This window comes from Thermosynechococcus sp. PKX82, assembly GCF_031583255.1.
Lineage (GTDB): Bacteria > Cyanobacteriota > Cyanobacteriia > Thermosynechococcales > Thermosynechococcaceae > Thermosynechococcus.
The window spans coordinates 1,762,501-1,873,989 of the sequence record NZ_CP134169.1; the positions used below are offsets into that span (position 1 = coordinate 1,762,501).

A 111,489-nucleotide genomic window follows, 5' to 3' on the forward strand; every position below is an offset into this window, starting at 1 on the left:
CCAGCCGTTATCCCCCTCCTGAGGGTAGATTCTCACGTGTTACTCACCCGTCCGCCACTAGCACCGAAGTGCTCGTTCGACTTGCATGTGTTAAGCAGACCGCCAGCGTTCATCCTGAGCCAGGATCAAACTCTCCATTTTGAAGAAAGAGAATTTGACTTTTTGCTCTAGTAGGTGTAACCTACATCGAAAATGTACTTACTTGAGTACCTTGACGAGGGTTAACGCTTTGGCTTTCAAACGTTGATTTGTCTAGGTTCAGGACTCGTTTCGGCTGCGCGCCTCATCGAGTGCTTTATCAATCTAACAAGCCTACATAGGCGTGTCAACCCCTTTTTCGAGATTTTTTTCGGATTTTTTTCTGGATTTGGCTGAAACGCTCTCTACAAGCGGCTTTTGGGGCTAAAAAATTTTTCAGATTTTCGTTTCAGGAGGGTGAGCATGTCAGCGTTGGCGCTGCTGGAGGCCTATAGTCGTGCCCATCCGCAGGAGGTGTTGCTGGTGGAGGCACGGGTGGGGGAGCAAGAGGAGGTGGTGCTGATCTTTAAGGGGGTGTCGTCGTCGTTGACGGGAGCAACGGTGGTGGATGCGGATGTTCCCCTTTTGCCGCAGGAGGCGGTGATTGTGGCGGTGGATCGGCTGCGTAGTCCCTACACGCCTAGTGCGCCGGTGTATTTGGAGCGCGGAATTCCTTGGGAGGATTTTCAGCGACGGTGCTTGGGCGTAAGCTGATCGACGATACCTGTGCTTAAGGGATAGTGCTATGGATGTGCTGCTGCGGCGGTTGGATGTGGAGGGGTGGCGAAGCCACAGTGGGGTGGGGCGGCTTTTGGGTTTGCTCCAAGGATGGCAGGAGAAGAGTTGGCTGGGGCGATGGCTGCCACATTGTGCGGCGCTGCTGGTGGGCTTGGTGCTGGTACTGGCGCCGTTGATGCCGTCGGGAATGATTGGGATGCTGCTGGCAGCAGGGGGTGGGTTTTGGTTGCTGTGGACGCTGGCGGGGGAACGGGAAGGCCGCTGGTCGGGGGTACATTTGCTGGTGCTGCTGTATTGGGGGATTGCGCTGTTGGCAACGGTGTTGTCGCCGGTTCCTCGGGCGGCGATGGTGGGGTTGTCGAAGCTGACGTTGTACTTGCTGTTTTTTGCGCTGGCGGAGCGGGTGATGCGCAATGAGCGGTGGCGATCGCGCTTGCTGACGGTCTATCTGCTGACGGCGTTGCTGGTGAGTGTGGAGGGGATACGGCAGTGGATTTTTGGGGCGGAGCCGTTGGCGACGTGGACAGATCCAGAGTCGGCCTTGGCAAATGTGACACGGGTGTATAGCTTTTTGGGAAATCCCAATCTGTTGGCGGGTTATTTGTTGCCTAGTGTGCCGTTGAGTGCGGCGGCGATCGCGGTGTGGCGAGGCTGGCTGCCAAAGCTGTTGGCGGTGGTGATGCTGGGGATGAATACAGCAAGCCTGATATTGACGTTTAGCCGTGGTGGTTGGTTGGGGTTGGTTGCGGCGACGATCGCTGGGGTGGGGTTGCTGGGGATTTGGTTTTGGCCAAGGTTACCGCTGCAATGGCGGCATTGGGGGGTGCCAACTGTGGGGGGGCTGGCGATCGCCCTCTGTATTGGTGCGATTGTGAGTGTGGCGCCGCTGCGGGAGCGAGCAGCGAGTATTTTTGTTGCCCGAGGGGACAGTAGCAATAATTTCCGCATTAATGTTTGGACGGCAGTGCAACAGATGATTTGGGCACGGCCTTGGCTCGGCATTGGACCGGGGAATGTGGCCTTTAACCAGATTTATCCACTCTATCAGGTGAATGTGCGCTTCACAGCATTGAGTGCCTATTCCATCTTTCTGGAAATCCTTGTGGAAGTAGGGGTGATGGGCTTTAGTGTCTTTCTCTGGTTGTTGGCGGTGCTCGCCGATCGCGCGTGGCGTTGTTTGCGGGCGTTACGGACAACAGCAAACCCTCAAGGGTTCTGGTTGATGGGAGCTGTGGCAACCATGGTGGGAATGCTCACCCATGGGTTGGTAGATACGATTTGGTTTCGCCCGGAGGTGGCTACCCTTTGGTGGCTGATGGTGGCGATCGTTGCCAGCTTTGCGCCGTTGGCAGACCGAACAGAGAATACAGCCGCTAACGGTCTGGATGCTGAGCCGTCAACCTAGGCATAAGCTCGGGATCGCCCGCTTGATCTTGCCAGCCACAGTGGGAGCAATGGCACTGACCTATCTTGAGTTGGGAGTGATGGATGGGTTGCCGACACGCAGGGCAGCGACCGGTGAAGTAAGGGTGGTACATCAGCATCCGAATCTGCTCAACAGGAGGAAGATGACCAATCACTTGCTCAAGACTGGCTGTGGGGGATTCTAGGGAAAACATCAGGGAGTCCACAGGAACGTTCGTATCGGTTGGCACAATCTCTTTTTTTCAGTGTGCGAGCGATCGCCGGCAAGGGGAATCGTAGAAATACGGAAATCTTCCCCCTCTAGCCTGTGGAAAACTCCAAAAAGCCTGTGGAAAATTCTGGGGAAAACCTGTGGAAAACCCCGGAAAAACTCTGAAAAACTGTGGAAAACTTTTTATTCTTTTTCCACTAAGATAATGGCTTGTGGAAAAACCCCCCACTTTTTCCACAAGTTTTCCACAGGGGGGAAGTGGCTCAAAGTCGCTCTGCAAGCGGGTTTCCGAAAATTTTTCCACATTTCCACAGCCCCTACTACTACTATAAATATTATTTAAATAATTTAGTAGCAGTAGTAGATCCCTAGATCTAAGGGGAATAAGATTCTGCCAGAGAAAAATAAAAGATGTGATTTGGGGAACGTGGGGTTAGTTTGAAGCTGGCTTAGAGCTTGAGGAAATCTTGGTTGAGAGGGTTGTGATACTGGGAAACATTAGGAAGACAAGAACAAAACGAAAGGTTGAGATGGCTAGAGGATCAGAACTTCCAAGTGCTTGGGGAAAACTTTGGGGAATTTGGGGAAAACTGTGAAAAAGGATTTGAATTTAGGTTCAGGATGCTCTAATAAGGATCTGTTTGCGCCGCGAAAAATTTTTTTGGCCTGAGAAGGGTCTAGAAGCTCCTAGAAGGAGGGCGATCGCCCTAGTGAGTAGGTTTTATCGTTGAGGGGATTTTGCTGCCCATAGAGGCGATTTTATGAGGGGTTGTCTAGACAACCTTGGGATAACCGTTTGTCGATAGGATAGTCCAAGCAACTACCGTCCTCAAACTTGCCATGACACGCATTGTTACTCTCCTAGGAGCAACCCCAGAACAACAAACGGCACTGGGTCTGGCCATTGCCCAGTGGTTTGCCGGGCGACAGCAGCGAACCTTGTTAGCGGTGCCGAGTCCAGCCACTTCCCTGCAATTTCTCATTGGCAGTCCAGATCGGGCGATTGGTTGGCAACCCAAGTTGCTGTCGGAGGGATTAGCGATCGCCGAGCTGATGGCCACTGAAAGTCTCAACGCGGCATGGCAAGAACTTAGCCGTTTAGTGGAACCCTATTTGCCCCAAGAATTGGTGGGTAAGGTTTATGCGGGCGAATTGGTGATCTTGCCGGGGATGGATACTTTGCTGACCCTAAATGCGCTGCGCGTGCACTACAGCAGCGGTGAGTACGATGTGATTGTCTATGTGGGGGGGAATAGTCAAGATACACTGCGGCTGATTGGGTTGCCCCAAGGGTTGGCATGGTACTATCGCCGCTTTCAACGTTTGCTGGATCAACTAGATCTCAACGCGATCGCCAATGCGATTGGGGGGCCGATCGCCAGCGCAATTATGGCGGCCAATATTGACACCCAAAAAGTGCGTGAGCGTTTCGGTGAGGCGAAGGAGTGGATCGATCGCGGTGTGCAGATTGCCGCGGACTCGCAACGGTTATCGGTGTTTCTGCTAACCGATGGCACAGCCATCTCAACGGCTCAAACCCAATGGTTATGGGGCAGTGCTCAACAGGTGAATATCCCTATTTCTGAGGTCTTTTGTATGGGGGAACCCACGCCAGAGGTCAGCCGCACGTTTGCACCGCTACGCATTTCCGCTCTTCCTAAAGACTGGAACAACTGGCAAAGTCTTGTTTCCTATCTTCCAGACTTGAACCAGCTAGGAGCGGCACTGGCTCCCTATGAGTTTGATGAGACGCAACAACAGGTGCGCATTTTTCTACCGGGATTTCGCAAAGATCAGGTGAAACTCAGCGAGTTTAGTGGGGAACTGACGGTGGAAGCTGGCGATCAGCGGCGCCACATTGAGCTACCCCCTAGCCTCAAAGGCAAACCCGTTCGCGGGGGTAAATTTGAAGCTCCCTACTTGATCGTCAGTTTCTAAGACTTTCTAAGGTTCAAGGCGCAGACGCACAGAGTCGCGGTGGGAAATCAGGCCTTCTGTTTCAGCGAGGGTCATGACCGCTCCCCCCTGTTTGCGCAAGGCAGCAGGGGTGTATTGAATAATGCTGGAGTGTTTGAGGAACGTTTCTACGCCCAAGGCAGAAGCATAACGGGCGGCACCAGAGGTGGGCAGGGTGTGATTGGGACCCGCGAGATAGTCGCCAACCGCTTCAGGGGTGGAATAGCCGAGGAAAATCGCACCGGCATGGCGCACCTGCTCGACAAGGCTCCAAGGGTCTTCGACTTCCAATTCCAGATGTTCAGGGGCAAAGTGATTGGAGAGTTCTACCGCTTGTTCTAGGCTCTCGACAATGCCAATCAGGCCATAGTGGGCGATCGCCTTCTCGGTGAGAACCCGGCGCGGATGGTCAGCCAATTGTTCGTTCACCGCTGTAACCACCGCCTTTGCAAGGGGCAAACTCGGAGTCAGTAAAATGGCCGCTGCCAAGGGGTCGTGTTCTGCTTGAGCTAGCAAATCAGCGGCAATGTGAACAGGATTGGCCGCCTCATCGGCAATGATTAAGACCTCTGAAGGCCCTGCTAGGGAGTCAATACCAACCCGCCCATAGACTTGCTTTTTGGCAAGCATGACATAGAGGTTTCCCGGCCCTGTAATCACATCCACGCGGGGAATCGTTTCTGTGCCATAGGCAAGGGCAGCAATGGCTTGGGCGCCACCAACGCGATAAATCTCTTGAATTCCCGCTTCTTGGGCGGCAACGAGAACCGCAGGATTAATACCTTTGCCCTGACCGGGAGGGGTGACCATGACAATCCGCTGCACACCGGCCACCTGAGCGGGAATCGCATTCATTAACACCGTACTCGGATAGGCAGCCCGTCCCCCCGGCACATACAGTCCGGCAGCATCAACAGCAGTGTAGCGTTTGCCGAGGACAATGCCATCTTCACCAAATTGCACCCAACTTTTGGGCACGCGCTGGCGGTGGAAGGCTTCAATTTGCTGCTTGGCAAGGCGAATGGCATCGAGGAGTTCTTTGGACACCTGTTGGTAAGCGGCATCCAGTTCATCTCCTTTCACTCGTAAGGTTTCGGGGGTGAGGTCAATGTGATCAAACTGGGCAGTGTACTCAATCAGGGCGCGATCGCCTTCCTTGGCCACACGGCGCAAAATTGCCTCAACAGTAGCCTCTTGGTCGCTCATCTCCCCGCTATCGGTGCGATCGCAAATGCGGCGTAGTTCAGCGCGTAGGTCGGTTAACTGGGTGATGATCCGCAACATGGTCGTTCACGTAGGCGAGGCAGAGAGTCGGGGAAAGGTTAAAAAACCTTAATCAACCCTATCAATAGCTTACAGCGATTTTCCAATTACAGGGGCGGGCTAAGGCTGGCCAACAACGAGTGCTTAGGGCAAGATCGCGATTCACGAGACTGAGCCTTCGGAGTTCGCATCAGATTGCCAAGGCAGCCACTCCTCATCTAGAGCTTCCTCCATTGTGAAGTCGGGGACTTCCGGAATCACGTCAGGGGATAACCCAATCGCTTTCAACATATTTTTCCTTGACTTTTGATAGGAGTCTAGGAAAGCTGCCTTTGCAAATGGCTGAAGACTGAGGCTATCCTGCAAAATTAGCGCAATTTCTAAACGGAAATGACTAATCTCCAACAGCCAACCCCTATAGCAGTATTGTCGCTCAGTTTCCCAGTATTTGAGCTTGAGAAGATGCTCACAAAGACGCAGTAGATAGCTGAATAGGGCGCATTTTTCGCTTCGACCCAAGCTCTCAATCTCCTCAATTAAATTTTCCACATCTAAGTTGTCAAAGTTCCCTGCCTTGAGGTGGGCAACGGTCTCCTTAAGCCAAAGGTAATAGTCGGTCTCATAGAGGAGTTGGGTCTTAAGACAAGGGGTCATGGGGACTAGATAACAACGGCAACTGGTTTTCTGGTGGAGTATAGCCTAGGTGTTGCCAAGCGCGGGGAGTGGCAACGCGGCCTCGGGGGGTTCGTTGCAGATAGCCCATCTGGAGCAGGTAGGGTTCATAGACCTCTTCAATGGTTTGCACATCCTCACCAGTGGCTGCAGCAAGGGTTTCAATGCCCACAGGCCCGCCTTGATAGGACTCAATTATCAGACTGAGGAGCCGGCGATCGCTCCAATCCAAGCCTGCTGGATCCACATTGAACAGTTCAAGGGCAGCGGTAGCCACCTCTAGGCTAATCGTGCCATCGTGCTTCACATCGGCATAGTCCCGTACCCGCTTTAGGAGCCGCAGGGCAATGCGGGGTGTACCCCGACTGCGGCGGCCAATTTCTAGAGCGGCTTCAGGAGTAATGGGAGTTTGTAAGAGGGCTGCCCCCCGCTGAACGATCTGCTGGAGTTCTTCGGGATGATAAAAGCGCAAGCGCTCCACTAAACCAAAGCGATCGCGCAAGGGCGAGGTCAAGGCGCCGGCACGGGTGGTTGCTCCCACAAGGGTAAAGCGATTGAGTTTCAGTCGTCGCGTGCGTGCCGTTTGCTGTTTGCCCACGGTGAGATCAAGGTAAAAATCCTCCATGGCGGGATAGAGGAGTTCCTCGGTCATGCGGGAGAGGCGGTGAATCTCATCAATAAAGAGAATATCCCCCGCTTGCAGGTTCACCAAGAGACCCACAATGTCACGGGGGCGTTCCAAAGCTGGGGCACTGGTCACTTTGCAGTTGACCCCCATTTCTGCCGCTAAGATCAAGGCAATGGTGGTTTTCCCTAAGCCCGGCGGGCCATAGAGCAGCAGGTGATCAAGGGGTTCTTGGCGTGCCTTGGCTGCCTCGATCGCAATGTGCAGCACATCCTTGAGTTCCTGCTGGCCAATGTAGTCGTGCAAAAAGCGGGGACGTAGGGACTCTTCAGCCGGCGAGTGCTGTTCCTCTGGGGTGGGTTGGTTGGAAAGCAGTAAAGGGGGGCGCGATCGCTCCGGCGGTGAATTTTGCGACGAAATAATCGCCATTGCTGCCCCCTAGGGCAAAGCTTAAGCCCGTTTTAACCAACTAAACATGGAACGCAGTTCTTGACCCACCTGTTCAATGGGGTGTTCTGCCTCCCGTCGCCGCATGGCTGTAAAGCCCGGTTTACCCGCCATATTTTCCAGCACAAACTCACGGGCAAATTGACCCGTTTGAATTTCGTGGAGAATTTTGCGCATTTCCGCGCGGGTCTCCTCGGTAATAATCCGTGGACCACGGGTGAGGTCGCCATATTCTGCGGTGTTGGAGATGCTATCCCGCATTTTGGCAAGCCCCCCTTCCACAATCAAATCCACAATCAGCTTCACTTCATGGAGACACTCAAAGTAGGCCAGCTCTGGCTGATAACCGGCCTGCACCAACGTTTCAAAGCCAGCCTTAATCAGGGCGCTGAGGCCACCACAGAGCACCACTTGCTCACCAAACAGATCGGTTTCTGTTTCTTCGCGGAAGGTGGTTTCCAGAATGCCGGCACGGGTGCCTCCAATCCCCTTGGCGTAAGCCATGGCTAAATCGCGGGCTTGACCACTGGCATTCTGATAGACTGCAAACAGGCAGGGTACCCCTTCCCCTTGGGCATAGGTGCGGCGCACGAGGTGACCGGGGCCTTTGGGCGCCACCATCACCACATCCACATTGTCGGGGGGCACAATCTGGCCAAAGTGAATGTTAAAGCCGTGGGCAAAGGAAAGGACATTCCCCGCTTGCAGGTGGGGGGCAATCTCCTGCTCATAAACAACCCGCTGAACTTCATCGGGCAGAAGAATCATAATCCAGTCGGCCAGTTTCGCAGCTTCCGCCACGGAGTGCACCGCTAGACCATCGGCACGGGCGCGCTCTGCAGAACGACTGCCGGCATAGAGACCCACCACAACATTGAGACCGCTATCCCGCAGGTTGAGGGCATGGGCGTGGCCTTGGGAGCCATAGCCAATGATGGCGATCGTTTTGTCCTTGAGGAGTTCTAATTGGGCATCTGCGTCGTAATACATGCGCGCCATAGTGATGATGTTCCTTTCCAATTGCATTCAGCAGGTCGTTATTATTTCTCTACCACATTGTCAGAGCCGATATAGCACCTCCTAGAGGGCTAGTTGCGGGAGTTAGCGATTACGGGAATAACGATTGTTCCCACCGCCCATGGCTTCACGGGGGCGTGCCTTGTTGACCTTGAGTTGCCGTCCCATCCACTCGGCACCGTCGAGATCAGCGATCGCCGCATCTTCTTCAGCATCCGTGGACATTTCCACAAAACCAAAACCCCGCTTACGGCCTGTTTCCCGATCCACCGGTAAATAGACTTGTTTGACGGAACCGTACTCGGCAAAAACGGCCTCTAGGTCTTCTTGGGTGGCCGTGTAGGAAAGGTTGCCGACATAAATAGACATAATCTGATCTGCTCCAAAGCAAAAATTGAACCCTGTGTTGACGCTGACTTCGGAGAGACGACTGTCACGTAACCAACCTTCCCTAAAACCGAACTCAAGAATCGCTCTACTTAAAAAACTCAAGCGGCGATTACTCGCCAACCTTGTCTCCCGATTATAGCCGATTGCGATCGCCTGCGCTGCGAAAGTAGGGATGCTACCCTAAAAGAGGTAGATTTTTTGTGAATCTTAACAATGTCCGATTTACCGGCGGTTGTTGTGGGCCTTTCCGGCGGTGTTGATAGTTCCGTGGCCATTGCTAGCCTCAAAGCTCAAGGGTACCCCGTTGTTGGTCTGACGCTGTGGCTGATGAAGGGTAAGGGGCAGTGCTGCTCTGAGGGGCTAGTGGATGCGGCGCGTCTTTGTGAGGAGCTGGGAGTCCCTCACCATATTGTGGATAGCCGCGAAATTTTCGAGAAATATATTGTGAACTATCTGGTCAGTGGCTACGCCAGTGGGGTGACACCGCTGCCCTGTTCCCAATGCAACCGTTTGGTGAAGTTTGGGCCGATGCTCGCCTATAGCCGTGAGCAACTGGGGATTGACTACATTGCTACCGGGCATTATGCCCAAGTGAAATACAATCCCACGAGCGATCGCTATGAACTGTGGCGGGCGGTGGATCGTCATAAGGATCAAAGCTACTTTCTCTATGACTTGCCCCAAGAGATTCTGGCTCATGTGCTGTTTCCTCTTGGTCAGCAAACCAAGGCGCAGACCCGTGCCCTCGCGGCGCAGTATGGCCTGCATACCGCCAGTAAACCGGAAAGCCAAGATCTCTGCCTGATTGAAGCCCATGGCTCCATGCGCCGATTCTTGGATCAGTATCTGCCCAGTCAGCAAGGGGAAATTGTCGATGTCCATGGCCGGGTGCTGGGGTACCATCAGGGGATTCACCACTATACGATTGGCCAGCGCAAAGGCTTGGGAATTGCGGCACCTGAACCGCTTTATGTGGTGGCCTTGGATCGGGAACACAATCGCGTCATTGTCGGCGATCGCGCCACCGCCGGCCGTCGTGAGTGTACAGTGGCCCGGGTGAACTGGGTCTCGATTCCCCCCCCCACAGAACCGATCACAGCCACGGTACAAATTCGCTATCGTACTCCTCCAGTGCCGGTGACTATCATTCCCGCTGCCAACGCTGAGCAGGTACAATTGGAGTTTACTGAACCGCAATTTGGGGTAACGCCGGGGCAAGCGGCGGTTTGGTATGCGGGCGATCGCCTGCTGGGGGGCGGCATTATCCAGCCCTTTGTGACACCGACACCACAACCCCTACAAGCAATGGCCACCCACGTTTAAGGAAAAGACTGACCATGCAAAAGCGCCTTCATTACTCATCCTTGGAAATTAACCGCCGAGCAGAAGAATTAATCAAGCACTCCGCCAATCGCTATCGGATTACGGTGCAAATTGCCAACCGGGCGAAACAGCGGCGGGGGCTAGAGGCCAGTGAAGATCTCGATGATCTGCCCCTGAAGCCGGTGACCCGTGCCATTATCGAAATGTCCGATGAAATTGCTCAACCGGAGTTACTGGCAGATTAGGCGCCATGGGAAGACGACGGGGCTGGACGTTTTTGGGCTGGGTGACGTGGGGGTGCTTGCTGGCACTTCTGTGGCTGCCCCTGAGCAGTACTTGGAGTGTGGGGCGATCGCAACCTGACCCCAACCTACCCGATGCCCCTGCCCAAATTCTCATTAACCCGCGGCTGGTGGCAGAAACCCTCTATCCGAAGTTGCCCGGTTTGCCGAAGGAAAACCACTATATCCGTCAAGACAACCGTCAGCCGGCACCAGAAAGTACCCTCCTTGAGCGATTCATTGTCTATCACACCACTGTCAAAGGGCGATCGCCCCTCTACCGTTTTGACTGGAAAATTTCCCTTGCTGACTATTTGGGGCTGAATGACTTCCTGCGCAGAGAAACCTATCCGGGACGTTCTTACCTGACAGTCAACCCCATGGAAGGGGATATGGCTGCCATTCGCCAACTCAATCGCCAACAACGGGATGCCTTGGTGAGCACACTGGCCACCTTCTACGCCCAGCAAGCGGGGTTACCCACGACTACACCCCAGCGTCCCCAACCCCAAACAACACTGCCAGAACCGACATGGAGACCCCCCACCGTTCTGCCCCCCGTTCCCCAACCCGGCAGTGCTGGACTTTTGGCGCCCCCCGAATCCCCCCGCCCGCTGCCCACTGGGGAATCCCGTTTTTTACTGCCCTAGATGTTTGCAATTGGGTTCATGAGTCATGGCTGTGCCGATTACTGAGTTGCTCACCCCAGAGATTCTCAAACCTGCTCGCTATTTGGGCAATGAGCGAGGGGCAGTTCATAAGCCGTGGCAGGCCGCAACGGTGCGCTGGGTGCTCAGCTATCCGGAAATCTATGAGGTGGGCGCCTCGAACTTAGGACACATTATTCTCTACAACATTCTCAATGCCGTCCCCGATCAACTGTGCGATCGCGCCTACTTACCCGCAGCGGACTTAGCCGCCAAATTGCGAGTGACCCAAACTCCCCTTTTTGCTGTGGAATCGCGCCGCGCCCTGCGGGAGTTTGACCTCATTGGCTTTAGCCTCAGTTATGAGTTGGGTGCCACGAACATTCTGGAAATGCTCGACTTGGCCGGCCTACCCCTGACTTGGCGAGAACGCCAACAGGCACCCCTAGAAGAGATTCCCCTTATCTTTGCCGGTGGACAGACAGCGACATCAAACCCTGAACCCTACGCTGACTTCTTTGACTTTTTTGCCCTTGGGGATGGCGAAGAACTCTTGCCCGAAATTGGCCTCGTGGTGGCAGAAGGCAAACGAGCCGGCTTGAGTCGGCAGGACTTGCTATTGGATTTGGCACAGGTGCCGGGGGTCTATGTGCCGCAATTTTACGATCGCCAAGGGGATGGCGCCGTCAAACCCAATCGTCCCGATGTGCCCGAGCGCATTTTGCGGCGAGTAGCTACCCCGATGCCCCACTATGCCATTGGCTTGGTGCCCTATGTAGAAACCGTTCACGATCGCCTGACAGTGGAAATTCGCCGGGGCTGTACGCGCGGCTGTCGCTTTTGTCAACCGGGGATGCTCACCCGCCCTGCCCGCGATGTTGCCCCCGATGAGGTGATTGCCGCCATTGAAACGGGGATGCGCGCCACGGGCTACAACGAGTTTTCGCTACTGTCGTTGAGTTGCTCCGACTATCTAGCTCTGCCCGCCGTGGGTGTGGAAATTAAAAATCGCCTGCAAAACGAGAACATCTCCCTCTCACTCCCCAGCCAGCGGGTGGATCGCTTTGATGAAAACATTGCCCACATTGTCGGTGGCACGCGCCAAGGGGGACTGACCTTTGCGCCGGAAGCGGGAACGCAGCGGCTACGGGACATTATCAACAAGGGGCTGACCAATGCGGAATTGCTGCGGGGGGTCAAAACTGCCTACGAACAGGGCTGGGATAAGGTCAAGCTCTACTTTATGATTGGCCTGCCGGGGGAAACCGATGCTGATGTGTTGGGCATTGCTGAAACGATCCGCTGGCTGAAGCGAGAATGCTGGATCAAAGGACGCAAGCCCCTGAGCTTTAACCTGACCATCTCTAACTTTACCCCCAAGCCCCATACACCCTTTCAGTGGCACGCCGTCTCCACCAGTGAGTTTCTGCGCAAACAGGAGCTACTGAAGGCGGAATTCCGCACGATCAAGGGGCTAAAGGCCAACTTTACCGATGTGCGCATCTCAGCAATGGAAGACTTTGTCGGTCGGGGCGATCGCCAACTGGGGCCAGTGATCCGCCGCGCGTGGGAATTGGGGGCACGGGAAGATTCTTGGTGGGAAAGCCTCGATCGCGCCTATGCCGCTTGGACGCAAGCCATTCAAGAAGCGGGTCTGGACTGGAAATACCGTCAACTGGAAGCGGGTGAGTGGAATGTCTTTAGTGGTGGCAGCCACAACCTTGATGCGCCCCTGCCTTGGGATCACATTGATACGGGCATTAGTAAAACATGGCTGAAGGAAGACTTGCAGCGTGCCCTAGAAGCGGTGGTCGTTCCCGATTGTTCCTTTGAGGGCTGCTCCCATTGTGGCGTCTGTGGCATTGACTTTGGCCATAACGTGGTCGTGCCGCCCCCCCCGATTCCGCCTATTCAAGGTCAGCCCCAAGCCCCCCAAGAACGGGTGCAACGTCTGCGCCTCACCTTTGGGAAAACTGGGGAAATGACGCTTCTCAGCCATTTAGATCTACTGCGCCTCTTTGAGCGAGCAGTACGCCGTGCCCATCTACCCATTGCCTTTACGGGGGGATTTCATCCTTCACCCCGCATCTCCACCGCCAGCGCCTTGCCCCTTGGGGTGACCAGTTATGGCGAAATTGTTGATCTGGAATTTTATCGCGAGGTGGAGCCGTCAACGGTGCTGGAGCAATTGCGGCAACAACTGCCGGCGGAGGTGCCCCTTTACACCTGTGCAGTGGTGCCCTTAAGTGAACCGGCAGCAAGTCAAGCCCTGCGGGCAGCTACTTATGAACTGCTCATCCGTACCCCTGAACCTGTGGAGCGGGACACTTGGCAACAGTGGTTAGAGGATTTGCGAGCCACCCCTGAAATTCTCTATGAGCTAACCACCAAGTCAGGGAAAACCCAAGTGGTGAATTTGCGCGATCGCCTGCTGCAGATCCGCCTCAAGGAGCACCAAGACCACTGGCCTGCCGTCAGCCTCATCTACACGGGAGTCTGTCGCAATGATGGCACGTTCCTGCGGCCAGAGCATTGTCTGTACCTCCTAGAAAAAGTGAGTGGTCTGTCCTTGGAACTGGGGGCGATCGCCCGTCAGAAATTACACCTCGAAACGCCATGAACCTAGCAACGCAAATTCGCGGCGGTCTGATTGTCTCCTGTCAAGCCCCGGCAGATTCCCCTTTGGCGGCGCCAGAAATCATTGCCGCTATGGCAGGGGCAGCGGTTTTGCGGGGGGCAGTGGCCGTGCGCATCAATACCCCGGCCCATATTCAGGCAGTGCGCCAAGCAGTAAAGGTGCCCATTATTGGTCTCTGGAAGCAAGTTTTGCCCGAGTACCCTGTGTATATTACGCCTCGCTTTGCCGATGCGGTGGCCGTTGCGACAGCAGGTGCTGATGTGATTGCCCTCGATGCCACAGCGCGATCGCGCCCTGAACCCCTACAGGACTTGATTCAGCGAATTCACGATGAACTGGGCAAGCCCGTCATGGCCGACATTGACTCCCTTGCAAGTGCTGAAGCGGCGATTGCTGCCGGTGCTGATTGGGTGGGCACGACCCTCTTTGGCTATACTGAAACCACGGCGCATACCCCACCCCCCAGTTGGGCGCTCCTGAGTCAGCTGGTTGAGCACCTCAACGTGCCTATTCTCTGTGAAGGGGGGATTGCCAGTCCCACAATGGCTGTAAAAGCTTTGACTTTGGGGGCTTGGGCAGTGGTCGTGGGCACGGATATTACAGGCATTGACCTCAAGGTGCAGCAGTATGTCCAGACCCTAAAGGCAACGACGATTGAAAATTCTCAACCCTAAATCCTATCCAATTCTATTGGTTTGTATATTTTCCTCTATATTCCGACCGATAAACGAGAGTTTGTGGCAAGATAGAATCCGTAGCTAAAGATACATCGTTAGCCTAGGAGCCACCATCTATGAGCCTAAAACTTGGGGATGTCGTACCCAACTTTACCCAAGCCTCTTCTATGGGGGAAATCAACTTCTATGAGTGGGCAGGGGATAGCTGGGTTGTATTGTTTTCCCACCCAGCGGATTACACCCCCGTTTGTACGACAGAACTGGGCGAAGTGGCGCGGTTACGCTCAGAATTTGAGAAGCGCAATGTCAAAACCTTGGCCTTGAGTGTGGATAGTGTGGAGTCCCACCTCGGCTGGATCAAAGACATTGAAGAAGTCAACAACGTCAAGGTGGATTACCCGATTTTGGCAGATGAAGATAAAAAAGTCTCCAACCTCTACGACATGATCCACCCCAACTCCCTCAACAACCTGACGGTGCGCACAGTCTTTATCATTGACCCCCAAAAACGCCTGCGCTTGACCTTGACCTATCCCGCCAGCACGGGGCGTAACTTTGCTGAGATTCTGCGGGTGATTGATTCGCTGCAACTGACGGACAACTACAGTGTGGCCACCCCCGTCAACTGGCAAGAGGGTCAAGAGTGCGTGATTGTGCCTTCCCTCAGCGATGAAGAGGCGAAGCAGAAGTTTCCCAAGGGCTTCAATGCTGTTAAGCCCTATCTGCGGTTGACACCTCAACCCAACAAATAGCCTAGATTAGCCTAGACAAGTCATGGCGACACCCTGAGCTGTTCGGGGTGTTTTTTTGTGCCTTGGCAGCATCCCAAGATAGGATAATCTTGCACAGCAAAACCAAGGAAAGGAATAGAGGCGGAATGCAGCGCTGGATACTTTGGCTCTTGATACCCCTTGTGGTCTGTTTGAGTGGATGCGTCCAAGCAGATATGGTCATCCAGCATCAGGGACAAACTGGGGGGAACCTCACCTACACGCTGACGCTGCCCCAACCCGATCTCCCTTTTACCGAACAGGTGATTCAGCAGGCGCGCCGCTTGGGGGGAACGATCAAGGAACGGGATAAAACGCATCTTCAGGTGACGATTCCCTTTGACACCAGCCAGCAATTGGCCACTGTCCTCAACCGCATTGGTGGTGTGCCCTATCTTCCCCAAGTCACTGCTGAAGCGGATATTTTTGATCAGAACTGGTTGCTCTTTGTGCGGGAGCGCTTTCGCTATGACATTGATCTGCGCCCCTTGGGTATTGAGTCCCGTGATCAAGCTGTTCTTGTGGCACCGCAGTCGCTCCTGAAGTTTCAACTTGCCCTAGAAACCCCTTGGGGGGCGCGCCCGATTGAGCGTCCAGCCACTACTGCTGATACCGTGGTCAATCCTCATGTTCAGCGGGGGGGCGATCGCCTGACTTGGACATTGATGCCCGGTTATCTGAATCACCTAGAGGCAGCCTATTGGTATCCAAGTCCCTTGGGTTGGGGCACACTGGCGATCGTGGGCTTGCTGGTGCTGGGCAATTGGTTACGCACTCGCCTGCCTAGGAGTCATTCAACCTAGAGTCCCATGAGATGGTCTGGCCCGCCGCAGAGTTGGCAACGGTATCTTGCCTATTTAATAGCGGGACCTCTGATTGTCCTCAATCTCTGGGTGGCGGAGCAAGTTTACCTCTATTTTGAATATCCGATTAATCTCCTTGTCATTGCCGCCATTTTGGCTTTTTTGCTCAATCAAGTGGTGATTCGCCTCTGTGCTCGTGGTTTGCGGCGGCGGAATGCGATCGCCTTGGTGTTACTGATTACCCTTTTGGTGGTCAGTGTCTTGATGCTGTTGCTGCTCCCCCTTGCTATTCAACAGGCGGAAGAACTCCTAAATCAACTGCCAGAGTTGGCGGATACGGGCAATCAAAATTTGCGCCATCTAGATCAAGTGCTGCGCCGCTACCAGTTCCCTGTGGGGGTGAATGACTTGATGGAAGAGCTGACGATCCAGCTCAAAGGGATTGCCGCCATGTTACCGGGTGTGGCGATTACAACCCTAACTAAATTTGTTGATGTGCTCCTCGTGCTGATCCTAACGGTGTATATGCTCTTTTATGGCAGTGAGATTTGGCGCGGACTCATGAAACTGGTACCCAAGCCTTGGCGGCAGATGGTGGATTACTCGCTGCGGCTGAATATTCGCAGTTTTTTCTCGGCACAGCTTTTTTTGGGGCTGTTTATGTTTCTTGCCCTGATTCCCTTTATGATCGCCTTCAAGGTCAATTTTGGCTTTCTCTTTGCCCTGATCATTGGTATTGCCCAGCTCATCCCTGTGGTGGGGGCGACCTTGGGCATTGGTTTAGTAACACTGCTTATCCTTTTTCAGGATGCGTGGCTGGCTTTGAATATTTTCGTGATTGCTGTGGTCTTGCAACAAATTAAGGATAACGTGCTTACCCCGAAGTTACTGGGGGACTTGATGGGTCTGAATCCCCTCTGGCAGTTTATTGCGCTACTCATTGGCGGACGGGTGGCGGGTTTCTTGGGAATTTTGCTGGCCATTCCCCTAGCCGCAACACTGAAAACCGTCCTCGAGTCTGAGCCTGTCGAAGACACCTAACTAGGCGATCGAATAACTAGGCGATCGAAACGTTTTGATCACCGTACACACCCCATGACCGCAAATGTTCATCATGACGGCATTTGTAGCCCCGCCAATCACGCCACTCACAAGGGGAACGGCTCGCGCAGGTAGGGTGAGACTTTTACTCGAGACCTTGCCAAAAATCTGCTGCAAAAGGGGACGCGGAAGCTGCCTGAAAACCGCCATCAGCACTTGGGATAAATTTTTTTGCGCCGCCCGCCGGCCAAAGGTCTTGAAGATTTGCCGACAAAATTGGGTGCCGAAGTGGTTTGCAAGTTCAGCGGCAGTAACCCCCAAGGCAGTGGGAATCAGCATCATCAGCACATTTTCGTTTTCAGAATCTAGGCCATAGATGGTGAACAGCGCCGCTGCCAGCTTGATTTGGGTATAGTAAAAGTAGGTAATGTCGAGGGGCATGCCAGCCAAGCCCATAACGCCAGTGGCCACTCCAGAACCCACTGACCAGAGGGTGGCTTCATAAATTGCATGGTTGGCCATGCGATCGCGATCGCCCCCCCAGCGAGGATCATGGAGAAATTGGTATCCCCACTGCCGCCCCTCTTCGATGGCAAGGAGCATGAGCTTGAGCAGCCAATCGGGTATAGACGCTGACGCTGTGGCCATAGGCTTAAGAAATAATTGTCAACTTAAGGGATGGCATTGGCATAAATCTACCACAGTCAAAATTGAGCAACAATCTAAAAATGTAAAATTTTAATAAATAAAGTTTTAATAAAAATTATTGGCTAAAGTGTTGGACTGCATGGATGAATGTGAAACTTCAGGGGAGCGATCGCCCCTTGGCAATTTCTCACCGCTACGCGTTTGTTATAGACGGTATCATTCATCGAGGCACTATTGAACACGCCCAGATTGACCAATAATTCGAAATCTTTTTTCTTTTTCAACCCGATCTTAAGGTGTTATTCTCTATCTGCTTCCGCAGCTTGCCTTAATGCTAAGAAAGCTTCTTTGAGAGGCTGACTCACTGCGCTATCGGGTTCATTCAATACTAGCTTTTGATACGCGTCCAAAAACTTGGCTCGTGACCTGTGGAAAAAATGCAAAAATTGGTGCAAAAAACCTAGTATGGCTTTCGGGGATCAACATCTGGTCGGTCTATTTTGGCTAACAGGCAAGCCATAAGAAGTCTTGTGCACGCCCGATTACTAATCTGTCGGCACACATACTCAACCCGTGAACGAATATCATGGTCTGAAATAGCTGAATTGTTTATATCTTTAGAAGCACGTTTTAGGATGTTTGTAAGAGCCTTATCAGGTGTACTCATTGTTTTTTCCTAAAATAATGTCTTTTGATTGATCGCTTTGGGGGCATAATTTGTCCACAGAATCTCAGTTCGCTCATCTTTGGTCGAATGTATTGTTTTGCTCGGGGCGATATTTTTGTACCAATTCGGAGAAGGATACAACTCGTCCATTAAATCGCAATCGTAACCTGAAATGGCAACAAGACCTTGAACTGAATTCAGCACGGACGCCAGCTCACGATGTTCTTTGTTGCTCATTTCATAAGCGTAAGCGTTACTATCGCCCCGCGTGTCATGGACATAAGGTGGATCACAGTAAAAAAGCGTATCTGGTGAGTCGTACAAACGTATGACTTCAATAGCGGGTCTATTTTCTATTTGAACACGCAACAAATGCAGGGCTATATCTGGTAAGTCTTCAATTGCACCAAGCCAGCGAGACACAGCTCCTGACATACCTGCTCTACTCGTGTTTTTGCAATTTGCCCAGCGTCCCAGTGTTGCAGATTGAGCTAGACCAGTTCGCACTTGACGGGCGCGTACATAAAACCTTCTTGCACGTTCAACAGGATCTAAAGATGGGTCTATTTCACAGGCGATTGAAAATTCTTCACGTGAAAAAGGGGTGAGACCAATTGCTCTTATCAAACGCTCTGACTCATCTCGTAAGACGCGGAAGAAATTTGCAACCTCACCATCAACGTCATTGTATGTTTCTACAGCTGAAGGTTCTCGGTTCAATAAAACAGCAGCCGAGCCCCCAAATGGCTCACAGTAATGGTGGCAAGAGGGCAATAGAGGCAAAAGCCAATCAAGGTGTGAATATTTTCCACCATACCAACCAAATGCTATTATCCTTTTTCTGCTTCGCTTGACGACTGGGGAAGGTGTGCCGTTTCTCTTCATTACACGATGAGTGCCTTTTGCGATACTTCTCGGTATTGTCCTCTACGATGTCGATACCATAAATTGATGCCACTGCCAGCACCGTGTAGCGCTCATATTCAAGTTGAACCTTGGCATAACGGGCTTCCGCGCGAGGATTTCTACCAAGAAGTTGCCAGTACCGCAGGTGGGTTCCAAGAAACGCGAGTTAATGCGTTCGGTTTCTGGCTGGACTAAATCTAGCATGGCCTGCACGATGTGCTGGGGGGTGAGACTTCACCATGGTCAGGAACGCGGCGTTTGGATTTGACAGTTTTTTCCACGGGGACTTGCTGTAAAGGACTCAATGAGGAGGACTTCCTGCTTTCTATTATTTCGGCACAGCTGCTGTCAGTACTTCGTGCCCCTCGGTGGTGACCAAGACATCGTCTTCGATGCGCACACCAATGCCGCGCCAGCGATCGCTAATCTCGGGCTGACCCTCAGCGGGCATTGCCTCAGGATGAATATAAATCCCCGGCTCCACTGTCAGCACTTGACCCGGTTGCAGCGTGACCCATGTTTCTTTGTTGTGCTTGTAAAGACCGACATCATGGACATCGAGACCCAGCCAGTGACCGGTGCCATGCATAAAGAAGGTGCGATATTTCTGGGTATTGTTCTCTTTGCCTTCGTTGATCAGATCGTCAATCGCTCCCCGCAGCAGGCCAAGCTCTACTAGACCCTCAACGATCACCCGCACCGCCGCATCGTGGATTTGGTTGTAGGTATTCCCCGGTTGCACCTGCTCAATGGCGGCTTTTTGGGCAGCGAGGACAATATCATAGATCGCCTGTTGCTCGCCGCTGAACTGGCCACTCACAGGAAAGGTGCGGGTAATATCAGCGTTGTAGTAGCGATAGGCACAGCCAGCATCAATTAAAAGTAAGTCTCCTGCTGCCATTTGCCGTTGGTTCTCAGTGTAGTGAAGCACACAGGCATTCGACCCCGAGGCAACAATCGAGGGATAGGCCGGGCCATCGCCCCCCCGTAGGCGAAAGAGATGCTCTATCTCTGCCTGAATTTCATATTCCCAGCGTCCGGGGGCAGCCACTTCGCGGGCACGCTGATGGGCTTCGACAGTGATGGCGATCGCTTGGCGCATCAAGGCCAATTCTGCTGCTGATTTAATTTGCCGCATCGGTGCCAAGAGAATACTGGGATCGGCGATCGCCCGTGGGCCTGTGCCCCGTTTTGGTAGTGTCGCCAAGAGGCGCTGATAGTGCTTGAGAATCACTTGATTAAAGCGCTCATTGTGACCAAAGTGGTAATACAGCGGATCCCCCGTCTCCAAATAGCGAGGGAGGTGCTGCTCTAGCTCACTAATGGGATATACGGCATCGGCACCTAATTGCTCCTTGGCTGCTTCTACCCCAAGGCGTGCCCCTGTCCAGATCTCTTGGCTGAGATCCTTGGGCTGCACAAAGAGAACATAGCGATGCTCACTGTGGTTTGGCGCAAAAACAGCAACGGCCTCTGGCTCATTAAAGCCCGTGAGGTAATAAAAGTTACTTTCTTGGCGAAAGTTGTAGTCCACATCATTGTGCATGATGGCGCGCGGGGCACTACAGAAAACAGCGACACCCGTGCCCAATTTCTCTAAAAACTGCTGCTGTCGTTGCTGGTACTCTGTTTTCATCGCGCCTTAAAAAGTGGGTCAACCCTTGGGAATGATGACCCTGAAGTGGTTTGGTGGGGGCGGAGGGACTTGAACCCTCACGACTTGTTTAAGGTCAACGGATTTTCATCCTCCTGCCGCTTTCGCGACCACCCCTTGGGTGTTGAGGATTGGACTCTCCCTTTACCCGCGTAGAGGATCTACGGTAGGGTAGCTCCCGTCGAGTCTCTGCACCTTCCGTTTCCAGTCTGGGTTTGAGAAACGGCTTGGCTCAGGATTGCCCTATTTGCCCTATGGACAAACGTAGGTTTCCCTGAATTTGAGAGCATTCACTTAATAGATTTCTCTACTAAGGCTCAATTTCTTAAGTCCGCAGCGTCTACCATTCCGCCACGCCCCCTTAAGTACCGCTACTATACCACCTTGGCTTTGGGGGATGCAATTCCTACTGGCGTTGGTAATAAGCCCGCAACCCCTCGAGGAGCCGCTGATTTTCGCTGTCACGGCGCACCGCCACTCGGAAGTAGGAAGCGCCCAATTCGGGAAAGCTGCAACAATCACGAATCAAAATGCGATGCTGCTGGAGGAGGTAGGTTTGCAGGGGCAAAATGGCGTCCGTTGCTTTGATGAGTAGAAAGTTTGCCTTACTCTCGGTCACCACCTTCAGTTCGGGCATAGTATTTAAGGCCGCCGCAAAGGCATGACGCGCTGGCGGTAACCATGCCCACGTCTGTTCCTGAAAGGGGCGATCGCCCAAAGCTGTGACACCGGCAATGATTGCTAGACTATTCACACTCCAAGGATCGCGCCACGATCGCCAGCGTTGCCAACGTTCTGGAGAGGACACACCATACCCTAAACGCAGACCCGCCAGACTATAGAACTTCGTTAGCGATCGCAGAACAATCAAGTTCGAGTACTGAGGCACAACCCCCACTAGGGATTCACTAGCCGCCGGCGGCAAAAAGTCCATAAAGGCCTCATCCACGACCACCAAGGCACCCGTCTCTAGCAACGGCTGGAGCTGATTCCGCGACCAGAGCTGTCCACTGGGGTTATGGGGATTGTTAATGAGGATGGCATCTTCAGGGGTTAGGGAGGGCGCGATCGCCCCAAAGTCGCTTTGCACCCGGGCTAGGGGAATCGGCACAATGGGGCAAGCAAAAGACGCCAGTGCCCGCTGGTAGTCAGCAAAGGCAGGAGTAATAAGATAAATCTGCTGGCGATCGCCACACTCGCGACCTACCCAAGTCAATAACTCCGCCGCGCCGTTGCCCACCAAAAAATAATCCCTCGGTAGTTGATGCAGGGTGGCAATAGCATCCACTAAGGGACGGCAATCGGGATCGGGATAGTCGCGAATCGTTGGCAAAGCAGTCTGTAGGGCGGCAATCACTGAATCAGGGGGCCCCCAAGGGTTGAGACTGGCCGAAAAATCCAAAATCTCATCGGGAGCACAGCCAGCGATCGCTGCCGCCCAAGCTAAATTGCCACCGTGGCGGGGGGGCATTCAGACTATTTTTTCTTGCCCTTGGCCGCCGGTTCGGGAGCTGCAGGCGGTGCAACTTTTTCTTTGAAGAGTTTCCCTGCTGAAAAGGCGGGAACGGTAGTTGCTGGGATTTGCATTTTTTCTTTCGTTTTCGGGTTGCGTCCCTCACGGGCCTTGCGCTCCCGCGGTTCAAAGGCACCAAAGCCCACTAGTGTCACTTTTTCTCCCTTGGCCACGGCCTCCATGATTTCCTCGACGGTGGCTGAGATAATCGCCTCAACTTGCTTTTTGGTGACGTTGTTGGTGCTATGGGCACGACTAAACACAGCATCCACGAGTTCAGCTTTATTCATGGGGATAACTCCACAGAAACATTAAAGGTTGTTAATTGAGGAACAAATGGGTGAAAGGCACGAAACCCTTGCCTCTGCTTGCTTTCAAGCCTCATTCTAGAATAGCCAGACCCCAACTGGAACCCTGAAACCTTTAAGATATGTGGTTTTCAGCCACTTTTATCCATTAGAAATTTCTCAAACCCTTGATTCATAAGTCTTTTAGTCTATTCCATCCTCTTTGCAGGGATAGTTTGGGGCAGTGACAGTTGTTAGAAAAATTAACAAATCACGGTGTCCCAAGGTCTGAATATCGCCCCAGAGAACAAAAAAGCCCCATGGCTGAGACGATGGGGCATTCACAAATTTCATGAATTTAATGCTTGGATTCGGAGGATTTGATCACAGCGTATTGGCGATGATCTATCCCCTAGGCATCATCCAAGGCGGCAATACCAGGAAGTTCTTTGCCTTCGAGGAGTTCAAGGCTCGCCCCCCCGCCCGTGGAGATGTGACTCATGCGATCGGCAACGCCCACTTTTTCAACCGCCGCCACAGAATCGCCACCACCAATAATCGTCGAGACGCCCTCACTGGTGAGGTCAGCCAAACAGCGGGCGATCGCCTCCGTGCCCTTGGCAAATTGATCAAACTCAAACACCCCCATTGGGCCATTCCAGATCACTGTTTTGCAATCCTTGAGCGCCTCTTGGAAGAGTTTGACCGAAGCAGGCCCAATATCCAGACCCATCCAGCCATCGGGAATCGCCTCGATACTGACCACTTGACTATTGGCATCGGCGGCAAAGTTATCCGCCACCACCACATCTGTGGGCAAGAGCAACTCCACCCCTTTTTCTTGGGCTTTGGCTTCGAGGTGTTTGGCTAGCTCCAACTTGTCTTCTTCCACCAAGGATTTGCCCACATTGAGACCCCGCGCTTTGTAGAAGGTGAAGATCATGCCGCCGCCGATCAGCAATTTATCCACTTTTTCTAAAAGGGCTTCAATCACACCAATCTTAGAAGAGACCTTAGATCCCCCCACAATCGCAGCCAAGGGACGGCGGGGATGCTCAATGGCGTTTTGGAGATATTCCAGTTCTTTCTCAATCAAAAAGCCCGCCACGCAGGGACTGAGGTATTGCGTCACCCCAGCAGTTGAGGCATGGGCGCGGTGCGCAGTGCCAAAAGCATCATTGACATAGACTTCTGCACAGGCCGCCAGTTGCTTGGCAAATTCAGGATCATTTTTTTCTTCCCCCGGATGGAAGCGCACATTCTCGAGGAGACAGACATCCCCATTGGCCATTGCTTGGGTATGGGCCACCACGGCATCACCAATGCAGTCATCGAGCTTGGCCACGGGTTTGTGGAGCAGTTCCGAGAGCCGCTGAGCCACAGGAGTGAGGCGCAGTTTATCATCCACACCCTTGGGACGGCCAAAGTGGCTGACAAGAATCACCTTGGCACCTTTGCTGATCAGGTCTTGAATCGTCGGCAGTGCGGCGCGGATGCGGGTATCATCGGTGATGACACCATTCTCATCGACAGGAACGTTAAAATCCACCCGCACGAGGACACGCTTTCCTTCTAAGTCGGCAGCCGATAACTGTGCCACGGATTTTTTAGACACGCTAGAGCCTCCTAAATGCGTTAAAACATGGATGATGGTACTAGGGGCATAACAATCCCAGCCAGCGATGGAGTGACCCGTTACAGAACCCTCACCTGACCCTCATTCTACCCAAGGGCGTGCCCTTCCACTTGACTCCAATGAGGTGAACTCTATGTTCAAAACCATTCTTTTTCCCATTGACCGTAGCCGTGATACCCAAGAAGCCATGCCCACTGTGGTTGAGATGGTGAAACTGTTTCAGAGTCAGTTGTTTCTGCTCTCGGTGGAGGAAACCCCAGAACCCGATGCGGAGCTAGAGGCGGCGATCGCGGAATTTTTGAATCGAGTGAAGGAAGCCTTTGCCCAACACGCGATTGTGGCGGAAACACTGCTGCGGCGCGGCAAACCTGCCTTTGTGATCTGTGATGTGGCCGATGAGATCAATGCCAGTTTGATTATTATGGGTTGCCGGGGAACGGGTCTGACCCCAGAGGGGTTTCAAGAAAGTGTCAGCAACCGCGTGATTAATTTGGCGCCCTGTCCGGTCTTGGTGGTACCCTAGCGTAACTGAATCTTGCGGAGCTTAAAGTTTCGTCACAGGCGGCCTAGCCCTTGGGGCGATCGCCGATGATCAAGGAAAGTGAATGTGTTGTCTTGTGGTTGATCTGCATGCTGAATCCAACAGATGTAACGCCGACCGTGTTTTCCCCTGCTGCTGATCAACTGCAAGCCCTTGGGGTGTACGTAACCATCCATGGCCATTTCTATCAGCCCCCCCGCGAAAATCCCTACCTCAATGCCATTGAACACCAACCCAGTGCCCAGCCGTTCCACGATTGGAATGAGCGTATTTACTACGAGTGCTATCGCCCCAATGCCTTTGCGCGGATTCTCAACGATCGCGGTGAGGTCATTGGTATTGTCAATAACTTTGAATACCTCAGCTTTAATATCGGCCCGACGCTCTTTAGTTGGCTCGAACGCTACGATCTTGAGGTCTATCAGCGCATTATTGAGGCTGATCGCCACAGTTGTCAGCGCTTCAATGGCCACGGCAACGCGATCGCCCAAGTCTATAACCACATGATTTTGCCCTTGGCCAACTATCGCGATAAACTCACGCAAATTCGTTGGGGCAAGGCGGACTTTCGGCGGCGGTTTGGCCGCGAACCGGAGGGGATGTGGCTGGCAGAAACGGCCATTGACTATGAAACCGTAGCCGCCCTGATTGAGGAGGGGATTCGCTTTACGATTTTGGCGCCTTCCCAAGCCCAACGCTGTCGTCCCATTCTTGCCGACGGTGAAAGCGAGTGGATTGAAGTCAGTGGCAGCCAAATTGATCCGACCCGTCCCTATCGCTGCTATTTGCCGGGGGGCGATCGCCAGCGGGATTACTTGGATATCTTCTTCTACGACGGCCCCATTTCGCGGGACATGGGCTTTAGCGATCTGCTCACTAGCTCGCAATTTCTAGCGAGACGGTTGGGACAGGCCGTGCGCGGTGATCATCGCCCCAGTCAAATCATTGCCGTTGCCACTGATGGGGAAACCTTTGGCCATCACAAGTATGGCGGTGAAAAAGCCCTCGCCTATGCCTTTAAAGTGGAATTTCCACAGCGGGGCTGGCAGATCACTAACTTTGCCTACTACCTCAGCCTGTTCCCGCCCACATGGGAGGTGGAACTCAAACCCGTCACGGCGTGGAGCTGTGCCCATGGTGTGGATCGCTGGCAGGACAATTGTGGTTGCGGTGGGGGCGGTGAGTGGCATCAACGGTGGCGACGCCCCTTGCGGGAGGCACTGAACTGGTTGCGGGATGAGCTAATTGAAATTTATGAAACCTTGGGCAGTGAGCTATTTCAGGATGTTTGGGCAGCCCGCGATGCCTATATTGAGGTGATTGGCGATCGCTCGCCGGAGACTCTGCATCGTTTTTTGGCACAACACCAACGCCGCCCCCTGAGTCAAAGCGAGCAAATTGATGCCCTGCGCTTGCTGGAGATGCAGCACCATGCCCTGCTCATGTTTACCAGTTGTGGCTGGTTTTTTGATGAACTCTCGCGGCCTGAGGGGGTGCAAATCCTCCGCTATGCGGCACGGGCGATCGAACTCGCGGCAGATGTGGCAGGGGTGCAGTTGGAACCCGAGTTTATTGAGCGTCTGGCCGCTGCCCCCAGTAATGTGCCGCAGTTTGGCGATGGGGCAACGGTCTATCACCAGTTGGTGAAAACGGCTCAAATTAGCTTGCAGCAGGTGGCCGCCCACTATGCCATGAGTTCCCTCTTTAATAGCTACCCCCGCCAACATCAACTGTACTGCTATGAGATTGAGCAGGGGGATTATCATCTCCAACGCATGGGCAGCCTGACCTTGGCGATCGGCCAGATTCAACTCACCTCGACGATGACAACCGAGTCCCAACTGCTGATCTTTGCTGTCTTGCACTTGGGGGGCTGGGATTTCCACTGTGCGATTCAACCCTTCCAAGGGCGGCGGGAATATAGCCAGATCAAGACCCATCTCCTGCAAGCCTTCCAACAGGGGAGTGCAGCACGGGTGGTGATGGCAATTACGGAACGCTTTGGGGGGGTAGCCTACAGCTTGGATGATCTCTTTGCTGAGGAACGACACCGTCTCATGGGGGTGCTGGCGCGGGAAACCCTTACGCGCTTGGATCAGCTTTATACCCAAGTTTATCGCGATAACTACGGCATCCTGATGGGGTTTCAGCGGGATGGCCTGAGTGTGCCCCAAGAATTGCAAGTCGCGGCAGCGGTGGCGTTGACCCATCGTGCCATTAGCCATTTGCGGAGTTTAGAGCAAGACCTCAGCGATCTCAGTGATTTGCCCTTGGCGGATCTGCAAAACCATTTGGCAGAATTGATGGCGATCGCCCGTGAAGCACGGTTGTTGGGTTGTCACCTTAGCCTTCAAGAGCAACAGCGACTCCTTGAGCAGCAAATTAGCACTGGATTGCGTTATCTTGCCCACCACCTCGACAGTGACACCCTTAGCCAGTTGAGTCCCCTGCTGCAGGACTTGATCACCATTGGCGATGCCTTAGGTTTGAACCTGAATCTGGATCGGGCACAGGAACAGCTTTATACCCTGATGGGTGAACTGCGGCAGAAGGGCACGCACCTCAGCGAGGGCGATCGGCGGCACCTACAAACCTTAGCTATCCGCCTCAAGGTTGATCCCCAACTATTGGTTGCCCTCTCTTCCTAGGGAAGAATCTCCGTTAAATCCAGCACGAATCCGGGGAGCAGGTCTTCCCCAAAGAGGTGCCAAGGGGCGATCGCGACTTCAGGGGGCATTTGAGAACGGTAGATTTCTACCCGTTGATTTTGCGGGTCAATCAGCCAACCTAGGTGCAGACCATTGTCCAGATATTCGCGCATTTTGGCTTCGAGTGGCCGCAGATCATCACTGGCAGCGCGCAGCTCAATTACAAAATCGGGACAAAGCGGTACAAATCCTTGCCGTTGTTCGGGGGTCAAGGCGTGCCAGCGATCGCCTCGAATCCAAGCAACATCGGGACTGCGAATGGCGCCGTTGGGCAGCTTAAATCCCGTCGAGGAGTCAAAGGCAACGCCCAATCGGGATTGCTGATTCCAGAGGTACAGTTGAACAGCTATTTGAAGATGACGCCTGCCAGTTTCTCCACCTGTGGGGGGCATAATGATTAGTTCTCCACGGGGCGATCGCTCCAGCCGCAGATCAGGGTTTTGGCGGCAAATTGCGGCAAACTGCTCATCGGTTAGTTCCAGCACCGGTTGTAGGGCGATCGTCAGCATGGCTGAGCAGCCTCTCATCGCATTTCCACTACCCCAGTTCTAGCAAATTAGGAAAGTTGCCTCTGACCAGACCAAACCTACGTCCAGTTTCGTTAAAATCAGCGAACTAGCCCCATAGGTTGGCCTAGGTATCACCCAAAAAGTGTGTGAGGAGTACGTATGTCGTTAACGTCCCCAGAAATGGCTGAGGCGTTTGGTGCCGCTTCTGAACGCGGACTAATTCCCCGGATCTTGCAACCGGCGTTGCACTGGTGGTTATCTGCGCAGTTGGAGCAGGCAACAGGCTTGGAAATTCAAATTCAAGGGGGCGATCGCCAGATTTTGCGGGGATACTTACCCCACGTGCGCGTTGCCGCAGCTAGCGCCAGTTATCGCGGTATTCAATTGCGCCAAGCAGCCGTCCAAGCGGAACAGATTCAGATTAATCTAGGGCAAGTGTTGCGAGGCAAACCCCTAAAACTCTTGGCACCAGTGCCGGTGCGCGGGGAACTAATTCTCAGCCAAGCCGATCTCGACGCCTCTTTGGGGGCGCCGCTCCTGCAATCCAGCCTACGGGAACTGCTGAAATTGCTCGATCAGCGCGGCTTGGGCAAAGCAGGGGTCAATCTGCAAGAGTGGCAATTGCGGCGTACGCAGGCAGAATTGGGTGCTGGGTGCCTCAAACTGGTGTTCTCGATGGTGAATGCTCAAGGGGAGCAGGCGGATTGGCATTTGATGACCCAGGTGCGCTTGCAGGATGAGCGAACCCTCTGCTTAGAAAAGGTGCATTGGCAAGGGGAAGGTGACCCTCACCCCACGGTGGCCATTGATTTGGGTGAGGGGGTGGCCATCCAAGAGTTGCGCCTAGAAACGGGTGCCCTCAGGGTGCAGGGAATGATTTGCATTTATCCCTAGGTTGCTCAGCAATGCTGCTACGCGCCCTAAATCCTTGATCCCCGGTTGGCTTTCCACACCACTGGCTAGGTCAATCCCTTGGGGTTGGGTTTGGGCGATCGCTTGACGGCAATTTTCCGGCGTGATGCCCCCCGCCAGCCACCAAGGGCAAGGAATGGCTAAGTCTTTCAGCAATGTCCAGTCAAAGGGCTGCCCCGTGCCCCCCAACTGCTGCGGGTGATAGGCGTCTAGGAGAATGCGATCCACAATCGGGGCGTAGGCGGGAATCTCGGCGAGGCTGGCTGCCGATCGCACCCGCAGGGCTTTGATCAACACAATATTAGGGAAGGCATGGCGCACCTGTTGGCAAAACTCGGGCGATTCGCTGCCATGAAGCTGCAGTGCCTGTACCCCTGTGGTTGTGACTAAATGGGCTAATGCTGCTAAATCGAGATTGGCAACCACGGCAACAGTCAGTACTGAGGGGGGCAACTGGCGACAGATCTCGGCAATGGTTGCTGCCGGGACATAGCGGGGGGAATGGGGCACGGTAATAAACCCCAGAGCACTGACGCCCATTTGGGCGATCGCGATCGCCTGTTCGGGTAGAGTCAAGCCACAAATTTTGACAGCAATTTTGACAGGGACAGTTGAGTTAAGCATTTGTAACGAGATGCACCATTTTGTAAAGAACTAGCGGTGGGCGATCAGGCCGTTCCGTATAATTCATGGGCAATTGTACCCATTTAGGAGGAACCATGGTGTTAGCCACGCTCCCCGATACCACTTGGACGCCGTCTGTGGGTTTGGTGGTGATCCTCTGCAACCTGTTTGCGATCGCCATTGGCCGCTATGCCATTCAATCACGGGGAAAAGGCCCCGGTTTACCCGTTTCCTTGCCCGCCCTCTTTGAAGGCTTTGGTCTGCCCGAATTGCTGGCTACCACCAGCTTTGGTCACCTTTTGGCGGCCGGGGTTGTCAGTGGCCTACAGTACTCCGGTGCCCTCTAGGGTCGGAATACCACTGGCAATTTGACGGGAAATAAAGGGCAAAACCTCTGTATTCATACTGGCAGTGCGATTCTCAATAAAGACCACCAAGGTATAGGGGCAATGATTGGGGAGTTCAATATAGGCCGCATCGTGGCGCACCCAACTGGTGAGTCCCGCCTTTGACCACAACTTTGCCCCCGGAGGTAGCCCTTCCCCCAAAAAGCCCTGTACTTGGTTTTCTGGATCCTCGGCCAAAAGCTCTGGATCGAGGGAACGCTCCATCAGTTCCATCATCGCTTGACTGGCGCTAGCAGACACGGCAACACCGCCCACAATACTGTGGATTAACTTGGCCGTGGCATCAGTGGTCAGACGATTAGAATTCTGGCGATCGCGCCCGACAAATTCCTGCTCTCGTCCATAGGGGCCATCACACCACGTTTTTTGATTCACGTTGATATTAGTTAGCTCTGGCCACCCTAAGGATTGAAAATAGCGATTGACGATATTGCGCTGGTATTGCCATGTGCGAAAAGGTTCCGGTGGCAGCACCGGGCCACTAGTCGTCCCCGTGAGCATATCCACCACGAGGCTCGTGGCATCATTGCTGGAGTCCACAATCATATCCCGCAGGGCGCGTGCTAATTCCGCATCCGGCTGAAGCATACCGCTGTGGAGCCACTCATGACAGGCCACCAGATAAAACAACTTCACCACACTGGCCGGGTACATCGGCACATCGCCGCGATAATGGGCGCCGGGAATCGAATACTGCCAAAATTCTGCTGCGGTCAGCGCTCCGCCCGTATTCACGGGAATGGGGGGTGGATACACCAATAAGGTCAGGGCAATGTCCTCTTGTCCCAGCCAAGGAAAGTGTTGCCATGTCGCTTGGAGCGTCCGCGTCACCAAATCCGTGAGATAGGTGTTGGCCTGAAAAAAAATCATTGCCTGTTCCACTCCTACTCGGGCGATCGCTCGACGCCATTGCGAGCACCGGAATAGACCAAGCCCCGCTCCACATCCATAGTGAGAATCGTGCCCTCGCGGATCAGGCGGGTGGCATTTTTGACCCCGACAATCACTGGAATTCCCAAGCGCAACCCCAAGACCGCCGCGTGGCTCGTCAGGCTATCCTCTTCGGTAATAATGCCTGCCGCTTTGCGAATGGCTTCCACCAATTCAGCACTGGTGCGCTCGGCCACCAAAATTTCGCCACTATTAAACGTGCGAACTGGCATTCCTTCGTGCACCACCCGCGCCGGGCCACTCACCGACCCATGACCAATGCCACAGCCGCGTCCCATCACCGAGGTGACGAGTTCCACCTTGATCATATCCGTGGAGCCAGAGACTCCTTGCAGCGTGCCAGCGGTCATCACCACTAGATCCCCTTCCTCTAGGAAGCCCCGCTCCTGTGCCGCATTAATGGCTGCCTGAAACGACTGCCGCATCGAGGGATGATCCAGAGTCAGCAGTGGTTCGACCCCCCAGACTAACTGCAAGCGCCGTGCCACCTCGATATGGGGCGTTGCCGCCAAAATCGGAATTTGGGGACGAAACTTGGAGACATTGCGGGCTGTAGCGCCGCTCTTGGTTTGGGTAATGATGGCCTTGGCATGAAGCTGTGCTGCCACCTGTCCCACCGCTTGACTAATGGCATTGGGAATGGAACGCACCGCTATGGACTCAGCCACGGGCGGTTGCCGCAGTTGGGGTTGGTTGTCGATGCGGGCGGCAATCGTGGCCATCATCTTCACTGCCTCGACGGGGTATTCCCCCATGGCCGTTTCATTGGAGAGCATCACGGCATCGGTGCCATCGAGAATAGCATTGGCAACATCGGAAATCTCGGCACGGGTAGGGCGGGGGCTTTTCACCATGCTGTCCAGCATTTGTGTGGCCGTAATCACGGGAATGCCCAAGCGGTTGGCGGCAGCAATCAGCCGTTTTTGCAGAATCGGCACCTCTTCGGCGGGCAGTTCCACCCCCAAATCTCCCCGTGCCACCATGACACCATCGCAGAGGGAGAGGATGGCATCCATTTGTTCGATCGCCTCGTGCTTTTCGATTTTGGCAATCACCGGCACCTGCTTCCCAGCGTTGGCAATCAGTTCTTTGATCTCCAGTACATCTTGGGGATTGCGAACAAAGCTGAGGGCCACCCAATCTACCCCTTGATTGAGGCCAAACATCAGATCTTCACGATCTTTCTCTGTCAGAGCCTTAATGGAGAGGTAAACCCCTGGAAAGTTCACGCCCTTGGCATTCGAGAGCGTGCCGCCAACAACCACTCGGCAGTGGAGTTCACCCGCCTCCTTATCCACTTCTTCAACGACCATTTCCACGCGGCCATCATCCAGCAAAATCGTGGCGCCGGCGGGAACCTCCTGAGCCAAGGGAGGATAGGTAATCGAGCTAATGTGCTGGTTGCCCATGACGGAGCGACTGGTGAGGGTAAAGCGATCGCCCCGTTTGAGGGAAATGGCGCCCTGTTCAAACCGCCCGAGGCGAATTTTGGGGCCTTGCAAGTCCTGCAAAATGCCCACGGGTTGCCCCAACTCATAGGAAATTTGGCGAATCAGGCGAATGCTGCGCTGGTGATCGTCGTGGGTACCATGGGAAAAATTCAGGCGCAGGGTAGTCGCTCCCGCTTGGATAATGGCGCGCAGTTTATCGGGATGGCTAACCGCTGGACCAATGGTGGCGACAATTTTAGTGCGGCGTTGCAACGGCTGGTTCGACATATTCAACTTAATCGTTAGGCCTCAACAGGTTACCCTATTTTGCTTGACATGGGGAGACATGCAGGAGCGTTTTAGACATTGTCCCACCCACGGTAACGGCTGTTGGTGGCAATCGGGTCTTGTTTCTAGCCTACAGCGATCGCTCACCCCTTGAGCGAGGTGCAGCGGCTATAATTTGAGAATAATTCTCGCTCTTAACATCCTGCCTATGACGACTTCTTCCCTGCCTACAACTGCCAAAATGGAGGCAATGAAGCACGGCCTACCGGTAACTATCATTACAGGGTTTCTCGGTAGTGGTAAAACCACACTCCTCAATCATATTCTGACCAATCAACAGGGACTGAAGACCGCCGTCCTTGTCAATGAATTTGGGGAAATTGGTATTGATAATGAGCTATTGGTGACCCAAGATGAGGGCATGGTGGAGCTCACCAATGGCTGTATCTGCTGCACGATTAACAATGACTTGGTGAATGCAGTTTATCGGGTTCTCGAACGTCCTGACAAGGTGGACTATTTAGTCGTGGAAACAACGGGCTTGGCGGATCCACTGCCGGTGGCTCTGACCTTTTTGGGAACTGAGCTGCGGGATCTCACCCGTTTGGATTCAATTATTACGGTGGTGGATGCGGAGAACTTTAGTCTTGATCTTTTCAATAGCAGCGCTGCCCAAAGCCAAATTGCCTACGGTGACATTATTCTCCTCAACAAAGCAGATCTGGTGACTGAGGAACGCTTGCAGGAGTTAGAACGGCGAATTCACGAAATGCGGGAGGGAGCGCGGATCATTCGTACGGTGAAGGCGCAAGTGCCCCTGCCCTTGATTTTGAGTGTGGGGCTGTTTGAGAGCGATCGCTACTTCCAGCCTGAGGCAGCGCCCCAGCATTCAGAACACGACCATGAGCACCACCATCACGACCACGGTCACCACCATCATCATGAGTGTGATGACCATTGCGATCATGATCATCCTCACCCCCATCAGACCTCCAACCACCTTGAAGAGGATGGCTTTACCTCCGTTTCCTTCCAGAGCGATCGCCCCTTTGAACTGCGCAAATTCCAGTATTTTCTGGATCACCAGCTACCGGAATCCGTCTTTCGTGCCAAGGGCATCCTTTGGTTTAAGGAAAGTCCCCGCCGCCACGTCTTTCACCTCAGTGGTAAGCGCTTTAGTCTCGATGATGAGGAATGGAAAGGCGATCGCAAAAATCAACTGGTGCTCATTGGCCAAAATTTGGATCATCCAACCCTGCTGACCCAGTTGGCCGCCTGTGTCACTGACGCATAACCCCCAATCATGGCCAAGCAACGGCGCAAAGAAAACCTTCCCAGCAAAATTTGTCTGATCTGTGGCCGGCCTTTCCAATGGCGCAAAAAATGGGCGAATTGCTGGGAGGAGGTGAAGTACTGTTCTGAGCGCTGTCGGCGGCGGCGCTCCCAAGCCCAAAGTTAATGTGCTTTTGCTGAATCAAAAGGAATGGTTCTATGAAAGTTGCCTATATTTTTGCCACTGACATGGCCAGCACCTTTAAGCTGGCAACGATGGTTTTACCGCAGCTGGAGCGGGGCGATCATGGCGCTGAAGTGGTGGGTATGATGTTTTTTGATGATAACCTCTTTTGTTTGCGTTTAGGGGATCCCGTTGGTGAGCGCTTAGCCCGCATTGCCAAGGAACAGGGGATTTTACTCATGGCCTGTGATCAGTGTGCGGTGCGCCGTGGTTTGGCCGAAGGAACATTTGACGAATGTGGTACCGGTTCTGTCAAAGCCAAGGGGATGGTTGAAGGGGTAGTATGTGGCTGCTTTCCGCAGTTTTATGCTAGCCTTGCAGACAGCGGACTCGATCAAGTCATTACCCTTTGAGTCTCTGCTGAGGAAGATGAGTCAACCGTCAGTTGTGTTTTCCAGCACCTTGGTCTGTCCCCATTGTCACACGGAGCAAGCGGAATGGATGCCCAGCGATGCCTGTGTCGTGTTCTGGGAGTGTCCCCAATGTCATGCCCACCTCAAACCCAAGGCGGGGGACTGTTGTGTCTTCTGTAGCTACGGCACGGTTCCTTGCCCATCGCGGCAGCTGGAACACACTGGCGATCGCTAGAATTGGGGGTTGCTATCCCCTGAGGAAACCGCTATCGTGGGGGCGCTTTTGCCTCCCGTGAGTAACCGTATGCAGGCAATCTACGACTGTATTGTGGTGGGTGGGGGTGCTGCTGGCGGGTCAGCCGCCTATCATCTCGCTTGCCGCGGACGTCAGGTTTTAGTTCTAGAAAAATTGGCCTTGCCCCGCTCAAAGCCCTGCACTGGAGGGGTTTCACCCGCCATTGCCCAGTGGTTTGATTTTGATTTTCAGCCCGCCATTGCCGATACCACCCGCACTGTGCGCTACAGTTGGCAGCTCAGTGATGCCATTGAAGCCGAGTTAAGCATTCCCGAACCCATCTGGATTGTTGATCGCACGGTGTTTGATCAGTACCTGTTGCAGCAGGCACAACAAAGGGGTGCGGTTGTTACAGATCAGACCGAGGTTACTGGGATTACGTTCCAAGCAGATCGCTGGCAGATCCACACGGCAACCACGACCTATGGTGGGCGGTATCTCATTGCTGCCGATGGTGCCAATAGTCAAGTGGCTCAGTGGCTGGGGTTTAAGCCCAAAGTGGTGCGCACGGCGGCGGTGATGACCATCCCCAATCTAGGGGGGGATCGCGCGGCGCATTTTGAATTTGGCCTCGTGAAAAATGGTTACCTCTGGAGTTTTCCGAAGGGGAACCAGCGAACCGTTGGGGTTGCTGTTGTGCGGGGCAGCGATCGCCCCAATTGGGAACCGATTTTGCAACAGTATTGCGCTGCCCATGGGCTGCAGTTGGCCGACGCTGCCATTCAATACCATCCCCTGCGGGTATGGGAGGGTCAGCAACCACTCCATACCCACCATGCCCTCCTTGCGGGTGAAGCCGCTGGTCTGGTAGATCCCTTTTCGGCTGAGGGAGTTCGTCCTGCTCTCTACAGTGGCATGCGGGCTGCTGAAGCCATTGACGCAGCTCTTGCTGGCGAAGTGGATGCCTTGGCCACCTACAGCAAAAGATTGCAGGAGGAATGGGGAGCGGATTTAGTGTGGGCGCAACGCCTCGCAGCACTCTTCCATCGCATGCCGAAGGTCGGCTACCACCTTGCCATGAAACGCCCCTCCGCTACCCAGCGGCTCGGTCAAGTCCTCTGTGGTGAGTTGCGCTATCGCGATATTGCTGGCCGTGCCATCCAACGGCTCAGCAGTTCCCTGATTCCCGGACGTTAGATCTCCACTTCAATGGCGGTGGGCTGATTGGGGGCGATCGCCAGCCCTTCGCGGACGCCGAGAATGCGAAAGACCTGAATTTTGCGCTCTTTGCCCTTGAGTTCCAACGGTCCCCATGCCTCGACCTCGTAGCGATCGCCGAGATACTCCAGCGTTTCCTGTGCCACTAAAATCCGACAGGGGCTAGGCTGGCGGTGCTTGTCCACACTCTCAAGGCGCGAGGCGGTATTCACACTGTCGCCAATCACACCGTACTCGAGGCGATTTTTACTACCGAGACTGCCGACCACAATCGGACCTGTGTAGATCCCCGCCCGCATCATCACCTGCGGTAACCCTTGAGCCGCCCATTCACGATTCAGTTCCTCTAGTAGTTGTCCCAAGGCCAAGGCACAATCCACGGCATTGCGGGCATCAATGGCAATTCCTTCGCGGCTGGTTCGTTTAATGGGCACGCCAAACACGGCCATAATGCCGTCACCGGTGAACTTATTAATCACGCCGTGGTAGCTTTGTACCACATCCGCCACTTTTTCGAGATAGGCATTGAGCCAGTTAAAGAGTTCCTCCGGTTCCATACCTTCAGAAATGGTGCTAAACCCCTTCAAGTCAGTAAAAAGCAGTGTGGCAATCAGGCGTTGGCCGGGCAACTTACCATCCTTGAGGAGTTCATCCCGCCGTTCCCACATGGCAGCGGCAATTTCCGGTGAGATATTTTGGCCAAGGAGGCGCATCACCATTTGCCGTTGCTGTTGGGCTTGTTGTGCAGTGTAGGTGACGACTCCGCCACTGCCAAGGAGGAGGGTCAATGCTGGCGGTACAAGGGGCACCCAGCCCAATTTCAAAAACAACCCATAACAGGCCAGCAGTAGGATGAGGAGAGCCGTGCCCACTGCCGTTGCTAGAGCCAAGGGATGCCGCACGCGCCAAGCAAGGATGGCACCAATCAATGCCCAAAGAACAATCCAAACGTTCTCCACACTGTTGGGCCAAAACCATATAACCGCGCGATCGCCCAAACCCGCATCAATGAATTGCCCCACCATTTGGGCGTGGATAAACACCCCTGCCATGCGCTGATTGTCCCGCAGGCCGGAACTAAAGGGGGTATAGAAAAAGTCTTTGCCACTTTCGGCAATGTTGCCAATGAGAACCACGCGATCGCGAATCAATGCAGGAGCAACCCGCCCATTGAGCACATCCTCCAAAGGTACCCAGGTCACTGCCCGCTGATCACCGCGATAGTTGAGCATAATTTGATAGCCCGCCGTATCGGCACCCACATAACCGCCGTCATTGGGTTGCAGGGGTGTGAAAATACTCTGCCCCAACTGCATTACATTGGGATCGGCATCACTGCCTCGTGGCTCAATCCCCTCATCGGCTAAGTGTCGCAGCGCCAGCCGCAAGGAGAAAGAGTACAGCGTATTCCCCTGATCGTCCGGCAAAAATAACAAGCTGCGACGGACAATGCCACCGGCATCCACAGTGACATCATTAAATCCCACCTGATCGGCACTGAGGGCCGCCGGCGGACGAATGGTTGGGTGAGTGGCATCCCCTAGTTTTGTGACCGCAAACAGGCGATCGGAACTTAACCAAAGGCGGTTTAATTCCTCATGTCCCGGCGGTACAGCAAAATCGCGGTAAATATCAAGACCAATGGCACGGGGCTGATGTTTGAGGAGTTGTTTTAGAGCTTGGGCGTAGATCTGATCCGGCAGCGATAGGGAGCGGTAACGTTGAATATCGGCTTCGGTGACTGCCACCACCAAGAGTCGCGGATCGGGGCCGGGCATAGGGCGCAATTGCATCAGGCGATCGTAGGCACCCAATTCCAGGGGTTGGAGCCAACCCATTTCGCGAATCCCAATCACCACCGTGCTGGCGATGGCACTGGCTACGACAATCAGGCCCAGATCAGCAAAGGTGCGGCGAAAGTGGGACAATAGGGGCAGCATAGCTTTGCAAGCAAGCAAGAGATTTTCTTCATCCTATCGCTATGAAAAATTACTTGGTAGCGACATTGGGCGATCGCCTCCAAGCCGAGGCCGTTTATACCCAGCTGGAAAAGGACGGCTTCCCCATGGCAAAGGTCGCCCTTTTGGGTCGAGGCTACAAACAGTGGTCAGAGTTGGGACTTACCGATCCCTTTCAAGTGGCACGCCAGCAAATGCAACGGATGTTGATCTGGCTTGTTCCCTTTGGCTTCTTTGCCGGTTTTACCTTTAACCAAGCGACTCAAATTGACATTCTGCCGATGCTGGATCGCCTCAACAATAGTCTTTTGGGGGGCATCTTTGGGGCGATCGCTGGCGCTCTCGGTAGTCTCACCGTAGGTGGTGGTCTGCAAGTGGTGATTACGGGTAAGTCGGGCATCCCCTTTGAAAAGCGATTGCAGCGGGGCAAATACCTGATCCTAATTCAAGGTAGCGACAGCGAGATTCGCCGCGCCGAACGTCTCCTCAAAGTGCAACCCCTAGAAAACCTGCAAAGCTACACCCTCGACGAGTAGGGAATGGTTTTCTCAAAACGGGAAGCTCAAGTCTCCCCCCTGATGTGGTATATTAAAAAATCGCGATGAAAGGGTCGGTGCCCGAGTGGTTAATGGGGGCGGACTGTAAATCCGTTGGCTACGCCTACGCTGGTTCGAATCCAGCCCGGCCCATAGAGATAAAAAAGCATGAGTGAACCTGTAACGCGATCTGAATGGAGTCAAGTGTTGGATGCCATCCAAGGGATGCAGGCCAGTCTTCAGGCTATAGAGAAAAAGCTAGATATTCACATTGCCACCAGTGGCGAGAGGTTCCAACGACTTGAGGACAAAATTGATGCTGTTGAGGCGAAGCTAGAGCAGCGTATCAATGCTGTTGAGGCCAAGCTAGAGCAGCGTATCAATGCCGTTGAGGCCAAGCTGGAACAGCGCATCAATGCCGTAGAGGCGCAATTGTCGCAGCGTATTAGTGCCGTAGAGACACAATTGGGGCAGCGCATTGACACAGTAGAGACCACATTGCAGCAAATTGTCAAACGGCAGGATGGAACCGATGCTCGTTTGTGGGGATTCTTGGTGACGCTGCTAGTGCTGGCTGCTGGCTTAATCACTAAGCTGCTGTTCTTTGACACGCCACGCCTTTGATGAAGTTTTGCGAATCCAGCCCAGCCCATCAAAGTAAATAGGCAATTCCCCAAGCGAGAGCGAGAATGCCTAGCCAAGGGTGCCACATCTGTCGTAGGGGCGATCGCGCAATCTTTTGACTGAGGAGCAAACTGGCAAGGGTACTGACGACAAGTGTGGTCGTTTGCAGGAACCCGATCACTGCTGGATGGGCTTGCCAACTGGGCAAACTCGTGCCATCGAGGCCAAAGGTTGCAAAGGTTACGGGCAACAACTGACCCGCCTCCCCTAGACCAAGGGGCAAATAATAGGCCAAATTGGCACCCAGCACCAAAGGCAGATACCCGTAGGCCAAGCGCACAAAGGGAACCGAGCCTTGTCGGTGTATCTGATGCCAACCCCATGCCAAGAGTCCCGGCAGAGCTAGCGCCACCACCGCAATCATCGCCTGCAGGCCCAAATTGGCCTCTGCAAGTCCCAGCCATGCCAGAAGCAGCGGTAAACGGTGCAATACCACCGCCCCCAAGAGCAAAAACAGCAGGCAAACTTCAGCCGCCGTGGCTTCATGACTAGTCCAGAGATCAATAGCCGGCGGACGCAGATTCACTTCCACCGAGCGATGCGGGCAAGCCTTGAGACAGGTCATACACAAAACGCAATTGCGGTTATCCGTTAGTTGAGCCGGATGGGAATAGACGGGACAGCCCCCCGTTTCTTGACCTTCCCCAAGGGCGGGCCCCCCTTTGTAGCATTGGTAGGTCTGGCAACTGGCAGCGCACACCCCCTGCTGTGCCCGCAATTCAAGAATGGAGAGTTTGCCAAAGAGGCCATTCATGCCACCAATGGGGCAGAGATAGCGACACCAAAAGCGACGTTCATAGAGCTGAGAAAAAATCACGGCTCCCGCTGTAATCAAGATCAGTAGCCAACTGGAGAGATAGGCCGTATTGGGTAAATCCCACAATTCTTCCCACAGGAGAATCACGGCAAAGAGGCCAAAGAGCACCCAGCCCCCCCAGCGTTCCGCCAGTTGACGCGGCCAAGGGCGCAGCTTGCGCGGCCAAATCTTGAGGGATAGCCTTTGCAGGACTTCGCCGTAAATCATAAAGGGGCAGACCGCACACCAAATGCGCCCCAAGAAGGGAAAGATCAGCAATGAGACCGGCCACCACCACGCCCAGAAGAGGTTCAGGGTAAAGTTGTCTGGGCGATCTTGGGGTCCCCAGAGGCCAATGGCGACAATCAGCGGAAAAAGCCAAAGGGTCAGGCCATAGTTGAGGCGATCGGGCCACCACGGACTGCGTAGAAAAGCACGCAATTGGGGATAGGCATTGAGTAGGTTCCAACGAAATCGCCGTTGGCGCGATCGCTCCGGCCAAAAGACTTCTTCAGTGAGTAACTCCGCCCCGTCTGCTTGCACAAGGGCACGCTCCACCAGACTCGCCAACTCCCGCAAATTGCCGGGAAAATCATAACTTTGCAGCCGGCGTAGGGCTTCGGGGGTAATCTGAGGCTTAGGAATGCCCCGTTGCCGGCAGTAGAGGGCAATATAGTAATTCACCAAGGCTTCAATATCTGCTTTTGTCACCCGCAGTGGGGGTACTTTAATTTGGTGGTGCACCAGATTTTGGTAACCGCAGCCTTTCTTTTCGGCAATCAAGATCAATCGCCCCGGAAAGCGGCGGGAGGGTACGGGGGGGTCGGCGACGGGTTCATAGGTCTGTTCGGCCACAAGGCGGCGCAGTTGCGGATAGAGGTGGGCAGGCCATTCATGGACATTGTTGAGGATCAGGGTGCCCTCTGCGACCCAGTCAAGCAGACCTAGTTTCGTGGCTTTGCCAAAGAGTTCTGCCCCATTGGCGGATAGGGTGCCACAGTTAAAACGAATCAGGGGTTGGCGACGATCGCGCGAGCCATAATGAATTAGCGCAGCAATATTGTCCTTTTCCAGACCCGGTTCACCAAAAATCAATACCGGCTGGCGATCGCTCGCGGCCTCTTTAATCCCTTGGCGTAAGCGCACGGCATAGCGACTACTCCCCACAATTCCCTGTTTTACGCGCGGTACAAGATAGGGGCGCAAGACTGCCTGCCGCTCCTGCTCGTGGGCAAGATCACTGAGGGTACTTTGTAACTGCTGCGACACCTGTTGGCGGAGTTCGGGAAATTGATCAGCCAATGTGGCAAACACCTCGCGGGGCAATGTCCACAATTCACAGTCCGTGAGGGTAATCACTGTTTGCGGTGCCCGTTGCTCCAGTACCAGTTCTGGCCAGTGCAAAACCGTTCCCGGTGGCAGGGTCATTATAGTGGCGGGGCGATCGCGGGTGGTGTGGTAGGCTTCCAGCTCTCCCGATCGCAGGATCATCAGATGAGTAACGGGTGTGTCTTCAAGGACAATGCGACGATTGGCCGCAATGGATTCTGTGCGCAGGGCGGCAGCGATCGCCTCTAATGCTGCCAAAGAAAGCGATCTAAGAGGAGTATGGGTTTGCAGCCAACTCAGGCGATCGGTCATCGAGGGCACCCCCCAACAAAATTAGTGATGAGGAAACACCTCACTACCTATGGCTCAGTTCCTTTACCAAACTACGCTAGGATTGTAAAGGTTTCTTACGCTCCTCAACGCTCTATTACAAAACCCGCAGGAAGTCGCTATGAGTCTGCCGATTCGTAATGTTGCCATTATCGCCCACGTTGACCACGGCAAAACCACTCTGGTGGATGCCCTACTGCGTCAGTCGGGTACCTTTCGTGAAGGGGAAGACATTCCTGAGTGCGTCATGGACTCCCATGATCTGGAGCGCGAGCGTGGCATTACGATTCTGGCCAAGAATACAGCGGTTCGCTACAAAGACTTGACGATTAACATTGTGGATACCCCCGGCCACGCCGATTTTGGCGGTGAAGTGGAGCGCGTCCTTGGCATGGTGGAGGGTTGTCTGCTGATTGTCGATGCCAACGAAGGGCCAATGCCCCAAACCCGCTTTGTCCTGAAAAAAGCCCTGGAAAAAGGTCTGCGCCCCATTGTGGTTGTGAATAAAATTGACCGGCCGCAGGCAGAACCCTACAAAGCCATTGATAAGGTGTTGGACTTATTTATTGAGCTGGGGGCGGATGATGATCAGTGCGAGTTTCCCTATCTTTTTGCTTCGGGCTTGGCGGGCTACGCAAAAACAGATCTAGACGAAGAGGGCAAGGATATGCAGCCCCTCTTTGAGGCCATTGTCCGCCATATTCCACCGCCCGTGGGCAATCCTGATGCGCCGCTGCAACTGCAGGTGACCACCTTGGATTACTCGGAGTACCTAGGGCGAATTGTCATTGGCAAAATTCACAACGGCACCGTGCAGGTGGGACAGCAGGCGGCCTTGGTCAAGGATAACGGCCAAATTGTCAAGGCAAAGATGACCAAACTCTTGGGCTTTGAGGGACTGAAGCGGATTGAATTGGACATGGCCAGTGCCGGCAATATTGTGGCGATCGCGGGCTTTAGTGATGCCAACATTGGCGAAACCATCACCGACCCCAACAACCCCCAAGCCCTACCCCTGATCAAGGTGGATGAACCGACCCTGCAAATGACCTTTGCGGTCAATGACTCCCCCTTTGCCGGTCAGGAGGGAACCTTTGTGACCTCGCGGCAATTGCGCGATCGCCTGTTTCGGGAACTGGAAACCAACGTGGCACTGCGGGTCGAAGAAACCGACTCCCCCGATCGCTTTGCCGTTTCTGGTCGGGGTGAATTGCACCTTGGCATTCTCATTGAAACGATGCGCCGCGAAGGCTATGAATTCCAAGTGTCCCAGCCACAGGTGATCTATCGTGAAGTCAATGGTCAGCCCTGCGAACCCTACGAATGCTTAGTGCTCGACGTTCCCGATGAAGCCGTTGGCGGCTGTATTGAGCGCCTCGGCCAGCGACGCGGTGAAATGCAGGATATGCAGGTGGGGGGCAATGGTCGGACGCAACTGGAGTTTGTGATTCCGGCGCGGGGTCTCATTGGTTTCCGGGGCGAATTTATGCGCCTAACGCGCGGCGAAGGGATTATGAACCACAGCTTTTTGGACTATCGTCCCTTGGCAGGCGAGATCAGCACCCGTCGCAATGGCGTCTTAATTGCCTTTGAGGAGGGCACGGCCACCTTCTATGCCCTGAAAAACGCCGAAGATCGTGGTGTCTTTTTCATTACCCCCGGCACCAAAGTCTATAAGGGTATGATTGTCGGTGAGCACAACCGTCCCCAAGACCTCGAAATCAACGTCTGCAAAGCCAAACAACTCACCAACTTCCGCTCCTCAACGGGGGATGAACTAGTGCAACTGCAAGCACCTGTGGAAATGAGCCTAGAGCGGGCACTGGAGTACATTGGCCCCGATGAACTGGTGGAGGTAACGCCCCAATCCATCCGACTGCGCAAAATGAGCAAGAAGCTGGCACGCCGCTAATGCTGACGAATGCCTTTTTTGCCCTCTCGCTGTTTCCCTATTTGGGGTTCTTGTACTTCATGACCCGCAACCCCAACACCCCCCGTTTAGCCCTCATTGGCTTCTATGGGACACTGGTGTTTGTTGCTGTCACCATTCCAGCGGGACTCTATGCCCAGCAGGTCTATGACACAACCTTGGCCAATGTGGATGGGTTGCACGGGGGGGCAGAATTTTTTCTAACCTTGGCCAATATCCTGATTGCCTTGGGCTTTCGCCGCGCCCTCAGGGAATCCTCCTAACCGCCTATTGCCAGCGGCATAACCAAAGAAAGCGCAGCCAACTACGCAGGAGTGCCAAACCCGCTAGTGCTGCTACTGTAAAAAGAGCGATCGCCCCCCCCAAAGCTTTGGCTGACCACAACATCGCCCCCGCCAAAAGGGTAAAACCAGCCAATCCCAAATAAACTAAACAAATTAACAAACTCTCAATGCGCCGCAGTTGCCGCTCCATGGTGGGATTGCGCACCGACAGTTGCAGTTCGCCACAAGCCAAGCGATCCTCTAACTGTTGCAGCCGCACTTCAACCCGACTGGGCTGCTGTAATCGCTGGTTGATTAGGGTTTGGGTTTGGTGAATCAGTTCTCGCCAGCCCCCCCGCGAGTGACGCATGAATTCCTTGACAAAGGGTTGGGCCGCCGCACTCAGGTTGTACTCAGGGTCTAAACTGCGGGCAATCCCATCGAGGGTTGTGAGGGACTTGAGAATATAGGTCATCTTTGCGGGTAGGCGAAAGGGTTGCTGCTCAAAAAGGGCATACACATCCTGTTGCAACTCCCGAAACGCGGTTAAATCCACAGGCCGTTCGGTAAATCGATCTAAAATCAATTGCATAATCCGTTGTAGGGGGACTCTATCGGTAACAGGCATCAATAGCCCTAGTTCAATCAAGGCAGCAATCACGCGATCGCTATCCTTTTGCAGCACCGCAAAAAATGTTTGTACCATCTGCTGCTGATTCAGGGCTGGCACTTCTGTCATCATGCCGTAGTCATAGAAGATGAGATCGCCTTCCTTGGTCACGGCCAAGTTCCCCGGATGCGGATCAGCGTGGAAGAAGCCATCAATCAATAACTGCTTGAGATAGCAACAAATTCCCCGCTGGTTAATCATCTGGGGATTCAAGCCAAAGGCTTCGATGGCGGCGCGATTGTCAATGCGAATGCCGGGGAGATACTCCATCGTCAGGACATAGCGGCAAGTATGCGTCCAATAGACCTTGGGGACGCGAATATGGGGGTCTTGGGCAAAGTTGGCACGAAAGCGATCGGCATTTTGCCCCTCTTGAACGTAATCAATTTCCCGCAGCAGAATACTAAAAAACTCCTCATAGATCTCTTGGAGGGCATAGGGACGGAGAAAGGGCAGCCAGCGATCGCCCCAGCGAATGAGTTCACCAATGGCCAGATAGTCCAGATACAATTTCGCCTCTAGATGGGGGCGTTGTACCTTGACAACAACCTGTTCACCACTGTGGAGTGTGGCGCGATGGACTTGACCGAGACTGGCGGCTGCAAGGGGTTTGGGATCAAAGGTGGCGTAGAGATCGGCAAGGGGTTGCCCCAAGTGCTGCTCAATCAGGGCGATCGCCTGTCGCGAGTCAAAGGCAGGCACCTGATCCTGTAGCTTTCTTAGCGCTTCAATGTATGCCGGGGGCAAAAGATCAAAACGAGTGGAGAGAAACTGACCCATTTTAATAAAGGTCGGCCCCAAGACCAATAATTGCTGTACGAGCCAACGCGCACGTTGAGATTGGGCGCGATCGCTCCGCCGCCGCCAAGTATAGTCCCACAGCAGTTGACTCCCAAAGCGCCCCAACACCCCCACAATTTGGCTCACACGGCGAAACAGGAGCCAGCAACTCGGACGATAGGTAGAGGCAGTAACCAGCATTCAGCAGCAATCACAAAAAGTGCCCAACCTCAACAATACTCCCTTTTTCACGGGCATTCAGATTTGCTCGCCCCGATTCTCTTCTGCCGTGTCTATGATGAGAACTAGAGTCCTGATCGGAATTTGCTATGGCGACCACACGTCAATTTAGTAGCTTCAGCGATCTCCTAGCCACCACAGACAAACCCCTCTTGGTTGACTTTTATGCCGACTGGTGTGGTCCTTGCCGCATGATGGCGCCGATTTTAGAGCAGGTCAAGCAAGTTTTGAAATCGGCTGTTGAGGTCGTCAAAATTGACTCCGAGCGCTATCCCCAACTGTCGAGTCAATACCACGTTCATGCTCTGCCAACCTTGATTCTTTTCCACCGAGGCCGTGAGGTTCAGCGCTGGGAAGGGGTTCAGCCGCCAGAAGTTCTGATTGATGCGATTCGCCGCCTGTAAAATTCTTCAAAAGAAAGGTGTTTGAGGAATCAATCAGGATTGGCCAATATCAGCTATTGGACATTGCTCGTACCACCGTTGGCGGGGGGCGTCATCGGCTACTTTACGAATGATTTAGCCATTACCATGCTCTTTCGCCCCTACAAGCCTATTTATGTCGGCGGCAAGCCACTCCCCTTTACCCCCGGTCTGATTCCCCGCAATCAGGAGCGGCTGGCTCGTCGCATTGCTGATGCCATTCTGGGTTCTCTCCTGACGCCAGAGGAGCTGCAAAACTTAGCGCGGCGTCTGTTGCAAGTGGAACGAGTGAAGGCGGTCATCCATTGGCTCCTACAAACAAGTCTGAGCCAAATTCAGGCTCAAAGTGAACAGCGATCGGCCCAAGTTTTGGCCAATATTCTACGGGATTTTTTTGGCAGTGCCCTACCCCGTTTGATTAAAGTGTGGTCGCGGCGGGAAGATTTTCTGGAACCACAACTGAATCAACTCTTTGATCAGGTATTAGTGGAGCTGCAACTGAGTGATGAGCAGGCGGAAAAACTGGCAGATTGGCTGCTGTCGGTCATGTTGCCCCCCGATCGCCTGCGACTGGCGATTATTGACTTTCTCACCGATCGCACGATTAATGTCCTCGATCAAGAACTACGCCAAAATACCAGTGGCACCTACTGGGTGGTGGCTAATCTGGTGGGGGTGCGCAATACGTTAATTCGCCTGCGGGAGTATTGTCTCAATGAACGCGAAGCTTGTAACCGCCGCCTTGGAGAATTAATCACGGCATTGGCACTGCGGCAACGCTTGGTGGAAGCGCTGCAAAATATCACCCTACAAAGTTTGCCCCTCGGTACGGTGCGGGAGCTACGGCAACTGTTTCGGCAGACAGTGCGCAGCTATATCCAGGAGCAGGGCTTTAGTGTCGTTGAAACGCTCAGTCAAACGGTGGAGTGGGAAACGATTTCCCTGAGTATTTTGCGGCGACTGCGGGATTCAGCCAGTCTGGGTGCCTCGCTGGAAGTGGTCAGCGATGAATTGGCTCTAGTGCTCGATCGCTATCTGGAACGGGATATGGAACTGATTATTGAGCGGGCGATTCCGATTTTGGATTTGGATCGGGTGATTGTGGATCGGGTCAAGGCCACCTCGCCAGAAAATCTGGAACTAGCCATTCAGGGCATTGTTCGCAGTGAGTTGCAAGCCATTGTCCGCTTGGGGGGCATTCTTGGCTTTTTGATTGGGGTGGCACAGGCCGGCTTTTTGTACTGGCAAAGTCTGCAAGCCCCCTAAACAGGAACTTTGATCTCAGATTCACCCGCCAACTGGCGCAGGTTTTGGCAGCGAATGAGTTCAGTGACCGTGAGGACAGGACGCCGCTCTAACTCTGCCACCTGAGAAATCCCTGCAAGGAGAGCCTTGGCAGCCTCTTGTTCACTGTAGCCGCGCCGTTGAGCCAATTGCAGGGCTTGGCGATCGGCCGCTACTTCCACGGGAATGCCCCGCGTATTTTGCCACACTTGAAGGCCAGCAAAGGTGGTTAGCCCCCCGGCTACCAAAATGCCGACAGGATCTGCTTGGACAACTTGTAAGACTGTACCCAGCAAGCCTGCCACCGTGAGTCCTTGGTAGAGGTCAAGTTTGATCAAACCCGTGGTGTTAAACCACGCCACTGCCCGCAGCAATAAAAGATCGCGCTCTGGGGTATCGAGATGCTGCCACAGGCGAAAGTTAATTTCAATCGGGCGATCGCCCCAAGGAAGAGCGGGCTGATAGCGCAACACTTTGCTTTGTTGTGGTCGAGAAACCAACTTACAGCGCATCCGTGCCGACGCCGGCATCAGATCAAGCAAGCGCGGAATCTCAGCCTCTGGGGTCATAGGGAAACTCATACACTCATTGCTCTGCCTTTAGTCTGCCATTACCATCCCTTTTCTGCAATCTTTTAAATTCCTTAGAATAAAGGGGCATGTGTTTTTTGTGCCCAAATCAAAATGGTGATGACATCGGCTTTTGCCCCCGCAGAACAATCGCTGGTCGCTTCTGGCCAAGAATTGCCCGCCGTGGATGTGGCGATTGTCGGTGCGGGGATTGTGGGTCTGAGTTTGGCCTGCGCCCTACGCCATAGTGGCCTAGCGATCGCCCTCATCGAAGCAACACCCTACGCGCGGGAAAACACCAAAGGCCAAGCCTATGCTCTGCACCAAGTGTCCCGCTACTTCTTTGAGGGGATAGGGGTGTGGGATCAGCTGATGCCCCATGTGCAGCCCTTTGAGGTGGTGCAACTCTCCGATGGCCATTGCCCCTTGACCGTTCGCTTTTATCCTGAGGATTTGGGCACAGCGGCCATTGGCTATGTCGGTGAACATGCAGCGATCGCCGAGACCCTTCAGAGCGTTCTACAGTCTGTTGGCAATGTGACGTTCTATTGTCCGTGGCGGGTGGTGGCCAATGAAGTGAAGGGCGATCGCGCTCAGTTGACGCTCATTTCTGGTGACCCGACCGCACCCAAGGTGGCTCACTTGGCAGCGCGTTTAGTGGTGGCAGCAGATGGTGGCAAGTCTCCCCTGCGGCAGCAGATGGGCATTGAACCCAAGGGATGGCAGTATGGTCACTCCTGTGTGGTTGCTACCCTCGAGGTTGCCCATCCCCAACCCGTGATCGCCTATGAACGCTTTTGGCCAACAGGCCCCATGGGGGTGCTCCCCCTAGCGGGGAATCGCTATCGAGTGGTTTGGACACTGCCCCACCCAGAGGCACAAGCCGTTGCTGCCCTCGACGATCGCGCCTTTCTAGCGAAACTTCAGCCCTATCTTGACCCGCAGATGGCGCAGATTACGGGGGTGAGCGATCGCTTTGTCTTTCCAACCCAATTAATGCAAGTGAATTCCTATGTGGCCGATCGCTTTGTGGTTATTGGCGATGCCGCCCATCGCTGTCATCCAGTGGGAGGGCAAGGGCTAAATTTAGGCCTGCGGGATGTGTGGGCACTAGCGCAACAAATTCTTGCTACACCTTGTGACAGACTGGGCGATCGCCCGTCCTTGATCCAATTTCACCGTCAACGCTGGTGGCAAAATGCCCTAACCCTTGGATTTACCGACCTACTCAATCGGCTTTTTTCCAATGCGTGGTGGCCTTTGGTGGGGGTGCGCCGCTGGGGCTTGTGGCTGTTGCGAACTGTTGCCCCCTTCAAACGTCTGGTGCTGCGGTTTATGGCTGGTCTCCTGCTACCCCTACCGAGCGATCGTCAATTCCCCAGAGGGCGTTAAAACTTTCTGCGCAATTATCTCCAGCGCCGTCATTCTGTAGGATTAATTTGACAGAGAAACGAACCACTTGGGAGAAATAGATGGCTGCTACGGATGATCTAGAGAAAATTCGCCGCCAGTTTGACTATGGCCCCTATCCCCGTGTTGCCATTGACAAAACTCCCAAGGATGAGCCGAATGTTCTCTTTGTCCACGATTTGGTGACCGCCTTTTATGTGCGGGATCATTGGGTGCCAGAGACCAAGGGCAAGCGGATTCTCGATGCCGGGTGTGGCACTGGCTATAAGTCCTTAGTGCTGGCGATCGCCAACCCCGGCGCGGAAATTGTCGGTATTGACCTGTCCCCTGAGTCTGTGAAGTTAGCGGCAGAGCGACTCAAGTTCCATCACTTTGACAACGTTTACTTTGAGGCGCGTTCGATTTTGGATTTACCCAGTTGGGGCGAGCAGTTTGACTACATCAATTGCGATGAGGTGTTGTATCTGCTGCCCGATCCTGTCGCAGGCCTCAATGCCCTCAAAAGTGTCCTTAAGCCCGATGGTATCTTGCGCGCCAATCTCCACAGTGCGCTGCAACGCTTCCCCTACTTTCGTGCCCAAAACCTCTTTAAGCTGATGGGCTTGATGGACGACAATCCCGAAGAAATGGAAATGGACATTGTCCGCGAGATCATGAAAGAACTCAAGGATGGTGTCGATCTGAAGGTTCGCGCTTGGAACCCGCACTATGAGAAGGAGGAGAGTAATGAGACCCTCTTGGCGAATCATTTACTGGTGGGCGATAAGGGCAGCACGATTCCCCAACTCTTTCAATACCTAGAAGCAGCGGGTCTGGAATTCATTTCCATGGTTAACTGGCGCCACTGGAATCTGGTGGATCTCTTCAAAGACCCAGAGAACCTGCCCACCTTTTTAGCGCTGAGCTTGCCCGATGTGCCCCAGGCAGTGCAATTGGAGATGTATGAACTTTTGCATCCCGTGCATCGCCTCTTGGATTTTTGGTGTAGTCCGCAACCCCGTGCCGCGGTACCCGACTTAGGGGAATGGTCTGAGGAGCAGTGGGATCAAAGTACGATTTATCTGCATCCGCAACTGCGCACTGAGGCAATCAAGGAAAAATGGCTAGGGTATCTCAATGACCACATGATTGTAGACTTGGGCACATTTATGTCCTTTTCTAGTCCCACGTCGGTCTATGTGGATCCGCTGGGATTGGCAACACTGCTGCCCTTGTTTGATCAGCCCTTGGCCTTTCCAGAGTTGTGCGATCGCTATCAACGCTTGGCTCCCCTCGACCCCCTCACCCTAGAACCCATTGAACCAAGGGTGGCACGGCAACAACTGCAAGCCCTTTTGACCCGCTTGGAATTGAGTTTATTTGTTCTGGTTAGTTTACCCTAAACCCATCCAGCCAAGAACTTGGGCAAGCGCCAGTCCCAAATAGCTGGCGATCGCATAGCCAAGCAGTCCCAAGGTAATCCCGACCCCCATTAACTGGGGTTGATGCCGACCCGTGGCTTGGGCAACGGCTGTGGTTGGTCCGCCAACAGCTGCCTGGGAGGCAAGGGCAAGCAGTTCCACATCCAACTTCAGGAGTGCCCCAAGGCCGAAGGTGACAAGACCGTGGGTAAACACAATCATGGTGGTAAAGAGAATCATTTCCAGTCCCACCGGAATGAGCGAGGGCACATGGGTACCGGCACCAATCACCGTAAAAAAAAGATTCAGGCCAAACATTCCCAAAGCGCCCGTGCCCCGCAGGTAGCGCATCCATTTGAATTGCGCCAGCGCCAAGCTGAGGGTGGTGAGCCAGACAACAGTGGGAATCAGCGGCCAAAACTGATGCAGTGCCGTTGACAAGACCAAGATAGCTATGGCCAAGCTGAGGAGAATGGCCAAATCCACAGGAGCGATCGCTGAGGTCGTCGGTAGCGGCATCACTCTAACAGTTGCCTCTGCATCCCGTGAAGGATAAAAACGGGCTAATAGCGAGGGTAGAGTAAGGGTTATCGCCAGCCAAACTGCCGTGAGCAGGTTATCCGCCGTCGTGGCCGCACTAAAGAGCAAATCCGAAAGGTTGAGGGCACGCCCAACCCCCACGAAGTTAATGCTGCCGCCAATATAACTAGCCGCCAAACTGCCCGCCAAGCGGGGGGTATCCTCCAAAAACCAACGATGGAACAGCACACCTGCAAGGAGAGCGCCCACCAAGGTTCCACAACTGGCCAAGCCAAAGGCCAACAGCGCCGATCGCCCCAAGCGCCGCACATCCTGTAAATTCACCAGCAGTAGTAGCCAGACGATCGCCAAGGAGGTGATGGTGCCGTAGATCGTGTCATAGACCGGCGATTGTTGGGGAATAAGACCCAAATTTGCACAAATGGCAGCCAGAATCAAAACAATCAGCGCAGACCCCAAGCGTGCTGCCCAGGGAAAACGCTGCTCTAGCCATAGCCCCAGCGCCGTCAGCGTCGATAGGATGCCCCAAAGGATCAAGTCATCCATGGGGGGTCAACTCCGCTAGCCGCTGTCCCAACCGTGTCGGCTGCTCATAGACCCGCCGCAGGGTATTCACATCCCGCTGTGAAATGGGGGGCGGATCCGCCACTTGGGCAAAATAGAGGGCATCAGTGGGTAGGGGGCTATGTCCCCAAATGCCGAGGGCATGACCCAGTTCGTGGCGCAGCGCTGCAAGGACAAACTTGGCAGCTTGAGTCGGACGCACCACGACACGGCAGCGATGGCGCAGCACCCCTTGGCTATCCACAAAGAGTTCGTAGCTGGTTTCAGCAAAGCGGGCGCGGCGGTTATTTTGATCCGTGGGTCGCTGCGAGAGCAAGCGAATATTCGCCGCCAGGCTGGCATCCACAATTTTTAGGGGCAAATAGGCGGACCACTCCTTTACGGCCTGTTCTGCCGCTGCTTGCCACACATGGTTCGGATCCCACGGCGGCGGTTCAATGGCAACGGTGACCGGGAACTCTGTCCACAGTAGATAGCCCACTTCCACCGCTTGGACTTCATCAAAATAGTCCTCACCTTTCCTAGGAATCTCAGCTAGGGAGGGGGGCAACGGATAATGCACTGCTGCTGGCAGTTGGATATTCTGGCGCGTCAGGTTTGCGGTGCCTGCCAAGGACTCCCAATTCCCTTGGGTACCGCCCAGCATCAATCCTAGGGCAACCATGCACACCAAGAACCACCAGCGACGCTTCATCCTTGCTCCTCAACAGGTTTGTACAAAGGGCCAGCCCGGAAATCGCCAGAGAATAAGGGGAATTGCCACTGTCCAGAAAAAGGCATTGAGCAAGGCAATTTGACCCGCCAGATTCATCGGCAGATGCAACCATCCCTGCAACACCCAGCGATCCAAGGGCAAGACCAAGAGCCACATAAAACAAATGACGGCCATTCCGCCCCAAAAGATTGGCCAGCGGGCGTTGCTATTGAAGCCCTCAAAAAAGGTTTGACCCACCAGTTCTTCGAGAATGGCGACGGGGGCAGAGCGGTATTGCCCACCTGTGACTTGGGTAGCGGCGGCCAGTTGCGGAGCATGATCACCGACAACAATGGCGTTGATTTTGACTCGTTGTTGGCGGGCATTGGCCACCACGCCTGCATCTACTGGGGCTTCCCCATCGGTAATGAGGAGCAGTTGGCGGCAGCGATTCGAGATCTGTTGCAGTTGTTGGGTGGCCATGGCGATCGCCCCCGAAAGATTGGTGGCACTGGGATCCACTTGGGCAAGCAAGTCACTGCGATTGAGGGCTTGATCCAATTGGGTGAGGAGCAGATCACTATTGGTCTCAAACCGCGGCGTCAGGAACACCACATTGCGGCCAAAGCCGTGGATCATGACTTCGTTGGGGTTGGTGAGTTCCCGTTGGTTGCGTTGCAAGTAGAGCTTGGCAGCGAGCACCTGCTGCGCCATTACAGTTTGGGGTTGATTAAATTGCAACGGATTATTGCCAAACGTACTGCCGCTGAGATCAAGGGAGAGGACAACGGCGACACTAGGGCGTCCCCAATTCAACAGTGAGAAGAGCAGCGCCAGCAGGACACAGCCTATGAAAAGAATGAGGGGAATCTGAAAAAGAGGGTAATACCACAGTTGTCGCCGACGGGTCATAACTCACCTAAGGCAAGGTACCGCTAAAGACTGCGAGGGCAGGCCCGGTCATATACAAATGTTGGCTAGGCAAATCCCAGCGAATATGGAGATCTCCCCCCGGCAGTTCAACCGTGGCTTGGGCTTGATCGCCCACAGGACTCAGGCGATGGGTCAAGACGGCAGCGACGAGAGTGGCACAGGCTCCCGTTCCACAGGCAAGGGTCATGCCCGCTCCCCGTTCCCAGACGCGCATCCGCAGGCGATCGCTCCCTAGGACTTGGACAAACTCAGTATTGGTACGCTGGGGAAAAACGGGGTGATGTTCAAACTGTGGGCCAAGGGTTGCCAGATCAACCGCAGCAACATCCTCGACAAACGTGACACAGTGGGGATTTCCCATACTCACACACGTCACCAACCACGGGCGATCGCCCACCATTAGGGGCACATCAATCACCTTTTGATCTGCGGCTGCCAAGGTGGTGGGAATCTGCTGCGCCAAGAGTTGGGGTTTGCCCATATCCACCGTTACCTGACCATCCGCTTGTACCTCTGGCACAATGAGACCGGCAAGGGTGTCAATGCGGTAGCGCACGATTTCGCCGGCGGAGCGACCCTCAAGGGCAAAAATAAACTTGGCCAAACAGCGAATGCCATTACCGCACATTTCGGCCACTGAGCCATCGGCATTGTACATCCGCATGCGGTAGTCGGTATCCCCCGTGCCTGTCAGCAAAAAAATGACGCCATCGGCGCCCACGCCAAAGTGGCGATCGCACCAGTGTTGCGCTTGTTCTGGGGTTAAGAGCAGCTCTTCCTGATGGCGGTTGTCAATGAGGAGGAAGTCGTTTCCTAACCCTTGGTACTTCTGAAAAGATAGGCTCATAGAATTAAAAAGGTACGAGAGGGGAAACCAATGACCGACGAATTCAATACGGCACTGCCCAGCATTCGCCAGTTGCAGACCTTCATTAAAGATAGCACCGAGGTTGAAGTCAAGCTCAGCACCAGTGATCTCGTGGTTGGTAAGGTGCGCTGGCAGGATATGAATTGCCTCTGCGTTGTCGATCACTACGATCAACCCACCATTATTTGGAAACAGGCCATTGTCTTTATTAAACCCAAGCTAGCCTAGGGGCCACAGTGGCAGCGCCACGGCCAAGGCCTCTTGATAGACCACCTGCCAAGGTTGCTGATGCTGACGGGCAAGGGCGGCACAGTCTTCGTATTCGGGCTGGACATTGAGCCGCTGTCCTTGGTGTTCGGCTACTTTCACCCGTACTTCACCAAATGATGTTGTGATGGTTTTGATTTGGCGTTCAAGGATATAGCGCTCCTGTACCTGCCGCCGCAGCCCCAGCGTCGTTGTTTCGCGAAAGAGGGTCTGGACACAGGCGGCCTCTGCACTGGGGGGACACAACACCGTGAGCAACACCCCCAAGCGTGACTTTTTCATCGTAATGGGTTGGTAAAAGACCTCAATCGCACCAGCAGCATAAAGTTGTTCAAGAGTATAGCTGAGGGCTTGGGGTGTCATGTCATCCAGTTGGGTTTGCAGTTCGACAATGGTTTTTGCCGTAGTTGTTTCTGCTGAGTTCGACAGGGTTCCCAACCAGAGACGCAAGAGATTCGGTAGGGGCAACTCTTGACTCCCAGCGCCTAAGCCCACCCGTTTCAATGTCATCGCTGGCGGTGCCCCAAAGCCCTCACTCAGGGCACAAACCAAGGCAGCTCCCGTAGGCGTGACCAGTTCTTTTGCAATGCCGTTGCTATAGAGGGGCACTTGGTAGGTTTGGCACAGTTGTAAGACCGCAGGAACAGGGACTGGTAGTTGACCATGAGCCGCTTTGACCGTTCCGCCCCCAGTGGGTAGCGCCGAGCAGTAAATGTGACTAACATCGAGGTAATCCAACCCCAAGCAGGTGCCGACAATATCCACGAGGGCATCTACCGCTCCCACTTCATGGAAATGTACTTTTTCTGGCTCAATGCCATGCACGGCGCCCTCAGCAATGGCCAAGGCTTCAAAAACCTTGAGGCTCCAGTCACGGGCGCGATCGCTGAGGTGGGCGGCACGGATTTGCTCTGCAATGTCTGGCCAATGGCGATGGTGATGGGAGTGGCGATCGCGCCGATGCACCTGTGCTTTTAATCCCCGCTGTCCCTTGCGCTGCACCGTTTCTGTGGTCAACTCAAACTCATCGGCAATCCCGAGCTTTGCCAATTCGCTTTGGAGGTAGTCGAGGGGAACCCCCAGATCAAGGAGGGCACCCAGACACATATCCCCTGCCACCCCAGCAGGGCAGTCAAAATAGGCAACCGTCATAGCAAACTCACAGGTGCAGCGGCACTAAGGACTATGATACCGGGTTTATAGTGAGCGAAACTGCAAGGAGACTTACCCTACCGCTGAGGTTTCTGTGGCGATCAACAGCTCATCAACTATAACCGACGGTTGCCACTGGTAGCGCCTCAAGTTAATGCGATCGCCTGCCTCAAAAATAATCCCCTCTGCCTCTAGGCACCAGCGCTGTAACTCATCCGTCCCTTGGCGTTGGGGCGCGTAGGAGATTTTGCCTTGGGCATTAACCACCCGATGCCATGGAATGTCAGAATTCGGTGCCACTTGATAAAGGGCATAGCCCACATAGCGTGCATGACGCGGCCAACCACACAGGGCGGCAATTTGGCCATAGGTGGCCACACGTCCTACGGGGATTTGCTTCACTAACCAATAAATTTTTTGTTGAAACGTCAGTGCCTGCGTGTCTGTCTTCATAAGATTTCACATTTTAAGGCACATTCAACTCCTCTAAATCCGTATTCCTACGGAGGAAAGCATCAAAATGAACCCCCTAGATTAAACATTAAGGGTGGTAACAGGATTACTAAATTCAATTAAGAACACCTGCCCCCGAAAAGATAGATCGGTCATGATTTAAGCAGCAGTAATGCTGAGGCAGGGGAGGGTGGAATTCGTTGTTTTGTGTTGAACCATGATGTGTTTCTCATCGAATTGCTTTTTGCTGAATGATGGCTTCTATGCTTTTTTGACTTGAGTTCCCAATTCTCTTTGTCGATATTCTTGACGCTATTTGATGGAGTCACCCTATGACCATGACCAGTTCCCGACCCCAAGCCGCCACTGGCGATCGCTATGGTGTTAACCATCTCCTGCGCAAAAAATACCCGAAACGCCACCATCACTATGCCTTTTGGGACTTCTTTGAATTCGATAGCGATCGCGGTACCTACACCGATTGGAACAATGCCCGCAACCTCCTCGTCACCGAAGATTTCGTCATTGGCCTCATTGAAGGCCTTGAAGAGGAAGTTGGTCCTGCCTCCAGCGTCGTCATGTACAAAATTGGTGAAGAATGGGGACGCCGCGATGCCGAGTTCTTTGCCAAATGGTTCCCGACCGAATATGGCTATGAGCAGGGGATCAAGCAAATGCGGCTTCCCTATGTCCTCGAAGCTTGGTGGTGGCCCTACACAACCCAAGGCTGGGGCAACTGGGAAGTGGATCTCAGTGAGCAAAAACACGGCTTCATGTTTATCAACATCTTTGATTCGGTTGTGGCGCGTACCTTGGGGGATGTTGGCCGACCCGTGTGCCACCTCTACGCAGGCCTCTTTGCCGGTTTCTTTAGCGGCCTGATTCAAAAAGAACTCAGTTGTATTGAAATCCAGTGCTACGCTATGGGAGAAACCTACTGCAAGTTCCTGCTCGGCAAGCAAGATCGCATTGATGCCGCTGCCTTCTGGCAAAACGAAGGAGCCTCCGCCAAAGATATTGAAAAACGGCTCCGCAGTGGAGAACTGGTCTATGAAAAACCGAAACGGTAATTGGCAACAGCAAGCCGTTGCTGAATTCTTTGAGGAACTGAACTGGCTGGGCTTGGTGCACCAGCAGCCGGTCGCAGAAACCTTGGTTCTCAACTGGCAATCCCTGAAAGTAGGAGAATTTTGGCAGCGGGTCAATTGGCTGGGGCTTGAGGTCAAAGGGGCGATCGCTCCCACGAGTCCCACAGAATGGCCCAGCTACCGCGTCAAGGACTTCTTTGGTCACATGAACTGGGAAGGGATTGAGGTCATCTTGCCTGCGATCTCACCCCCCCTAGAGGAGGAAATGGCGGCTCCCCCCGTTGCTGCCCCTACCCTCCCTTGGGCTGCATGGTCGGTAGAAACCTTCTTCCGCCAACTCAACTGGGAAGGCCGTCCGGATCAAGCCATCTCCCTCGAGCCAAGTCTGTGCCTCTGGCGCCTGTCGGTCAAAGACTTCTGTGCCAGTATTCCTTGGGCAGGCCAACCCGTGATTGCCCAAGTGAGGAAAGTAGAACCCCCGCCCCCTGCCCCCATGGAACCCGAAGTCACCCTCTCAGACTTATCAAACCTGTTTTAGGAGATCCCTATGCACACGGAGTTAATGAATCTCTACTACAAAGCCGAAGAAAACTACCTCAGCAATGTGGACATCAAAGTCTTCCGCCACCACATCGAGTCTCTGCAACAGCGGTTGAGTACCTATGAATTTCTGCGGGATCATGAAATTGAAATCTTCCAGCCTGTAGCCGACACTCTGCAAAAGAAATACCCCACCGAAAATCCCCAAACCCTTGAGCAAGTGTTGCGTCAAGCGATCGCCCTACTGCGCTATGCCGCCATGGCCATGCTCCTGAATAACCCCGAGTTTTTGCAGCATCGGCTCCTCGAGTGGCTCACGAAAGTGGTCAACGCCCACCAAACCCAAACTCTATGGAGCAGTTGCCACGAGCTTCTCAGTGCCCGCCTCAAGGAAATGCTCACCGAGGCTGAGCAGGACTTGATTTTGCCGCTGTTGGATCACGCCCAAGCGACCCTTGTGGGTCTGCCAGCGGTGGTCTCTGTCCACGCCTAGGTTAGGGTTGGAAGTCTGCTGAAAGTGCTTGTTATGCCTACGAATGAGGATGCCCTATGATCTCCGTTGCTGATTTGGTCAAAGACCCCATCATCCTCGGCAATTACTACGCTGCCGATGCTTATGTACAGGGGGATTTTGAAACAGGTCTGATTGAAAACCGCAAAGGTGCCCGTCTGATTGCCCTACCCGATATTTTGCTCCAAGCCATCTATGCCGGCCTCGATCAGGAAGTGGGACAGGCCAGTGGGGTGGTTCTCTTTAACTGTGGTCGCTGGTGGGGCAAGAACTTTTATCGCCGATTTGTCGAGGAGGTCAGCGAGTACTATCGCCGTCCCCTTGCGGAAATGGAAATGGTGGAGTTTCTCCAGTGTCTCAAGGAATGCTGGAAGACCCACGGTTGGGGCACGATTGATCTCGATGTGAGCTTCTACCAGCAGGGCTTTTTGGTGGTGAAAACGTGGGACTCCCCCTTTGCGGCGGCGGCTCCCAAAAATACGGGTCAGCCCCAATGCGCTGCCGAGGCGGGGATTTTAGAGTCCTTCTTTAGCCAATTGACCGGTCGCGATCTCCACTGTGTGCAAACTGCCTGTGAAACCCTAGGGGCAACCAATAACCTCTTTGTCTTGGGCTTGCGGGAGCGGGTCGAACCGGCTAAGGCTTGGCTGCAAGAGGGACAGGATCATGACACGATTATGGAGCGGCTATGTCGCACTCAAGCCGCTTGAGTATGATCCTAAAGTAACTCTCGATGCGTCATTAAAAGGAGAAAAGAGCAGTGGCCAAAGTTGTCAAACTTGAACCCATCTCGCGGGAAACCACGATTAATACCAATGACAATTTGCTGTCTGCTCTATTGGACTCTGAACTCCATGTGCTCAAGGAGTGTGGCGGGCGCGGGATGTGTGCCACCTGCCATGTCTATATCAAAGAGGGGATGGAGAGCCTCTCCCCGATCAGTAAGCGTGAGCAACGCACCCTTGAAGTGATTACAACGGCAAATGCCACCTCTCGCTTGGCCTGTCAGGCACGGGTACTGGGGCCGGGGGTAGTGGTGGAGCTACCCTCAGGGATGTATGTCAGCGCGGTTGAAGATATTGAGTCTTTGATTGGGCGGCGGGCTGAGCAGGATATTTTGCACCCCCTCGATGGCCGCGTCTTGGTGGAAGCGGGCAAGCTCATTACCCGCACGATGATTACCCAGCTGAAAGATACCCAAGTGCAGGTGGGGCAATATCTCGCCAATACGTCGGATGCCTAACCAACCACTTCATTTTCATCCTCAGGGAGGCACCATTTATGGAAGACCGTAGTTTGAATTCCCATGACACGCCATCGGGCAGGGGGCTAGCACCCCTAGAATGGGGCGCAACAGGGCTAACGGTTGTGTTGTCGGTGGCGGCGGCTGCGACCCAACAGGCCATTTTGACAGCGATCGCTCCTTTGCCCCTCTCATTGGCGGTGGGCTTAAACTTAGTGAGCCGTAAAAAATTGGATGCCCAGTTCCAAGCCTTTGTGCAGCAACAGGAGGCCAAAATTGCTGAATTGGTGGCGTCCCAAGGGCAGCAGCAGTCAGAGGTCGGCGGCCTTACCTTGGCCCTGAGTCAGGTATGCGATCGCCTTGAGGATGTGCAGAAACAGGTCATGCAACTCAACCAAGGGGCACGGGATCTCCACGACTACACCCGCATTCTTGACACCGAGCAAAAACAAATTGAGGAAGTGCTGGATTGCTTGCGGGAAATCGAGAAAAATACCCAAGTGATCCAAGTGGATCCCAGCCATGCCAAGGCCTACTACAATCGCGGTCTGACCCATCAGCGTCTAGGGGATGCCGAAGCAGCAATTCTCGATTACACAGAAGCGATTCGAATTAACGATAGCTATGCCAAGGCCTATCACAATCGCGGTGTAGCGCGCTCAACTTTGGGCGATCGCAAGGGAGCAGTAGAGGATTTGCGCACAGCGGCGAAGCTCTTCTTTGAACAAGGGGACATTAGCAGTTATCAGCGGGCACGGGATCTGGCCAAGCGTATCCATGAAGTGGGGAGTATTGAACAGGACAATAAAGAGGTACCCTTAGAAATCCTCTTCTCCTAGGGGACAATTCATTTTGCTGCTGACCCTGCATTGACAGGGGCAAAATTGCGAATCATTCTGAGAAATGTTTTTCGTTGATGGTTGAGGCTCCTTGTTGGCCACGGCTCGTGCTGCCCAAACCTCCCGTTACCGGCTGGTGGATCTAGCCGGTCAAGGCCAGTACGGACAAGTTTATCTGGCGGTCAATCGCGAGTCGGGTGAACTGGTGGCAATTAAGGTGCTCAGCGAGCGGCAATTGCTGACCCGTGGCTTTTTGCGGGAGTTGAATTTTCTCCTGACGCTTCAGCATCCCCATGTGGTGGGTTGTCAGGCGATTGGCTATATTCGCGTGCACCATAGCTCCCAAGTAAGCCGCAGTTTGGTAATGGATTATTGTGCCGGGGGGACCTTGCGATCGCTCCTAGAGCAAGAACAGGCCTTACCCCTGACCACCGCTTTGCGCCTTACGCTGGATGTGCTGGCAGCTTTGACCTACGCCCATCATCGCGGCATTCTCCACTGCGATCTCAAACCGGAAAATATCCTGCTGGAGGTGACTGCTACGGGCTGGCAGGCAAAGGTGTCCGATTTTGGTGTCGCACGCCTCATTGAGGATGTCAAGGGCAGCGGTCAAACGGGATCTCCTGCCTATATGGCGCCGGAGCGTTTCTATGGTCAGACGATGCCCGCTTCGGATCTCTATGCAGTGGGGATTCTCATGTACGAGATGATCGTTGGCGATCGCCCCTTCCACGGCACACCTGCTGAACTCATGACTGCCCACCTTAGCCGTCCCTATACCCTTCCTGAAGGCTTGCCCTTTCTGGTGCGGAGCACTATTACTAAAGCGTTGGATAAATTACCGCAGCGCCGCTATAAAAGTGCAGCGGAAATGACGATGGCGGTGCAATTAGCCCTAGAGGTGATCGAGGCAGAGCGTCATGAGCAGCTGTTGTTGTTCTCTAGGTCACCGGCGGCGGTTTGGCTGGGGGAACCCCAAGGCTATTCTTTAGCGATACCGCCCCAACAGGTTGCTAGTACGGCCACAAGGTTCTATGGGGTGGTGGGCGATCGCCTGTGGGCCTGGCAAGCCAAGGAATCTCACCCTGAAGTGATTGGCCAATGGCCGCTGCCACCGTTGCCGATTCAACTCTATGGCGGTGAATTGAGGGCTTGGCTGGGCATCCAAGGGCAGCCACCGCAGCTTTTCTGTATCCATGACGGGATCATTCCCCTAGAGTGTCATCTTCGCTCCACTCTGAACCGATTAGCCATTGACGCCACTGGTTATTGGTGTGCAGAAACGCAGATTGATGATGCAGGAGAATTAACACTTCATGTCCAACTGCTCAATGGTCAAGGACAGCGCACTCTCCGCTGTGGATGGCAGGGACGAGCTTTTGTGGATACACTCCTCCTCAATCGTCGTTATGGCTTGGTCATCAGTCGTTCCCAACATCCTGAGACGGAGCATGCCACCACCCATTTTCAACTCTTTGACCGCCGCGGACACTGGCGGCTATACACCCAACTGCCTGCCCACCTGACATTGTTTACCCCGGCCCATCACCAGCCATGGCAACTAGCAGCGTTTGAAGATCATCCGCAGCAACCTCTATTGATGCTCCTCCATTTGCGGCCTTGGCGGATTCAACGCTTGGGGCTGCGGTTTCGTCCCCAATTTCTCTGTGCTACGCCTTGGGGCTATGTGGTGGCGGGTCGCCATCGTTTGAACTTAGTGACCCACAGCGGCGAAATTGTCGGCACGGCTGAAAGTGAGCAGGAGATTTGTGGCCTCGGCTTTACGGGCGATCGCCACCTTTGGCTGATTCGGCAGCATCAGGGCAAGTATATTTTGCAAACGTGGGATATTACGGCCTGGGAAATTGACCTCATCCTCTAGGCCAGCCGCCTATGATAGAAAGAATAGCCGTGGGATATGCCCCATGAAACAGCCCCAGATTCTCAAAATTACCCGCAAAGCGGCCAGTCTGAAACAAAAGCAAAAGCAGCAGTCATCTCCCACCACCCTTGATGTTACAGCGACAACGGTAGCCTCTGAACCCGTCGTTGAGGTAGCAGCGGGCGATCGCGACAGTGCTCAAGGGCGTCAACATTGGTGGAGTGAACGCTGGATTGGTGTGCTAGAGTCCTTTGGCTGGCGCCGACGCCTAGAGCGGGCACGCAATTATGTCCGTGAAGGACGGGTGCTCACCTTGGAATTCAAGGGCAACCAAGTCCATGCCCAAGTTCAAGGCACGGCTCCCGAACCCTATCACGTCAAACTGCATTTGGATGCCTTTAGTGAAGAGCAGTGGCAATATGCCATTGACGGCATGGCACAAAAAGCCTTCTATGCCGCGAAGCTCCTAGCGGGAGAACTGCCCCCCAGTATTGAAGAAGTCTTTACCCAAGCTGGATTGAGTTTATTTCCCTTTACTAAGTTCGACATCCATAGCCGCTGCAATTGCCCTGACCCCGTCAATCCCTGCAAACATATTGGCGCGGTTTATTACTTGCTGGGGCAATACTTCAACGAAGACCCCTTTTTACTCTTTCAGTTGCGGGGCAAAACCAAAGAGGAGATTCTCCAACGCCTGCGCCACTATCGGGCAACGGCGACTACCCCCTCTATGGTGCCCACCCCCCCACCCCTCTATGAGCCACCGAAAACCGATGCTCCCTTTTGCCAATATCGCCAGCCCCTACCCCCAGAGTTAGTGGTGCTTGTCCCCAGTGGTCAACCCCATGCGGTGCTATCCGTGTTACCCCCCTTTCCCCATGAGGTTCCCAGTGAAGTGGCGCAGTTAATGGCCACCCTAGAGCAGATGTACAGCAGTGCCAGTCTTGCGGCCTGTCAGTTGGCGATGGGTGAACCGCTGAGAGGAGATGAAGGAACCGAAAGTGAGCCATGAAACCCAACCAGTATGACGGTCAGGGCGAAAATCTCAAACGTGGTCTCAAAGCAGAGGACACCTTCTTAGAGCTTGCCCGCAAGCAGGGATTCCAAGTTCACCACGCGAGCGAAGCTGCTGATATTCATGAGCACTGGGATTGTTTGTTGATTAAGGGGCATGAGTCCCTGAAAGTGGACATCAAGGCAGTCAAGAAAATTCAACGCCAAGACCCGCAGCCCCAAGATCAATACACTTGGATAGAATTGCAGGGGGTACGTGATCAAGGCTGGTTGTTTGGCGGTCACTCAGACTATATTGCCTTTCAAACGTTGAACTCATTTATTTTGGTGCAGCGCACAGCACTGATAGCGTTTGTGCAAAAGAATGTCGATCTCGCCGTTCAAGTGACCCAACCTACAGAGGCTCTAAAAAAACATCAAGGCAAATATCCTGTGTACCGTCGCTCAGGGCGGAGCGATCGCCTCATCTTAGTCGAAACCGATATTCTAAGACAGCTTCCGGGCAGTATCGAGTGGCTGAATCCCCAGTAACTTCCCCCTTTTCCCCAATGAAAGTCGCTCTCAAAGAAGATCACATCCCTTTAGACCAGCGATCGCCCAACCTGTCAATAATATGCACCATGTCTGAATTGCTCCAGCCCGCCAGCAGATGGGCAGCAATGGCACACCCCCCCGCACCAACCCCTTCCTTGACAAACCCCTGTTCATAGGCACGCAGGGCAGGATGACGGGATGCGCTGAAATCAAGTTGCGTGTAAATGAGTGGACACTGAACACGCTCTGCCAAGCGGTGAATCTGAGCCGTTTGATCTTCAATCAGCCAGCGGGTTGTGCCCACCACGATTTGTGCGGGACACCAAGGAAGCTGACGCCACTGGGCGATCGCTCGCGCAAAGGCATAGACCGCCATCATTTGTGACCCCCCCGCCAGCAACACACCACAGGTTTGACTTGCCCGCAGGGCCATAGCCGCCACCACCACCTGCATTGGATCGCCAATCGCTGCTACACAAGTGAAAGGATCCGCATTAGCAGGGAGATGGGCAAGCCCCTGTTGCACGAGTGACCACTTTTGGGCATGGTTACTCTGGCGATGACTACTGCCTACACAATCGCGAGCGGGGATGCCCAAACTTTCACAGAGGGCAAGGGCAGTGGTTGTGCCGCCCACGACACATTCAGCAATGATCAGCCACGGATATTGGCTGCTGAGCTTGGCTCCCCAAGACCATCCCTGTTCCCAGAGCTGCGCTACAGTTTGGGCTGTCATCGCTTCACCCGTGGTTAGGCAGCGCGCCGGTGCGCCTCCCAAATCAATCATCTCGGGCAGACGCGGCAGCGGTAAACCGGCATTAAAGACGTACAGCGGCAATGCCAGCGCCTCAAGAAGGGCACGACTAATTAGGGCAGGCGAGGCACCCGCCGTCAGGGGTGGCAGGGGATAGTGGTAGCGGGGTTGAATGCCTCGCAGCAGAAACTCGCCATCCGCTAGGGCTGTGATCCGGCGATCGCTGGGGGTTTGACCCGCTGCCGAGATTCCGGGAATCAATGCCGTTTCCGTAAAGCCAAGAACACAGACTAGGGCAGGAAAGTCGGGGTGCTGGCAGTGGCGATCGCCCCAAGCGCGGGCAATGGATTCTCCCGTGGCAACGCCAATCATACTAATCGACTAATAATTCCCGACCACTGCACCTGCTTGAGGTGTTCACGGCGATAGGAGAAAAAGCATTCAGCATCGCGAAACGTACAGTGGGGAGACAGGGCAATTTGCTCGTCCCTTAGCCCCAATTGCAGCAATTGCAAGCGATTCACCCGTGCCACATCCACCCGAAGTCGCTCAGGGTCTGGATCAAGAAAGATCATCTCTGGGTCTAAGGCAGCGAGACGCTGGTAAAGATCATCGCGGTCAGTGGTTTCCGTCACCCCCTCAAGAATGGTCTGCGCCAAGGCACGGGCCACATTCAGCCCCACTTGATAGACCTCACCGCGAATCGCAGGCCCCATGGCAATCCGTAAATTGGCAAGATCACTGCCGAATGCTTGCATCTGCTGGAGCGTGGCCCTAGAGATTTGGATCGCTGTCCCCCGCCACCCCGCATGAATCGCCGCAACCCGTCCACTGCCCACATCGGCAATGAGTAGCGGCACACAATCGGCACTACACACCCAGAGGGCTTGATCAGACCCTGTGGCCACAAGGGCATCCGCTGCCAATCGTTCATCACGGGCTAAAACTTCTGCTGCCAAAGCCACGCGATCGCCATGCACCTGTTGGGTTCGTAGCGGTGTTGCTGTCGTGCCTAGGGCTGCGGTGAGAGTGCTGAGGTCTTGTCCTTGCCAATCGCGAGTAAAGAAGCCATGCTGAAACCCCTGCAAAAGATCGCAGGTGAGAAAGCGCCCGAGGTCAGTGGTTTGCCAGCGCCACATTGTCAGATCCAATGACAGCTAAACTATGGCGTTCTCATAGCTTCCTAGAAGGCACGAATCGCCTCCTTTAATACCTCCTCCCTAAGCCTTGAACGTAAAGATTGGGGTGTGCCCAAATCAACAGAACAGCTTAAGATTTTCTCCAAATATTCTTTTAGCTCAATGAAGGTAAATAATCCAACAGGCCTTTCAAACTCTACTAACAAATCAACATCACTTTCAGCGTGAGCTTCATCCCGTGCCACTGAACCAAACAGCTGCAGGGTCTTTACTGCAAATTTTTTAAGGGATTCTCGACGGTTTTCTAAGGTATTGATCCCTAATTGACGACTCAACATTCCAATGTTTCCTTATTCCTTTAATCTGAATCTGACCGATCCACTGGCTGATGCGGTTCATCGGGGAGAGAGTCCTTAAGGGGTTCTAGGCAGCAGGGGGCAAGTCAAAGAGAACGGTGGTCATGTAGCGTTCTGCCCAAGCAGCACCAAAGGCTTTTTCCAGAACCCGGCGGGTTTTATCGTTCTGCTGTTGCTGGTGGCAGTAGTGCCGTTGGCCGGCAATCACGGCTTCGGGCTGATCCGTGGGCACAGCTTGCTGGCTAAGTTGACAGTGGAGCGTGAGGTACTCACCAATGCGATCGAGAAATTGCTGTTCCTCAGTGTCTCCCTGTGGCCGAATAAAAATGCAAAAGGACGAGAAGATATGTCCCCAAGGGGGCAACTCACGGGGTTGACTAAAGGTGAGTTTTGGCAAAGCATTTAAGGCCGATGTATAGGCAGCGGGCAACTCACCCGTCACCGGCGAGAGATCCACAATTGCGGCACTAATTTGCCCTCGGCCACCCACGAGGTCACAGCCAAACATTGGCAGATCGTAGCGCGGCTCTGGAAACATGACACAGTGTAAAATATCCAGACTCTCCCCCACCCGTGCCAGTTCAAGGTGAAGTTTGCGAAAGGGCGGCGCTTGGTAGCAGTGGTTCTCAATCGTTAGCCGCTCCCCTTCCAGTTTGCCCTCGACATAACCGAGATCCTCAGGCAGGGTATAGGGGGCTAAGGGCAAAGTGCTTTGCCAAATCTGCTCAATGCGATCGGCGAGCCGCTGAATTAGGGGATGCTGGTGTTGACGGAGAGACATAGCCTTGATCCTAACCCAAGTCTGTGCCGCTTGCGAGGGAGCGATCGCCCCCGCTAAACTAACCAAGAGTCTAACAGCCGAGGAATCATGCAAACTCAAATTGCCGCTGCCATTGACCCAAAGCAACTCCAACAGGCGATTCGTGCCAGCCAAGACTTTCTCTTTTCACAGCAATATGCCGAGGGCTACTGGTGGGCAGAATTAGAGTCCAATGTGACCATGACCGCAGAGGTGATCCTGCTCCACAAAATCTGGGGCACCGAACAGCGGCTACCCTTGGCCAAAGCGGAACAGTATTTGCGCAACCATCAGCGGGATCACGGCGGTTGGGAGCTATTTTATGGCGATGGCGGCGATCTCAGCACCAGTGTTGAGGCTTACATGGGACTGCGACTGTTGGGCGTGCCCGCCGATGATCCTGCCTTGGTGAAGGCACGGCAATTTATCCTTGCTCGCGGTGGCATTAGCAAAACTCGCATCTTTACCAAACTGCACCTTGCCCTCATTGGCTGCTACGACTGGCGTGGGATTCCCTCCCTCCCCCCTTGGATCATGCTCCTGCCGGAGGGTAGCCCCTTCACTATTTATGAGATGTCTAGTTGGGCACGCAGCAGCACCGTGCCGCTGTTGATTGTCATGGATCGCAAGCCCGTTTATGCCATGGATCCGCCCATTACCCTCGATGAACTCTATGCCGAAGGGCGGGCAAATGTGATCTGGGAACTGCCCCGCCAAGGCGACTGGAGTGATGTCTTTATTGGTCTCGATCACGTTTTTAAGCTCTTTGAAACCCTGAACATTAATCCCCTCAGAGAACAGGGGCTAAAGGCCGCCGAAGAATGGGTGCTCGAGCGTCAAGAAGCTAGTGGCGACTGGGGCGGCATTATTCCGGCGATGCTCAACTCCCTATTGGCATTGCGTGCCCTTGACTATGCTGTGGATGACCCCATGGTGCAGCGGGGGATGGCAGCAGTGGATCGCTTTGCGATTGAAACCGACACCGAGTATCGCGTCCAGCCCTGTGTCTCCCCAGTTTGGGATACTGCCTTGGTCATGCGCGCCATGGTGGATTCAGGCGTCGCCCCCGATCATCCCGCCCTGGTCAAAGCTGGCGAATGGTTGCTGTCAAAGCAAATCCTTGACTATGGGGACTGGCACGTAAAAAACAAAAAAGGTCAGCCGGGGGGATGGGCCTTTGAATTTGAGAATCGCTTCTACCCCGATGTGGATGATACAGCGGTGGTGGTGATGGCGCTTCATGCTGTGACCTTGCCTGATGAAAACCTCAAACGGCAAGCCATTGAGCGGGCAGTCGCTTGGATTGCCTCAATGCAGTGTCGGCCGGGGGGCTGGGCAGCCTTTGATGTGGACAATGACCAAGATTGGCTGAATGCCATTCCCTACGGCGATCTCAAGGCAATGATTGACCCGAATACTGCTGATGTCACGGCACGGGTGCTGGAGATGGTGGGGCGGTGTCAGTTGGCCTTTGACAGTAGTGCCCTCGATCGCGCCCTTGCTTACTTGCGCCATGAGCAGGAACCGGCAGGCTGTTGGTTTGGCCGCTGGGGGGTGAACTACCTCTATGGCACGAGTGGGGTGTTGGCAGCCCTCTCCCTTGTTGCTCCTCGCTACGATCGCTGGCGCATTCGCCGTGCCGCTGAGTGGTTGGTGCAGTGTCAAAATGCCGATGGTGGTTGGGGTGAAACCTGCTGGAGCTACAACGACCCTTCTCTCAAGGGCAAAGGCGATAGCACCGCTTCCCAAACTGCTTGGGCCATTATTGGCCTTTTGGCCGCTGGCAATGCCACAGGAGACTACGCCACAGCAGCCATTGAAAAGGGGATTGCCTACCTGCTGCAGACCCAGCGCGCCGATGGCACATGGCACGAGGATTACTTCACTGGCACGGGCTTTCCCTGCCACTTTTACTTGAAGTACCACTACTACCAGCAGCACTTTCCGCTGACGGCCTTGGGGCGCTATGCTCGCTGGCGCAATCTGTTGGCTAGTTAGGTGAGATTAGAAGGAGCGCAGTTGTTGTTGATAGACCACCGGATCGGTGCCACACAGGGGTTGGGGGGCAACCACACAGTCATTGCTCAAACCAGAGCGAATTAAGTTTTCAGCAAGCAACTGACGATCGCGCGGCGCAGGGTGGGTACTCAAAATCGTTGGCGGTGCCCCTCCCTCCCGTTGCAATTTCTGCAGAAATGTCACCATCGCCCGTGGATCATAGTTGCTGCGAGCCAATAGCCCCAACCCATAGCGATCGGCCTCTAGTTCCTGCTCACGACTGCGAGGACGTCGAAAGGCAAGTTCCATGGCCATTTGTAGCCCGCGATCGCGATCCAAGCCCGCAGCCGTCATTAAGCCTTGGGCGATCGCCATTTGTTGCAGTTGACGAATCACATGGCGCTGATCAATGTGGCCAATTTCGTGGGCAATGACGCTGGCTAGTTCCGCCTCGTTTTCCGCCCGCAGCATTAGCCCTGTAGTGACATAGACAAAGCCCCCCATTGTGGCATAGGCATTCACTTGGCGGTCTTGGATGATGTGAAACTGGTAGGGCACACCTCGACGTTCGCCGACATTAACCAAGCGGTCACCAATGCTATGCACATAGTTTTGCGCAGCGGGATTGCGAACAAGGCGCATCCCTTGCCGCAGCATCTGCTCATGGATCTGTTGCCCCAAGGCCACCTCTTGGCGGGGCGAGATATTCGATAGTTGGATGACCTGAATCCCCTGCAACAGTAACCGCTGCCAGAGATTTTGGGCCTGTGCAGCCACAGGATGGAGAGCGATCGCCACCCCACAGACCAAGCTGGCAAAGAGGAGAAACCAACGTTGTTTTTTCACGGCTAATATTTCGCGTAAAGTCCACACCCACGCCTAGCGGCTACTTGCCCCCTTCTGACCCCTCTATTTCAGACATTGTTCCCAAGGCTTAACGTTTTTTAATCTCTGGCACCCGTAGCCCTTTACTGGCCAGCCACTCTGGATTAAAGAGCCGCGATTGATAGCGGGAACCCCCATCGCACAACACAGTAACAATTGTGTGACCGGGTCCGAGTTCCTTGGCGAGGCGTACCGCTGCCCCCACATTAATCCCGACGGAGCCACCCATAAAGAGGCCATCGTAGTGCAGCAGTTGATAAATGATCTCAAGGCACTCTTGATCCTCAATTTGAATCGCATCATCAATGGGAGCGCCTGCTAAGTTGGCGGTAATGCGGCTATTGCCAATGCCTTCGGTAATGGAACTGCCACTGCTACTGAGGGTGCCCGTTTTCGCATAGCTATAGATGGCACTGCCCATGGGATCGGCAATCACAGTGCGAATCGCGGGATTTTTTTCCTTGAGGTACATCGCCACCCCCGCATAGGTGCCTCCCGTGCCAGTAGCTGCTACCCACGCATCAATGCGGCCATCGGTCTGCTGCCAAATTTCAGGGCCAGTGGTTTCGTAGTGGGCTTGGCGATTGGCCAAGTTATCGAACTGGTTTGCCCAGATGGCATTCTCCATTTCCGCAGCAATCCGGCCAGAGAGCTTCACATAGTTATTGGGATCTTTGTAGGGCACAGCGGGAACGGGGCGCACCTCGGCACCTAGGGTACGCAACAGATCAATTTTTTCTTGAGATTGGGTATTGGGAATCACAATCAGGCACTTGTAGCCTTTGGCATTACAAATGTGGGCTAGGCCAATGCCCGTATTGCCTGCTGTGCCTTCGACCACCGTACCACCGGGTTTGAGAAGGCCCTTTTTTTCAGCATCTTCAATAATGTAGAGGGCAGCCCGATCCTTAACAGAGCCACCGGGGTTGAGGAACTCTGCCTTACCGAGAATTTCACAGCCTGTGAGGTCACTAAAGTAGTTGAGGCGAATCAGCGGCGTCTGCCCGACGGTGCCGACAAAACCCTGTTTAATATCCATGCCGTCGTTGTTTTAAGTTAACTGAATACTTTTATCGTAAAGGGGTTTGCCGCCAGAATTGCCTTGAGGGGGAGCGTGACGGAGTCAATCGCGAAGTGTGCCTTTGGCATTCACCTTTGCTATGATTGGAGATCCTTGGAGAGGTGGCAGAGTGGTTGAATGCGCTTGACTCGAAATCAAGTTTAGGGTAACACCTAACGGGGGTTCGAATCCCCCCCTCTCCGCTGATGTCCCCGATAGTTTAGAAAAACGGGTACCTCGCTTTAGCTAGCGATAGATGTAGTGGCACGACTGACCTAGAAGCTTGGCTAATAGAACCCGTCAAGCTCGAAAAGTCCTATAAATTGATCACATCAAAAAGTGTAATCTCATTCAGGAGTCTCTCCTTTGCCAGTTCTGCATATCGAGGATCAATTTCAACGCCGACGCCTTTTCGTTTGTTGGCAAAAGCTTCCACCAGTGTTGTGCCGCTGCCACAAAAGGGATCGAAGACGATATCGCCCGGAAAACTAAAGAGCTTGATACATCGTCTCGGCAGTTCCCTTGGAAACGGTGCAGGGTGACCAATCTTTTTTTTGCTTTCGCCGCTGAATGTCCATAGCCCGTTTGTCCATTCCATAAATTCTTCCCGAGTAATATCGGCCTTTTCATCGGACTTGCGCCGCCACTCCTCTTTGTACAACACCACAATTAACTCCACAGGCGCAATCACATAGGGTGCTGAGGGCGACATCCACGATCCCCAAGCCGTCCGCCGCGAAATATTACCCTCATTCCAGACAATGGTGGACTGATATTTCCAGCCAACCTCTTGAGCCAAAACCGTCAAATCCGCGCCAACACTGCGCTGTCCCCCTTTGTTTTTATCGAGGGGAATGTTAAGGCAAAACCGCCCGCCCGTTTTTGTCCAGTGAAAACAGTTGGACAGCCAAGCGCGACTAAATTCTAGATAATCGCTGTAGGGGACATCATCTTTGACTGAGCGATATTCAAGACCCACATTGTAGGGCGGGGAAGTCACAATCAGGTCAATAAAAGGCTCAGTAAATAAATCAGCATCAAGGCTATTGGCATTGAATAGCCATGTATCTTTCATTTGAAAGAAGGCTTCTTTTTTTGAGATGAATGGCATTGAGTTTTCCCAAGATTAAGAGGGTTTCCATAGCTCTACCCCATCCCGCTGATCAATCCCCTGCAAGAGTACCTTGACCACTTCATCGCGAGCCGTGGGCAGTACTTTACCCGTAAAGTCGGGGTGAATCGGCAATTCGCGGTGCCCGCGATCGATGAGTACCAATAACCAAATGGCACTGGGGCGACCGTAATCATGGACGGCATTGAGGGCAGAGCGAATCGTGCGGCCACTAAAAATCACATCATCCACCAAGACCACAATCCGCCCAGAGAGATCCACGGGAATCAGGGTCTGACGCGGTGTGCGCGGGCCAATGCGATCCAAGTCATCGCGATAAAATGTAATATCCAACTCACCAATGGGGAGGTTCACTCCTTCCAGTTGTTCAACTTGTTGCCCCAACAGCTTGGCAAGGGGAACCCCACGGGTATGAATCCCCAACAACACTAATTTGTCGAGGGCATCGCGAGCCTTCTCCACCACTTGGGAGGCTAAGCGCGTGACAGTGCGCCGTAGATCATCGGCACTGAGAATTTCAACGACTTCACCAGCCATAGCCGTCACGGTAGGGAATTCACAGATTTTAGCGAAATTCCCGCAAAAAGAGACCCTACGCCAAGCGGGTAGGGCCAAAGACGCAGTTAGGAGGTATCTTGCTTCCCTACGATACTGCCGATATTTTGGGGGAGCGAAAGCTTTTACCAATTCTTTAGATTTGGCGCAATTAACTGTTACAATACACGAGAAACTGTTATTTAGAATACCAAATCTTAGGGCTGCTTTCTCAAATAGGCGAGGACGTGGTTTTGACCGTTTCAAGCGCCTTCAATCCTTCTGAACAAGATTTTGGGTGGCTCGCTCCTCCGTTGCTCGACTACCCTAAAAGCTAGGTAAGAATTCGTTAGAAATTGGGCAATGACCAGTACTCCCTTTCGTATTCACGCTCCCTTTGAACCGACGGGAGATCAACCCCAAGCCATTCAAAAACTGGTTGCAGGGGTACAGGCGGGATATCGCTTCCAAACATTGCTGGGGGCAACGGGCACCGGCAAAACCCACACGATCGCCCGCGTTATCGAGGCCCTTGGCCGCCCGACCCTTGTGCTGGCCCACAACAAAACCCTTGCGGCGCAACTGTGCAATGAACTGCGCTCATTCTTTCCAGAAAATGCCGTCGAGTACTTTATCTCCTACTACGACTACTATCAGCCCGAGGCCTACATTCCCGTTACCGATACCTACATCGAAAAAAGTGCCTCTATCAATGAAGAAATTGATATGTTGCGACACTCGGCCACCCGCTCCCTCTTTGAACGGCGGGATGTAATTGTCGTTGCCTCCATTAGCTGCATCTACGGCTTGGGTATTCCAGCAGAGTACCTCAAAGCGGCGATTTCCTTGGAGGTGGGCAGTGAAACGGATCTGCGACAACTGCTGCGGCAACTGGCCACCATTCAATACACGCGCAACGATGTGGAACTGGGGCGGGGGCGCTTCCGTGTCAAGGGAGATGTTTTAGAAATCGGCCCAGCCTATGAGGATCGCATCATTCGGGTTGAGTTTTTTGGGGATGACATTGAAGCGATTCGCTATGTCGATCCCCTGACGGGGGAAACATTGCAGAGTGTCGAACGCCTGAATATCTATCCCGCGAAGCACTTTGTCACCCCTGCCGAACGCCTGGAAGCGGCTTGTGCTGCCATTGAAGCGGAACTGCAAGCCCAAGTGGCTTACTTGGAAGCCCAAAATAAACTCCTTGAAGCACAGCGCCTGAGTCAACGTACCCGCTATGACTTGGAAATGCTGCGACAGGTGGGCTATTGCAACGGTGTGGAAAACTACTCACGCCATCTCGCCGGCCGGGCAGCGGGGGAACCGCCGGAGTGTTTGATTGATTATTTTCCTGACGACTGGCTGTTGGTGGTGGATGAGTCCCATGTAACAGTGCCGCAAATTCGCGGGATGTTTAATGGTGACCAAGCCCGCAAAAAAGTGCTGATTGATCACGGCTTTCGGCTGCCCAGTGCGGCGGATAATCGCCCCCTGAAGGCGGAGGAATTTTGGCAAAAGGTGAAGCAATGTATTTTTGTCTCGGCAACCCCCGGCGATTGGGAATTGGCGGTGTCTGAAGGGCAAGTTGTCGAGCAAATTATTCGGCCGACGGGGGTCGTGGATCCAGAAATTTTTGTCCGTCCCACCCAAGGACAGGTGGATGATCTCTATGGGGAGATTCGCCTGCGGTGCGATCGCCAAGAGCGGGTACTGGTGACTACTCTCACGAAACGCATGGCCGAGGATCTCACGGAATACTTCCAAGAACGGGGGGTACGAGTGCGCTATTTGCACTCAGAAATCAATGCCATTGAGCGCATTGAGATTCTTGAAGCCCTGCGCCAAGGGGACTTTGATGTGTTGATTGGTGTCAACCTGTTGCGGGAGGGACTGGATTTACCTGAAGTGTCCTTGGTGGCCATCCTTGATGCAGATAAAGAGGGCTTCCTGCGGGCGGAGCGATCGCTGATTCAAACCATTGGCCGTGCTGCCCGGCACGTCCGTGGACAGGCGATTCTCTATGCCGACACCCTCACCGACAGTATGCAAAAAGCCATCCAAGAAACAGAGCGCCGCCGCGCCATTCAACTGGCCTACAACCAAGCCCACGGCATCACCCCTCAACCCATTGTCAAGAAAACCAGCAATGCCATCTTGGCCTTTTTGGATGTGTCTCGCCGCCTCAATGCCGAGTCGGTGCCTGTCTTATCTTCCCAAGCCTTACAGGAACTGAGCCTAGAGGATATCCCCCAACTGATCCAAGACCTTGAGGCGAAAATGAAGGCGGCTGCCCAAGAATTGGCCTTTGAGGAGGCTGCCCGCTACCGCGATCAAATTAAGCGTTTGCGCGATCGCCTCGTGGGGCACCCCTAGAATTATGAACTTTTGTAATAGTTCGCAACAGTCCGTAAACGGGAGCGAAGGGGGAGAAACCCTACCGTGATAAGCTAAGTACGATTTTAGATCCGCGCAATTTCGGCTGGCGTTCGGGTTGACGCTAGTTTTACCAGTTCTAGGAGTAAGAAAAACCTATGCGTGATGCCGTCACCACACTGATTAAAAACTATGACTCCACCGGTCGCTACCTCGATCGCGATGCTGTTGACAGTTTGCGCTCCTACTTTAATTCCGGTGCGGTACGGGTTAAAGCGGCAGCAGTGATCAATGGCGATGCCGCAGCCATTGTGAAGGAAGCGGGTTCTGCCCTCTTCACAGAGCAGCCGGAACTGATTCAACCCGGCGGCAATGCCTACACCACACGCCGCTATGCCACCTGCCTGCGGGATATGGACTACTACCTGCGCTATGCCACCTACGCCATTGTGGCCGGGGATGTGGATGTCCTCAATGAGCGCGTCCTCGAAGGTCTGCGGGAAACCTACAACTCCCTAGGGGTACCCATTGGACCAACGGTGCGCGGCATTCAAATCATGAAGGAGATTGTGCGCGATCGCGTGGCAGCGGCGGGCATCGAGGACACGAGTATTGTCGAACAACCCTTTGACTACATGTGTCGGCAACTGAGTGAAGTGAATATCTAGGTTGGCCAAGATAGAAGACTCTGCAACAATAGAGGGCGGTGGCATTGGCGATCGCCCCTTCGTTGTCCTGTGCAGCAAGTATGAAAATTCGCATTGGTAATGGCTACGACATCCATCAATTGGTGCCCGAGCGGCCTCTGATTTTAGGCGGTATCAAACTAGAACACACCTTGGGACTCTTGGGACACAGTGATGCCGATGTCCTCACCCACGCAATTATGGACGCCCTCTTGGGTGCCCTCAGCCTTGGCGATATTGGCCATTACTTTCCCCCCAGTGATCCCAAATGGGCAGGGGCAGATAGCCAAGTCTTGCTGGCGAAAGTAGCGGCACTGATTGCAGAACGGGGTTGGCAAGTGGGCAACATTGATGCCGTAGTGGTGGCAGAGCGTCCGAAGCTGAAACCCTACCTCGACCAGATGCGCGATCGCCTTGCAACCACCCTAGGGATTGATCGCGACCAGATTAGTATCAAAGCCACCACCAATGAAAAACTGGGGCCAGTGGGGCGTGAAGAGGGCATTGCCGCCTATGCCGTGGCGCTGCTCCAGTCAGAAGCTTAAGATGAACTACTAGCGAACATACAGGCTGTAGTGAAAATCCGTTTGCTCGCACTGGCTTTGCTGGAGATTGGCATGGCGAAAATTGGCCCAGCGACAGATGGCATGACTAAGGTTGGCGCGCACAAAAAGGGCATGGGAAAAATAGCCGCGCGTCAGTCCTGCATAGGCTAAATTGGCCGCATAGAAGTTACAGCGATAGGCTTGAACCCCCTCCAAGGACGCCTGTACCAAATGAGCAAACCGCAGCGTGGCTTCATTGAGGCTAGCCCCCATCAGCAGCGCAAAGGAAAAATCACTAGAAGCAGCACGGGCATGGCTGAGATCTGCTTGACACCAATTGCTGTGGCGACAATCCGCCTGTTCAAGAGTGACCCAAGAGAAATCGGCATAGGTCAACCGAGCGTACTGCAAGTTGGCCAGTTGAAAATTTGCCCGCTGGGCAGTGGCGCGATCGCCCACCACTTTTAAGAACAACGCCCCTCGGCAATCGGCATCATCGAGGTTCGCCGCTGTCAGATCCGCCTCATAGAGGTTAGCAAAGCGCAGATCCCCATGGGCAAGGTTCACCTCTCGCAGACAGGAACGGCTGAGATTGCAGCCCCGCAGGTCATAGCCCCGCAGATCCATGCCCGTAAGATTCATTTCCCTCAAATCTACAGTAAGCTGAGGATAAGCTTGCCGCCATTCGTTCCAGAGGTGTTTTCCCCCTCGCAGGCGATCGCTCATTACCTGATTTGAGTGCCCTTTGATCATCATTCTTGCCTTGAGATTCCTCACATTTCGTTATCGTGGCGTGAAATTTGATAGAATTTCATCTATGTAGCTCTATCGCTGACGAAAGGAGAATGGGTTTGAAACAAGCAACCCTACATCAGCTTAAGGTTTTTGAGGTCACTGCTCGCCACGGAAGTTTTACCCGCGCTGCCGAGGAACTCTTTCTGACGCAGCCCACCGTTTCGATTCAAATGAAGCAGTTGACCCGTGCCGTTGGTATGCCCCTCTTTGAGCAAGTGGGCAAGCGGCTCTATCTGACAGAAGCCGGCAAGGAACTGCTGGCCACCTGCCAAGACATCTTTGAGCGCCTTGAGCGCTTTGAAATGGCCGTTGCTAATCTCAAGGGTCTCAAGCAGGGACACTTGCGGCTGTGTGTCATTACCACGGCCAAATATGTGATTCCGCGGCTGCTGGGGCCATTTTGCCAGCGCTATCCGGGGATTGATGTTGCCCTGACGGTCACCAACCATGAACAGGTGGTAGAGCGCATTCGAGGCAATATGGACGATCTCTATATTCCCAGTTGCCCACCGGAGAATCTGGATGTGGAGTGCCACCGCTTTTTGGATAATCCCTTAGTGGTGGTTGCCCCCAGTCACCATCGCCTCAGTGGTCGCAGTAAAATCCCGATCCAAGAACTGGCGGGAGAACCCTTTATTATGCGGGAGCAGGGATCGGGCACCCGCCAAGCGGTGGAGAAGCTCTTTGCAGAGCACGGTGTGCCGATCAATATCCGCCTTGAGCTGGGAAGTAACGAGTCCATTAAGCAGGCGATCGCTGGCGGCCTAGGGATTTCTGTCCTGTCTCACCACTGCTTAGCCCTTGATCGCGAGTCCAGCCAGTTGACGATTCTCGATGTCGAACATTTCCCGATTCAGCGGCACTGGCATTTGGTCTATCCTGCGGGCAAACAACTGTCGGTTGTGGCTCAGGCCTTCTTTGACTATGTGTCCACCGAGGGTCGGGAAATGATTGAATCGAGCCTCACCTATCCTAGTGTGGCGCCGGCCAAGGAACTCAACCCCGTCTAGCATGACAACCCTCCAATTTCTCACCTTTCCCGATCCGCCGATCGCGGCAGATCACAGCCTTCTATTGCTCCACGGCTGGGGTGCCAATGCCGCAGATCTGATTTCCCTTGGATCGTTGCTGGCTCCCCAAGCCCAAACCTATGCAGCGGAAGCCCCCTTTCCCCATCCTTACGTCCCCCAAGGGCGGATGTGGTACGACCTGAATCAGCACGATGCCCTCGGTGGCTCATTACTGCTCGATGAGCGGGCAATGGATCTAGCCACCAGTGAAGCGGCACTGCGGCAGTGGATTGCCAGCTTGCCCATTGATCTGAGCCGCACAATGTTAGGGGGGTTTTCCCAAGGGGGAGCACTGACATTGGCTGTGGGGTTAACGTTGCCCTTGGCAGGGTTGTTGGTCTTTAGTGGCTATTTGGTGCGCCCGCCAGGGGTAAGCTCTACCTCACCGCCCGTGCTGATGATCCATGGCACAGCCGATCCTGTCGTGCCCTTTGCCAGTGCCCAAGCCAGTTGGCAAGCCCTGCAAGCGGCAGGCGTGAAGGGAGCGTTTCATGCCCTACCCATGGCTCATGAAATTAATGGAGACGCGATCGCGATCGCCCGCCAGTTTATTGAGAAGACCCTGCCTAACATCAACTCAAATTGAGTAACCCATAGGCAAGCAAAGCGCTACCGATCGGAACTGTGAGATTATCAACCCCTCGCCAAGCAATCAGTTCCAAAAGGGTCGCACCCAGACCTACTAAGGGGGCAATCCAGAGCAACTCTAAGGTCGCAATGGGGGTGAGGGATAGAGCCGCCACCACGGTACTCACACAGAACATGGTCAGGGTTCCTTCCCAGCTTTTACTGGTTCGCGGCAGGGGATGGCGTCCCCAGTTAATCCCCACAAGGGCAGCCAAGCCATCTCCCCAAGCCATCACTAAAATTCCCAGAACCGCCAGTTCCGGCAGCGTGTTCCAAAAGAGCGCCATTAATGTGCCAATACTCACCGCATAAAAAAAGGTGCCCCAGCTTTGACGCCCCACGCCACTAATACTGGGAAAAATCGGTATGCGGTAAGAAAGCAGTGTGACGACGCCAGCGATCGCTGCGGCCACAATTCCCCAACTCGTGGGTACCCCCAAGGCATAGGCAATGAGAATCACTTGACCGGCACCAATGTGAACCACTTTCCGTGACCATTCCTTGGCATTGGGAAGCCAAGCGTGAATCAGTTCTGCGGTTAACAGCACCAAGCCCAGCCAACTGGTGACCAAAATTCCTGCCCAGAACATTGTCATTGCTATCCTCAGATGGCCGTGGCTCCTTACTGTGTCTGCTGGGCAAAAAACTGGGTCACAATCTCAAGGATGCGATCGCTCGCATGACCATCGCCAAAGGGATTAATCGCCGTCGCCATGCGGTTGTAGGCCACTGGATCCGTGAGCAGTTCAATGGCTGCCGCGGCAATCGTATCCGCAAACGTGCCCACCAGTTTAGCAGTGCCAGCGGTGACCGCTTCCGGCCGCTCAGTGGTTTCCCGTAACACCAGTACCGGTTTACCAAGGCTAGGGGCTTCCTCTTGGAGACCACCGGAATCCGTCAGCAGGAGCGTTGCTCCCTTAATCGCTGCCACAAGAGCAGGATAGTCCAGTGGCTCCGTCAGAAAAACGCGGGGATGATGCCCCAAATAGGCTTTGAGGGGTTCACGCACAGTGGGATTGCGGTGCAGGGGCAAGAGCAAAGCGGTATCGGGAATCGTGTTTAAGATTTTCAGGAAGCCATTGGCAATGTCTTCTAGGGGGGCACCCCAGTTTTCCCGTCGGTGAACGGTGGCGAGGATCACGCGATACTGTTGCCAGTCAAGGCCGGGGACATGGCACACTGGCTGGCGATCGGCCACTTGCAGCAGGGCATCAATCACGGTATTGCCCGTCAAGTGAATACTACCCGTGACCCCGGCCGCCTGAAGATTCTTGACGGCTTGCTCCGTAGGGGCAAAATGCAACTGCGCTAATTGGGAAATAAGGCGGCGGTTGGCTTCTTCTGGATAGGGGTTGTAGAGATCGTCGGTGCGCAAGCCCGCTTCCACATGGCCGACAGGAATCTGCTGATAAAAGGCGGCAAGGGTAGCGGCAAAGGCGGTTGTTGTATCCCCCTGAACCAAAACAAGACGGGGCAGGAGTTCTTGATAGAGTTGCTCAAGGCCTTGGAGAGCACGACAGGTGATTTCGGTCAGGGTTTGCTTGGGCTGCATAATGGCCAAGTCCCGATCTGCCCGCAGGTCAAACAGTGCCATCACTTGATCCACCATTTCGCGGTGCTGTCCCGTGAGGACAACGTAGGGTTCAAACAGGGGCGATCGCTGGAAGGCTTGAATGACCGGTGCCAATTTGATTGCCTCCGGGCGCGTACCCAACGTAATGCAGATCGGGATCGGGGAAGCAATCATAGCCGTCTAAATACCAAAAATAATAAATAATAACTTTAGTGTACCGAGAAGCGAGCGTCAAAAAAGTGTCTAGTTGCCACTGCCCATGATTCCGTCGTTCGCCAGTCTTTTTCTAAAGCATGGAGTCCCAAGGAATGCCTGCGCGTCGCCCCTCCGTTACTTCCCCCATAGGGAGTCTTACAGTGGTAGGGGTGTGCCATCTTGGTGGGAAGGACTGTATGTTAATAATAGAAGGGAATGCACCGCCATTGCGCTCGCTGAGGTGGCCATGATTGAAATGACCGTTGCTGGGATTGCCCTCGATGCCACTAACCGTCGCACCCCAATTGTCTTACTCAAAGACGGTGCTGGACGGCGAGCACTGCCCATCTGGATTGGTGATAATGAGGCGCGGGCAATTTTAATGGCCTTGGAAAATCAACGAGCACCGCGACCGATGACCCATGATCTGATGGTCAACATTCTCAATGAATGGAATATGACCCTAGAACGGGTGGTGATCCATTCCTTGGAAGACAACACCTACTATGCAGTGCTCACCCTGCGCCAAGGAGAAACTCGTAAAGAGATTGATGCTCGTCCCAGCGATGCCATTGCCCTTGCCCTGCGCTGTGATTGCCCGATTTGGGTGATGGAAGCGGTTGTTGCCGATGCCTCGATTCCCGTCGATCGCGATGCTGACGAGGAAGAACGCCAAGCCTTTCGCCGCTTTTTAGATTCGATTCGCCCTGAAGATTTTATTCAGCAGGGCCGGGGAATGGAAGAGGATTCCTCCGCAGGCTAGAATGCGCTACCGCCGCTTTGGTCGCACGGGGCTGAACCTCTCGGTTTTTTCCCTTGGAACGATGCGTGCCTTGGGCAGTCCAGAGGTGATGCAGGCGGTCATTGAGGGGGCGATCGCCCACGGCATGAACCACATTGAAACCGCCGCCGCCTACGGTGCCAGTGAAGCCTATATTGGTCGTGCCCTCAAGGCACTGGGTCAGCCCCCCGTTTTTATCACCACTAAACTCTTGCCCCAAGGGGATGCGGATCACGTCCAGCGGCAAATTGCTCAATCCCTTGAGCGTCTTCAAGTCTCACGGTTAGATGGTGTCGCCCTCCATGGCCTCAACACCCCTGAGCATCTCGCATGGCTGAGCACTGAGGGGATGGCAATGCTGCGGCAGTTGCAAGCAGAGGGTGTGATTGGTGCTTTAGGCTTTTCCAGTCATGGATCGTTGTCTGTGATTTTGCGGGCGATCGCTAGCAACCAATTTGACTTTGTGAATCTGCATTACACCTACTTTCAGCAACGCAATGCCCCAGCGATCGCCGCTGCCGCCGAGCGGGATATGGGGATTTTTATCATTTCGCCAGCCGATAAAGGAGGACAACTCTACCGGCCTTCCCAACGGCTCCAAGACCTCTGTGCGCCCTTTCACCCTCTCCATTGGAGCTATCGCTGGTTGCTGAGTCAGCCGGCCATCACCACCTTGAGTATTGGACCGGCCACCGTTGCCGAGTTGGCCTTTCCCTTGGCCGTGGCTGATCAGGTGGCACCCCTGAGCGCTGAAGAGCAAGCGGTGGGCGATCGCCTGCAAGCAGTGATGCAGGAAACCTTGGGCACCGATTTGTGTCAACAATGTTATGCTTGTTTGCCCTGCCCTGAGGAAATTCACATCCCCGAAGTGCTGCGGCTTCACAACTTAGCCGTCGCCTACGACATGACAGAATTTGGCAAGTATCGCTATGGGATGTTTGGTCGTGCCGGGCATTGGTTTCCCGGTCAACCCGCCAACCGCTGTACTGAATGTGGCGATTGTTTGCCCCGCTGTCCCAGTGGCTTGGAGATTCCTCGGCTATTGCGCGAAACCCATGAGCAGTTGCAGGGCAGCTCGCGAACCCGCCTTTGGCAGAACATTTAATCAAATAATCAAAAATCGAAAAAACTTCCTATTTTCCCACCCAGTACCGAACTCAACTGTCAAGTATGGGTCAATCCCAATATTCCCGTCCTGTTCCCAACTCAGGGACTTCGCTAAAATCTAAAGTGAAGATAGCTTGTCATCCCGCCACGATGTTGCGCAGTATTGTCAAGGTTGGGTCAAAATTCTTTCTCTCAATCTCAATGTGAAGTATATAAGCTGAGAAAGAATTATGTGAAATGATGTCAAATTACTATGCTCATACTCCAAACCAAGATGGTCAATGGCATTCCCTGTCAGCGCATCTTTCTAAAGTGGCTGGTAGAGCGTCGAAGCTGGCTGGAAAGTTAGGTACACCTCAACTGGGCAACTATGGTGGCCTTTGGCACGACTTAGGCAAATACAACCCTGATTTTCAGGCTTATCTCCAAGCCTGTGCCCAAAATCAAGCTGTTAAAGAGAAAGTCCCTCACGCTAAGTATGGTGCGCTCCTCGCTTTTCAGAAGTGTCAGCCTCTTGCACCAATGATCTATGGCCACCACAGCGGCCTGCCTAATATGGCAGATTTGCAGAATCGGTTGGCGGAGGTTGATCGGGTAACCTACGAGCATATTAAAGGCCTAGCCAAGGCGGATGGGATTGATTTAGACCCGTCAGCAGATTTTCAAAAAGAGTTAACTTCCATTGCTAGCCCTGAGCTAGACATTGCAACTTGTAAATTAAATACTGAACTGTTCCTGCGCTTGCTGTTTTCCTGCTTAGTGGATGCGGACTACCTTGATACGGAATCCCATTTTGATCCAACCGCCGCAGCCCAACGGGGGCAGTACCCCTGCCTACAACAGCTATGGTCAGCGTTTGCAGCGAATCAGACTCAATTGATGGCCAATAGCCTAAACACGCCTGTTAATACGGTTCGTAAGGATGTTTATCACCATTGCTTGACCACAGCCAAGGAGCCGCAGGGAGTCTTTCGCTTGGCAGTCCCCACTGGCGGTGGTAAAACCCGCAGCAGTCTAGCCTTTGCCCTTCAGCATGCTTTAACACATGGGTTAGATCGCGTCATTGTTGCGGTGCCCTACACCAGCATTATTGAGCAAACAGTCGCCGTCTATCGGGAGATTCTGGGTGAAGACACTGTTCTGGAGCACCACAGCGCAGTACAAACAGATTTTCAGAATGAAGATGATGCGCGATCGCTCCAAGCCTGTGCCCGCCTAGCAGCTCAAAACTGGGATGCACCGCTGATTGTCACCACGACGGTGCAACTATTTGAAAGCCTATTTGCCAATCGCCCCAGCCGTTGCCGCAAACTTCACAACATTGTCAACAGTGTAATTATTTTAGATGAGGTACAGACCCTGCCGCTGAAACTGTTAGCTCCTATTCTGAGTGTTCTGAAGACACTAGTAGCGCGGTATCGAGTCACGGTTGTGCTCTGTACGGCAACGCAGCCCGCCTTAGCTGGAACAACGCCCTACCTAGAGGGATTTGACAATGTCAGGGATATCATTCCGCCTGAAGAAGCTCAACAACAATTCTGCACCCTGAAGCGGGTCAATTATGAGCAGCTGCCAATCCTGTGGTCATGGCAAGACCTTGTGGCGGATTTGAAGCAGCAACATCAAGCCCTCGTCGTGGTGAATACCCGCAAAGATGCGCTTGCTATTCTGGATGCCTTGGGTGAGGAGGAGCGCGATCGCCAGTTTCATCTTTCAACATTGCTCTACGGTGCCCATCGGCAAGCTGTCCTACAGGAGGTGCGCGATCGCCTGCGAAACAATCAACCCTGCTGGCTTATTTCTACTCAAGTGGTCGAAGCGGGTGTAGATTTAGATTTTCCGGTCGTTTATCGCGCCATGGGGCCACTGGATCGCATTGTGCAGGCGGCAGGTCGCTGTAACCGTGAAGGGCAACGTTCATCCTTGGGACGGGTCGTGATTTTTGACCCCCAAGAGGGTCGCACGCCTCAAGGGGAGTATTGCACCGCTGTTGAAACTACTCGCACTTTACTCAGGCAAGCCATGGTTGACCTAAATGACCCTACAGTTTTTCAGAGGTATTTCCAGCAGCTTTACCAAGTTCATGATCTTGATACCGAAAAAATTCAGCAGTATCGTCAGGCATTCAACTTTCCCGAAGTTGCGCAACGCTTTCGTCTCATCGAGGATCACACGTATCCAGTTGTCATTGTGCCCGATCAAGCAAAAAATAAAGATGAACACAATCAAGTAAAACAGTTAATTCGCCGTATTCAGCAACGCGGCTTAAGGGCAAAAGAAATCCGCGCATTGCAGCCTTACCTTGTCAACCTACGCACCAAGGAATTTCATGACACTGAGCACCTGCGGGAACTGATTGCTGCTGGCCTCTGGGCTTGGCAGGGTGACTATGACCCTCTCAAAGGGATTGCGATCGCAACAAGCCCCATCGTCGCAGATCCCAGCGATCTTATTTTTTAGGTCAGTCAGAGTTAAACTAGAGGAACGGCATCATCGGCTTTCCTAAGCCAATCAAAAGTAAGCTGGCGATGACAATTAAAATCAAATCAATGCTCAGTGTTAAAGTTTGGGGGGATTATGCTTGCTTCACCAATCCTGCCTTTAAGGTGGAGCGGGTGAGCTATCCAGTGATGACACCTAGTGCCGCGCGGGGGGTGTTGGAGGCGATTTTTTGGAAACCTGAGTTTATTTGGCAAGTGGAAGAAATCCACGTTCTGAAGCCGATTCGTCATTTTTCAATTACCCGCAATGAGGTCAACTCTCTGCAAAGCGATCGCGCCGCCCGTCAAGAGAGCTACCGCTATTTTGCTGATGAAGATCGTGCCCAGCGCCATACCCTAGCACTGCGGGATGTGGCCTATGTGATCAAGGCTCAGATTGTTCTACGTCCCCATGTCAATGCTGACATTGCCAAGTACTGTGAGCAGTTTCGCCGTCGGGTCAGGAAGGGGCAATGCCACCACCAGCCTTACCTAGGTACTCGTGAATTTAGTGCCTTCTTTGAGGAACCTACGCCAGCGGATCAGCCGATTGCCCACAGTGATGATTTGGGGTGGATGTTGCTGGATGTCGTCTATGAGCAGGATACCAAGGTAAAGACCCTCAGCTACTGGCGCCACGATGGCAATGGCGCCCATTTAACTACTGGGAAAGCAGAGCCAAAGTTTTTCCATGCCCGATTGATTAATGGTGTCTTAAAGGTGTCCCAATGACAATTCTCACGGTATTGAAAACCTATGCCGAGGAGCGGCTTGAATTGCCCCCCTCAATGTACGGCGAAAATACCATTGCTTGGCTTATTGAGCTAGATGATGCGGGCAACTTTCGGGGCATTACTCCCCTCAAAAGTAAGGAGGCGAAACGGGGACAACGGTTTGTCACCCCCCACGTTGGACGAACAAGTGCCGTTAAGCCCAAACTCTTAGCGGATACAGCGGAATATGTGTTGGGGATTCGTCGGCCAAGGTCAACCTCTAAGCCTGAGCTTGAGCGGGCTGAAGACTGCTATCATCAGTTTGTGGCCTTAGTGAAGTCCTGTGCAGAAAACACTCAGGAGCCAAGCGTCCAAGCCATTTCAAAATTCTATGAATCAGCAAACGCGGTCGAGGAGGCTAGGCAAGCCCTGCAAGCCTATAAAGATTTCGATGCGGGGGAGGGTGTAACTTTTCGGATAGGAGGGCAGCTTATACCTGCGGATGCAAGGGCTAACCTCTACTCTATTGAGCAGTTTTGGCAGCAGTACACGGGGAAACAGTCAGAGTCTGAGAATGGCGACGATAACCCCACAATGACCTGCTTGGTGACTGGGAAAAAGACGGTAGTGGCAAAGCGAATGCCATTTATGATTAAGGGTTTGCTCGGGGGGCAAACTTCAGGAGTAGCGATGGTTTCTGCGAATGCAAAAGCCTTTACGTCTTATGGATTGGAATACTCTCTAACGTCACCCATGTCTGCGGAGGCGGCGGAGAAGTTTACGAAGGCACTGAACCACTTGTTGCGGGATGAGCAATCCCACCTGTGTGTGGCGGAGACGACTTACCTTTTTTGGACGCGGGAAAAAACGACATTCGATGTCATGATGTTTCTGACGCAGCCCCAAGCGGATGAGGTTGCCAGTCTGCTAAAGTCGGTTCAAACCGGTCAGCAAGCCACTAGCTTTGATGCCGATCGCGCCAACTTGTTTTATGCTCTTGCTTTGCGTGCCAACAATAGCCGTGCGGTGGTCTGCGATTGGCTGGAAACAACGATTCCCAATGTACAGGCGCAGTTGAAGACGTGGTTTGAGGCACAGCGGTTGGTGTCGCCAATGGGGGGCGAGCCACGATTTTTCAGTCTTTATACTTTGGCTGAAAGCCTTTATCGCGATCGCGAGGCGGCGCGGCGGGAGATGCCGGCAAGGGTGGTGACGGCTTTGACTCGTTCTGCCCTCTATGGCGATCGCCTACCAGAGGATTTACTGGCTAAGCTGGTGCGCCGCAACTGTACGGAGCGTAAGCTGACCTACCCTCGCGCTGTGCTCCTCAAGTTAATCTTTTGTCGTGACAAGCGGAGACAATCCCTAATGACAAATATGCACGCCTTGAATCCCAATCCTAGCCTTGAAGGCGCTGACTTGGCGGCCTATACCTGTGGTCGCTTGCTGGCTCTTTTAGAGGAAATTCAACGGGCAGCCCTAGGGTCATTGAATGCCACATTGGTGGATCGCTACTATGGTGCCGCCTCAAATACACCTGCGGTGGCGTTTCCACCCCTGTTGCGGGGGGCACGTGCTCACCTCTCAAAGCTACGGAAGGAGAAAGGAGGAGCGGCGAAACGCTTGGAAGAGACCCTAGAGGAGGTGATTGCTCAGTTACCTACGTTTCCGAAAACACTGAATCTACAGCAGCAGGGCTTGTTTGGACTGGGCTACTACCACCAACGGGCAGAACAGCGCCGTCAGGCACAGGTGGCAAAGCAATCATCCGTGGCGATGGTTGACGGCTGAGGCAGCACGGAAGCCAATATTGACTTTGACTAAAGTAAGGAGAACGAAAGTAATGACGAATACGACTCATAGTTTTGCAGTGTACTGTGATCCTCAGAAACGGCATGATTTTTTGCTACTCTTTGATGTCACTGATGGTAATCCTAATGGGGATCCCGATGGTGGCAATTTGCCGCGCACTGATGCCGAAACGGCTCAAGGGTTGGTGACTGATGTTGCCCTGAAGCGAAAAGTCCGTAATTATGTTGCCACCTATGCGGAGTTTGAGGCGACTGAGGAAGAAGCAAAGCGCTTGAAAATCTTTGTGGAACATCGGGGGGTCTTGAACGAGCAAATCCGCAAAGCCTATGTAGCTGAAGGGATTCCTGTGGGTACCACTGTTAAGGAACCTGTGAAAGATGGCAAGGTTTTAGAAGGCTTGCGGCAACTTAAAGATGAGCTACCGGATGCGTTTACCTTTACCGACAGTGATGAGGAGTCGGATGAGGTCACTGCAACGCTAGCCTATAGTGGCGAACTGAGTGAGGATGAACTGAAGGAGTTTTATGGCAAAGATACCGTTGCAGAACTCCTCAAGCAAAACAAAGCCCTAGCTGCTTTTCTCAAGGAGGTCGTGAAGAAGGCGGGTAAGCCGGCAAAAGATCGCGATAATGCGGAGAGGGCACGGCGGTGGATGTGTGCGAATTTTTACGACGTGCGGATGTTTGGGGCAGTGATGTCCACGGGGCTGAATGCGGGTCAGGTGCGCGGTCCGATGCAACTGACCTTTGGGCGATCGCTAGATCCAATTTTGCCCACAGACCTCTCGATTACGCGGGTAGCGGTTACAGATGTCAAGGATCGAGAGAAGCTGCAAACAATGGGCCGTAAGGCAATAATTCCCTACGGTCTCTACCGTAGTTATGGGTTCTTTTCCCCTTATTTGGCGGCACAAACGGGGGTAACGGCAGAAGACCTTCAGCTTTTTTGGCATGCCCTTTTGGGGATGTGGGATCACGATCGCTCTGCTAGTCGAGGAATGATGGCGCTACGTGGGCTGTACATCTTTACCCATGACAACAAGTTGGGACGTGCCCCTGCCCACAAACTCTTTGAGCGTATCCATGTCGAACTGAAAGACAAAGCCTTACCCCCGCGAAAGTTTGAGGACTATCGTGTAACGGTTTGTGAGGATTCTTTGCCGGAAGGAGTCACATTAACTCGTTTGGCCTAGTGTTGCGATCGCCCCAAGTCTTTAACAGATTACATTAACGGGGCGATCAATAATTGCCATACGAAAAAGTTTTGACTTAGCTGTGCATGATTACCTTAATGGCCTTGGATAAATAGTTGAAGGGTTATCTCAGGGTCGTGAGTATGGACGATGAGGACTATGTGCTGCTGAGTGCACTCCAGCATTTTGCGTTTTGCCCGCGTCAGTGTGCTCTTATCTACACAGAACAAGTATGGGAAGAAAACATTTACACACTGCGGGGAGCAAGAGTCCATGAAAAGGCACATACACCGGGGGATGAATTCTTGGATGGAGAACTGCGGATTGAACGGTCGGTGCCATTATGCTCCCATCAGTTGCGGATTCGTGGTGTGGCAGATGTGATTGAGTTTTCGGATCGCGGTCTGCCCTATCCCATTGAGTACAAGGCAGGAACAACGAAATCCCGTCTGGCTGATGCAGTACAGTTGTGTGCCCAAGCCTTGTGCCTAGAAGAGATGCTTGGATGCGCTATTGCAGTAGGAGCCATTGTTTACTATGGCTCACGACGACGACTGGAGGTGCACTTTGATGCTAGGTTGCGACAGCACACGATCGAAGTGATTGAGGGAACTCGAACGTTGCTTGCTAGCCAAAAGTTGCCTGCGCCTGTTGCCGATAAACGGTGTCGGGACTGCTCGTTGATTGAAACTTGTATGCCTGATGCTGTTACTCATTTTGGCTCTAGAGCTTCAAGAAATGCCATTTTTGAGGTGTCGGGACAATGAAGCCAATCCTTAATACACTCTTTGTGCAGACCCAAGGCACTTATGTACGTCTTGAGCATGAAACATTGAAGTTGGAGGTGGAGAAGGAGGTTCAGTTTCAGATACCGTTACATCACCTCGGTAGCATCGTCCTATTTGGCAACGTGTTGATCAGTCCCTTTCTGATTCACCAATGCGCTGAGGATGGTCGCACTGTGGTGTGGCTCACAGAGCATGGCCGTTTTAAGGGGCGACTAACTAGCTCAACCACTGGCAATGTTTTGTTGCGCAAGGCATTACATGAGGCAGCAGTTTCTGTAGAGACATCCCTGACTATTGCTCGGACTGTGGTGGCAGCGAAGCTACAGAATGCCCGCAATGTGTTGTTACGAGCAGCTCGAGAAGCAGCGAACCCCACCGAGCGAGACGCTCTGCAAGCAGCGGCTAAGCACCATGTCGAAGGATTAAGTAAGGCATCCCATGCAGAGAGTATTGACTCGTTGCGCGGAATTGAGGGGATGGCAGCCAAGACGTATTTCGGCGTTTTTGGTCTGATGGTGCGGCAACAGCGGAATGCCTTTCCGTTTACTGGTCGCTCAAAGCAACCCCCTCGTGATCCCCTGAATGCTTTGCTATCACTGGCCTACACACTTTTGACAAATGACTATGTTGCTGCGTGTGAAAGTGTTGGCCTTGATCCTCAGGTGGGCTTTCTGCATTGCTTGCGTCCGGGTAAGCCCGCATTAGCATTGGACCTGATGGAGGAGCTACGAGCAATTTTTGCGGATCGCTTGGTATTGACGCTAATTAACCGTCAGCAACTCAAATCTGAGGATTTTATTGAGCGTCCGGGTGGAGCGATCTACTTGAATGATGAGGGACGCAAAACTTTTTTGACGGCGTACCAAAAACGCAAGCAAGAGGAAGTCATGCACCCCATTTTGGAGCAAAAAGTTCCCTTTGGGCTGATTCCCCACGTCCAAGCACGATTACTCGCGCGGTATTTACGGGGGGATGTTCCCCACTATCAGCCGTTTATTCCGCGAGGTTAACTATGGATATTTTGGTGTCTTATGACGTAAATACGGAGACAAAAGCAGGGCGAAAACGACTGCGCAGGGTGGCTACAATCTGCAAAAACTACGGCCAGCGCGTTCAGCTTTCAGTTTTCGAATGCCGTGTCAGCGAGGGGCAGTACGAGACGTTGAGAGCGCAACTCGTGAAGGTCATTAACGAGGAAACAGATAGTCTGCGATTTTATCGGCTGATGTCGCCCAGAGAGAAATACGTGGAGGTCTTTGGTTTAGATCACTATGTTGATTTTGATGAGCCGTTGATTCTTTGAGAGCGCGGATCTGGAGTGGGGTCTATTTTCCTAGGGGGGTCGCGGTGGTTGAATTTTCAGGCTTTGAGGGCAATCATGGGGTATTGGATCACATTTTCTCCTTCCATCAAAAATATATTCGCGCTAAAAATGCTGGAAACGCCCTGCCTGACAGGGGTTATAATAGCCGCAGTTGCGATCGCCCTTCGGGGCGATCGAGGATTGAAACTGCCCTTCTGCCTACCGTGGCATATAATAGATAGGTAGTTGCGATCGCCCTTCGGGGCGATCGAGGATTGAAACTCCCCTTATTGACCGATCAGGGAGAGGAGACTGCGTTGCGATCGCCCTTCGGGGCGATCGAGGATTGAAACCGTTCCAAACTTCGGTAGGTACTCCTAAGCGAAGTTGCGATCGCCCTTCGGGGCGATCGAGGATTGAAACGTGTAGTACTCCTGCGCATCCTATGACTAATCCCAGGTTGCGATCGCCCTTCGGGGCGATCGAGGATTGAAACTAAATAATCTACAATTAATTCGGCCAATAATGGCCGTTGCGATCGCCCTTCGGGGCGATCGAGGATTGAAACTCCTTACGAGTAAGGGAGGCGGAGGACGAGGAGCGTTGCGATCGCCCTTCGGGGCGATCGAGGATTGAAACGCGTACAGCCCCATGCGAAAATCGGCAGGGACGTGTTGCGATCGCCCTTCGGGGCGATCGAGGATTGAAACAGGGATTCCGTGTTTGACCTCGCGGACTGGGCGGTTGCGATCGCCCTTCGGGGCGATCGAGGATTGAAACATTCTTTCTTCTGGGTTGTTAGGCGAGGAAGTTGCGAGTTGCGATCGCCCTTCGGGGCGATCGAGGATTGAAACACAAGAGCAAGTACTGTGCTTGTTTAGTAACGAACGTTGCGATCGCCCTTCGGGGCGATCGAGGATTGAAACGTTCATAGTTAGCTCCTAAATCGACTGAATCGACGTTGCGATCGCCCTTCGGGGCGATCGAGGATTGAAACTGCTTAGTTTACAACGGGGGGTAAAAGCGGGGGGGTTGCGATCGCCCTTCGGGGCGATCGAGGATTGAAACTAGCCAAGGCCTTATCCTTGGTTAAAATCGTAAGGTTGCGATCGCCCTTCGGGGCGATCGAGGATTGAAACTCAATTTGGCGCGCAAATTCACCCGCGCCTTGCTTGTTGCGATCGCCCTTCGGGGCGATCGAGGATTGAAACGCTGCCGTAGCGAATTGTGCGACCATCTGTGGCCGCGTTGCGATCGCCCTTCGGGGCGATCGAGGATTGAAACGCTGATGCCTACGGAACACGCCAGCAAAACTCGCGTTGCGATCGCCCTTCGGGGCGATCGAGGATTGAAACTTAAGCAAAGCTTTATCCTTGGCCAGCACAGTAAGGTTGCGATCGCCCTTCGGGGCGATCGAGGATTGAAACACTTGGAGAACTATGTCCGCGGTTATGCCCCCTTCGTTGCGATCGCCCTTCGGGGCGATCGAGGATTGAAACACAAGATACCTCTGTTGACCCAAAAACCGATGTACGTTGCGATCGCCCTTCGGGGCGATCGAGGATTGAAACCAAAACGGGACGGAGTGAATCGAGGTTGTGAGATGTTGCGATCGCCCTTCGGGGCGATCGAGGATTGAAACATGATATGGCATAACCAAGTTTTGGGGTATGCCATTTTAAGTTGCGATCGCCCTTCGGGGCGATCGAGGATTGAAACTCTTGCCTTTTTTACTTTTTTGAGAGAATTCGGTAGGGTTGCGATCGCCCTTCGGGGCGATCGAGGATTGAAACGCGCAGTAAGATTAGTGCGCAAATCGCTTGGCACATGTTGCGATCGCCCTTCGGGGCGATCGAGGATTGAAACCTGCAGTTGCGACAACTCGCGCGGTTAAGTTATCGTTGCGATCGCCCTTCGGGGCGATCGAGGATTGAAACCCGAAAAAACTCCAACTCTACTGCACTGGAGGATGTTGCGATCGTCCTTCGGGGCGATCGAGGATTGAAACGCCACTGACAGCATCAAAGCGATCGTCTCCGGGACGATATGACAGGATTTCTAAACCAATTGGCTCCCCAGTCACCCCATCCTTGAACAAAATCACCCCATCTCCAAGTTCTGTCGCAACTTGGTTTCTTCGTGGAACTTGCCAGAATACACTTAACAGCTCTGTTTCTGGCTCATAAAATACTCTTATTTGAGCCACACTCTCTCCCCTTCTTTAATGGCGCCAGTTTGATAAGCAGTGATTAAAAAACCATCTCCATTTAAGCGTCGTGCCACTGCAACAACCCAACGTTTTTCTCGCTGTACCCGATAAAACAATAATACTCCTGAATCTCGGCTACTGCGACGAACCTCATCTGGTGTAGAAAGAGCCAACCGCACACAATCTTCCAACTCCTCAATATCAGGGTGCTTGATGAGCAGCCGTTGCCAATACTCCTCAGAGGTTCTAACCGTAAATCCAAGCGGTGTAGAAATTTCAAATTTCATGAAGCTACTGTGGTAGCAAGGGGTGTCTATCGGAGTTGCGATCGCCCTTCGGGGCGATCGAGGATTGAAACTATTCAATACGAATGACTCGCCCCATTGAATGAGGTTGCGATCGTCCTTCGGAGCGATCAAGGATTGAAACGAGGCGATCGAGGATTGAAAAGGGGGCAAAAATATGGAGAGTAGGGAACTCGAATCCCTGACCTTCGCGGTGCGATCGCGACGCTCTACCAACTGAGCTAACTCCCCGATTCTTTCTTTAATATACGGTAAACGAGGACACGATGGTCTTAAATTGGTCTTCTACCTTTGGCCATCGCTCCTCTGGAGCTGAAACACTCAGAGTATAGACCTTGCCTCGGCTCACAGCAATACTCGACAAATTGTGTCGCTGCTGAGCATTGTCCCCATCCCCCGGCAGAGTGACGGCATACTCCAGAATGTAATAAGTTTTGTCATCTGCCTTTTGGGAGGTCGCGGAGATCAGGGCAGAACTGCGCCCGCTTTCAGTTGGGGCAATGATATTTCGCAGCAGGCGATCGCCCACCTCCTCAGGGGATCCCAATTCCTCAAGAGACTTTGTGCTGGAAACCGTATTCACAACCACACTGACGTTTTCTGTCGTCTCGATAATGTCGTGAAAGACCACATCCACGGGGTCATCCACCTGTACTTGTACCCAACCGCGGGGGTAGAGAAACTCATAGCCATCGTAGCTATCCACATAGGCCTGTAGCCCACTGGTGGCCGAACACCCCCCCAGCAACATCACAAGAATCGCCAACGCTGTGGCAAAAAACCGTTGAATCATACCGTCCTTTTGCGCTGTTCTCCCCTATTGTGACACTGAAGCTGGCGTAGCGGGGCGGCGCAATTCCTCTGGATGTGAGGGGGGAATGCCCTCAATCGTAATCAGGGACTCCGTTACCGCTCGCACAATCGGAATCGCCACCGTTGAACCGTAGGCATCATCCCCCTTGGGTTCATCCACTACCGCCAAAATCACATACTGCGGCTGATCAAGGGGAAAAATAGCCGCAAAGCTCGTGATGCGCAGATTGCTGTAGGTACCGCCAATTGCTTTTTGTGCTGTGCCGGTTTTACCCCCCAAGCGGTAGCCGAGAATATGGGCGGGTTTCCCTGTACCGAAGCGCACCACTTCTCCCAGCATTCTGACCACTGCTTGACTGGTGCGCTGCGAGAAGACCCGTCGAGGGGGGCGTTGCTCAAGGCGTTTTTGCAGTTGGCCATTTTCATCGTAGAGGCCATCAATGACATGGGGAGTGACCATCTCTCCCCCGTTGGCGATCGCCCCCAATAGTTGAGCCAAATGCAGCGGCGTCAGGGAAAAGCCTTGGCCAAAGGCCGTTGTTGCCGGTTCAATGGGGTAGTTAATAAATTGCTCCGGGGGCTTTAACTGGGCGGCGGTTTCAAAGGGGAGATCACTGCCCACCTTCTCGGTCAGCCCCAAGCGATGCAGATAGCGATAGTAGTGGCGGGCGGGAATGCGGTTCATCATGTGCACCATGGCCACATTGCTGGAGTAGGCGAGAATTTGGGCAATATTGAGGGCACCGCGGCCGCCGTGTTGGCTAAAATCACTGTTTTGAATTGGCCAGCCCCCCACCGTAATCCGCCCCTCATCGGGCAGCACTGTATCGGGAGTAATGGCATTGAGTTCAAGGGCGATCGCGGTGTTGATCGGCTTAAAGGTTGATCCCGGCTCATAGAGATCCGAGACCGCCCAGTTACGAAAAAGGGCTGGATCAGCCCGGTAGTAATGATTAGGATCGTAGGAAGGCTCTGAGACCAGTGCCCGCAGTGCACCAGTTTTCACTTCTAGGACAATGACCGTGCCCCGCTTAGCGTTGAATTTGCGTAACTGCTGTTGCAGGGCTTGGCGTGCTGTTTGTTGCAAACGAGTATCAATCGTCAGGCGCACATGGTACCCCTGACTCAAAGCACGCGGATCCGCAGGGGCAAGGGCAGGTAACCATTGACCCAAAGCATTGGTTGATAGGAGCTGGCGGTTATGGGAAACCTGTAAAAACTGGTTTTGGCTAAACTCAATCCCCGCTTGACCTTGGTGGTCACGATCCACATAGCCGACAACGCCCGCCATGAGTTCCTGCTGCGGATAAATGCGCTGCCACGCTTGGTTGAGTTCTAGCCCATCGTAGTTCAAAGCGCGAATTTTAGCAGCAGTTTCCTCATCAATGTCGTAGGCAATGGGTACCCCCGTTGGGTAGGTACTGAACTTGGCCAACAGTTGCTCTGGAGATTGCTTGAGTAAAGGGGCCAGATCGCGGGCGATCGCCCGCCGCTCCACTTTGAACTGAATTGGATGGGCAAAGAGGGTAAACACAGGCCGATCGAGGGCAACAACCGTCTCTCGGCGATCGGTAATTGGGTAGCGTGCCAAGGTTGGCGGAGTATAGCGCCGTTGTTGTTGCTGTGCCCGTGCCGCTAAGGTTTTCCCCTGAACCACTTGCAAATAAACTAGGCGAGCAACCACACCCCCCATCACCATCAGCAAAAAGCCAAAGATCAAGCCAACTCGCAAGGGTGGCAGGGATTGGTTTTGGGGGCGGGCCGTTGTCATGGATAGCGATCAGTAATTGACAGTGCGCTGCGGTGGTGGTGTCACGGGGGGGCGTTCAAAATGAGTTTTGGCAGCAATCTTGCCCTCATTGGGCACAAAAAGAATGTGTTGCGGCGTTTGGGGCACGAGACCTTGGGGCGCGCGTTGGACTTGCTGCGTCACCCGATAGCGGAGGGTTTCATTGCTGACGAGTAGCTCCCGCTCCTGCCGTTTGAGGGTTTCTAAGCGGTCATAGGCTTGACTCCACTGCTGCTCAGAGAGGGCTGACCAACCATAGAGAGGCAGTACAGCCACAAGGGCACCGGTGGCTGCCACCCCAGAAACCCATTGAATCCCCAGCAAAGTTTTTTGCCACAGGGGCATTTGCGGCTTGGGGAGAGGCCGAATTTCCGTCAGTGTTGGCGACGATTGGGGAATAAATCGGGATTTGAATTTAGGGGCAGCAACCATAGACTCCAGCACTCCTCAGCAATTTATTACCCTAAAAGATTATGACGCACTGTAAAGATACCCATAAATAAACCATCATTCGGGCAATTCATGCAAAAGTACGCGCTGCAATTCGTAGCTTTGCCGATCGCGATCGCGGGTTGAGAGCAACTTCCGCTGCATCCGCCACAATCGGTTTACGAGTCACAACTGCCAAGAGGGGATTGCCACGCCACGCCTGCTTCACCCGCCGATCTTCCAAGCTATGGAAGCTAATGACGGCAATGCGCCCTGCGGGCTTTAACCATTGGGGCGATCGCGCCAAAAATTGGTCGAGCACCGCTAGCTCTTGGTTCACATAGATACGCAAGGCCTGAAAAACCCGTGTGGCTGGATGAATGCGTTGCCGCGGAGAAGCTTTGAGGCAGTGGGCAACCAACTGCGCCAGTTCTTGGGTGGTGGCAAGGGGACGACGGGCAACAATGTGGCGAGCAATGCGGCGGGCAAAGCGTTCTTCGCCATATTCGTAGAAAATATCCGCCAGTTCTCGCTCGCTGTAGTGATTAATCACCGTTGCCGCTGTCAAAGGGTTAGCGGGATTCATGCGCATATCGAGGGGGGCATCAAAGCGAAAACTAAAGCCCCGCTCTGGACGATCCAACTGGGCGGAACTCACTCCTAAATCTGCGAGAATGCCATCAAACATCGGCTCAGCCACAGGCAGATCAGCAAAGTTGCCGTGCCAAAACTGGACGCGATCGCCAAAGGGGGCGAGGAATTCCTGAGCCGCCGCTAGAGCCATCGGGTCTTGATCGATCGCCAGCACCCGACAGGTAGGTTCACTGCGCAATAGCAGTGCCGTGTGGCCGCCACCTCCCACCGTTGCATCCAAATAGAGTCCCCCGGCCTTGGGTTGCAATGCCTCCAGAACTGCGCTTGCCAGTACCGGTTGATGGTAGGTGGAAAATTCCAAATCTTGCATGAGCGGATCAGAACCAGCGTAAAATTTGCCACAGCACAATCCCTTGGAGAGCAGCCGCCGTGAACGATACTTCCCTCAACTTAGCCGATGAACTGCTGATACGGGATCAACTCGTGCAGCAACTCTCAGAGGAACTCTATCAACTCATGGTGCAGCATCCTGAGTTATTTGTGCGCTTTTACCAAGCCCGCAAGACCGAGGCAGCCAATGCCGCAGCCCTGAAGTTGCTGCAAGCCCAAGTGCAACAGGTGGAAGCACAAATTGCTGCCTATCAAGAACAGATCCTTGCCTACCAGCAGCAGAGCCAAAGTCGTGAAGCGGAAATGAATGAATTGAAAGCTCAAGTCATTGAATTGAGCGATCGCAATGAGATGCTAGAGCGCGTCATCCAGGAAATGCCCGAAGTCTATCGGCAAAAATTTAGTGAGCGGCTGAGTCAAGTGAAACTCAAAATTGAAAGCCTCGAAAAAGAAAACGCGCAACTGCGTGCCGAACTGCGGAATCTGCAAACCCTCTTGGCCGCTCAAGCCCGCCAGCAACAACAGCAGGGATTCCCCTCATTGCAACCTGCGCGCGTTGGCTTGATTCCCAGCTTTAATACCTAGGTGGACAGGAATCAAAGCGTGACCCCTGCCAACGAAGATCTGCGGGAACTCAAAAAAATACTAGAAGACTTTTTTACAGGGTTTCCCGTCAAGGTCTATCTATTCGGCTCGGCTGCCCGTGGTGCTCTCCGCCAAAGCTCTGACTTAGATGTCGGGATTTTGCCCCTTGCACCACTGCCCGTGGGGCTGTTGAGTGAGTTGCGGGAGCACCTAGAGATGTCCAATTTGATCTATCCAGTCGATGTCGTGGATTTATCAGAAGTGTCCGCCGACTTTCGATCGCGAGTGATTGCAGAGGGAATTGAGTGGATCGGCTCAGGGAACGATTAGTGGTTGCCCAAAGAGCGCTAGCTGCTTTGCAAGAATTGCCCTTGGGTAAGCGCACAGATACGATTATTCGGGATGCTGCAATTCAGCGATTTGAATACACCCTAGAAGCCGTCTGGAAAGCAGCACAACTATATCTACGGGAACGCGAAGGATTAGACATCGCCTCACCGAAGGGCGTGATCCGTGCTTGCTTGGCTGTTGGCCTACTTACTCCAGAGGAAGGCCGTTTAGCGCTAAAAATGGTGGATGATCGCAACTTAACCGTCCACACCTACAATGAGACCTTGGCAGATGCAATTTTCTCGCGGTTAGCACAGCACGCCATGCTCATGGATCGCTGGTTAGCTGCCCTCGCAGCAGGAGGATTAGAGGATTGAAAATACGGATTTGGTGTGCGGCACAGCCAAGGGAAGCCGAACTGTCTGCGGATCAAGTCGCGACCCAAGTGGTACCCCTGCTGCAACAGTGCCAAGACAGTGCCGAGATTGCCATCTGTCCTCTCGATGCCCCGATCGCGATCGCTCCCCAACCGCAGGTGCTAGACTATAGCCTCACCCATTGGGCATCATCCGAGCTTTGGCAGCAGTGTCAAGCGTTGCGTGCCTTGGTTACCCAGTGGGGGATACGAACCAGCACAGGGGGTCTCTATCAGTTGCCACTAGCGCAAACGGCAAAGGGGACGCTCTTTGGCGAAATCATTGGCTGCCTTGAAGGGACATGGCAGTTACCTATCCATGCCAGCGATCGCCAGCGACAAACCCTCTATGCCCTCGGACGGCGACTCCTAGATCACTTACAGGCACCGGTAGGCTGCTATTTTCTGCAATTTGGCTGGCAGGGGGAAGTGATCTTTGAGCGACTGTGGCCTTTTCCAACCGTGGCGGCCCTAGCCAGTATTGGTGTGCAAACGCCTGATTGGTTCACAGCTCACTACCAGTGTTTAAGCGCCATGCCCCTGCGGGATCTGCGGATTCCCGCTCGCGAGACAGTGCGGCGATTAGAATAGAGAGCGCAGCGTTTGGAAAGGTGAAGCGTGAAGATTGTCCGCCGGCGGCTAGTGGGTTGGCAAGCGGTCTATGACATTGGTTTAGCTGGGGATCACAATTTTCTCTTGGCCAATGGAGCGATCGCCGCCAATTGCTTTAACAAGTCCCACTCCACGGCCTACGGCTATGTGACCTATCAAACCGCCTTTCTCAAGGCCAACTTTCCCGTCGAGTACATGGCCGCCTTGCTCACGGCGAATAGTGGCGACCAAGACAAGGTACAGCGCTATATTGCCACCTGCCTCAGCATGGGGATTGAGGTTCTTCCCCCCGATGTGAATCGCTCGGATATTGACTTTACGCCCGTGGGGGACAAAATTCTTTTTGGTCTGTCGGCCGTACGCAATGTTGGTCAGGGAGTGATTGAGGCCATTTTGCAGGCACGGGCAGAGGGGGGTGCCTTTCAAAGTTTGGCGGATTTTTGCGAACGGGTTCCGCGTGCGGGGGGCGATAGTCGCATTCTCAACCGTCGTGCCCTTGAATCCCTGATTGCCTGTGGTGCCATGGATAGTCTGCATCCGCAGCGCAACCGCAACCAACTGATGCAGGATCTCCCCCTCGTGCTGGAGTGGGCACAGGCGCGCGCCAAGGATCGGGCGGTGGGGCAAGTCAACCTCTTTGATATGTTGGCGGGTGGCTCCAGCAATGAATCCGGCGGTAGCTATGACCCAGCCCCCAGTGCGCCCCCAGTGGACGACCTACCGGATGCCGAAAAGCTCCGCCAAGAAAAAGACCTACTGGGATTTTATGTGTCGAACCATCCCCTCAAGGATATTCATCGGCCAGCGGCCATGATTGCCCCTATTAGCTTGGCGGATCTCGAGCAGTACACAGGTCAAGGGATAGTGAGTGTCATTGCCCTGCTGACAGGACTCAAGCCCATTACCACCAAGCGCGGCGAGCGGATGGCCATTGTGCAGTTGGAAGACCTCACGGGTCAAGCGGAAGCTGTCGTCTTTCCCAAAGCCTACGAACGCATTCATGGGCAGTTACAGCTTGATCATCGGCTACTGCTGTGGGGCACCCTAGAGATGCGCGACGATCGCCCCCAACTCCTGATTGAAGATGCCGAACCCCTTGAAGCGGTGAAGCTGGTGCTTGTGGATTTGCCTGTTGAGCAAGCGGGGGACATTCAAGCCCAAAGTCGCCTCTCGGAAGTGCTCAAACAACAGGTGGGCGACATGCCCAAGGTGCCGGTAGTGGTCAAAGTGACCGATGGCTACCATGCCCAGTACGTACGCCTAGGACCACAGTTTCGCGTTGAAGATGCCGATCGCGCCCGCCATGCCCTTGCTAGTGCCGGTTTTCAGGCTGAAGCGAGTGAACTGTTGAGTCTCAAGCTCTAGGCAAAGACATCCCTAAAGAAGGCAATGGCTTCCCCAAGGGCAGCAATAAACTGATCAATTTCAGCGCGGGTGTTGTAGAAATAGAGGCTGGCCCGTGCCGTGGACTGAACCCCTAAATGGCGGTGCAAAGGCTGTGTGCAGTGGTGTCCTGCGCGGATGGCAATCCCCGACTGATCAAGGATGGTCGAGAGATCGTGGGGATGCACCTCACCAACGGTAAAGCTGGCCAAGGCAGCGCGATCGCCGGACTTCGGGCCATAGATCGTCACATCGGCCAGTTCTTGGAGACGTTCAAAGAGATAAGCCGTCAGTTCCTGTTCGTAGGCATGAATGCGCTCCATCCCCCACTGGCTCAGATAATCCACCGCTGCCCCAAGGGCGATCGCCTCCGCAATCGCTGGCGTTCCCGCCTCAAACTTATGGGGAATATCGGCATAGGTGGCATGGTCGAGAAAGACATCGGCAATCATTTCGCCACCGCCCAAGAAGGGGGGCATTTGCCGCAGGAGTTCCGCGCGTCCCCAGAGGAAACCAATGCCCGTGGGTGCACACATTTTATGACCGGAGGCCACCAGCCAATCGCAGCCCAACTGCTGCACATCAACGGGCACATGAGGCACACTTTGGCAGGCATCCACCAGTACCCGCGCCCCCTTGGCATGGGCAAGACGCACAATCTCGGGAATCGGGTTCAGGCACCCCAGCGTGTTGGATACATGGGCAACGGCCACCAATCGCGTGCGATCGCTCAAAAGACTTGCGTAGTGGTCAAGATCAAACGTTTGCTCTGGAGTGAGTTGCACAAACTTGAGGCGAGCACCGGTTTTCTGCGCCACAAACTGCCACGGAATCAAATTACTGTGGTGCTCCATCACCGTCAGGATTATTTCATCCCCTGCCTGCAGCGTATTCATGCCCCAGCTATAGGCCACGAGGTTAATCGCCTCACTGGCATTGCGGGTATAGATAATCTCCTCGGCATGGGGGGCATTAACAAAACGCGCCACTTTTTCCCGTGCCCCTTCGTAGGCCGTGGTGGCCTCAGCACTCAGGGTATGTACGCCCCGATGGACGTTGGAGTTGTAGCGACGATAGTAGTCCTCAAGGGTATTGAGAACTGCCAAGGGCTTTTGGGAGGTGGCCGCATTGTCAAAGTAAATCAAGGGGCGATCGTGCACCTGTCGCGCCAAAATCGGAAAGTCAGCACGGCAAAGGTCAGCGAGGGAGCGGCTCGGGGCGATCGTCATAGTGGTTGTGGTGGCATCAGTAACATTCAGGAATTTCCTTGCAAGTCCCCACAGCATTTGCAGGGATACATTTCTCACTATACTCCCTTCCCCCTCGCAGAAGGTGGTTTGAGGCTGAACAGGAATAGCAAACCGCTATCTTGATCCCCGTGCAGAATAAATGTTATGAAATCCTGACATTTGATCCCTGCAAAAGAGTAAACTGCGTATAAATTCCTAGAAGTGTGCCCGAATTCCCTTGACGCCCCAAGACTTTTTTGCCAAAGATCAAGGGCAAAGGATAGCTCTGTCTATCAACCCACGATAAGGAGGCACCCATGCCGAAAGATCGCCCCCCTTTAGAAGAAATGACCTTGCGGCAGTTGCGGCGCATTGCCAGTGAACTGCAAGTGTCCCGCTATAGCCGTATGCGCAAAGATCAACTCCTCGCTGCCATCCGTGAAAAGCAGGCGCAAGCCAACGGATCCACCACTACCATTTCTGTCCAACCTGTCCCCTCTAATCTGGAGTCGCAAGAAAAAGTGGAAGCAGCAAAATTTGACCTCGGTCCTGCTCAAGAGGATGTTCTCTTGGCCTCTGTAGATGAAGGTCTTGGGGATTTGCCGGGGGGCTATGGTGAAAGCCGCATTGTCCTCATGCCCCGGGATCCGCAGTGGGCCTACGCCTATTGGGATGTGCCCAACGAGCACCGCGAAGAATTGCGGCGGCAAGGGGGTCAGCAACTGGCTCTCCGGCTCTACGATGCCACGAATATCAACCTCGATAGCCAAATTCCCCACAGTGTTCAGGAGTACCCCTGCGATGAGTTGGCGCGGGAGTGGTATCTGCCCATCCCCGTGAGCGATCGCGACTATGTGGTGGAAATTGGCTACCGCTGTGCCGATGGCCGCTGGTTGGTTCTAGCCCGTTCTGCCCCTGTGCATATTCCCCCCACCTACCCCTCAGATTGGGTCTGGGATCAATTCATTACGGTGGATTGGGATATGGATCTGCGGGGCAAAACCCTCTTTGATCTGGGGGCACCCTTGGCGGGCACTGCCGAACCCCATCCCATTTACGAAGGCATCTTTGCCATGGCCGAAGGAGCCGAAGCGCAGCGGGTGGCAGGTTCTCTCTTTGGTTCCATGCACCAAGTCCCCGGCTCCATCTCCCAGTTGCCCGAAATGGCCATCAGTTCCTACGTCTTCCCCTCTGGGGTTGGCCTATGGGCTGTGCCGACGGTGTCGGGTCTGACGATGTCGGGCGTTGGCTTCTCAGCTTCGGCGGCTCCCATTCGTCCCCGCAAATTCTGGTTGGTGGCGGATGCTGAACTCATTGTCTATGGGGCTACGGAGCCAGATGCCACCGTCACCATTGGTGGGCGCCCGATCAAACTCAATCCCGATGGTACATTCCGCTTCCAAATGTCCTTCCAAGATGGCCTCATTGACTTCCCGATCTTGGCAGTGGCGGCAGATGGGGAACAAAACCGCGCCATTCACATGAAGTTCACCCGCGAAACCCCCGAACGTCGCACCAATCCCAAGGAAGAAGCAGTGCTGGAGTGGCTGGCCTAAGCGAGTTAGTTGGCTCAATCCGTGCCTTTCCCTCTGCCGAGTGGTGGGGGGATTTTTTTAGGCACGCAAAAAGGCAAGCAGTTCACGATTGACCAGCCCCGGCACTTCCTGTTGTGCCCAATGGCCACAGTCGGGCAGATATTTCAGCCGCCACGGTGCATGGATCCACGCTTCGATACCGTTGGCAAGGCTGGGTTGGGCGAGGGGATCATCGGCGCCCCAGAGGATCAGGGTGGGGCTGGTAATGGCTTCCGTGTGCTGTTGCAGTAGGTGCCACCACTGTTGGGGTGAAAAAAGATGGCGATAACTTTTGAGCACCGCAGCGATCGCCCCCGCTTTTTCGAGAGCCGCTTGATAGAGTTGCACGGTTTCTGCCGAGAAGGCAGCCTTGCGGATGGAGTAGCGTTGAAAGAGATCCTGCAAAAAACTCCGCAGATTATGCCCTAGCCAGTATTCCGCCAAGCCGGGGATGTGGCAAGCCAACAGTGGCCAGTTGCGCCAAAAATGCTCTACCTGTTGCCAGAGTTCCAGTCCCACACGGTAGGGGTGGGGGGTATTCAAGACGGCTAAATGCTGCACCCTCTGCGGAAAACGTGCCGCCACGTGCCAAGCAATCAGGCCACCGCAATCATGGCCGACAATGTGGGCGCGTTCATAGCCCAGTTCTTGGATCAGCGCCGTGACATCTTGGCTGAGGGTATCGAGATCATAGCCGTGGGCAGGCTTCTCGGAGTCATTGTAGCCCCGTAGATCTGGCACTACAACCTTGAAATGACGAGCCAGTACGGGAATTTGAAATCGCCAAGAGTACCAAAACTCTGGAAAGCCATGCAACAGAATCACAAGATCACCGCTGCCTTGGGTGACATAGTGCAGGCGTACTTGGTTAACGCTGAGGTACTGGTGTTGCCAACTAAGGGACGCTTCAGTCATTGAGGGTGGGGATCAAGGTAGAAGGAAAGTCCAGCTACTTTTAAGCTAGCACCGACAAAAGATCGAGGGATAGCCCCGACAGGATTAAACCGCAGTGGGGATACGGACTTCCTTGAGGAGATTGGCCAGTTCTTGCAGTTGATTGATCGCCTCTGCCCCTTCGAGTTTCATGAGTTCGCGGTCATCGCGCATTTCAGTCCAAGTGATCCCATAGTCAGAGACCAAAAAGCGAATCAGGTGGTTGTCGGCCAAGCTGACCATGAAAGAGGCACTGTTGAGTTCACCGCCACAGGTGTAGCAGGAGGCCATGTAGCCTCGGTTTTCTAGGGCAATTGCCAGAGCTTGCAGGTTCAACACTAAATCGCGAATAAACTGGCGGTGTTGTTCGGCTAAACGGTAAAACATAGGACGATGCACTCCAAGCAATGAACAAAGTTATAGCACAGCTGCTAGGGAAATATTAAGACAATCTTAAGAAAGGGCAAGGCCGTACCAACGTTGTTAAATTCCTGCAGCCATTTGTAAAATTTGATAGAAAAATAAGGGAAGCTCAAATTTGTTATCGAAACCATCCTATGAAAGAGGAGACTTAACAGCTGCCCGCTGGGGATAGCCCTCCAAAGCGCGACGTTTACCTCTGGCTACCCTTTGCTCAACGTTTTAGCGGTTGTTGATTTGTTCTTGCTACTATACTCTTCATTTTAGCTTTAATCTACTTTAGGATTGGCTTTACGTTTCTAGGGTAGAGTAGCCCTAACGACATATCTTGCAAGACAATGCCAGCAACCACGATTGTTCCCGTTGCCCTTGCGGTTCTTTACCAAGGCGATCGCGTCCTTATGCAGCTGCGCGATGACAGTCCCCATATTTTGTATGCCGGCCACTGGGGACTTTTTGGCGGTCATCTTGAACCCGAAGAAGCACCGCTCGCGGGCGTCCAGCGGGAAGTCTATGAGGAGATTGGCTACTGCCCACCTCACCTCACCTTTTTTGGAGAGTACGGCGATCCCCAAGTACATCGCTATATTTTCACAGGCCCTTTGACGTGTGCACTGGAAAACTTGGTACTCAACGAAGGACAGGGCATGGACTTGGTACCCTACGATTCGGTGGTGGCTGGGGTTCACTATGCCCAAACCCTCGGCGAAGATCGCCCCTTAGGCGCCATCCACCAGCGCATTCTGCTGGATTTCTTTGCTAGGAGAGAATCCCCCGTTTAAGCAGCAAACTGTTGCAGCACCCGTTCGGGGGTTCCCAGTCCTTGGACAGAGCGATCGAGATACAGCACCTGATCACAGGTTGCCCTTACCCGCTCCAAGTGATGGGAAATTTGTAAAATTGCCCAGCCCTCACTCACCTTGAGGGTCTCCAGTAGGTCATAAAACTGTTGCTCACCTCGGAGATCTAAGCCAGCGGGAGCTTCATCCAAAATCAGGAGACGACGGGGTTGCACCAAGCAATAGGCCAAGAGGGCGCGCTTTGTTTCGCCCCCGGAAAGGGAACTCATGGGTTGTGTCGCAAGATGCTCGAGGTGCAGGCGTTGGAGACTTTCCAAGATGGCGCGATCGCGCTGTTGTCGATGCTGCCAAGGCCACTGCCACGTAGGTTGCCCCCAGCCCAAACCCACAAATTCAGCCACGGTGATCGGAATGCGTGGATCGCACTGAAAATTTTGCGGCAAGTAGGCTACCTGTTGGCGGACATAGGGGAGCGTGCGGCGATAGCCCATACCATAGCCCAAGAGGGTCACCCGTCCCTGCTGGTAGGGAATAATGCCCAAAATGGCTTGAATCAGGCTACTTTTGCCCGCCCCATTGGGACCAATAATGGCCATATTCGTATCGGCGGCGAGGGTAAAGGAGACATTTTCCACCACCCAGCGATCGCCCCGCCGCACCGAGAGGTTTTCCACCTCTAGCAGGTATTCGTTCACAGTGCTGCCCCTAACGGTCTATTCACCTGCATCCACCATGTCCCTACCACCGCGATCGCATCGGGACGACGATAGGCTTGCTGTTGCGCCCCAAAAGCCTCAGCCAGATTGCGAATGTTTTGCTCCATTCTTTGCAGGAAGTAGGTCGGCGTGAGATCAGCGGCAGTGGGAGCACGCTCTAGGGGATCAAACACACTCACTTTTACGCCCAAATCCTGCGCTAAACTTTCAAAGACCTGTTCTTGCCCCGGTTCCGTCAGGAGCGTTTTCAGATCACTTTGTTGCACCGCCTGCATCACCCGCTGCACATCCGCAGGTGAGGGGTTAACCGACGGAATGCCCACGAGATAGATCGCTTTCAGGTTATAACTCTCGGCAAAGTAGGGTGCGACATCGTGATAAACCACAAATGTTTTGCCCGCAAAGGGAGTAAGTTTTTCCCGGGCGAGGGCATCTAGGGCTTCTAACTCTCGAATAAAGGCAGTGCTATTTTGCGCGTAGATGGCAGACCCTTCGGGATCCACAGCAATCAGACCATCGCGAATGTTTTTCACTTGCTGCATGGCACGCTGGGGATCTAGCCAAATGTGGGGATTGAATTCACCGTGGCTGTGACCGTGGTCATCATGAGCGTGGTCGTGGTGGTGATCGTGGTGGTGCTCGTGATTATCCTTTTCGCTGGCAAGGGTGGCCACCCCCGCGCTGGTATCAATGATCTTGAGATTGGGATTGGCGGCGTTTTCAATCAGTTTGTCTAAAAAGGTTTCCATCTCAAGGCCATTTTTGACCAAAACCCTTGCTGTGGCCAGCAGCCGCACATCCTCAGGCCGCGCTTGAAAGTCATGGGGGTCAATATTGGCCGGCAAGAGTTGCTCAACAGTGGCGCGATCGCCTGCGACCGCTTTTGTAAAGGCAGTGATGGGTAAGAAAGTCGTCACAATGGTGAATTGGGCTTCTGCCTGTGAGGTCTCTTGCTCCTGTGGCGACTGGGCTTGGGGGGCACAACTGCCCAAAAATACCCCCAGAGTTACCAGCAGCCCCCAGCGTTTAAGGTGAGCTTGGATAGCCATAGAGAAATAGATGAATGATAACCATTCTCATATTTGCACACTTAGGCAGGGAGAGCAAGCAAAAATAAAGGGGCAAGTCTAAACCTCCCCCTTCGCAAAAACCAATTAGCGATCGCGAGTTTTTAGCCTTCGAGATTCAAGAACGGCAAGAGTGCCATGATCCGTGCCCGCTTAATCGCCACTGCAAGTTGTCGCTGTTGCTTGGCCGTGAGACCGGTCACCCGCCGCGGCAAGATTTTCCCCCGTTCAGTGATAAAGCGCCGTAGTAAATCAACATCCTTGTAATCAATGGGCTGTCCAGGGGGAATGGGAGAAATGCGTCGCCGATAAAATGCCATAGCTGTCCTCTAATTACTTGATTTCTTTGTGAATGGTGTGCTTGTTGCAGTGGGGGCAAAATTTCTTCAGTTCTAACCGCCCTGTGGTGGTGCGACGATTTTTGGTGGTGGTGTAGCGAGATACGCCAGGCGATCGCTTGGCCGGATTAGTGCGACACTCTGTGCACTCTAGGGTGATAATGATTCTGGCGCCTTTTGCTTTAGCCATGGTCTTGCCTATCTATCCAGTGAGCCGATCTCTAATTATGGCAGATCTTTGCGGATTTTGCTCACCAATTCAATGAGCTTGCGATCAAGGGCAAAGCCCCGCCGACAGCGATATACCTTTGTGCCGCCAAGGCGATCGTGGAGCGTGCGGTGCTCTTCATCAATCCACGCCAAGCTACAGTCAACGGCCAAGGGCAGTGCCAAAATAATCAGCGCCATACTCGGGCCATAGGACTCCAAGCCTGCCAATGTCAACAGCGCCCCGACACCAATCACCAGTTCTCGCTTGCTGAGGGAAAGGAGATCCGGTGTCCGCTGCCGCTGATCCAACAGGCGCACATTCATTAGCCAATGGCCGGGGCTTTGACCCTTATTGCGGTTCACCATCGCCACCCGCAGCAACCACCAAACGATGGCAAAAACAAACAGTTGCTCCCACTGAATGGCTGCCCCCGGCGTGATACCGACAACACTCGTCAACCAGATGAGGATAAAGTCAATGCTGGTGGCGATCGCCCGTCGCCAAGGCTGAGCCAGTGGTAAGGGGGGTGGATATTGACGGGAAAGTGCCATAGCAAACACGCGGTGGCAAAAGGCCAGAGAGTGGCTAGACTAGTATAGCTTGAGGCCGATTCCCTCAAAAAATTCTGCGGAGTTTGGACGGTGCAACCCGTTGATTTGACCACCCTGCGTGCTGTTTGTGCCGATCTCCAACATTGGCTACCGGCACGGCTCGAAACGGTTTACCAGCGCGATCGCCACACGATTGCCTTGGCGCTGCGCACGCTGAAAAAACAGGATTGGCTGACCCTCAGTTGGCATCCCCAAGCGGCACGCATTGCCTTTGAACCACCGCCCCCCCGCCAACCCGACACCTTTACTTTTAGTCAGCAACTCCATGCCCAACTCAATCGCCTTGCCCTTGTGCGGGTGGGGTTAGTCAACCCTTGGGAGCGCGTCTTGGTCTTGGAATTTGCCCCTCGTCCGCAGGCAGCAACGCAGTGGCGTCTCTATGCCGAGATCATGGGCAAGTACAGCAACGTGATTCTGGTTAACGCTGCCGGGGAAATTGTTACTGCTGCCCACCAAGTCAATGCCCAACAGTCCCGCTTGCGCCCAATTCTGACCGGTCAACCCTATGTGCCCCCACCCCCCCTAACGGCCGCGTTGCCCAGTTGCGAGATTCCCTTTGAGCAGTGGCAACAACAGGTAAGCGTGATTCCCGGACTGCTGCGGCAGCAACTTCTGAAGGCCTATCGGGGACTGAGTCCAGCCTTGGTACAGCAACTACTGGCGGATGCCGCATTGTCCCTAGAAAGTCACACCACAGAGCTAACCGCTGAAGAATGGCGACGGCTATTTGACCATTGGCAGCACTGGCTGGCGTGTTTAGAGAGCGGGCATTTTGTCCCCCAATTGACATCAACGGGCTATCGCGTCATTCCCCCTCTTGGGACTCAGAGCCAGCCAACGGCCACTATCCATGAGCTGCTTGCCACCTACTACCAAGACCAACTGCGGCAACAGCAAACGCAGCAACTCCGTCAACAGTTGCACCAGAGCCTACAGGCACAGCGGCAAAAACTGATCGCCAAAATTGAGGGCTTTCGGGAACGCTTAGCGGCGGCGGCTGGGGGCGATCGCCAGCGGTATTTGGCCGACCTACTGATGGCCCATGCTCACCTGTGGCAACCGGGGATGACGAAACTGATCGTGACGGACTTTGCCACCCAAGAACCCCTTGCCATTTCCCTCTCGCCAGAGAAGAGTGCCATCCAAACGGCGCAGGAGCTGTACAAACAACAGCAGAAACTCAAACGTGCCCAGCAGCACATTACGCCGCTCCTCACCGCTGCTGAAGAGGAACTCGCCTATCTCGATCAGGTGGCGGCCACCCTCGCCACAGCCACATCCTTAGATGTCCTTGAGGAGATTCGCGCTGAATTGATTCAACAGGGATACCTGACGGCGCCCGATTACTATCGTCCCCCTACCACGCCCAGTCCCTACCTACGCTATACGACACCAAGTGGCTTCACGGTTCTCGTGGGGCGCAACAACCGCCAGAATGACGATCTTACGTTTCGCGTTGCCAGTCCCTACGATTGGTGGTTTCACACCCAAGAGATTCCAGGAAGCCACGTGATTCTCCGCCTCGCAGCGGGGGAGGTGCCCAGTGAGAAAGATATTCAATACGTGGCGAATTTGGCGGCCTACCATAGTCAAGCCCGTGCCAGTGCCCAAGTACCCGTGGTCTATACTCGCCGCAAGTATGTGCAAAAACCGAAGGGCGCTCCACCGGGGATGGTGATCTATGATCAGGCGACAGTGGTGTGGGGGTGCCCTCTGAGTGTCAGTGATGGCTCTTCCGATCTGTCCCAAGGGGGTGCTGGCGGCGATCGCCACGGGATCATGGCAGAATAGAACCGTGTTTTTTACGACACCATTGACTGCTGAGGTTCTATGCTGCGCCTAAATCGAAAATCCCTAATTTCAATCCTATTAAGCGTTGTTGCCATTATTTTAGTCGGCTGTGGCAGCCCCAGTGCCACGACCACCCCTCCGCCCACCTATAGTGAGTTGCAAATTACTCGCATTCAAGACTACCTGAGTGACATTGAGAAAAATGCTGAACGCTTTGCCGACCTAGAGGTCAGTGTGGCCAAAGGGGATTGGCAGGAAGCCCGCAACATTATGCGCGGCCCTCTCGGTGAAATGCTGATGGATATGCGTGCCCTCAACCGCAATCTCTTGGCCAAGGATCAACCCACCCCCACAGCTTTGACCCGTGCCCTGACGGATGACTTCCTGAAAATTGATCAGGGGGCGGATCTGAATAGTGTCACCGTGGCTCAAGAGGGCTTCCGTGATGCTGAAGCGGACTTCAAGGCCTATCTCAATAGCTTGCCTGAGTTGTCCTAGTCCCCTGCGTTTCTCCTAGGTTGATAGCCGTTGCCCATGTCCTTCGTCGGTCTGCATATTCACAGTGATTACAGTCTCCTCGATGGAGCTAGCCAGCTTCCCGACCTAGTGGCACGGGCAATGGAATTGGGGATGCCCGCGATCGCCCTCACGGATCACGGGGTGATGTATGGCGCCGTTGAACTGTTAAAGTTGTGTCGCGGCAAACCCCTGAAGCCAATCATTGGCAATGAGATGTACGTCATCAATGGCGACATCACCAAACAGGAGCGCAAACCCCGCTTTCACCAAGTGGTGCTGGCCAAAAATAAACAGGGCTACCACAACCTCTGCAAACTCACCACCATCTCCCACCTGCAGGGCTTCCAAGGCAAGGGCATTTTTGCTCGCCCCTGCATCAATAAAGAACTGTTGGCGCAATACCGCGACGGACTCATTGTCACCAGTGCTTGCCTCGGTGGTGAGATTCCCCAAGCCATTTTGCAGGGCAAGCCGGATTTGGCACGCAGTGTTGCTGCCTGGTATCAAGAGACCTTTGGTGAGGATTTTTACCTTGAGATCCAAGACCACGGCAGTCAAGAGGATCGGGTAGTCAACGTTGAACTGGTGTGCATTGGCCGCGAGTTGGGGATCAAAATTATTGCCACCAATGACTCCCACTTTATCTCCTGCAATGACGTTGAAGCCCACGACGCCCTGCTTTGTATCCAGACCAACAAGCTGCTCACCGATGACAAGCGGATGCGCTATAGCGGCACGGAGTACCTGAAATCCGCTGCTGAAATGGCTCGGCTGTTTCGGGATCACTTGCCCGCTGAGGTCATTGAAGAGGCTTTGGCGAATACCCTTGAAGTGGCCGAAAAGATTGAACCCTATGACATCTTTCGTGAACCCCAAAGTCCAGAGTTTCCAGTGCCTGCTGGCCATACAGCCGATACCTACCTAGAGCAAGTGGCGTGGCAAGGACTGTTGGAGCGATTTCACCTCAGCGATCGCCAGCAGTTGGATCCCACCTACCGGCAGCGCTTGGAATACGAACTCAAAATACTCCAGCAGATGGGGTTTTCGAACTATTTCCTTGT

Annotated in this window: 113 protein-coding genes, 3 tRNA genes, 1 rRNA gene, 3 pseudogenes and 1 CRISPR repeat array (2 of these 121 cut by a window edge); of the genes and pseudogenes, 65 read left to right on the forward strand and 55 right to left on the reverse strand. The window is 53.7% G+C overall.

Translation table 11 applies throughout. The features are described 5' to 3' along the window. Window positions 1–141 (reverse strand): 16S ribosomal RNA (locus RHH53_RS08725) (it extends 1,349 nt beyond the left edge of the window). A gap of 300 nt (window positions 142–441) precedes the next feature. Here RHH53_RS08725 and RHH53_RS08730 point away from each other — a divergent pair. Then, window positions 442–732: a hypothetical protein gene (locus RHH53_RS08730; protein WP_206199832.1), complete on the forward strand. Its 291-nt coding sequence runs from the start codon at window positions 442–444 to the stop codon at window positions 730–732. A gap of 31 nt (window positions 733–763) precedes the next feature. Beyond that, window positions 764–2,161, forward strand: coding sequence for an IctB family putative bicarbonate transporter (locus tag RHH53_RS08735; protein ID WP_302678078.1), 1,398 nt, complete (start codon window positions 764–766; stop codon window positions 2,159–2,161). On the opposite strand, the gene RHH53_RS08740 is transcribed toward RHH53_RS08735, so the two are convergent. Continuing rightward, window positions 2,130–2,411: a hypothetical protein gene (locus RHH53_RS08740; RefSeq protein WP_302678079.1), complete on the reverse strand. Its 282-nt coding sequence runs from the start codon at window positions 2,409–2,411 to the stop codon at window positions 2,130–2,132. The genes RHH53_RS08735 and RHH53_RS08740 overlap by 32 nt on opposite strands. An 821-nt stretch (window positions 2,412–3,232) precedes the next feature. Between RHH53_RS08740 and RHH53_RS08745 the strand changes: the two genes are divergently transcribed. Beyond that, window positions 3,233–4,330, forward strand: a complete 1,098-nt coding sequence (locus RHH53_RS08745; RefSeq protein ID WP_310743685.1) for an ArsA-related P-loop ATPase — start codon at window positions 3,233–3,235, stop codon at window positions 4,328–4,330. A 6-nt stretch (window positions 4,331–4,336) separates the two neighbouring features. Here RHH53_RS08745 and hisD read toward each other — a convergent pair whose 3' ends face one another. The 5 genes from hisD to RHH53_RS08770 all read right to left on the reverse strand — a co-directional run bounded on the left by hisD (window position 4,337) and on the right by RHH53_RS08770 (window position 8,741). Next, a complete protein-coding gene (gene hisD / locus RHH53_RS08750) occupies window positions 4,337–5,632 on the reverse strand; it encodes a histidinol dehydrogenase (RefSeq protein WP_206199836.1) in 1,296 nt (431 codons plus the stop codon). Window positions 5,633–5,773: 141 nt separating this feature from the next. Next, window positions 5,774–6,265, reverse strand: a complete 492-nt coding sequence (locus RHH53_RS08755) for a DUF29 domain-containing protein (RefSeq protein WP_310743686.1) — start codon at window positions 6,263–6,265, stop codon at window positions 5,774–5,776. Then, a complete protein-coding gene (gene ruvB / locus RHH53_RS08760; RefSeq protein WP_302678082.1) occupies window positions 6,249–7,337 on the reverse strand; it encodes a Holliday junction branch migration DNA helicase RuvB in 1,089 nt (362 codons plus the stop codon). Before ruvB ends, RHH53_RS08755 begins: the two co-directional genes overlap by 17 nt. A 21-nt stretch (window positions 7,338–7,358) precedes the next feature. Continuing rightward, window positions 7,359–8,354, reverse strand: coding sequence for a ketol-acid reductoisomerase (gene ilvC, locus RHH53_RS08765; protein WP_149818542.1), 996 nt, complete (start codon window positions 8,352–8,354; stop codon window positions 7,359–7,361). A 102-nt stretch (window positions 8,355–8,456) separates the two neighbouring features. After that, entirely contained in the window at window positions 8,457–8,741 is a 285-nt protein-coding gene (locus tag RHH53_RS08770) for an RNA-binding protein (protein WP_181494467.1), read from the reverse strand. Window positions 8,742–8,975: 234 nt separating this feature from the next. Between RHH53_RS08770 and mnmA the strand changes: the two genes are divergently transcribed. The 8 genes from mnmA to RHH53_RS08810 all read left to right on the forward strand — a co-directional run bounded on the left by mnmA (window position 8,976) and on the right by RHH53_RS08810 (window position 16,942). Next, on the forward strand, window positions 8,976–10,085 hold the full coding sequence (mnmA, locus tag RHH53_RS08775; protein WP_206199839.1) for a tRNA 2-thiouridine(34) synthase MnmA: 1,110 nt from the start codon (window positions 8,976–8,978) through the stop codon (window positions 10,083–10,085). A gap of 14 nt (window positions 10,086–10,099) precedes the next feature. Further along, on the forward strand, window positions 10,100–10,330 hold the full coding sequence (locus RHH53_RS08780; RefSeq protein ID WP_206199840.1) for a DNA-directed RNA polymerase subunit omega: 231 nt from the start codon (window positions 10,100–10,102) through the stop codon (window positions 10,328–10,330). Between the two features lie 5 nt (window positions 10,331–10,335). Continuing rightward, the gene (locus RHH53_RS08785) at window positions 10,336–11,016 is read left to right on the forward strand and encodes a hypothetical protein (protein WP_206199841.1); all 681 of its coding nucleotides are present in this window, start codon (window positions 10,336–10,338) and stop codon (window positions 11,014–11,016) included. 25 nt (window positions 11,017–11,041) lie between these two features. After that, window positions 11,042–13,633, forward strand: a complete 2,592-nt coding sequence (locus RHH53_RS08790; protein WP_302678083.1) for a TIGR03960 family B12-binding radical SAM protein — start codon at window positions 11,042–11,044, stop codon at window positions 13,631–13,633. Beyond that, window positions 13,630–14,325 carry an N-acetylmannosamine-6-phosphate 2-epimerase gene (locus RHH53_RS08795; protein ID WP_310438202.1) on the forward strand — a complete coding sequence of 232 codons (696 nt, stop codon included), beginning with the start codon at window positions 13,630–13,632 and terminating at the stop codon, window positions 14,323–14,325. Before RHH53_RS08790 ends, RHH53_RS08795 begins: the two co-directional genes overlap by 4 nt. A 119-nt stretch (window positions 14,326–14,444) precedes the next feature. Beyond that, window positions 14,445–15,080 carry a peroxiredoxin gene (locus tag RHH53_RS08800; RefSeq protein ID WP_149818527.1) on the forward strand — a complete coding sequence of 212 codons (636 nt, stop codon included), beginning with the start codon at window positions 14,445–14,447 and terminating at the stop codon, window positions 15,078–15,080. Window positions 15,081–15,205: 125 nt separating this feature from the next. Continuing rightward, window positions 15,206–15,901: a DUF3153 domain-containing protein gene (locus tag RHH53_RS08805; protein WP_302678084.1), complete on the forward strand. Its 696-nt coding sequence runs from the start codon at window positions 15,206–15,208 to the stop codon at window positions 15,899–15,901. A gap of 6 nt (window positions 15,902–15,907) precedes the next feature. Then, window positions 15,908–16,942 (forward strand): AI-2E family transporter, encoded by a 1,035-nt coding sequence (locus RHH53_RS08810; RefSeq protein ID WP_206199845.1) that lies wholly within the window; start codon window positions 15,908–15,910, stop codon window positions 16,940–16,942. Here the strand turns inward: RHH53_RS08810 and RHH53_RS08815 are convergent, their stop codons facing one another. The 8 genes and pseudogenes from RHH53_RS08815 to RHH53_RS08840 all read right to left on the reverse strand — a co-directional run bounded on the left by RHH53_RS08815 (window position 16,943) and on the right by RHH53_RS08840 (window position 24,232). Beyond that, a complete protein-coding gene (locus tag RHH53_RS08815) occupies window positions 16,943–17,590 on the reverse strand; it encodes an EcsC family protein (protein WP_310438201.1) in 648 nt (215 codons plus the stop codon). A gap of 299 nt (window positions 17,591–17,889) precedes the next feature. Further along, window positions 17,890–18,042, reverse strand: a pseudogene (locus RHH53_RS13240) (DNA methyltransferase); the annotation flags it as partial. A gap of 224 nt (window positions 18,043–18,266) precedes the next feature. Continuing rightward, the gene (locus RHH53_RS08820; protein ID WP_206199847.1) at window positions 18,267–19,142 is read right to left on the reverse strand and encodes a DNA adenine methylase; all 876 of its coding nucleotides are present in this window, start codon (window positions 19,140–19,142) and stop codon (window positions 18,267–18,269) included. A 13-nt stretch (window positions 19,143–19,155) separates the two neighbouring features. Continuing rightward, window positions 19,156–19,444, reverse strand: a pseudogene (locus RHH53_RS13180) (N-6 DNA methylase); the annotation flags it as partial. 47 nt (window positions 19,445–19,491) lie between these two features. Further along, complete coding sequence (locus RHH53_RS08825; RefSeq protein WP_310742915.1) at window positions 19,492–20,799, reverse strand: aminopeptidase P N-terminal domain-containing protein; 1,308 nt, start codon at window positions 20,797–20,799, stop codon at window positions 19,492–19,494. Between the two features lie 424 nt (window positions 20,800–21,223). After that, on the reverse strand, window positions 21,224–22,288 hold the full coding sequence (cobD, locus tag RHH53_RS08830) for a threonine-phosphate decarboxylase CobD (RefSeq protein ID WP_310743687.1): 1,065 nt from the start codon (window positions 22,286–22,288) through the stop codon (window positions 21,224–21,226). Window positions 22,289–22,293: 5 nt separating this feature from the next. Continuing rightward, on the reverse strand, window positions 22,294–22,620 hold the full coding sequence (locus RHH53_RS08835) for an HU family DNA-binding protein (RefSeq protein WP_190278230.1): 327 nt from the start codon (window positions 22,618–22,620) through the stop codon (window positions 22,294–22,296). 409 nt (window positions 22,621–23,029) lie between these two features. Continuing rightward, window positions 23,030–24,232 carry a phosphoglycerate kinase gene (locus RHH53_RS08840; protein ID WP_310743688.1) on the reverse strand — a complete coding sequence of 401 codons (1,203 nt, stop codon included), beginning with the start codon at window positions 24,230–24,232 and terminating at the stop codon, window positions 23,030–23,032. A gap of 154 nt (window positions 24,233–24,386) precedes the next feature. Between RHH53_RS08840 and RHH53_RS08845 the strand changes: the two genes are divergently transcribed. Together RHH53_RS08845 and RHH53_RS08850 are read left to right on the forward strand one after the other, a co-directional pair. Beyond that, entirely contained in the window at window positions 24,387–24,776 is a 390-nt protein-coding gene (locus tag RHH53_RS08845) for a universal stress protein (protein WP_206199852.1), read from the forward strand. 107 nt (window positions 24,777–24,883) lie between these two features. Next, a complete protein-coding gene (locus RHH53_RS08850; protein ID WP_310743689.1) occupies window positions 24,884–27,442 on the forward strand; it encodes a DUF3536 domain-containing protein in 2,559 nt (852 codons plus the stop codon). On the opposite strand, the gene RHH53_RS08855 is transcribed toward RHH53_RS08850, so the two are convergent. Next, a complete protein-coding gene (locus RHH53_RS08855; RefSeq protein WP_310743690.1) occupies window positions 27,439–28,011 on the reverse strand; it encodes a Uma2 family endonuclease in 573 nt (190 codons plus the stop codon). The genes RHH53_RS08850 and RHH53_RS08855 overlap by 4 nt on opposite strands. Before the next feature lie 159 nt (window positions 28,012–28,170). On the opposite strand from RHH53_RS08855, the gene RHH53_RS08860 reads away from it, so the two are divergent. Then, a complete protein-coding gene (locus tag RHH53_RS08860) occupies window positions 28,171–28,905 on the forward strand; it encodes a DUF2993 domain-containing protein (RefSeq protein ID WP_310743691.1) in 735 nt (244 codons plus the stop codon). On the opposite strand, the gene RHH53_RS08865 is transcribed toward RHH53_RS08860, so the two are convergent. Continuing rightward, entirely contained in the window at window positions 28,855–29,547 is a 693-nt protein-coding gene (locus RHH53_RS08865; RefSeq protein WP_206199855.1) for a phosphoribosylanthranilate isomerase, read from the reverse strand. The two genes, RHH53_RS08860 and RHH53_RS08865, sit on opposite strands and share 51 nt — an antisense overlap. Before the next feature lie 95 nt (window positions 29,548–29,642). Between RHH53_RS08865 and psaK the strand changes: the two genes are divergently transcribed. Next, window positions 29,643–29,894 carry a photosystem I reaction center subunit PsaK gene (gene psaK / locus RHH53_RS08870; RefSeq protein ID WP_225901542.1) on the forward strand — a complete coding sequence of 84 codons (252 nt, stop codon included), beginning with the start codon at window positions 29,643–29,645 and terminating at the stop codon, window positions 29,892–29,894. Here psaK and RHH53_RS08875 read toward each other — a convergent pair. Further along, window positions 29,871–30,824 carry a serine hydrolase gene (locus RHH53_RS08875; protein ID WP_310743692.1) on the reverse strand — a complete coding sequence of 318 codons (954 nt, stop codon included), beginning with the start codon at window positions 30,822–30,824 and terminating at the stop codon, window positions 29,871–29,873. The two genes, psaK and RHH53_RS08875, sit on opposite strands and share 24 nt — an antisense overlap. Before the next feature lie 14 nt (window positions 30,825–30,838). Next, window positions 30,839–32,623: a pyruvate kinase gene (gene pyk / locus RHH53_RS08880; protein ID WP_302676097.1), complete on the reverse strand. Its 1,785-nt coding sequence runs from the start codon at window positions 32,621–32,623 to the stop codon at window positions 30,839–30,841. Window positions 32,624–32,831: 208 nt separating this feature from the next. On the opposite strand from pyk, the gene RHH53_RS08885 reads away from it, so the two are divergent. The 5 genes from RHH53_RS08885 to RHH53_RS08905 are packed head-to-tail and all read left to right on the forward strand — an operon-like array spanning window position 32,832 to window position 35,924. Further along, window positions 32,832–33,917 (forward strand): GTP-binding protein, encoded by a 1,086-nt coding sequence (locus tag RHH53_RS08885; protein ID WP_206199859.1) that lies wholly within the window; start codon window positions 32,832–32,834, stop codon window positions 33,915–33,917. Window positions 33,918–33,926: 9 nt separating this feature from the next. Next, on the forward strand, window positions 33,927–34,082 hold the full coding sequence (locus RHH53_RS08890; RefSeq protein ID WP_310438195.1) for a DUF2256 domain-containing protein: 156 nt from the start codon (window positions 33,927–33,929) through the stop codon (window positions 34,080–34,082). Between the two features lie 32 nt (window positions 34,083–34,114). Then, window positions 34,115–34,492, forward strand: a complete 378-nt coding sequence (locus RHH53_RS08895; RefSeq protein WP_302676094.1) for a SaoD/DsrE family protein — start codon at window positions 34,115–34,117, stop codon at window positions 34,490–34,492. Window positions 34,493–34,508: 16 nt separating this feature from the next. Further along, window positions 34,509–34,727 carry a GDCCVxC domain-containing (seleno)protein gene (locus tag RHH53_RS08900; protein ID WP_206199861.1) on the forward strand — a complete coding sequence of 73 codons (219 nt, stop codon included), beginning with the start codon at window positions 34,509–34,511 and terminating at the stop codon, window positions 34,725–34,727. Between the two features lie 36 nt (window positions 34,728–34,763). After that, window positions 34,764–35,924: a geranylgeranyl reductase family protein gene (locus RHH53_RS08905; RefSeq protein WP_310445763.1), complete on the forward strand. Its 1,161-nt coding sequence runs from the start codon at window positions 34,764–34,766 to the stop codon at window positions 35,922–35,924. Here the strand turns inward: RHH53_RS08905 and RHH53_RS08910 are convergent. Then, window positions 35,921–37,885 carry an adenylate/guanylate cyclase domain-containing protein gene (locus tag RHH53_RS08910; RefSeq protein ID WP_302678097.1) on the reverse strand — a complete coding sequence of 655 codons (1,965 nt, stop codon included), beginning with the start codon at window positions 37,883–37,885 and terminating at the stop codon, window positions 35,921–35,923. The genes RHH53_RS08905 and RHH53_RS08910 overlap by 4 nt on opposite strands. 41 nt (window positions 37,886–37,926) lie before the next feature. On the opposite strand from RHH53_RS08910, the gene RHH53_RS08915 reads away from it, so the two are divergent. The 3 genes from RHH53_RS08915 (at window position 37,927) to RHH53_RS08925 (ending at window position 39,063) form a co-directional block, all read left to right on the forward strand. After that, entirely contained in the window at window positions 37,927–38,439 is a 513-nt protein-coding gene (locus RHH53_RS08915) for a hypothetical protein (RefSeq protein ID WP_206199863.1), read from the forward strand. A 71-nt stretch (window positions 38,440–38,510) separates the two neighbouring features. After that, a tRNA-Tyr gene (locus RHH53_RS08920) sits at window positions 38,511–38,592 on the forward strand. Between the two features lie 15 nt (window positions 38,593–38,607). Beyond that, the gene (locus RHH53_RS08925) at window positions 38,608–39,063 is read left to right on the forward strand and encodes a hypothetical protein (protein WP_206199864.1); all 456 of its coding nucleotides are present in this window, start codon (window positions 38,608–38,610) and stop codon (window positions 39,061–39,063) included. Window positions 39,064–39,091: 28 nt separating this feature from the next. On the opposite strand, the gene RHH53_RS08930 is transcribed toward RHH53_RS08925, so the two are convergent. Next, entirely contained in the window at window positions 39,092–41,560 is a 2,469-nt protein-coding gene (locus RHH53_RS08930; RefSeq protein WP_310742724.1) for a cyclic nucleotide-binding domain-containing protein, read from the reverse strand. Between the two features lie 139 nt (window positions 41,561–41,699). On the opposite strand from RHH53_RS08930, the gene typA reads away from it, so the two are divergent. Next, on the forward strand, window positions 41,700–43,490 hold the full coding sequence (typA, locus tag RHH53_RS08935) for a translational GTPase TypA (protein ID WP_206199866.1): 1,791 nt from the start codon (window positions 41,700–41,702) through the stop codon (window positions 43,488–43,490). Next, window positions 43,490–43,771, forward strand: coding sequence for a DUF3593 domain-containing protein (locus RHH53_RS08940; RefSeq protein WP_302676089.1), 282 nt, complete (start codon window positions 43,490–43,492; stop codon window positions 43,769–43,771). The genes typA and RHH53_RS08940 overlap by 1 nt, the downstream gene beginning before the upstream one ends. Before the next feature lie 4 nt (window positions 43,772–43,775). Here the strand turns inward: RHH53_RS08940 and RHH53_RS08945 are convergent, their stop codons facing one another. Further along, entirely contained in the window at window positions 43,776–45,422 is a 1,647-nt protein-coding gene (locus RHH53_RS08945; protein ID WP_310453698.1) for an AarF/ABC1/UbiB kinase family protein, read from the reverse strand. A 128-nt stretch (window positions 45,423–45,550) separates the two neighbouring features. Between RHH53_RS08945 and trxA the strand changes: the two genes are divergently transcribed. Together trxA and RHH53_RS08955 are read left to right on the forward strand one after the other, a co-directional pair. Beyond that, window positions 45,551–45,865, forward strand: a complete 315-nt coding sequence (gene trxA, locus RHH53_RS08950) for a thioredoxin (RefSeq protein WP_149818701.1) — start codon at window positions 45,551–45,553, stop codon at window positions 45,863–45,865. A 126-nt stretch (window positions 45,866–45,991) separates the two neighbouring features. Next, window positions 45,992–47,149 (forward strand): DUF445 family protein, encoded by a 1,158-nt coding sequence (locus RHH53_RS08955; protein WP_310742774.1) that lies wholly within the window; start codon window positions 45,992–45,994, stop codon window positions 47,147–47,149. Here RHH53_RS08955 and RHH53_RS08960 read toward each other — a convergent pair. Further along, complete coding sequence (locus RHH53_RS08960; RefSeq protein ID WP_302676086.1) at window positions 47,146–47,736, reverse strand: DUF3318 domain-containing protein; 591 nt, start codon at window positions 47,734–47,736, stop codon at window positions 47,146–47,148. The genes RHH53_RS08955 and RHH53_RS08960 overlap by 4 nt on opposite strands. 120 nt (window positions 47,737–47,856) lie before the next feature. Here RHH53_RS08960 and RHH53_RS08965 point away from each other — a divergent pair, with 120 nt between their 5' ends. Next, window positions 47,857–49,128 carry an FAD-dependent hydroxylase gene (locus RHH53_RS08965; protein ID WP_310743693.1) on the forward strand — a complete coding sequence of 424 codons (1,272 nt, stop codon included), beginning with the start codon at window positions 47,857–47,859 and terminating at the stop codon, window positions 49,126–49,128. A gap of 80 nt (window positions 49,129–49,208) precedes the next feature. Then, entirely contained in the window at window positions 49,209–50,528 is a 1,320-nt protein-coding gene (locus tag RHH53_RS08970) for a class I SAM-dependent methyltransferase (RefSeq protein ID WP_310743694.1), read from the forward strand. Here RHH53_RS08970 and RHH53_RS08975 read toward each other — a convergent pair. Genes RHH53_RS08975 through dapF form a run of 4 tightly spaced genes read right to left on the reverse strand, consistent with a single transcriptional unit; the run spans window position 50,520 to window position 54,124 of the window. Then, the gene (locus RHH53_RS08975) at window positions 50,520–51,632 is read right to left on the reverse strand and encodes a DUF819 family protein (RefSeq protein WP_310743695.1); all 1,113 of its coding nucleotides are present in this window, start codon (window positions 51,630–51,632) and stop codon (window positions 50,520–50,522) included. The two genes, RHH53_RS08970 and RHH53_RS08975, sit on opposite strands and share 9 nt — an antisense overlap. Beyond that, the gene (locus RHH53_RS08980; protein WP_206199872.1) at window positions 51,625–52,344 is read right to left on the reverse strand and encodes a peptidase; all 720 of its coding nucleotides are present in this window, start codon (window positions 52,342–52,344) and stop codon (window positions 51,625–51,627) included. The genes RHH53_RS08975 and RHH53_RS08980 overlap by 8 nt, the downstream gene beginning before the upstream one ends. 9 nt (window positions 52,345–52,353) lie before the next feature. Next, on the reverse strand, window positions 52,354–53,256 hold the full coding sequence (locus RHH53_RS08985; protein WP_206199873.1) for a VWA domain-containing protein: 903 nt from the start codon (window positions 53,254–53,256) through the stop codon (window positions 52,354–52,356). A 7-nt stretch (window positions 53,257–53,263) separates the two neighbouring features. Then, window positions 53,264–54,124 carry a diaminopimelate epimerase gene (gene dapF, locus RHH53_RS08990; protein ID WP_206199874.1) on the reverse strand — a complete coding sequence of 287 codons (861 nt, stop codon included), beginning with the start codon at window positions 54,122–54,124 and terminating at the stop codon, window positions 53,264–53,266. A gap of 30 nt (window positions 54,125–54,154) precedes the next feature. On the opposite strand from dapF, the gene RHH53_RS08995 reads away from it, so the two are divergent. Then, complete coding sequence (locus RHH53_RS08995; protein WP_149818719.1) at window positions 54,155–54,373, forward strand: Hfq-related RNA-binding protein; 219 nt, start codon at window positions 54,155–54,157, stop codon at window positions 54,371–54,373. On the opposite strand, the gene larC is transcribed toward RHH53_RS08995, so the two are convergent. Together larC and RHH53_RS09005 are read right to left on the reverse strand one after the other, a co-directional pair. Next, a complete protein-coding gene (gene larC, locus RHH53_RS09000; protein ID WP_302678102.1) occupies window positions 54,365–55,564 on the reverse strand; it encodes a nickel pincer cofactor biosynthesis protein LarC in 1,200 nt (399 codons plus the stop codon). The two genes, RHH53_RS08995 and larC, sit on opposite strands and share 9 nt — an antisense overlap. A 72-nt stretch (window positions 55,565–55,636) precedes the next feature. Beyond that, window positions 55,637–56,017, reverse strand: a complete 381-nt coding sequence (locus RHH53_RS09005) for a methylated-DNA--[protein]-cysteine S-methyltransferase (protein ID WP_310743696.1) — start codon at window positions 56,015–56,017, stop codon at window positions 55,637–55,639. Window positions 56,018–56,349: 332 nt separating this feature from the next. On the opposite strand from RHH53_RS09005, the gene RHH53_RS09010 reads away from it, so the two are divergent. From RHH53_RS09010 to RHH53_RS09050, 9 genes are all read left to right on the forward strand, one after another. Beyond that, window positions 56,350–57,087: a V4R domain-containing protein gene (locus RHH53_RS09010; protein ID WP_206199877.1), complete on the forward strand. Its 738-nt coding sequence runs from the start codon at window positions 56,350–56,352 to the stop codon at window positions 57,085–57,087. Continuing rightward, on the forward strand, window positions 57,068–57,643 hold the full coding sequence (locus tag RHH53_RS09015) for a hypothetical protein (RefSeq protein ID WP_302676077.1): 576 nt from the start codon (window positions 57,068–57,070) through the stop codon (window positions 57,641–57,643). The genes RHH53_RS09010 and RHH53_RS09015 overlap by 20 nt, the downstream gene beginning before the upstream one ends. A 9-nt stretch (window positions 57,644–57,652) precedes the next feature. After that, entirely contained in the window at window positions 57,653–58,138 is a 486-nt protein-coding gene (locus tag RHH53_RS09020; RefSeq protein ID WP_206199879.1) for a phycobilisome protein, read from the forward strand. 56 nt (window positions 58,139–58,194) lie between these two features. Further along, the gene (locus tag RHH53_RS09025; protein ID WP_206199880.1) at window positions 58,195–58,866 is read left to right on the forward strand and encodes a V4R domain-containing protein; all 672 of its coding nucleotides are present in this window, start codon (window positions 58,195–58,197) and stop codon (window positions 58,864–58,866) included. Between the two features lie 50 nt (window positions 58,867–58,916). Further along, window positions 58,917–59,399 carry a 2Fe-2S iron-sulfur cluster-binding protein gene (locus RHH53_RS09030; protein WP_206199881.1) on the forward strand — a complete coding sequence of 161 codons (483 nt, stop codon included), beginning with the start codon at window positions 58,917–58,919 and terminating at the stop codon, window positions 59,397–59,399. A 38-nt stretch (window positions 59,400–59,437) separates the two neighbouring features. Next, the gene (locus RHH53_RS09035; RefSeq protein WP_206199882.1) at window positions 59,438–60,238 is read left to right on the forward strand and encodes a tetratricopeptide repeat protein; all 801 of its coding nucleotides are present in this window, start codon (window positions 59,438–59,440) and stop codon (window positions 60,236–60,238) included. A gap of 94 nt (window positions 60,239–60,332) precedes the next feature. Beyond that, on the forward strand, window positions 60,333–62,120 hold the full coding sequence (locus tag RHH53_RS09040; protein WP_310743697.1) for a serine/threonine-protein kinase: 1,788 nt from the start codon (window positions 60,333–60,335) through the stop codon (window positions 62,118–62,120). Window positions 62,121–62,163: 43 nt separating this feature from the next. After that, window positions 62,164–63,132: a metal-binding protein gene (locus RHH53_RS09045; RefSeq protein WP_302678105.1), complete on the forward strand. Its 969-nt coding sequence runs from the start codon at window positions 62,164–62,166 to the stop codon at window positions 63,130–63,132. Further along, window positions 63,129–63,665: a hypothetical protein gene (locus tag RHH53_RS09050; protein WP_206199884.1), complete on the forward strand. Its 537-nt coding sequence runs from the start codon at window positions 63,129–63,131 to the stop codon at window positions 63,663–63,665. The genes RHH53_RS09045 and RHH53_RS09050 overlap by 4 nt, the downstream gene beginning before the upstream one ends. A gap of 40 nt (window positions 63,666–63,705) precedes the next feature. On the opposite strand, the gene cobT is transcribed toward RHH53_RS09050, so the two are convergent. The 4 genes from cobT to RHH53_RS09070 all read right to left on the reverse strand — a co-directional run bounded on the left by cobT (window position 63,706) and on the right by RHH53_RS09070 (window position 66,698). Next, window positions 63,706–64,794 (reverse strand): nicotinate mononucleotide-dependent phosphoribosyltransferase CobT, encoded by a 1,089-nt coding sequence (gene cobT / locus RHH53_RS09055; protein WP_310743698.1) that lies wholly within the window; start codon window positions 64,792–64,794, stop codon window positions 63,706–63,708. Next, the gene (gene pgeF, locus RHH53_RS09060) at window positions 64,791–65,561 is read right to left on the reverse strand and encodes a peptidoglycan editing factor PgeF (protein ID WP_310438179.1); all 771 of its coding nucleotides are present in this window, start codon (window positions 65,559–65,561) and stop codon (window positions 64,791–64,793) included. Before pgeF ends, cobT begins: the two co-directional genes overlap by 4 nt. 44 nt (window positions 65,562–65,605) lie before the next feature. After that, window positions 65,606–65,899 (reverse strand): nucleotidyltransferase family protein, encoded by a 294-nt coding sequence (locus RHH53_RS09065; RefSeq protein ID WP_310438178.1) that lies wholly within the window; start codon window positions 65,897–65,899, stop codon window positions 65,606–65,608. An 85-nt stretch (window positions 65,900–65,984) separates the two neighbouring features. Further along, complete coding sequence (locus RHH53_RS09070) at window positions 65,985–66,698, reverse strand: phycocyanobilin:ferredoxin oxidoreductase (RefSeq protein ID WP_302678108.1); 714 nt, start codon at window positions 66,696–66,698, stop codon at window positions 65,985–65,987. 87 nt (window positions 66,699–66,785) lie between these two features. Between RHH53_RS09070 and shc the strand changes: the two genes are divergently transcribed. Next, a complete protein-coding gene (shc, locus tag RHH53_RS09075) occupies window positions 66,786–68,714 on the forward strand; it encodes a squalene--hopene cyclase (protein WP_310743699.1) in 1,929 nt (642 codons plus the stop codon). Window positions 68,715–68,720: 6 nt separating this feature from the next. Here the strand turns inward: shc and RHH53_RS09080 are convergent, their stop codons facing one another. Both RHH53_RS09080 and RHH53_RS09085 read right to left on the reverse strand, forming a co-directional pair. Next, window positions 68,721–69,560: a M48 family metallopeptidase gene (locus RHH53_RS09080; protein ID WP_302678110.1), complete on the reverse strand. Its 840-nt coding sequence runs from the start codon at window positions 69,558–69,560 to the stop codon at window positions 68,721–68,723. 88 nt (window positions 69,561–69,648) lie between these two features. Further along, complete coding sequence (locus RHH53_RS09085) at window positions 69,649–70,638, reverse strand: cysteine synthase A (RefSeq protein WP_206199891.1); 990 nt, start codon at window positions 70,636–70,638, stop codon at window positions 69,649–69,651. Between the two features lie 137 nt (window positions 70,639–70,775). On the opposite strand from RHH53_RS09085, the gene RHH53_RS09090 reads away from it, so the two are divergent. Beyond that, window positions 70,776–70,862, forward strand: a tRNA-Ser gene (locus RHH53_RS09090). Between the two features lie 113 nt (window positions 70,863–70,975). Here the strand turns inward: RHH53_RS09090 and RHH53_RS09095 are convergent. Further along, a complete protein-coding gene (locus RHH53_RS09095) occupies window positions 70,976–71,770 on the reverse strand; it encodes a site-specific DNA-methyltransferase (protein ID WP_206199892.1) in 795 nt (264 codons plus the stop codon). A gap of 15 nt (window positions 71,771–71,785) precedes the next feature. After that, a complete protein-coding gene (pyrR, locus tag RHH53_RS09100) occupies window positions 71,786–72,328 on the reverse strand; it encodes a bifunctional pyr operon transcriptional regulator/uracil phosphoribosyltransferase PyrR (protein ID WP_302676066.1) in 543 nt (180 codons plus the stop codon). Window positions 72,329–72,688: 360 nt separating this feature from the next. Between pyrR and uvrB the strand changes: the two genes are divergently transcribed. The 3 genes from uvrB (at window position 72,689) to ispF (ending at window position 75,929) form a co-directional block, all read left to right on the forward strand. After that, entirely contained in the window at window positions 72,689–74,698 is a 2,010-nt protein-coding gene (gene uvrB / locus RHH53_RS09105) for an excinuclease ABC subunit UvrB (RefSeq protein ID WP_206199894.1), read from the forward strand. Window positions 74,699–74,856: 158 nt separating this feature from the next. Continuing rightward, window positions 74,857–75,366, forward strand: coding sequence for an allophycocyanin subunit beta (gene apcB, locus RHH53_RS09110; protein ID WP_149818761.1), 510 nt, complete (start codon window positions 74,857–74,859; stop codon window positions 75,364–75,366). A gap of 80 nt (window positions 75,367–75,446) precedes the next feature. After that, window positions 75,447–75,929 carry a 2-C-methyl-D-erythritol 2,4-cyclodiphosphate synthase gene (ispF, locus tag RHH53_RS09115; protein WP_302678113.1) on the forward strand — a complete coding sequence of 161 codons (483 nt, stop codon included), beginning with the start codon at window positions 75,447–75,449 and terminating at the stop codon, window positions 75,927–75,929. Between the two features lie 9 nt (window positions 75,930–75,938). Here ispF and RHH53_RS09120 read toward each other — a convergent pair whose 3' ends face one another. Beyond that, entirely contained in the window at window positions 75,939–76,685 is a 747-nt protein-coding gene (locus RHH53_RS09120; RefSeq protein ID WP_302678114.1) for a pentapeptide repeat-containing protein, read from the reverse strand. A 95-nt stretch (window positions 76,686–76,780) separates the two neighbouring features. On the opposite strand from RHH53_RS09120, the gene RHH53_RS09125 reads away from it, so the two are divergent. Then, window positions 76,781–77,734: a LysR substrate-binding domain-containing protein gene (locus RHH53_RS09125; RefSeq protein ID WP_315862887.1), complete on the forward strand. Its 954-nt coding sequence runs from the start codon at window positions 76,781–76,783 to the stop codon at window positions 77,732–77,734. Between the two features lies 1 nt (window position 77,735). Continuing rightward, window positions 77,736–78,380, forward strand: coding sequence for an alpha/beta hydrolase (locus RHH53_RS09130; RefSeq protein ID WP_302676062.1), 645 nt, complete (start codon window positions 77,736–77,738; stop codon window positions 78,378–78,380). Here the strand turns inward: RHH53_RS09130 and RHH53_RS09135 are convergent. Continuing rightward, window positions 78,367–79,017 (reverse strand): diacylglycerol/polyprenol kinase family protein, encoded by a 651-nt coding sequence (locus tag RHH53_RS09135; RefSeq protein WP_302676061.1) that lies wholly within the window; start codon window positions 79,015–79,017, stop codon window positions 78,367–78,369. The genes RHH53_RS09130 and RHH53_RS09135 overlap by 14 nt on opposite strands. A gap of 26 nt (window positions 79,018–79,043) precedes the next feature. Beyond that, a complete protein-coding gene (gene wecB / locus RHH53_RS09140; RefSeq protein ID WP_302678115.1) occupies window positions 79,044–80,168 on the reverse strand; it encodes a non-hydrolyzing UDP-N-acetylglucosamine 2-epimerase in 1,125 nt (374 codons plus the stop codon). Window positions 80,169–80,436: 268 nt separating this feature from the next. Between wecB and RHH53_RS09145 the strand changes: the two genes are divergently transcribed. From RHH53_RS09145 to cas2, 9 genes are all read left to right on the forward strand, one after another. After that, on the forward strand, window positions 80,437–80,952 hold the full coding sequence (locus RHH53_RS09145) for a bifunctional nuclease family protein (protein ID WP_206201676.1): 516 nt from the start codon (window positions 80,437–80,439) through the stop codon (window positions 80,950–80,952). 1 nt (window position 80,953) lies between these two features. Beyond that, window positions 80,954–82,075 carry an aldo/keto reductase gene (locus RHH53_RS09150; RefSeq protein ID WP_302678116.1) on the forward strand — a complete coding sequence of 374 codons (1,122 nt, stop codon included), beginning with the start codon at window positions 80,954–80,956 and terminating at the stop codon, window positions 82,073–82,075. Between the two features lie 242 nt (window positions 82,076–82,317). Beyond that, a complete protein-coding gene (gene cas3, locus RHH53_RS09155) occupies window positions 82,318–84,537 on the forward strand; it encodes a CRISPR-associated helicase Cas3' (RefSeq protein ID WP_310744265.1) in 2,220 nt (739 codons plus the stop codon). A 68-nt stretch (window positions 84,538–84,605) separates the two neighbouring features. Beyond that, window positions 84,606–85,289: a type I-C CRISPR-associated protein Cas5c gene (gene cas5c / locus RHH53_RS09160; RefSeq protein WP_310743700.1), complete on the forward strand. Its 684-nt coding sequence runs from the start codon at window positions 84,606–84,608 to the stop codon at window positions 85,287–85,289. Then, complete coding sequence (gene cas8c, locus RHH53_RS09165; RefSeq protein WP_302678119.1) at window positions 85,286–87,061, forward strand: type I-C CRISPR-associated protein Cas8c/Csd1; 1,776 nt, start codon at window positions 85,286–85,288, stop codon at window positions 87,059–87,061. The genes cas5c and cas8c overlap by 4 nt, the downstream gene beginning before the upstream one ends. Window positions 87,062–87,113: 52 nt before the next feature. Beyond that, on the forward strand, window positions 87,114–88,274 hold the full coding sequence (gene cas7c / locus RHH53_RS09170) for a type I-C CRISPR-associated protein Cas7/Csd2 (RefSeq protein ID WP_302678120.1): 1,161 nt from the start codon (window positions 87,114–87,116) through the stop codon (window positions 88,272–88,274). Between the two features lie 143 nt (window positions 88,275–88,417). Then, window positions 88,418–89,041 (forward strand): CRISPR-associated protein Cas4, encoded by a 624-nt coding sequence (gene cas4 / locus RHH53_RS09175; RefSeq protein WP_302678121.1) that lies wholly within the window; start codon window positions 88,418–88,420, stop codon window positions 89,039–89,041. Next, window positions 89,038–90,072 (forward strand): type I-C CRISPR-associated endonuclease Cas1c, encoded by a 1,035-nt coding sequence (gene cas1c / locus RHH53_RS09180; RefSeq protein ID WP_302678122.1) that lies wholly within the window; start codon window positions 89,038–89,040, stop codon window positions 90,070–90,072. Before cas4 ends, cas1c begins: the two co-directional genes overlap by 4 nt. A 2-nt stretch (window positions 90,073–90,074) precedes the next feature. Continuing rightward, window positions 90,075–90,365, forward strand: coding sequence for a CRISPR-associated endonuclease Cas2 (cas2, locus tag RHH53_RS09185; RefSeq protein WP_302678123.1), 291 nt, complete (start codon window positions 90,075–90,077; stop codon window positions 90,363–90,365). A 171-nt stretch (window positions 90,366–90,536) separates the two neighbouring features. Then, window positions 90,537–92,373: direct repeats of the CRISPR family, unit length 37 nt; unit sequence GTTGCGATCGCCCTTCGGGGCGATCGAGGATTGAAAC. A 3-nt stretch (window positions 92,374–92,376) separates the two neighbouring features. Here the strand turns inward: cas2 and RHH53_RS13185 are convergent. From RHH53_RS13185 to rsmH, 7 genes and pseudogenes are all read right to left on the reverse strand, one after another. After that, a pseudogene (locus tag RHH53_RS13185) lies at window positions 92,377–92,571 on the reverse strand (hypothetical protein); the annotation flags it as partial. Further along, entirely contained in the window at window positions 92,559–92,861 is a 303-nt protein-coding gene (locus RHH53_RS09190) for a hypothetical protein (RefSeq protein ID WP_302678124.1), read from the reverse strand. The pseudogene RHH53_RS13185 and the gene RHH53_RS09190, both read right to left, overlap by 13 nt. 176 nt (window positions 92,862–93,037) lie before the next feature. Further along, window positions 93,038–93,110: transfer RNA gene (locus RHH53_RS09195), tRNA-Ala, on the reverse strand. A 10-nt stretch (window positions 93,111–93,120) separates the two neighbouring features. Next, window positions 93,121–93,672 (reverse strand): photosystem II reaction center PsbP, encoded by a 552-nt coding sequence (gene psbP / locus RHH53_RS09200; RefSeq protein ID WP_310453708.1) that lies wholly within the window; start codon window positions 93,670–93,672, stop codon window positions 93,121–93,123. A gap of 24 nt (window positions 93,673–93,696) precedes the next feature. Next, window positions 93,697–95,463, reverse strand: a complete 1,767-nt coding sequence (locus RHH53_RS09205) for a penicillin-binding protein 2 (RefSeq protein ID WP_310743701.1) — start codon at window positions 95,461–95,463, stop codon at window positions 93,697–93,699. 9 nt (window positions 95,464–95,472) lie between these two features. Beyond that, window positions 95,473–95,913, reverse strand: a complete 441-nt coding sequence (locus RHH53_RS09210; RefSeq protein ID WP_302678126.1) for a hypothetical protein — start codon at window positions 95,911–95,913, stop codon at window positions 95,473–95,475. An 88-nt stretch (window positions 95,914–96,001) separates the two neighbouring features. Beyond that, complete coding sequence (gene rsmH / locus RHH53_RS09215; protein ID WP_206199904.1) at window positions 96,002–96,874, reverse strand: 16S rRNA (cytosine(1402)-N(4))-methyltransferase RsmH; 873 nt, start codon at window positions 96,872–96,874, stop codon at window positions 96,002–96,004. Between the two features lie 59 nt (window positions 96,875–96,933). On the opposite strand from rsmH, the gene RHH53_RS09220 reads away from it, so the two are divergent. The 5 genes from RHH53_RS09220 to RHH53_RS09240 are packed head-to-tail and all read left to right on the forward strand — an operon-like array spanning window position 96,934 to window position 100,201. Then, window positions 96,934–97,479 carry an Npun_F5560 family protein gene (locus RHH53_RS09220; protein ID WP_149818787.1) on the forward strand — a complete coding sequence of 182 codons (546 nt, stop codon included), beginning with the start codon at window positions 96,934–96,936 and terminating at the stop codon, window positions 97,477–97,479. Between the two features lie 18 nt (window positions 97,480–97,497). Further along, entirely contained in the window at window positions 97,498–97,809 is a 312-nt protein-coding gene (locus RHH53_RS09225) for a nucleotidyltransferase domain-containing protein (protein WP_310438169.1), read from the forward strand. Next, complete coding sequence (locus RHH53_RS09230) at window positions 97,785–98,186, forward strand: HI0074 family nucleotidyltransferase substrate-binding subunit (RefSeq protein WP_315862888.1); 402 nt, start codon at window positions 97,785–97,787, stop codon at window positions 98,184–98,186. Before RHH53_RS09225 ends, RHH53_RS09230 begins: the two co-directional genes overlap by 25 nt. Further along, the gene (locus RHH53_RS09235) at window positions 98,183–98,815 is read left to right on the forward strand and encodes a hypothetical protein (RefSeq protein WP_206199907.1); all 633 of its coding nucleotides are present in this window, start codon (window positions 98,183–98,185) and stop codon (window positions 98,813–98,815) included. The genes RHH53_RS09230 and RHH53_RS09235 overlap by 4 nt, the downstream gene beginning before the upstream one ends. A 27-nt stretch (window positions 98,816–98,842) precedes the next feature. Then, window positions 98,843–100,201 (forward strand): OB-fold nucleic acid binding domain-containing protein, encoded by a 1,359-nt coding sequence (locus RHH53_RS09240; protein ID WP_302678130.1) that lies wholly within the window; start codon window positions 98,843–98,845, stop codon window positions 100,199–100,201. Here the strand turns inward: RHH53_RS09240 and RHH53_RS09245 are convergent. Beyond that, a complete protein-coding gene (locus tag RHH53_RS09245; protein ID WP_302678131.1) occupies window positions 100,198–101,448 on the reverse strand; it encodes a SufS family cysteine desulfurase in 1,251 nt (416 codons plus the stop codon). The two genes, RHH53_RS09240 and RHH53_RS09245, sit on opposite strands and share 4 nt — an antisense overlap. A 317-nt stretch (window positions 101,449–101,765) precedes the next feature. On the opposite strand from RHH53_RS09245, the gene RHH53_RS09250 reads away from it, so the two are divergent. Then, entirely contained in the window at window positions 101,766–103,004 is a 1,239-nt protein-coding gene (locus RHH53_RS09250) for a DUF4912 domain-containing protein (protein ID WP_206199910.1), read from the forward strand. A 57-nt stretch (window positions 103,005–103,061) separates the two neighbouring features. Here RHH53_RS09250 and RHH53_RS09255 read toward each other — a convergent pair whose 3' ends face one another. Both RHH53_RS09255 and RHH53_RS09260 read right to left on the reverse strand, forming a co-directional pair. Continuing rightward, window positions 103,062–103,937, reverse strand: coding sequence for an alpha/beta fold hydrolase (locus RHH53_RS09255; RefSeq protein ID WP_206199911.1), 876 nt, complete (start codon window positions 103,935–103,937; stop codon window positions 103,062–103,064). An 84-nt stretch (window positions 103,938–104,021) separates the two neighbouring features. Further along, window positions 104,022–104,342: a DUF1815 family protein gene (locus RHH53_RS09260; protein ID WP_149818796.1), complete on the reverse strand. Its 321-nt coding sequence runs from the start codon at window positions 104,340–104,342 to the stop codon at window positions 104,022–104,024. A gap of 371 nt (window positions 104,343–104,713) precedes the next feature. On the opposite strand from RHH53_RS09260, the gene RHH53_RS09265 reads away from it, so the two are divergent. Beyond that, complete coding sequence (locus tag RHH53_RS09265; RefSeq protein ID WP_206199912.1) at window positions 104,714–105,157, forward strand: NUDIX hydrolase; 444 nt, start codon at window positions 104,714–104,716, stop codon at window positions 105,155–105,157. Here RHH53_RS09265 and RHH53_RS09270 read toward each other — a convergent pair. The 5 genes from RHH53_RS09270 to RHH53_RS09290 all read right to left on the reverse strand — a co-directional run bounded on the left by RHH53_RS09270 (window position 105,154) and on the right by RHH53_RS09290 (window position 108,058). Continuing rightward, complete coding sequence (locus RHH53_RS09270; RefSeq protein ID WP_206199913.1) at window positions 105,154–105,870, reverse strand: metal ABC transporter ATP-binding protein; 717 nt, start codon at window positions 105,868–105,870, stop codon at window positions 105,154–105,156. The genes RHH53_RS09265 and RHH53_RS09270 overlap by 4 nt on opposite strands. Further along, complete coding sequence (locus tag RHH53_RS09275; protein ID WP_206199914.1) at window positions 105,867–106,940, reverse strand: metal ABC transporter substrate-binding protein; 1,074 nt, start codon at window positions 106,938–106,940, stop codon at window positions 105,867–105,869. Before RHH53_RS09275 ends, RHH53_RS09270 begins: the two co-directional genes overlap by 4 nt. A 122-nt stretch (window positions 106,941–107,062) precedes the next feature. Then, window positions 107,063–107,278: a 30S ribosomal protein S18 gene (gene rpsR / locus RHH53_RS09280; protein ID WP_011057896.1), complete on the reverse strand. Its 216-nt coding sequence runs from the start codon at window positions 107,276–107,278 to the stop codon at window positions 107,063–107,065. 13 nt (window positions 107,279–107,291) lie between these two features. After that, window positions 107,292–107,486 (reverse strand): 50S ribosomal protein L33, encoded by a 195-nt coding sequence (gene rpmG / locus RHH53_RS09285; RefSeq protein ID WP_149818803.1) that lies wholly within the window; start codon window positions 107,484–107,486, stop codon window positions 107,292–107,294. A gap of 35 nt (window positions 107,487–107,521) precedes the next feature. Then, window positions 107,522–108,058: an RDD family protein gene (locus RHH53_RS09290; RefSeq protein ID WP_302679159.1), complete on the reverse strand. Its 537-nt coding sequence runs from the start codon at window positions 108,056–108,058 to the stop codon at window positions 107,522–107,524. Between the two features lie 90 nt (window positions 108,059–108,148). Here RHH53_RS09290 and RHH53_RS09295 point away from each other — a divergent pair, with 90 nt between their 5' ends. The 3 genes in view from RHH53_RS09295 to RHH53_RS09305 are tightly spaced (at most 39 nt apart) and all read left to right on the forward strand, a layout consistent with a single transcriptional unit that may run on beyond the window. Continuing rightward, a complete protein-coding gene (locus RHH53_RS09295; RefSeq protein ID WP_302678132.1) occupies window positions 108,149–109,909 on the forward strand; it encodes an NFACT family protein in 1,761 nt (586 codons plus the stop codon). Between the two features lie 39 nt (window positions 109,910–109,948). Then, window positions 109,949–110,407, forward strand: a complete 459-nt coding sequence (gene psbQ / locus RHH53_RS09300) for a photosystem II protein PsbQ (protein ID WP_302678133.1) — start codon at window positions 109,949–109,951, stop codon at window positions 110,405–110,407. Between the two features lie 36 nt (window positions 110,408–110,443). Next, a protein-coding gene (locus tag RHH53_RS09305) for a DNA polymerase III subunit alpha (RefSeq protein ID WP_310743703.1) crosses the window boundary here: on the forward strand, window positions 110,444–111,489 show its 5' portion. Its footprint extends 1,573 nt past the window's final position; 1,046 of the gene's 2,619 nt are visible here — the first part of the coding sequence; its start codon is at window positions 110,444–110,446; the stop codon falls past the right edge of the window.

What these genes read in the sequence shown, in the direction of transcription:
- RHH53_RS08925 (WP_206199864.1), top strand. Translation starts at nt 38,608, where the DNA reads ATGAGTGAACCTGTAACGCGATCTGAATGGAGTCAAGTGTTGGATGCC.
- RHH53_RS09135 (WP_302676061.1), bottom strand. Translation starts at nt 79,017, where the DNA reads ATGACAATGTTCTGGGCAGGAATTTTGGTCACCAGTTGGCTGGGCTTG.
- RHH53_RS09250 (WP_206199910.1), top strand. Translation starts at nt 101,766, where the DNA reads ATGCCGAAAGATCGCCCCCCTTTAGAAGAAATGACCTTGCGGCAGTTG.
- ilvC (WP_149818542.1), bottom strand. Translation starts at nt 8,354, where the DNA reads ATGGCGCGCATGTATTACGACGCAGATGCCCAATTAGAACTCCTCAAG.
- RHH53_RS09095 (WP_206199892.1), bottom strand. Translation starts at nt 71,770, where the DNA reads ATGCCATTCATCTCAAAAAAAGAAGCCTTCTTTCAAATGAAAGATACA.
- RHH53_RS09275 (WP_206199914.1), bottom strand. Translation starts at nt 106,940, where the DNA reads ATGGCTATCCAAGCTCACCTTAAACGCTGGGGGCTGCTGGTAACTCTG.
- dapF (WP_206199874.1), bottom strand. Translation starts at nt 54,124, where the DNA reads ATGAGCCTATCTTTTCAGAAGTACCAAGGGTTAGGAAACGACTTCCTC.
- RHH53_RS08825 (WP_310742915.1), bottom strand. Translation starts at nt 20,799, where the DNA reads ATGAAAACAGAGTACCAGCAACGACAGCAGCAGTTTTTAGAGAAATTG.
- apcB (WP_149818761.1), top strand. Translation starts at nt 74,857, where the DNA reads ATGCGTGATGCCGTCACCACACTGATTAAAAACTATGACTCCACCGGT.
- RHH53_RS08955 (WP_310742774.1), top strand. Translation starts at nt 45,992, where the DNA reads ATGCTCTTTCGCCCCTACAAGCCTATTTATGTCGGCGGCAAGCCACTC.
- RHH53_RS08860 (WP_310743691.1), top strand. Translation starts at nt 28,171, where the DNA reads ATGTCGTTAACGTCCCCAGAAATGGCTGAGGCGTTTGGTGCCGCTTCT.
- RHH53_RS08960 (WP_302676086.1), bottom strand. Translation starts at nt 47,736, where the DNA reads ATGACCCCAGAGGCTGAGATTCCGCGCTTGCTTGATCTGATGCCGGCG.
- psbP (WP_310453708.1), bottom strand. Translation starts at nt 93,672, where the DNA reads ATGATTCAACGGTTTTTTGCCACAGCGTTGGCGATTCTTGTGATGTTG.
- RHH53_RS09085 (WP_206199891.1), bottom strand. Translation starts at nt 70,638, where the DNA reads ATGGATATTAAACAGGGTTTTGTCGGCACCGTCGGGCAGACGCCGCTG.
- RHH53_RS08735 (WP_302678078.1), top strand. Translation starts at nt 764, where the DNA reads ATGGATGTGCTGCTGCGGCGGTTGGATGTGGAGGGGTGGCGAAGCCAC.
- typA (WP_206199866.1), top strand. Translation starts at nt 41,700, where the DNA reads ATGAGTCTGCCGATTCGTAATGTTGCCATTATCGCCCACGTTGACCAC.
- larC (WP_302678102.1), bottom strand. Translation starts at nt 55,564, where the DNA reads ATGACGGTTGCCTATTTTGACTGCCCTGCTGGGGTGGCAGGGGATATG.
- RHH53_RS08875 (WP_310743692.1), bottom strand. Translation starts at nt 30,824, where the DNA reads ATGATTTTTTTTCAGGCCAACACCTATCTCACGGATTTGGTGACGCGG.
- RHH53_RS09010 (WP_206199877.1), top strand. Translation starts at nt 56,350, where the DNA reads ATGACCATGACCAGTTCCCGACCCCAAGCCGCCACTGGCGATCGCTAT.
- RHH53_RS09260 (WP_149818796.1), bottom strand. Translation starts at nt 104,342, where the DNA reads ATGTTTTACCGTTTAGCCGAACAACACCGCCAGTTTATTCGCGATTTA.
- RHH53_RS08790 (WP_302678083.1), top strand. Translation starts at nt 11,042, where the DNA reads ATGGCTGTGCCGATTACTGAGTTGCTCACCCCAGAGATTCTCAAACCT.
- RHH53_RS08745 (WP_310743685.1), top strand. Translation starts at nt 3,233, where the DNA reads ATGACACGCATTGTTACTCTCCTAGGAGCAACCCCAGAACAACAAACG.
- RHH53_RS09205 (WP_310743701.1), bottom strand. Translation starts at nt 95,463, where the DNA reads ATGACAACGGCCCGCCCCCAAAACCAATCCCTGCCACCCTTGCGAGTT.
- cas7c (WP_302678120.1), top strand. Translation starts at nt 87,114, where the DNA reads ATGACGAATACGACTCATAGTTTTGCAGTGTACTGTGATCCTCAGAAA.
- RHH53_RS09150 (WP_302678116.1), top strand. Translation starts at nt 80,954, where the DNA reads ATGCGCTACCGCCGCTTTGGTCGCACGGGGCTGAACCTCTCGGTTTTT.
- rpsR (WP_011057896.1), bottom strand. Translation starts at nt 107,278, where the DNA reads ATGGCATTTTATCGGCGACGCATTTCTCCCATTCCCCCTGGACAGCCC.
- trxA (WP_149818701.1), top strand. Translation starts at nt 45,551, where the DNA reads ATGGCGACCACACGTCAATTTAGTAGCTTCAGCGATCTCCTAGCCACC.
- ruvB (WP_302678082.1), bottom strand. Translation starts at nt 7,337, where the DNA reads ATGGCGATTATTTCGTCGCAAAATTCACCGCCGGAGCGATCGCGCCCC.
- pyk (WP_302676097.1), bottom strand. Translation starts at nt 32,623, where the DNA reads ATGTCGAACCAGCCGTTGCAACGCCGCACTAAAATTGTCGCCACCATT.
- cobT (WP_310743698.1), bottom strand. Translation starts at nt 64,794, where the DNA reads ATGATTGGCGTTGCCACGGGAGAATCCATTGCCCGCGCTTGGGGCGAT.
- psbQ (WP_302678133.1), top strand. Translation starts at nt 109,949, where the DNA reads ATGCTGCGCCTAAATCGAAAATCCCTAATTTCAATCCTATTAAGCGTT.
- RHH53_RS09025 (WP_206199880.1), top strand. Translation starts at nt 58,195, where the DNA reads ATGATCTCCGTTGCTGATTTGGTCAAAGACCCCATCATCCTCGGCAAT.
- RHH53_RS08770 (WP_181494467.1), bottom strand. Translation starts at nt 8,741, where the DNA reads ATGTCTATTTATGTCGGCAACCTTTCCTACACGGCCACCCAAGAAGAC.
- RHH53_RS09190 (WP_302678124.1), bottom strand. Translation starts at nt 92,861, where the DNA reads ATGAAATTTGAAATTTCTACACCGCTTGGATTTACGGTTAGAACCTCT.
- RHH53_RS08785 (WP_206199841.1), top strand. Translation starts at nt 10,336, where the DNA reads ATGGGAAGACGACGGGGCTGGACGTTTTTGGGCTGGGTGACGTGGGGG.
- RHH53_RS08885 (WP_206199859.1), top strand. Translation starts at nt 32,832, where the DNA reads ATGACGACTTCTTCCCTGCCTACAACTGCCAAAATGGAGGCAATGAAG.
- RHH53_RS09050 (WP_206199884.1), top strand. Translation starts at nt 63,129, where the DNA reads ATGAAACCCAACCAGTATGACGGTCAGGGCGAAAATCTCAAACGTGGT.
- RHH53_RS08855 (WP_310743690.1), bottom strand. Translation starts at nt 28,011, where the DNA reads ATGCTGACGATCGCCCTACAACCGGTGCTGGAACTAACCGATGAGCAG.
- psaK (WP_225901542.1), top strand. Translation starts at nt 29,643, where the DNA reads ATGGTGTTAGCCACGCTCCCCGATACCACTTGGACGCCGTCTGTGGGT.
- cas3 (WP_310744265.1), top strand. Translation starts at nt 82,318, where the DNA reads ATGTCAAATTACTATGCTCATACTCCAAACCAAGATGGTCAATGGCAT.
- RHH53_RS08895 (WP_302676094.1), top strand. Translation starts at nt 34,115, where the DNA reads ATGAAAGTTGCCTATATTTTTGCCACTGACATGGCCAGCACCTTTAAG.
- RHH53_RS08900 (WP_206199861.1), top strand. Translation starts at nt 34,509, where the DNA reads ATGAGTCAACCGTCAGTTGTGTTTTCCAGCACCTTGGTCTGTCCCCAT.
- hisD (WP_206199836.1), bottom strand. Translation starts at nt 5,632, where the DNA reads ATGTTGCGGATCATCACCCAGTTAACCGACCTACGCGCTGAACTACGC.
- RHH53_RS09130 (WP_302676062.1), top strand. Translation starts at nt 77,736, where the DNA reads ATGACAACCCTCCAATTTCTCACCTTTCCCGATCCGCCGATCGCGGCA.
- RHH53_RS08730 (WP_206199832.1), top strand. Translation starts at nt 442, where the DNA reads ATGTCAGCGTTGGCGCTGCTGGAGGCCTATAGTCGTGCCCATCCGCAG.
- RHH53_RS09005 (WP_310743696.1), bottom strand. Translation starts at nt 56,017, where the DNA reads ATGAAGACAGACACGCAGGCACTGACGTTTCAACAAAAAATTTATTGG.
- RHH53_RS09210 (WP_302678126.1), bottom strand. Translation starts at nt 95,913, where the DNA reads ATGGTTGCTGCCCCTAAATTCAAATCCCGATTTATTCCCCAATCGTCG.
- cas8c (WP_302678119.1), top strand. Translation starts at nt 85,286, where the DNA reads ATGACAATTCTCACGGTATTGAAAACCTATGCCGAGGAGCGGCTTGAA.
- RHH53_RS09255 (WP_206199911.1), bottom strand. Translation starts at nt 103,937, where the DNA reads ATGACTGAAGCGTCCCTTAGTTGGCAACACCAGTACCTCAGCGTTAAC.
- ispF (WP_302678113.1), top strand. Translation starts at nt 75,447, where the DNA reads ATGAAAATTCGCATTGGTAATGGCTACGACATCCATCAATTGGTGCCC.
- uvrB (WP_206199894.1), top strand. Translation starts at nt 72,689, where the DNA reads ATGACCAGTACTCCCTTTCGTATTCACGCTCCCTTTGAACCGACGGGA.
- cas1c (WP_302678122.1), top strand. Translation starts at nt 89,038, where the DNA reads ATGAAGCCAATCCTTAATACACTCTTTGTGCAGACCCAAGGCACTTAT.
- pyrR (WP_302676066.1), bottom strand. Translation starts at nt 72,328, where the DNA reads ATGGCTGGTGAAGTCGTTGAAATTCTCAGTGCCGATGATCTACGGCGC.
- RHH53_RS08930 (WP_310742724.1), bottom strand. Translation starts at nt 41,560, where the DNA reads ATGACCGATCGCCTGAGTTGGCTGCAAACCCATACTCCTCTTAGATCG.
- RHH53_RS08835 (WP_190278230.1), bottom strand. Translation starts at nt 22,620, where the DNA reads ATGAATAAAGCTGAACTCGTGGATGCTGTGTTTAGTCGTGCCCATAGC.
- RHH53_RS08845 (WP_206199852.1), top strand. Translation starts at nt 24,387, where the DNA reads ATGTTCAAAACCATTCTTTTTCCCATTGACCGTAGCCGTGATACCCAA.
- RHH53_RS08970 (WP_310743694.1), top strand. Translation starts at nt 49,209, where the DNA reads ATGGCTGCTACGGATGATCTAGAGAAAATTCGCCGCCAGTTTGACTAT.
- RHH53_RS09065 (WP_310438178.1), bottom strand. Translation starts at nt 65,899, where the DNA reads ATGTTGAGTCGTCAATTAGGGATCAATACCTTAGAAAACCGTCGAGAA.
- RHH53_RS08945 (WP_310453698.1), bottom strand. Translation starts at nt 45,422, where the DNA reads ATGCTGGTTACTGCCTCTACCTATCGTCCGAGTTGCTGGCTCCTGTTT.
- RHH53_RS08965 (WP_310743693.1), top strand. Translation starts at nt 47,857, where the DNA reads ATGACATCGGCTTTTGCCCCCGCAGAACAATCGCTGGTCGCTTCTGGC.
- RHH53_RS08755 (WP_310743686.1), bottom strand. Translation starts at nt 6,265, where the DNA reads ATGACCCCTTGTCTTAAGACCCAACTCCTCTATGAGACCGACTATTAC.
- RHH53_RS08865 (WP_206199855.1), bottom strand. Translation starts at nt 29,547, where the DNA reads ATGCTTAACTCAACTGTCCCTGTCAAAATTGCTGTCAAAATTTGTGGC.
- cas5c (WP_310743700.1), top strand. Translation starts at nt 84,606, where the DNA reads ATGACAATTAAAATCAAATCAATGCTCAGTGTTAAAGTTTGGGGGGAT.
- RHH53_RS08805 (WP_302678084.1), top strand. Translation starts at nt 15,206, where the DNA reads ATGCAGCGCTGGATACTTTGGCTCTTGATACCCCTTGTGGTCTGTTTG.
- RHH53_RS08810 (WP_206199845.1), top strand. Translation starts at nt 15,908, where the DNA reads ATGAGATGGTCTGGCCCGCCGCAGAGTTGGCAACGGTATCTTGCCTAT.
- RHH53_RS08890 (WP_310438195.1), top strand. Translation starts at nt 33,927, where the DNA reads ATGGCCAAGCAACGGCGCAAAGAAAACCTTCCCAGCAAAATTTGTCTG.
- RHH53_RS08980 (WP_206199872.1), bottom strand. Translation starts at nt 52,344, where the DNA reads ATGAAGCGTCGCTGGTGGTTCTTGGTGTGCATGGTTGCCCTAGGATTG.
- RHH53_RS08820 (WP_206199847.1), bottom strand. Translation starts at nt 19,142, where the DNA reads ATGAAGAGAAACGGCACACCTTCCCCAGTCGTCAAGCGAAGCAGAAAA.
- RHH53_RS09120 (WP_302678114.1), bottom strand. Translation starts at nt 76,685, where the DNA reads ATGATGATCAAAGGGCACTCAAATCAGGTAATGAGCGATCGCCTGCGA.
- RHH53_RS08800 (WP_149818527.1), top strand. Translation starts at nt 14,445, where the DNA reads ATGAGCCTAAAACTTGGGGATGTCGTACCCAACTTTACCCAAGCCTCT.
- RHH53_RS08915 (WP_206199863.1), top strand. Translation starts at nt 37,927, where the DNA reads ATGAAAAATTACTTGGTAGCGACATTGGGCGATCGCCTCCAAGCCGAG.
- RHH53_RS08975 (WP_310743695.1), bottom strand. Translation starts at nt 51,632, where the DNA reads ATGGATGACTTGATCCTTTGGGGCATCCTATCGACGCTGACGGCGCTG.
- RHH53_RS09045 (WP_302678105.1), top strand. Translation starts at nt 62,164, where the DNA reads ATGAAACAGCCCCAGATTCTCAAAATTACCCGCAAAGCGGCCAGTCTG.
- RHH53_RS08815 (WP_310438201.1), bottom strand. Translation starts at nt 17,590, where the DNA reads ATGGCCACAGCGTCAGCGTCTATACCCGATTGGCTGCTCAAGCTCATG.
- wecB (WP_302678115.1), bottom strand. Translation starts at nt 80,168, where the DNA reads ATGATTGCTTCCCCGATCCCGATCTGCATTACGTTGGGTACGCGCCCG.
- cas2 (WP_302678123.1), top strand. Translation starts at nt 90,075, where the DNA reads ATGGATATTTTGGTGTCTTATGACGTAAATACGGAGACAAAAGCAGGG.
- RHH53_RS08910 (WP_302678097.1), bottom strand. Translation starts at nt 37,885, where the DNA reads ATGCTGCCCCTATTGTCCCACTTTCGCCGCACCTTTGCTGATCTGGGC.
- RHH53_RS08780 (WP_206199840.1), top strand. Translation starts at nt 10,100, where the DNA reads ATGCAAAAGCGCCTTCATTACTCATCCTTGGAAATTAACCGCCGAGCA.
- pgeF (WP_310438179.1), bottom strand. Translation starts at nt 65,561, where the DNA reads ATGTGGCGCTGGCAAACCACTGACCTCGGGCGCTTTCTCACCTGCGAT.
- RHH53_RS08995 (WP_149818719.1), top strand. Translation starts at nt 54,155, where the DNA reads ATGACCGACGAATTCAATACGGCACTGCCCAGCATTCGCCAGTTGCAG.
- RHH53_RS09265 (WP_206199912.1), top strand. Translation starts at nt 104,714, where the DNA reads ATGCCAGCAACCACGATTGTTCCCGTTGCCCTTGCGGTTCTTTACCAA.
- RHH53_RS09035 (WP_206199882.1), top strand. Translation starts at nt 59,438, where the DNA reads ATGGAAGACCGTAGTTTGAATTCCCATGACACGCCATCGGGCAGGGGG.
- RHH53_RS09020 (WP_206199879.1), top strand. Translation starts at nt 57,653, where the DNA reads ATGCACACGGAGTTAATGAATCTCTACTACAAAGCCGAAGAAAACTAC.
- RHH53_RS09245 (WP_302678131.1), bottom strand. Translation starts at nt 101,448, where the DNA reads ATGACGATCGCCCCGAGCCGCTCCCTCGCTGACCTTTGCCGTGCTGAC.
- RHH53_RS08940 (WP_302676089.1), top strand. Translation starts at nt 43,490, where the DNA reads ATGCTGACGAATGCCTTTTTTGCCCTCTCGCTGTTTCCCTATTTGGGG.
- RHH53_RS09070 (WP_302678108.1), bottom strand. Translation starts at nt 66,698, where the DNA reads ATGTCTCTCCGTCAACACCAGCATCCCCTAATTCAGCGGCTCGCCGAT.
- RHH53_RS09145 (WP_206201676.1), top strand. Translation starts at nt 80,437, where the DNA reads ATGATTGAAATGACCGTTGCTGGGATTGCCCTCGATGCCACTAACCGT.
- mnmA (WP_206199839.1), top strand. Translation starts at nt 8,976, where the DNA reads ATGTCCGATTTACCGGCGGTTGTTGTGGGCCTTTCCGGCGGTGTTGAT.
- RHH53_RS08850 (WP_310743689.1), top strand. Translation starts at nt 24,884, where the DNA reads ATGCTGAATCCAACAGATGTAACGCCGACCGTGTTTTCCCCTGCTGCT.
- RHH53_RS08985 (WP_206199873.1), bottom strand. Translation starts at nt 53,256, where the DNA reads ATGACCCGTCGGCGACAACTGTGGTATTACCCTCTTTTTCAGATTCCC.
- cobD (WP_310743687.1), bottom strand. Translation starts at nt 22,288, where the DNA reads ATGCCCCCCCGCCACGGTGGCAATTTAGCTTGGGCGGCAGCGATCGCT.
- rsmH (WP_206199904.1), bottom strand. Translation starts at nt 96,874, where the DNA reads ATGCAAGATTTGGAATTTTCCACCTACCATCAACCGGTACTGGCAAGC.
- RHH53_RS09015 (WP_302676077.1), top strand. Translation starts at nt 57,068, where the DNA reads ATGAAAAACCGAAACGGTAATTGGCAACAGCAAGCCGTTGCTGAATTC.
- cas4 (WP_302678121.1), top strand. Translation starts at nt 88,418, where the DNA reads ATGGACGATGAGGACTATGTGCTGCTGAGTGCACTCCAGCATTTTGCG.
- rpmG (WP_149818803.1), bottom strand. Translation starts at nt 107,486, where the DNA reads ATGGCTAAAGCAAAAGGCGCCAGAATCATTATCACCCTAGAGTGCACA.
- RHH53_RS08795 (WP_310438202.1), top strand. Translation starts at nt 13,630, where the DNA reads ATGAACCTAGCAACGCAAATTCGCGGCGGTCTGATTGTCTCCTGTCAA.
- RHH53_RS09290 (WP_302679159.1), bottom strand. Translation starts at nt 108,058, where the DNA reads ATGGCACTTTCCCGTCAATATCCACCCCCCTTACCACTGGCTCAGCCT.
- shc (WP_310743699.1), top strand. Translation starts at nt 66,786, where the DNA reads ATGCAAACTCAAATTGCCGCTGCCATTGACCCAAAGCAACTCCAACAG.